Origin of the sequence: Mesorhizobium sp. B2-5-3, from assembly GCF_006441005.1 — a bacterium.
Classification (GTDB): Bacteria; Pseudomonadota; Alphaproteobacteria; order Rhizobiales; family Rhizobiaceae; genus Mesorhizobium.
In genome coordinates this window covers 224174-335338 of the sequence record NZ_VFUS01000007.1, presented here as the reverse complement: position 1 = coordinate 335338, position 111165 = coordinate 224174, and the positions used below count along the sequence as shown (strand labels likewise).

Annotated in this window: 113 protein-coding genes and 1 pseudogene; 47 read left to right on the top strand and 67 right to left on the bottom strand. The window is 63.4% G+C overall.

Annotated elements, in window-relative coordinates:
* Positions 1-381: 381 nt before the first annotated feature.
* Together FJ867_RS19115 and FJ867_RS19110 are read left to right on the top strand one after the other, a co-directional pair.
* Entirely contained in the window at positions 382-918 is a 537-nt protein-coding gene (locus FJ867_RS19115; RefSeq protein ID WP_224518884.1) for an EipA family protein, read from the top strand.
* 186 nt (positions 919-1104) lie between these two features.
* Positions 1105-2253 carry a hypothetical protein gene (locus FJ867_RS19110; RefSeq protein ID WP_140666855.1) on the top strand — a complete coding sequence of 383 codons (1149 nt, stop codon included), beginning with the start codon at positions 1105-1107 and terminating at the stop codon, positions 2251-2253.
* Between the two features lie 2 nt (positions 2254-2255).
* Here the strand turns inward: FJ867_RS19110 and FJ867_RS19105 are convergent, their stop codons facing one another.
* From FJ867_RS19105 to FJ867_RS19085, 5 genes are all read right to left on the bottom strand, one after another.
* Positions 2256-3059, bottom strand: a complete 804-nt coding sequence (locus tag FJ867_RS19105; protein WP_140818212.1) for an RNA methyltransferase — start codon at positions 3057-3059, stop codon at positions 2256-2258.
* A gap of 138 nt (positions 3060-3197) precedes the next feature.
* Complete coding sequence (locus FJ867_RS19100; protein WP_140496438.1) at positions 3198-3542, bottom strand: metalloregulator ArsR/SmtB family transcription factor; 345 nt, start codon at positions 3540-3542, stop codon at positions 3198-3200.
* 155 nt (positions 3543-3697) lie between these two features.
* Positions 3698-4477, bottom strand: a complete 780-nt coding sequence (locus FJ867_RS19095; protein WP_140666859.1) for a HugZ family protein — start codon at positions 4475-4477, stop codon at positions 3698-3700.
* Between the two features lie 66 nt (positions 4478-4543).
* Positions 4544-5305 carry a 3-hydroxyacyl-CoA dehydrogenase gene (locus FJ867_RS19090; RefSeq protein ID WP_140818210.1) on the bottom strand — a complete coding sequence of 254 codons (762 nt, stop codon included), beginning with the start codon at positions 5303-5305 and terminating at the stop codon, positions 4544-4546.
* 59 nt (positions 5306-5364) lie between these two features.
* Positions 5365-5901 (bottom strand): N-acetyltransferase, encoded by a 537-nt coding sequence (locus FJ867_RS19085; RefSeq protein WP_140496094.1) that lies wholly within the window; start codon positions 5899-5901, stop codon positions 5365-5367.
* Between the two features lie 287 nt (positions 5902-6188).
* On the opposite strand from FJ867_RS19085, the gene FJ867_RS19080 reads away from it, so the two are divergent.
* Positions 6189-7175 (top strand): glutathione S-transferase family protein, encoded by a 987-nt coding sequence (locus FJ867_RS19080; RefSeq protein WP_140818208.1) that lies wholly within the window; start codon positions 6189-6191, stop codon positions 7173-7175.
* A 1-nt stretch (position 7176) separates the two neighbouring features.
* Here FJ867_RS19080 and FJ867_RS19075 read toward each other — a convergent pair whose 3' ends face one another.
* Positions 7177-7674: an NUDIX domain-containing protein gene (locus FJ867_RS19075; RefSeq protein WP_140496092.1), complete on the bottom strand. Its 498-nt coding sequence runs from the start codon at positions 7672-7674 to the stop codon at positions 7177-7179.
* Positions 7675-7727: 53 nt separating this feature from the next.
* Here FJ867_RS19075 and FJ867_RS19070 point away from each other — a divergent pair, with 53 nt between their 5' ends.
* Positions 7728-8651, top strand: coding sequence for a metallophosphoesterase (locus FJ867_RS19070; protein WP_140631771.1), 924 nt, complete (start codon positions 7728-7730; stop codon positions 8649-8651).
* Here the strand turns inward: FJ867_RS19070 and FJ867_RS19065 are convergent.
* The 4 genes from FJ867_RS19065 to leuA form a co-directional block, all read right to left on the bottom strand.
* Positions 8635-9252, bottom strand: a complete 618-nt coding sequence (locus FJ867_RS19065) for a hypothetical protein (RefSeq protein ID WP_140496090.1) — start codon at positions 9250-9252, stop codon at positions 8635-8637. The two genes, FJ867_RS19070 and FJ867_RS19065, sit on opposite strands and share 17 nt — an antisense overlap.
* 110 nt (positions 9253-9362) lie before the next feature.
* Positions 9363-10166, bottom strand: coding sequence for an alpha/beta fold hydrolase (locus FJ867_RS19060; protein ID WP_140518309.1), 804 nt, complete (start codon positions 10164-10166; stop codon positions 9363-9365).
* A gap of 329 nt (positions 10167-10495) precedes the next feature.
* Positions 10496-12268 carry a hypothetical protein gene (locus FJ867_RS19055; RefSeq protein ID WP_140496088.1) on the bottom strand — a complete coding sequence of 591 codons (1773 nt, stop codon included), beginning with the start codon at positions 12266-12268 and terminating at the stop codon, positions 10496-10498.
* A 182-nt stretch (positions 12269-12450) separates the two neighbouring features.
* The gene (leuA, locus tag FJ867_RS19050; RefSeq protein ID WP_140672482.1) at positions 12451-14184 is read right to left on the bottom strand and encodes a 2-isopropylmalate synthase; all 1734 of its coding nucleotides are present in this window, start codon (positions 14182-14184) and stop codon (positions 12451-12453) included.
* Between the two features lie 595 nt (positions 14185-14779).
* Between leuA and FJ867_RS19040 the strand changes: the two genes are divergently transcribed.
* A complete protein-coding gene (locus FJ867_RS19040; protein ID WP_224518883.1) occupies positions 14780-15802 on the top strand; it encodes a siderophore-interacting protein in 1023 nt (340 codons plus the stop codon).
* 40 nt (positions 15803-15842) lie between these two features.
* Here the strand turns inward: FJ867_RS19040 and FJ867_RS19035 are convergent, their stop codons facing one another.
* From FJ867_RS19035 to FJ867_RS19015, 5 genes are all read right to left on the bottom strand, one after another.
* Positions 15843-16946 carry an AbrB family transcriptional regulator gene (locus FJ867_RS19035; RefSeq protein WP_140818206.1) on the bottom strand — a complete coding sequence of 368 codons (1104 nt, stop codon included), beginning with the start codon at positions 16944-16946 and terminating at the stop codon, positions 15843-15845.
* A gap of 62 nt (positions 16947-17008) precedes the next feature.
* Positions 17009-17266 carry a type II toxin-antitoxin system prevent-host-death family antitoxin gene (locus FJ867_RS19030; protein WP_140496084.1) on the bottom strand — a complete coding sequence of 86 codons (258 nt, stop codon included), beginning with the start codon at positions 17264-17266 and terminating at the stop codon, positions 17009-17011.
* Positions 17267-17271: 5 nt separating this feature from the next.
* Entirely contained in the window at positions 17272-17580 is a 309-nt protein-coding gene (locus tag FJ867_RS19025) for a putative quinol monooxygenase (RefSeq protein ID WP_140496083.1), read from the bottom strand.
* Between the two features lie 63 nt (positions 17581-17643).
* Positions 17644-18435: an SDR family oxidoreductase gene (locus FJ867_RS19020; RefSeq protein WP_140556137.1), complete on the bottom strand. Its 792-nt coding sequence runs from the start codon at positions 18433-18435 to the stop codon at positions 17644-17646.
* Between the two features lie 67 nt (positions 18436-18502).
* Positions 18503-18940 carry a DsrE family protein gene (locus FJ867_RS19015; protein ID WP_140524937.1) on the bottom strand — a complete coding sequence of 146 codons (438 nt, stop codon included), beginning with the start codon at positions 18938-18940 and terminating at the stop codon, positions 18503-18505.
* Positions 18941-19043: 103 nt separating this feature from the next.
* Between FJ867_RS19015 and FJ867_RS19010 the strand changes: the two genes are divergently transcribed.
* From FJ867_RS19010 to FJ867_RS29075, 3 genes and pseudogenes are all read left to right on the top strand, one after another.
* Positions 19044-20135, top strand: a complete 1092-nt coding sequence (locus FJ867_RS19010) for a hypothetical protein (RefSeq protein WP_140567143.1) — start codon at positions 19044-19046, stop codon at positions 20133-20135.
* 66 nt (positions 20136-20201) lie between these two features.
* Positions 20202-20447, top strand: a complete 246-nt coding sequence (gene vapB / locus FJ867_RS19005) for a type II toxin-antitoxin system VapB family antitoxin (RefSeq protein WP_140561430.1) — start codon at positions 20202-20204, stop codon at positions 20445-20447.
* Positions 20444-20827, top strand: a pseudogene (locus tag FJ867_RS29075) (type II toxin-antitoxin system VapC family toxin). Before vapB ends, FJ867_RS29075 begins: the two are co-directional and overlap by 4 nt.
* Positions 20828-20833: 6 nt before the next feature.
* Here FJ867_RS29075 and FJ867_RS18995 read toward each other — a convergent pair.
* The 6 genes from FJ867_RS18995 to FJ867_RS18970 form a co-directional block, all read right to left on the bottom strand.
* Positions 20834-21781 carry a cation diffusion facilitator family transporter gene (locus FJ867_RS18995; RefSeq protein WP_140561428.1) on the bottom strand — a complete coding sequence of 316 codons (948 nt, stop codon included), beginning with the start codon at positions 21779-21781 and terminating at the stop codon, positions 20834-20836.
* Positions 21782-21786: 5 nt separating this feature from the next.
* A complete protein-coding gene (locus tag FJ867_RS18990; protein WP_140686482.1) occupies positions 21787-23976 on the bottom strand; it encodes an anthranilate synthase in 2190 nt (729 codons plus the stop codon).
* Between the two features lie 222 nt (positions 23977-24198).
* The gene (locus tag FJ867_RS18985) at positions 24199-25254 is read right to left on the bottom strand and encodes a succinylglutamate desuccinylase/aspartoacylase family protein (RefSeq protein WP_140516964.1); all 1056 of its coding nucleotides are present in this window, start codon (positions 25252-25254) and stop codon (positions 24199-24201) included.
* A gap of 92 nt (positions 25255-25346) precedes the next feature.
* Positions 25347-26525: an MFS transporter gene (locus tag FJ867_RS18980; protein WP_140496075.1), complete on the bottom strand. Its 1179-nt coding sequence runs from the start codon at positions 26523-26525 to the stop codon at positions 25347-25349.
* A gap of 198 nt (positions 26526-26723) precedes the next feature.
* Complete coding sequence (locus FJ867_RS18975) at positions 26724-28100, bottom strand: FAD-containing oxidoreductase (RefSeq protein ID WP_140686483.1); 1377 nt, start codon at positions 28098-28100, stop codon at positions 26724-26726.
* A complete protein-coding gene (locus FJ867_RS18970; protein WP_140516958.1) occupies positions 28097-28558 on the bottom strand; it encodes a DUF4126 domain-containing protein in 462 nt (153 codons plus the stop codon). Before FJ867_RS18970 ends, FJ867_RS18975 begins: the two co-directional genes overlap by 4 nt.
* 133 nt (positions 28559-28691) lie before the next feature.
* On the opposite strand from FJ867_RS18970, the gene FJ867_RS18965 reads away from it, so the two are divergent.
* Positions 28692-29249 carry a sugar O-acetyltransferase gene (locus tag FJ867_RS18965; protein ID WP_140624194.1) on the top strand — a complete coding sequence of 186 codons (558 nt, stop codon included), beginning with the start codon at positions 28692-28694 and terminating at the stop codon, positions 29247-29249.
* A 15-nt stretch (positions 29250-29264) separates the two neighbouring features.
* Here FJ867_RS18965 and FJ867_RS18960 read toward each other — a convergent pair whose 3' ends face one another.
* On the bottom strand, positions 29265-30260 hold the full coding sequence (locus tag FJ867_RS18960; RefSeq protein ID WP_140624192.1) for a helix-turn-helix domain-containing protein: 996 nt from the start codon (positions 30258-30260) through the stop codon (positions 29265-29267).
* A 134-nt stretch (positions 30261-30394) separates the two neighbouring features.
* On the opposite strand from FJ867_RS18960, the gene FJ867_RS18955 reads away from it, so the two are divergent.
* Positions 30395-31039 carry a cysteine hydrolase family protein gene (locus FJ867_RS18955; RefSeq protein ID WP_140516952.1) on the top strand — a complete coding sequence of 215 codons (645 nt, stop codon included), beginning with the start codon at positions 30395-30397 and terminating at the stop codon, positions 31037-31039.
* A gap of 69 nt (positions 31040-31108) precedes the next feature.
* On the opposite strand, the gene FJ867_RS18950 is transcribed toward FJ867_RS18955, so the two are convergent.
* The 8 genes from FJ867_RS18950 to FJ867_RS18915 all read right to left on the bottom strand — a co-directional run bounded on the left by FJ867_RS18950 (position 31109) and on the right by FJ867_RS18915 (position 41425).
* The gene (locus FJ867_RS18950; protein WP_140624191.1) at positions 31109-32788 is read right to left on the bottom strand and encodes a formate--tetrahydrofolate ligase; all 1680 of its coding nucleotides are present in this window, start codon (positions 32786-32788) and stop codon (positions 31109-31111) included.
* Positions 32789-33180: 392 nt separating this feature from the next.
* On the bottom strand, positions 33181-34305 hold the full coding sequence (locus FJ867_RS18945) for a DUF2333 family protein (RefSeq protein ID WP_140582174.1): 1125 nt from the start codon (positions 34303-34305) through the stop codon (positions 33181-33183).
* Between the two features lie 105 nt (positions 34306-34410).
* Entirely contained in the window at positions 34411-35709 is a 1299-nt protein-coding gene (locus tag FJ867_RS18940) for a DUF6638 family protein (RefSeq protein ID WP_140624189.1), read from the bottom strand.
* 42 nt (positions 35710-35751) lie between these two features.
* Positions 35752-37662: an ATP-binding protein gene (locus tag FJ867_RS18935; protein WP_140624187.1), complete on the bottom strand. Its 1911-nt coding sequence runs from the start codon at positions 37660-37662 to the stop codon at positions 35752-35754.
* Positions 37663-37686: 24 nt separating this feature from the next.
* Complete coding sequence (locus FJ867_RS18930; protein ID WP_140624186.1) at positions 37687-38832, bottom strand: hypothetical protein; 1146 nt, start codon at positions 38830-38832, stop codon at positions 37687-37689.
* Between the two features lie 40 nt (positions 38833-38872).
* Positions 38873-39961: a hypothetical protein gene (locus FJ867_RS18925; protein WP_140496064.1), complete on the bottom strand. Its 1089-nt coding sequence runs from the start codon at positions 39959-39961 to the stop codon at positions 38873-38875.
* A gap of 326 nt (positions 39962-40287) precedes the next feature.
* Positions 40288-40677: a cytochrome c family protein gene (locus FJ867_RS18920; protein ID WP_140496063.1), complete on the bottom strand. Its 390-nt coding sequence runs from the start codon at positions 40675-40677 to the stop codon at positions 40288-40290.
* 136 nt (positions 40678-40813) lie between these two features.
* Positions 40814-41425: a thymidine kinase gene (locus tag FJ867_RS18915; RefSeq protein WP_140516940.1), complete on the bottom strand. Its 612-nt coding sequence runs from the start codon at positions 41423-41425 to the stop codon at positions 40814-40816.
* A gap of 75 nt (positions 41426-41500) precedes the next feature.
* Between FJ867_RS18915 and FJ867_RS29330 the strand changes: the two genes are divergently transcribed.
* The 5 genes from FJ867_RS29330 (at position 41501) to FJ867_RS18895 (ending at position 46462) form a co-directional block, all read left to right on the top strand.
* The gene (locus FJ867_RS29330; RefSeq protein ID WP_263483040.1) at positions 41501-41626 is read left to right on the top strand and encodes a hypothetical protein; all 126 of its coding nucleotides are present in this window, start codon (positions 41501-41503) and stop codon (positions 41624-41626) included.
* 37 nt (positions 41627-41663) lie between these two features.
* On the top strand, positions 41664-42599 hold the full coding sequence (locus FJ867_RS18910) for a choline ABC transporter substrate-binding protein (RefSeq protein WP_140496061.1): 936 nt from the start codon (positions 41664-41666) through the stop codon (positions 42597-42599).
* 139 nt (positions 42600-42738) lie between these two features.
* Entirely contained in the window at positions 42739-43593 is an 855-nt protein-coding gene (choW, locus tag FJ867_RS18905; protein WP_140496060.1) for a choline ABC transporter permease subunit, read from the top strand.
* Positions 43590-44771, top strand: a complete 1182-nt coding sequence (gene choV / locus FJ867_RS18900; RefSeq protein ID WP_140818204.1) for a choline ABC transporter ATP-binding protein — start codon at positions 43590-43592, stop codon at positions 44769-44771. The genes choW and choV overlap by 4 nt, the downstream gene beginning before the upstream one ends.
* 212 nt (positions 44772-44983) lie before the next feature.
* Positions 44984-46462, top strand: a complete 1479-nt coding sequence (locus FJ867_RS18895) for an ATP-binding protein (protein WP_210242315.1) — start codon at positions 44984-44986, stop codon at positions 46460-46462.
* Positions 46463-46488: 26 nt separating this feature from the next.
* On the opposite strand, the gene FJ867_RS18890 is transcribed toward FJ867_RS18895, so the two are convergent.
* Positions 46489-47898, bottom strand: coding sequence for an ATP-binding protein (locus FJ867_RS18890; protein WP_140818202.1), 1410 nt, complete (start codon positions 47896-47898; stop codon positions 46489-46491).
* Positions 47895-48611 (bottom strand): response regulator transcription factor, encoded by a 717-nt coding sequence (locus FJ867_RS18885; RefSeq protein ID WP_140496057.1) that lies wholly within the window; start codon positions 48609-48611, stop codon positions 47895-47897. Before FJ867_RS18885 ends, FJ867_RS18890 begins: the two co-directional genes overlap by 4 nt.
* Before the next feature lie 280 nt (positions 48612-48891).
* On the opposite strand from FJ867_RS18885, the gene FJ867_RS18880 reads away from it, so the two are divergent.
* The 4 genes from FJ867_RS18880 (at position 48892) to clpS (ending at position 50407) form a co-directional block, all read left to right on the top strand.
* Positions 48892-49194, top strand: coding sequence for a hypothetical protein (locus tag FJ867_RS18880; protein WP_140556114.1), 303 nt, complete (start codon positions 48892-48894; stop codon positions 49192-49194).
* 38 nt (positions 49195-49232) lie between these two features.
* Positions 49233-49466 (top strand): hypothetical protein, encoded by a 234-nt coding sequence (locus tag FJ867_RS18875; protein WP_140496055.1) that lies wholly within the window; start codon positions 49233-49235, stop codon positions 49464-49466.
* A 211-nt stretch (positions 49467-49677) separates the two neighbouring features.
* On the top strand, positions 49678-50001 hold the full coding sequence (locus FJ867_RS18870; RefSeq protein WP_140556112.1) for a hypothetical protein: 324 nt from the start codon (positions 49678-49680) through the stop codon (positions 49999-50001).
* Positions 50002-50101: 100 nt separating this feature from the next.
* A complete protein-coding gene (clpS, locus tag FJ867_RS18865) occupies positions 50102-50407 on the top strand; it encodes an ATP-dependent Clp protease adapter ClpS (RefSeq protein WP_140496053.1) in 306 nt (101 codons plus the stop codon).
* 46 nt (positions 50408-50453) lie between these two features.
* On the opposite strand, the gene FJ867_RS18860 is transcribed toward clpS, so the two are convergent.
* From FJ867_RS18860 to FJ867_RS18845, 4 genes are all read right to left on the bottom strand, one after another.
* Complete coding sequence (locus tag FJ867_RS18860; RefSeq protein ID WP_140818200.1) at positions 50454-52532, bottom strand: hypothetical protein; 2079 nt, start codon at positions 52530-52532, stop codon at positions 50454-50456.
* 63 nt (positions 52533-52595) lie between these two features.
* A complete protein-coding gene (locus FJ867_RS18855) occupies positions 52596-55418 on the bottom strand; it encodes a DUF4159 domain-containing protein (RefSeq protein ID WP_140666060.1) in 2823 nt (940 codons plus the stop codon).
* A complete protein-coding gene (locus FJ867_RS18850; RefSeq protein WP_140496050.1) occupies positions 55415-56428 on the bottom strand; it encodes a DUF58 domain-containing protein in 1014 nt (337 codons plus the stop codon). The genes FJ867_RS18855 and FJ867_RS18850 overlap by 4 nt, the downstream gene beginning before the upstream one ends.
* Positions 56428-57432: a MoxR family ATPase gene (locus FJ867_RS18845; protein WP_140496049.1), complete on the bottom strand. Its 1005-nt coding sequence runs from the start codon at positions 57430-57432 to the stop codon at positions 56428-56430. The genes FJ867_RS18850 and FJ867_RS18845 overlap by 1 nt, the downstream gene beginning before the upstream one ends.
* Positions 57433-57567: 135 nt before the next feature.
* On the opposite strand from FJ867_RS18845, the gene FJ867_RS18840 reads away from it, so the two are divergent.
* Genes FJ867_RS18840 through FJ867_RS18830 form a run of 3 tightly spaced genes read left to right on the top strand, consistent with a single transcriptional unit; the run spans position 57568 to position 60105 of the window.
* Positions 57568-58197: a DUF1285 domain-containing protein gene (locus FJ867_RS18840; protein WP_140517010.1), complete on the top strand. Its 630-nt coding sequence runs from the start codon at positions 57568-57570 to the stop codon at positions 58195-58197.
* Between the two features lie 13 nt (positions 58198-58210).
* The gene (locus FJ867_RS18835) at positions 58211-58843 is read left to right on the top strand and encodes a CoA pyrophosphatase (RefSeq protein ID WP_140818268.1); all 633 of its coding nucleotides are present in this window, start codon (positions 58211-58213) and stop codon (positions 58841-58843) included.
* A complete protein-coding gene (locus FJ867_RS18830; protein WP_140657069.1) occupies positions 58840-60105 on the top strand; it encodes a CCA tRNA nucleotidyltransferase in 1266 nt (421 codons plus the stop codon). The genes FJ867_RS18835 and FJ867_RS18830 overlap by 4 nt, the downstream gene beginning before the upstream one ends.
* A gap of 58 nt (positions 60106-60163) precedes the next feature.
* Here the strand turns inward: FJ867_RS18830 and FJ867_RS18825 are convergent, their stop codons facing one another.
* The 3 genes from FJ867_RS18825 to hemF form a co-directional block, all read right to left on the bottom strand.
* Positions 60164-60349: a DUF1059 domain-containing protein gene (locus tag FJ867_RS18825; RefSeq protein WP_140496047.1), complete on the bottom strand. Its 186-nt coding sequence runs from the start codon at positions 60347-60349 to the stop codon at positions 60164-60166.
* Between the two features lie 216 nt (positions 60350-60565).
* The gene (locus tag FJ867_RS18820; RefSeq protein WP_140516926.1) at positions 60566-60826 is read right to left on the bottom strand and encodes a DUF1344 domain-containing protein; all 261 of its coding nucleotides are present in this window, start codon (positions 60824-60826) and stop codon (positions 60566-60568) included.
* A gap of 309 nt (positions 60827-61135) precedes the next feature.
* Positions 61136-62050: an oxygen-dependent coproporphyrinogen oxidase gene (gene hemF, locus FJ867_RS18815; protein WP_140556107.1), complete on the bottom strand. Its 915-nt coding sequence runs from the start codon at positions 62048-62050 to the stop codon at positions 61136-61138.
* 119 nt (positions 62051-62169) lie between these two features.
* Between hemF and FJ867_RS18810 the strand changes: the two genes are divergently transcribed.
* On the top strand, positions 62170-62427 hold the full coding sequence (locus tag FJ867_RS18810) for a hypothetical protein (protein ID WP_023770299.1): 258 nt from the start codon (positions 62170-62172) through the stop codon (positions 62425-62427).
* A gap of 68 nt (positions 62428-62495) precedes the next feature.
* Here the strand turns inward: FJ867_RS18810 and soxR are convergent, their stop codons facing one another.
* Both soxR and FJ867_RS18800 read right to left on the bottom strand, forming a co-directional pair.
* A complete protein-coding gene (gene soxR, locus FJ867_RS18805; protein ID WP_140567091.1) occupies positions 62496-62966 on the bottom strand; it encodes a redox-sensitive transcriptional activator SoxR in 471 nt (156 codons plus the stop codon).
* Between the two features lie 150 nt (positions 62967-63116).
* On the bottom strand, positions 63117-63590 hold the full coding sequence (locus tag FJ867_RS18800) for a tRNA (cytidine(34)-2'-O)-methyltransferase (protein ID WP_140582161.1): 474 nt from the start codon (positions 63588-63590) through the stop codon (positions 63117-63119).
* Between the two features lie 283 nt (positions 63591-63873).
* Between FJ867_RS18800 and FJ867_RS18795 the strand changes: the two genes are divergently transcribed.
* From FJ867_RS18795 to FJ867_RS18775, 5 genes are read left to right on the top strand one after another with little or no spacing between them, the layout of a single operon-like run.
* The gene (locus FJ867_RS18795) at positions 63874-64395 is read left to right on the top strand and encodes a hypothetical protein (RefSeq protein WP_181168391.1); all 522 of its coding nucleotides are present in this window, start codon (positions 63874-63876) and stop codon (positions 64393-64395) included.
* Positions 64396-64423: 28 nt separating this feature from the next.
* Positions 64424-66325, top strand: coding sequence for an ABC transporter ATP-binding protein (locus FJ867_RS18790; RefSeq protein ID WP_140582158.1), 1902 nt, complete (start codon positions 64424-64426; stop codon positions 66323-66325).
* A 13-nt stretch (positions 66326-66338) separates the two neighbouring features.
* Positions 66339-68222 carry an ABC transporter ATP-binding protein gene (locus FJ867_RS18785; RefSeq protein WP_140561396.1) on the top strand — a complete coding sequence of 628 codons (1884 nt, stop codon included), beginning with the start codon at positions 66339-66341 and terminating at the stop codon, positions 68220-68222.
* Between the two features lie 4 nt (positions 68223-68226).
* A complete protein-coding gene (locus FJ867_RS18780) occupies positions 68227-68694 on the top strand; it encodes a GNAT family N-acetyltransferase (RefSeq protein ID WP_140561394.1) in 468 nt (155 codons plus the stop codon).
* Positions 68695-68696: 2 nt separating this feature from the next.
* A complete protein-coding gene (locus tag FJ867_RS18775; protein WP_140496039.1) occupies positions 68697-69008 on the top strand; it encodes a DUF6665 family protein in 312 nt (103 codons plus the stop codon).
* Here FJ867_RS18775 and FJ867_RS18770 read toward each other — a convergent pair.
* Together FJ867_RS18770 and FJ867_RS18765 are read right to left on the bottom strand one after the other, a co-directional pair.
* A complete protein-coding gene (locus FJ867_RS18770) occupies positions 68989-69873 on the bottom strand; it encodes an alpha/beta hydrolase (protein WP_140739283.1) in 885 nt (294 codons plus the stop codon). The genes FJ867_RS18775 and FJ867_RS18770 overlap by 20 nt on opposite strands.
* Before the next feature lie 146 nt (positions 69874-70019).
* Positions 70020-70364 carry a cupin domain-containing protein gene (locus tag FJ867_RS18765; protein ID WP_140582153.1) on the bottom strand — a complete coding sequence of 115 codons (345 nt, stop codon included), beginning with the start codon at positions 70362-70364 and terminating at the stop codon, positions 70020-70022.
* Positions 70365-70676: 312 nt separating this feature from the next.
* Between FJ867_RS18765 and petA the strand changes: the two genes are divergently transcribed.
* The 5 genes from petA to FJ867_RS18740 all read left to right on the top strand — a co-directional run bounded on the left by petA (position 70677) and on the right by FJ867_RS18740 (position 75525).
* Positions 70677-71237, top strand: coding sequence for a ubiquinol-cytochrome c reductase iron-sulfur subunit (petA, locus tag FJ867_RS18760; protein WP_140496036.1), 561 nt, complete (start codon positions 70677-70679; stop codon positions 71235-71237).
* Between the two features lie 16 nt (positions 71238-71253).
* Positions 71254-72555: a cytochrome b N-terminal domain-containing protein gene (locus FJ867_RS18755; protein ID WP_140496035.1), complete on the top strand. Its 1302-nt coding sequence runs from the start codon at positions 71254-71256 to the stop codon at positions 72553-72555.
* Between the two features lie 27 nt (positions 72556-72582).
* Positions 72583-73455, top strand: a complete 873-nt coding sequence (locus FJ867_RS18750; protein WP_140524913.1) for a cytochrome c1 — start codon at positions 72583-72585, stop codon at positions 73453-73455.
* A gap of 186 nt (positions 73456-73641) precedes the next feature.
* Positions 73642-74787, top strand: coding sequence for an alpha-hydroxy acid oxidase (locus FJ867_RS18745; RefSeq protein ID WP_140818266.1), 1146 nt, complete (start codon positions 73642-73644; stop codon positions 74785-74787).
* Between the two features lie 192 nt (positions 74788-74979).
* Positions 74980-75525, top strand: a complete 546-nt coding sequence (locus tag FJ867_RS18740) for an adenine phosphoribosyltransferase (RefSeq protein ID WP_140818198.1) — start codon at positions 74980-74982, stop codon at positions 75523-75525.
* 44 nt (positions 75526-75569) lie between these two features.
* Here FJ867_RS18740 and FJ867_RS18735 read toward each other — a convergent pair whose 3' ends face one another.
* The 4 genes from FJ867_RS18735 to FJ867_RS18720 form a co-directional block, all read right to left on the bottom strand.
* Positions 75570-76031, bottom strand: coding sequence for a MaoC family dehydratase (locus FJ867_RS18735; protein ID WP_140516910.1), 462 nt, complete (start codon positions 76029-76031; stop codon positions 75570-75572).
* The gene (locus FJ867_RS18730) at positions 76028-76498 is read right to left on the bottom strand and encodes a MaoC family dehydratase (protein ID WP_140516908.1); all 471 of its coding nucleotides are present in this window, start codon (positions 76496-76498) and stop codon (positions 76028-76030) included. The genes FJ867_RS18735 and FJ867_RS18730 overlap by 4 nt, the downstream gene beginning before the upstream one ends.
* Positions 76499-76622: 124 nt before the next feature.
* Positions 76623-77597 carry a magnesium/cobalt transporter CorA gene (gene corA / locus FJ867_RS18725; RefSeq protein ID WP_140516906.1) on the bottom strand — a complete coding sequence of 325 codons (975 nt, stop codon included), beginning with the start codon at positions 77595-77597 and terminating at the stop codon, positions 76623-76625.
* 268 nt (positions 77598-77865) lie between these two features.
* Positions 77866-79200, bottom strand: coding sequence for a solute carrier family 23 protein (locus FJ867_RS18720; protein ID WP_140686087.1), 1335 nt, complete (start codon positions 79198-79200; stop codon positions 77866-77868).
* Positions 79201-79335: 135 nt separating this feature from the next.
* Between FJ867_RS18720 and guaD the strand changes: the two genes are divergently transcribed.
* Positions 79336-80700, top strand: a complete 1365-nt coding sequence (gene guaD, locus FJ867_RS18715; RefSeq protein WP_140818196.1) for a guanine deaminase — start codon at positions 79336-79338, stop codon at positions 80698-80700.
* Positions 80701-80725: 25 nt separating this feature from the next.
* Here guaD and FJ867_RS18710 read toward each other — a convergent pair whose 3' ends face one another.
* The 5 genes from FJ867_RS18710 to FJ867_RS18690 form a co-directional block, all read right to left on the bottom strand.
* Positions 80726-81631: an EamA family transporter gene (locus FJ867_RS18710; RefSeq protein ID WP_140818264.1), complete on the bottom strand. Its 906-nt coding sequence runs from the start codon at positions 81629-81631 to the stop codon at positions 80726-80728.
* Between the two features lie 142 nt (positions 81632-81773).
* Positions 81774-82877 (bottom strand): redox-regulated ATPase YchF, encoded by a 1104-nt coding sequence (gene ychF, locus FJ867_RS18705; RefSeq protein ID WP_140818194.1) that lies wholly within the window; start codon positions 82875-82877, stop codon positions 81774-81776.
* A 95-nt stretch (positions 82878-82972) separates the two neighbouring features.
* Positions 82973-83686 carry an aminoacyl-tRNA hydrolase gene (gene pth / locus FJ867_RS18700; protein WP_140818192.1) on the bottom strand — a complete coding sequence of 238 codons (714 nt, stop codon included), beginning with the start codon at positions 83684-83686 and terminating at the stop codon, positions 82973-82975.
* 23 nt (positions 83687-83709) lie between these two features.
* Complete coding sequence (locus tag FJ867_RS18695) at positions 83710-84348, bottom strand: 50S ribosomal protein L25/general stress protein Ctc (RefSeq protein ID WP_140496025.1); 639 nt, start codon at positions 84346-84348, stop codon at positions 83710-83712.
* Positions 84349-84727: 379 nt separating this feature from the next.
* Positions 84728-85762 carry a class I SAM-dependent methyltransferase gene (locus FJ867_RS18690; RefSeq protein WP_140567070.1) on the bottom strand — a complete coding sequence of 345 codons (1035 nt, stop codon included), beginning with the start codon at positions 85760-85762 and terminating at the stop codon, positions 84728-84730.
* A gap of 321 nt (positions 85763-86083) precedes the next feature.
* On the opposite strand from FJ867_RS18690, the gene FJ867_RS18685 reads away from it, so the two are divergent.
* Positions 86084-88054 (top strand): EAL domain-containing protein, encoded by a 1971-nt coding sequence (locus FJ867_RS18685; RefSeq protein WP_140818263.1) that lies wholly within the window; start codon positions 86084-86086, stop codon positions 88052-88054.
* Positions 88055-88239: 185 nt separating this feature from the next.
* On the opposite strand, the gene FJ867_RS28800 is transcribed toward FJ867_RS18685, so the two are convergent.
* On the bottom strand, positions 88240-88386 hold the full coding sequence (locus FJ867_RS28800) for a hypothetical protein (protein WP_181168390.1): 147 nt from the start codon (positions 88384-88386) through the stop codon (positions 88240-88242).
* A gap of 97 nt (positions 88387-88483) precedes the next feature.
* Between FJ867_RS28800 and msuE the strand changes: the two genes are divergently transcribed.
* Genes msuE through FJ867_RS18660 form a run of 5 tightly spaced genes read left to right on the top strand, consistent with a single transcriptional unit; the run spans position 88484 to position 93129 of the window.
* Positions 88484-89041, top strand: a complete 558-nt coding sequence (msuE, locus tag FJ867_RS18680; protein WP_140556085.1) for an FMN reductase — start codon at positions 88484-88486, stop codon at positions 89039-89041.
* A 34-nt stretch (positions 89042-89075) separates the two neighbouring features.
* The gene (locus FJ867_RS18675) at positions 89076-90434 is read left to right on the top strand and encodes an LLM class flavin-dependent oxidoreductase (protein ID WP_140649715.1); all 1359 of its coding nucleotides are present in this window, start codon (positions 89076-89078) and stop codon (positions 90432-90434) included.
* A 24-nt stretch (positions 90435-90458) separates the two neighbouring features.
* Positions 90459-91307 carry an ABC transporter permease gene (locus FJ867_RS18670; RefSeq protein WP_140496422.1) on the top strand — a complete coding sequence of 283 codons (849 nt, stop codon included), beginning with the start codon at positions 90459-90461 and terminating at the stop codon, positions 91305-91307.
* Between the two features lie 47 nt (positions 91308-91354).
* Positions 91355-92353, top strand: coding sequence for an ABC transporter substrate-binding protein (locus FJ867_RS18665; protein WP_140649717.1), 999 nt, complete (start codon positions 91355-91357; stop codon positions 92351-92353).
* A gap of 17 nt (positions 92354-92370) precedes the next feature.
* The gene (locus FJ867_RS18660) at positions 92371-93129 is read left to right on the top strand and encodes an ABC transporter ATP-binding protein (RefSeq protein ID WP_140649719.1); all 759 of its coding nucleotides are present in this window, start codon (positions 92371-92373) and stop codon (positions 93127-93129) included.
* 40 nt (positions 93130-93169) lie between these two features.
* Here FJ867_RS18660 and FJ867_RS18655 read toward each other — a convergent pair whose 3' ends face one another.
* Positions 93170-94393 carry an MFS transporter gene (locus FJ867_RS18655; RefSeq protein WP_140666080.1) on the bottom strand — a complete coding sequence of 408 codons (1224 nt, stop codon included), beginning with the start codon at positions 94391-94393 and terminating at the stop codon, positions 93170-93172.
* A 151-nt stretch (positions 94394-94544) separates the two neighbouring features.
* Between FJ867_RS18655 and FJ867_RS18650 the strand changes: the two genes are divergently transcribed.
* Positions 94545-95438, top strand: a complete 894-nt coding sequence (locus tag FJ867_RS18650; protein WP_140818190.1) for a helix-turn-helix transcriptional regulator — start codon at positions 94545-94547, stop codon at positions 95436-95438.
* A gap of 93 nt (positions 95439-95531) precedes the next feature.
* Here FJ867_RS18650 and FJ867_RS18645 read toward each other — a convergent pair whose 3' ends face one another.
* The 7 genes from FJ867_RS18645 to FJ867_RS18615 form a co-directional block, all read right to left on the bottom strand.
* On the bottom strand, positions 95532-96467 hold the full coding sequence (locus FJ867_RS18645) for a ribose-phosphate pyrophosphokinase (protein ID WP_140496017.1): 936 nt from the start codon (positions 96465-96467) through the stop codon (positions 95532-95534).
* Between the two features lie 239 nt (positions 96468-96706).
* Positions 96707-97336, bottom strand: coding sequence for a hypothetical protein (locus tag FJ867_RS18640; protein WP_140624150.1), 630 nt, complete (start codon positions 97334-97336; stop codon positions 96707-96709).
* 43 nt (positions 97337-97379) lie between these two features.
* On the bottom strand, positions 97380-98531 hold the full coding sequence (locus FJ867_RS18635) for a Xaa-Pro peptidase family protein (protein WP_140516886.1): 1152 nt from the start codon (positions 98529-98531) through the stop codon (positions 97380-97382).
* Positions 98531-99325, bottom strand: coding sequence for a peptidoglycan editing factor PgeF (gene pgeF, locus FJ867_RS18630; protein WP_140496014.1), 795 nt, complete (start codon positions 99323-99325; stop codon positions 98531-98533). The genes FJ867_RS18635 and pgeF overlap by 1 nt, the downstream gene beginning before the upstream one ends.
* A 357-nt stretch (positions 99326-99682) precedes the next feature.
* Positions 99683-100780: a class I SAM-dependent methyltransferase gene (locus FJ867_RS18625; protein ID WP_140516882.1), complete on the bottom strand. Its 1098-nt coding sequence runs from the start codon at positions 100778-100780 to the stop codon at positions 99683-99685.
* Complete coding sequence (gene lgt / locus FJ867_RS18620; RefSeq protein WP_140818188.1) at positions 100777-101637, bottom strand: prolipoprotein diacylglyceryl transferase; 861 nt, start codon at positions 101635-101637, stop codon at positions 100777-100779. The genes FJ867_RS18625 and lgt overlap by 4 nt, the downstream gene beginning before the upstream one ends.
* A gap of 131 nt (positions 101638-101768) precedes the next feature.
* Entirely contained in the window at positions 101769-102008 is a 240-nt protein-coding gene (locus tag FJ867_RS18615) for a BrnA antitoxin family protein (protein WP_031250360.1), read from the bottom strand.
* Between the two features lie 216 nt (positions 102009-102224).
* Here FJ867_RS18615 and FJ867_RS18610 point away from each other — a divergent pair, with 216 nt between their 5' ends.
* The 3 genes from FJ867_RS18610 to FJ867_RS18600 all read left to right on the top strand — a co-directional run bounded on the left by FJ867_RS18610 (position 102225) and on the right by FJ867_RS18600 (position 103720).
* Complete coding sequence (locus tag FJ867_RS18610) at positions 102225-102527, top strand: accessory factor UbiK family protein (RefSeq protein ID WP_140516880.1); 303 nt, start codon at positions 102225-102227, stop codon at positions 102525-102527.
* Between the two features lie 316 nt (positions 102528-102843).
* On the top strand, positions 102844-103344 hold the full coding sequence (locus FJ867_RS18605) for a YbjN domain-containing protein (RefSeq protein WP_127855850.1): 501 nt from the start codon (positions 102844-102846) through the stop codon (positions 103342-103344).
* Between the two features lie 16 nt (positions 103345-103360).
* Positions 103361-103720, top strand: coding sequence for a tRNA-binding protein (locus tag FJ867_RS18600; RefSeq protein ID WP_140567062.1), 360 nt, complete (start codon positions 103361-103363; stop codon positions 103718-103720).
* 13 nt (positions 103721-103733) lie between these two features.
* Here the strand turns inward: FJ867_RS18600 and FJ867_RS18595 are convergent, their stop codons facing one another.
* The 4 genes from FJ867_RS18595 to FJ867_RS18580 all read right to left on the bottom strand — a co-directional run bounded on the left by FJ867_RS18595 (position 103734) and on the right by FJ867_RS18580 (position 107708).
* A complete protein-coding gene (locus FJ867_RS18595) occupies positions 103734-104756 on the bottom strand; it encodes a glycosyltransferase family 1 protein (RefSeq protein WP_140649725.1) in 1023 nt (340 codons plus the stop codon).
* Positions 104757-105004: 248 nt separating this feature from the next.
* Positions 105005-106420, bottom strand: a complete 1416-nt coding sequence (locus FJ867_RS18590) for an ATP-binding protein (RefSeq protein ID WP_140496008.1) — start codon at positions 106418-106420, stop codon at positions 105005-105007.
* A 48-nt stretch (positions 106421-106468) separates the two neighbouring features.
* Complete coding sequence (locus FJ867_RS18585) at positions 106469-107188, bottom strand: response regulator transcription factor (protein ID WP_140496007.1); 720 nt, start codon at positions 107186-107188, stop codon at positions 106469-106471.
* Complete coding sequence (locus tag FJ867_RS18580; RefSeq protein ID WP_181165219.1) at positions 107175-107708, bottom strand: MarR family transcriptional regulator; 534 nt, start codon at positions 107706-107708, stop codon at positions 107175-107177. Before FJ867_RS18580 ends, FJ867_RS18585 begins: the two co-directional genes overlap by 14 nt.
* A gap of 258 nt (positions 107709-107966) precedes the next feature.
* Between FJ867_RS18580 and FJ867_RS18575 the strand changes: the two genes are divergently transcribed.
* The 3 genes from FJ867_RS18575 (at position 107967) to FJ867_RS18565 (ending at position 110130) form a co-directional block, all read left to right on the top strand.
* Entirely contained in the window at positions 107967-108860 is an 894-nt protein-coding gene (locus FJ867_RS18575; RefSeq protein WP_140666084.1) for a branched-chain amino acid aminotransferase, read from the top strand.
* Between the two features lie 146 nt (positions 108861-109006).
* Positions 109007-109321 (top strand): hypothetical protein, encoded by a 315-nt coding sequence (locus FJ867_RS18570; RefSeq protein ID WP_140496005.1) that lies wholly within the window; start codon positions 109007-109009, stop codon positions 109319-109321.
* A gap of 170 nt (positions 109322-109491) precedes the next feature.
* The gene (locus tag FJ867_RS18565) at positions 109492-110130 is read left to right on the top strand and encodes an MBL fold metallo-hydrolase (RefSeq protein WP_140496004.1); all 639 of its coding nucleotides are present in this window, start codon (positions 109492-109494) and stop codon (positions 110128-110130) included.
* Between the two features lie 89 nt (positions 110131-110219).
* Here FJ867_RS18565 and FJ867_RS18560 read toward each other — a convergent pair whose 3' ends face one another.
* Positions 110220-110642 (bottom strand): BA14K family protein, encoded by a 423-nt coding sequence (locus tag FJ867_RS18560; protein ID WP_140516874.1) that lies wholly within the window; start codon positions 110640-110642, stop codon positions 110220-110222.
* 190 nt (positions 110643-110832) lie between these two features.
* Positions 110833-111045, bottom strand: coding sequence for a cold-shock protein (locus FJ867_RS18555; protein WP_006202521.1), 213 nt, complete (start codon positions 111043-111045; stop codon positions 110833-110835).
* Between the last annotated feature and the right edge of the window lie 120 nt (positions 111046-111165).

Here is a 111165-nt window from a genome sequence, read left to right as displayed (position 1 = left end):
AAATCCCTGCAAAAATCCCATAAATCATGGCCGCGCGATCGATCGACGCCTGCCCACGCGAATCACGCTCTCTTCCCGAGCTTTCTGAATACACAGCGCCCGTGCGTGCAGCAACAAACCCAAAATCGCCGTTGGGGCCTATGGCGCGTTCACGCAGGCTGCTTGCCTGTATGAACGACCCCAACAGCCTTCGAACCGCCATCTTCATGTGCGAGTTTAATGGTTGAAAAAGGATTACGGCATAGTTTGCCCCTAACAGCCATCCTTAACGGCCGCCTAAAGAGCCGTACGGGTGCGAGGCGTCGGCGAAAGTGCTCCCTGACGGAGATTGGAAGCATGTTTTCCCGATTCTACGGCCGGAGTTTTCTCCGTGTCCTCTCAATGGCGATCACGCTCATGGGCGTTCTCGTCTTCTCGACATCGGCCCTGCGGGCCCAGGAGTACACCGCTCAGGAGATTGTCGATTCCGGTCACAAGTTCTTCGGCGCGACATCGGGCGGCCTTGCCACAGTCGTGGAGAAGATTTTTGCTTCCTATGGCTTGCCCAATGGCTATCTGCTTGGCGAGGAGGGATCCGGCGCGCTGATCGGCGGCCTGACCTATGGCGAAGGCACACTCTACACCAAGAATGCCGGCGACCATAAAGTGTTCTGGCAAGGCCCGTCGCTCGGCTGGGATTTCGGCGGCGAGGGATCGCGGGTGATGATGCTCGTCTATAATCTCGATGACGTCGGCAATCTCTACAACCGTTATGGCGGCGTCGCCGGCTCGGCTTATGTGGTGGCGGGCGTCGGATTCAACGTGCTGAAGAACAACAATGTGCTGCTGGTGCCGATCCGCACCGGCGTCGGCGCCCGGCTCGGCGTCAATCTCGGCTACCTGAAGCTTACCGAACGGGCGACGTGGAATCCGTTCTGACCCGAGGTCACGACCGGAATGTGTATACGCTTCGATAAGAATCCAGATCCGATGACCCATATGCGCCGCGGCGAGCCCTTGCCGCAGCGCCTGATTTCCGTCATGCCAACAGAGTAACGGTCAAAAGTCGCGACGGCTTTTGATCCTCGTATTGTTGCATGTCGGCGCGCGATAACGGATAGTCACTTGGTTCAGTCGGTCCTGTTCTTTGCTCTCGGCTTTCTCTGCGCCGGCTTTCTGGCGCTGATGGTGGCTCCGGCCATCTGGCGGCGGGCGGTCGCTCTGACGCGCAAACGCATCGAAGCCTCGATCCCGCTGACGCAAGCCGAAATTGGGGCCGACAAGGACCGGATCCGGGCGGAGTTCGCCATGGCGACGCGCCGCCTCGAGATGAACGTCAAGGCGCTGCGCGAGAAGTCGACCGAGCAGCTCATCGAGATCAATCGCGGCCGCGAGGCCCTGAAGGGGCTGGCGATGGAGCGCATGGACAAGAACCAGGTGCTCGATGAACTGGCTGCCAAGAACGCGGCGCTGCACCAGCGCGAGGATGAACTGCACCGGTTGTCCGAGCGGCTCAAGGAGACCGAACGCAAACTGGAGAAACGCGCGCTTGAGCTTGAGAAGCTGGAACGCATGTATGACGACGCCAGCTTCTCCTCCAGCAGCCGCCAGATCGAACTTGTGGCGCGCGAATCCGAGTTGCAGAAGCTCGCCAGCGATATCGCGCTGCTGCGCGGCCAGCGCAAGGAGGCGGACAGGCGCAACCAGGAGATCGCGGCCGAAAGCAAGGCCGCGCGTGAGGCGCTGAAGGCCGAGAGGAAAAAAACCGCCGAACTGGACAAGAAAGTCGAACGGTTGCTCGCCGCGCTTGCCGACCGAGAGGAGAAGCTCGAACGCCGCGAGAAAGATCTGGCGCGGCAGCGCGAAAAAGCGAAGGCCGGGGACGGCGCCTCGGCCTTGCGGTTGATCGGCGGGCAGGTACAGGCGGACAGGCGCGACGACGTCGAAAAGGCGATCGCCAGGCTCGACGCCGACCGTGAGCGGCTGGAGGCCAGACTGACGGCACTGGCACGCGAGAACAAGCGGCTGAAGGCGGATCTGTCCGCCGCCGAGGCCGCCGGCCCGCAGGGCGATACACGCCACGCAAGTTCCATGCTGCGCGAACAGATGAATGACCTGGCGGCGGAAGTCGTCAACTTGACAGCCAAGCTCGAAGGGCCGGGGTCGCCGATCGCCAAGGCGCTGGAGGCGCAGCAGGATGCGCGGCCGAACAGCGGCGGCCGCAGCCTTGCCGACCGCGTGCGGGCGTTACAGAAGGCGGTTGCGGCAGATTGAATTCAGGCACCGCCGGCGCAGAAATGATGCAGGGCGATGGCGGATGCCGCCGCGACGTTCAGGCTGTCGAAGCCTTCCGACATGTTGATCCGAACAGTATTGAGACGGGCGAGCAAGCTTTCGGGCAGGCCTTGGCCCTCAGTCCCGAGGTAGAGTGCCAAGCGTTCGGCCGGCTTTGCATCGCGTATGTCTGATGTCCCGCGTGGCGACAGCGCAAATTGGGTAAAGCCACGCCGGTCGAGCGTCGCGGCGAACCGCGCGGTGTCGCTGAACGAGGCGAACGGGACCTTCAAGGCCGCGCCGACCGAAACGCGGATCGCCTTGCGATAGAGCGGATCGCAGCAGGTCGCATCCAAAAGGATCGCATTGGCGCCGAACGCGGCGGCGTTGCGGAAAATCGAGCCCATGTTGTCATGATTGGCGATGCCGACGAGCACCACGATCAATGCTCGGGCAGGCAAGCCGTCCAGCAGGGCCTCGGCCGGCTGGGGCGTCTCCTTGCGACCAATGGCAAGGATGCCGCGATGCATGTGAAACCCGGCAATGGCATCCATCACAGCTCCGGCGGTGACATAGACCGGCAGGTCAGGAGACGCCTTGTGCAGGATTTCTTCGAGGCCGGCCAAGCGGTTCTCCAGAACCAGCACCGATTCGGCGCGGAAGCGCGCGGCCGACAGTAGCATGTCGAGCACGACCTTGCCCTCGGCAATGAAGCGGCCCTGTCGACCGGCGAGGTCACGCTCGCGGATGTCGAGATAGGCGGCGACGCGCGGATCCCGCGGATCGTCGATGTGGACAAGGGTCATCTGAGCCTCGGCTGACAATCGGAATCGGTTGCCAAGAACATGATGCGCGGATGCAGTGTCAAAGTGTATTTGCGCGCCCAGGATGGACGCACATTGCCGAAGGCCGCTGGTGGCGTAAACGTTTACGCGACCAGCCGTTCAAGTTCCGGCGCGGCGCAGCCTTTGTGCCATCTGGGACAGATCATCCTTGCCGCTGCCGAAAATGCCGTCGAGCGTGGCAAGCAGTTCGCGCACGGCGTCGGATTTGCAGGAATAGTAGATCATCTGGCGGTCGCGGCGGGTGTCCACAAGGTCCAGCGCCCGCAACTTTGCCAAATGCTGCGACAGGGCGGACTGGCTGAGCATCACCTTCTCGGCGATGGCTCCGACCGACATTTCACCGTCGATCAGATAACTCATGATCAAAAGCCGTTTTTCATTGCCCATCAGCATCAGAAATTCGGCCGCCGATCCGGCGTTGGCGATTAGCTTTGTCGAGATCATCGATCCCCCATGCTCTTTGCTCATCGAGGCACCATGGGGGCAATGGTGCCTGAATCCATAAACTCAGTTGTGAATGGTCGCCAACGAGTCAGCGCCACAGCCAAAGGGTAGAACATTTCATTCAAATCTCAAGCGTTGCTTTTGATCAAACGAATTTAAGTGCGGTTATTTGGCGACGTTGCCGCCCGGCCGCTCTTGGCCATGTCGACCAAGACGTGCCTCAACTCATGCGCTGTGACCAAGGGCTGCGGAAAGAAGACCCTGCCGGCATCGTCGCCAGAGGCCAGATCCATGCCGTCGGCATCGAACCCGACGATGACCCAGCCGTCGCCGGATGCCCGGGCAAAATGATGCGCGTAGAGGGCGACGGCGTCGAGATGGTCCGCATTCATGTGGTCGATCGCGGATTGCTCGCTGGCTGCCAGTTCCTCGACGATCGGCCCGTCGGTGATGAGATCGGTGCGATCAAGCAGGTAGGCCTTGCCGAAGCCGCCGTTCAGGCTGGCGCGCTGCGGTTCGAGACGAAAGATCGAAAAGTCGCCGAGGCCGGCATAGAGGCTGGCCTTCGGATTGTGGTTGAGATAGCGGCGTTCGGCGCGTGCATGCGCGTCCGATCCGCGCTCGATCCGCGCTGCCCGGCAGATCAGCGTCAACCGGGGATGCGCGAGCGGGTCGCCCTTGCCCGGCTCGCCGAGCAGCAGCGAACAGCGCGGGTCCGCAAGTATGGCGGGCGTATGGGCCGAAAGCTGCGACACCAGGATCAGCGGCGTGCCGTCGATGTCGGTGGCGACGCCGACCCGACTCGCCAGCGGCGAACCCGTTTGCGGCTCCAACACCGCCAAGGCGCCGAAGCGGGCGCGGCGCATGAGTGTCTTGGCCTGCCGGATCGCCTCGGCGTCGGTCTCGCGGATCACGTCCTTCGTTCGATCGGCCAAATGCTCGCCCTGCTAAGTTGATTTGGCTATTCCACTTATCAGACGATGGCGCCAGGCTGGCAAGTGCTACTTCGGAGCCATGCGAATGGCGCCATCGAGACGAATGGTCTCGCCGTTGAGCATCTGGTTCTCGATGATGTGCAAGGCAAGGGCCGCATATTCCGACGGCTCGCCGAGGCGCGAGGGGAAGGGCACCGCGGCGCCCAGCGAATCCTGCACCTCCTGCGGCATGCCGGCCATCATCGGCGTCCTGAATATGCCGGGTGCGATGGTGCAGACCCGGATGCCGGAACGGGCAAGATCGCGCGCCACCGGCAGCGTCATGCCGACGACCCCGCCCTTTGATGCCGAATAGGCGGCCTGGCCGATCTGGCCGTCATAGGCGGCGACGGATGCGGTGTTGACGACGACGCCGCGCTCGCCGCCCTGCAGCGGGTCGAGCTTTGCGGCGCCGTCGGCGACGAGGCGGATCATGTTGAAAGTGCCGATCAGATTGACTTCGATCACCTTGCGGTACTGATCGAGCGGATGGGGACCATCCTTGCCGATCGTCTTCACGCCGATGGCAATGCCGGCGCAATTGACCAGGATGCGCGGTTCGCCCAGCTTGGCCGCGACCTCGGCAAGCGCGGCAACACCGCTGTCGGCGCTGCCGACATCGCATTGGACGGCGATGCCGCCGATCTCGGCCGCCACCTTGGCCGCCCGATCGACGCCGACATCCAAGATGGCGACGCGGGCGCCCCTGGCGGCCAGCGCGCGCGCCGTCGCCTCGCCAAGGCCGGAGCCGCCGCCGGTAACAACCGCGACCTCGCAGTTTGGATTCATGGCGTCATCCTTTCACATGAGAGTCAGGCGTGGATCAGGCGCGCAATCGGCGCGAATGGTCAAGCCATCGCGGCAAAGTGCTCGGCGACCCTGGCCTGGTCGGCATGGCAGACCTCGCCGGTGAGCCTTGCAACCGCGCCCGGCATGATCTCGTGCGACAGCAGCCTGTCGAGATCGACGGGGCGTGGCATCGATATCTGGCCGCGCGGGATACGCTTGAAGCCGAGCGGTCCATAATAGGGCTCGTCGCCGACCAGCATGACGGCGGGCGCTCGGGCCTTGGCGGCCGCTTCCAGCGCGATCGCCACCAGCCGGCGGCCGATGCCGAGATTCTTGAAGGCTGGCCGCACCGCGAGCGGCCCGAGCATCAGCGCGCGTCCGGCGCCTGCGGCGATGCGGGTCATGCGAACTGATGCGACCACGAGATCGCCGTCCATGGCGACGAAGGACAGCGCGCGTTCATGCCCGCCGGCCTCGCGGATCTTGTAGGCGGCCAGCACAAAACGGCCGGGCCCGAAGGCTTCGTCATTGATGGCTTCGATCTGAGGGTCGTGCGCCGGAGTTTCCGGCAGGTATTCTACGTCGGCAAGGCTCATGGTCTTTGCGTTCCGGTACAGGAGGAAAGGTTTGCTGCAAACGGCAGCATTCGCCAATCAGCGCTTTATCAAGCGTGGGCGCCCTTTCGTCGTCGGTCGAACCGGATCAAAGCAAAATCGAACATGCGGAGTGTCCGCTAGCATCAATTTCCCGCCGCTGCAATCGGCGGTTTTGCAGGTAGAGAGCAACGGGCGCCGCGACGTGCTTGACGATCTGTTCAGCGCCCGGCGATTCCATGCAACGACTTGGAGCCCTACATGATGTCCCAGACAGGAAAGGACAAGCGATGGGATTGCTGGTCGAAGGCAAATGGCAGGACCGCTGGTACGACACCAAAGGCAGCGGCGGCAAATTCGTGCGGGCGCAGTCGCAATGGCGCGACTGGATCACTCGTGACGGGGCCGAAGGCCGCGGCCGCGGCTTCAAGGCGGAGCCCGGTCGCTATCACCTCTATGTCTCGCTTGCCTGTCCCTGGGCGCACCGAACGCTGATCTTCCGGGCGCTGAAGAAGCTTGAAGGCATCATCTCCGTGTCGGTCGTCCATCATTTCATGGGCGCCGATGGCTGGACGTTCCTGGCGCAGGACGGAGCCACAGGTGACACGCTCTATAGCCTGGACTTCCTGCACCAGATCTACACCAGGGCCGACCCTAACTATTCCGGCCGGGTCACGGTGCCGGTGCTGTGGGATAAAAGGGATGAGACCATCGTCTCCAACGAATCCTCCGAAATCATCCGGATGCTGAATTCAGTTTTCGACGCTTGGGGTGACGCCAACCTCGACTTCTATCCGCAGGCGCTACGCGGCGAGATCGACGCGGTCAATGCGCTGGTCTATCCCGCCATCAACAACGGCGTCTATCGCGCTGGCTTCGCCACCACGCAGGCCGCCTACGAGCAAGCGTTCGGGGAGTTGTTCGCCGCGCTCGACACGCTGGAGCATCGGCTGTCGAATCAGCGCTATCTCGTCGGCGAGCGGATCACCGAAGCCGACTGGCGGCTGTTCACCACGCTGGTGCGCTTCGACCCGGTCTATGTCGGCCATTTCAAATGCAATCGGCGCCGCATCGCCGACTATCCCAACCTGTCGAACTATCTGCGCGATCTTTACCAGGTGCCCGGCGTAGCCGGCACGGTGAACCTCCATCATATCAAGTCGCACTATTACGGCAGCCACGAAATGATCAACCCGACGCGTATAGTGCCTGTGGGGCCGGAAATTAACTACGGCGCGGGGCATGACAGGGCACGGTTCGCCAAGGCGGCTGCCTGAACTACCAATAGGGTGATGGCGGCTTCCCGCCAAAAACCTCGGCGATGCGCCGCAGCGTTGCCGGCGTCGTGCCCTGGGGCAAACGGTCGAGCGGAAAGAAACCGGCCTCGGCGATCTCGCGGTCCGGCAGTTTCGGGGCTGTCTGGCTGAATTTTTCGATCAGGTACAGGCCGACATGGTCGCGGCGGCTGGCGCGGCGGTTGAAATGCATCGAGCGCAGCACCGGCGGAGCGGTCAGCGTGATATTGCCCTCTTCCGCCAGTTCGCGCGCCAGCGCTTCGGCCATCGTCTCGCCGATCTCGACCCCGCCACCGGGAAGCTGCCAGCCCGGCACATAGGTGTGGCGGATGAGGAAGAGGGAGTTGGATGCCGTTTCGTGGATGAGCCCGCGCACGCCAAGCGTCATTGGCCGCCGCAGCACGAAGTAGAGATGGAACAGCCTGGCTCGCAGCCCCGGCCAGCCGGTCTGGCGCAAAGTGCTCTCGGGATCGGTCGTCATCAGTCGCGAAACCGTGGGTGGAAAGCCGCGTGCGCGTCGCCTATGAAGGAGAAATGTTCAGGCTCGCACATATTTCCGATATCCATTTGGGGCCACTCCCTGAAGTAACCTATCGCGATCTCGCCTCCAAGCGGGTGCTGGGCTACGTCAACTGGCAGCGCAACCGCCGCCGGCACATGCACGATGCGGTGATCGACACCATCGTGGCCGATATCAAGGCCAGCGCGCCCGATCACCTCGCGGTTACCGGGGATCTCGTCAACCTGGCGCTCGATGGCGAGATCGAGATGGCCAAGCACTGGCTGGAGACGCTCGGCTCGCCGCATGACGTGTCGGTGGTGCCGGGAAATCATGACGCCTATGTGCCTGGCGCCTTCGACAAGGTGTGCCGGTCCTGGGCGGCATGGATGACGGGCGACGGCGTCAACAGTCCGGTCGATCGCAATTCGTTTCCCTATCTGCGCGTGCGCGGCAATGTCGCGTTGATCGGCATCACCACGGCGCGTGCCACGGCACCCTTCATGGCCAACGGCTTCTTCATGGAAGGCCAGGCCGAGCGGCTGCGCAAAATGCTCGATGCGACGGCGAAGCAAGGGTTGTTCCGTGCGATCATGATCCATCATCCGCCGGTGCGGGGCGCCGTCCCGCAGCACAAGCGGCTGTTCGGCATCGCCCGCTTCCACAAAATCATTCGCCGGCACGGTGCCGAGCTCGTCCTGCATGGCCATTCACATCTGCCGTCGCTGTTTCAGATCGGCCCGCGCGACGCCAAGGTCCCGGTGGTTGGCGTCGCCGCGGCCGGCCAGGCTCCCGGCGGCAAGCCTCCGGCGGCGCAGTACAATCTGTTCGACATAGACGGTGAAAAAGGCGATTGGCGCATCCGCCTGACGCGGCGCGGCTTGACGGGGTCGGCGATACCACCTTCGGATCTGCAGACGCTGGAGCTCGGGGCGCAACCGGCTATGGCCGCAAGCTGAGCCCCAGCGCCACGATACGGTCCCAGAACAGCACGATCGAAACCGCCAGTCCCACCAGCGCGCCTGCGGCGATCAGGCCAAGGCCGGACAGGACGGCCGACCAGCCCTTGCTGCGCGGCGGCGATCGCAAAGGCGGCTCGGCTTCCGGCACCACGTGCCGCTTCATCCCGGGAACGGCAGCCTCGACGCCACCCTCCATCATTCTCTGACGTTCGACGATCCGCTCGGCGACATAGCGCGTCACGGAATCGGCAACCGGCTTCATCTCGCTCGATTCGGCCAGCACCACACGGCCGATGCGGGTGTCCTTCAGGAAACGGTAGGTGCGGCGGTCGCGCCCCATGGCGACATGGCTGACGGCGTCGATCCACAGGCGCGGCTGCAGACCGGACGAGACGACGAAGTCGAAACTGTCCATGTCGGCGGGAACGTCGGCAAAAACGGGCGCGAGTTCGGTGGCAAGAAGGTCGAGCCGCATGCGATGCGCCTCGCGCATGTCAACGACGACGTCGTCGCGATCGGCAAAGGCATTCTTTACATCGCGGATGGCATCGGACAATTTTCTCGACGGGTCGATGATCTTTTCGCCTGCATCCTTCATGGGCGTGGCCTCGCGGGTTTGGTTAACATGGAGTTAACACAGCCGCCGGCAAAATGCACTGGCGAGATCAATGCATCAAGGGTCGCCGTTGGCGGCGCAGACGGAAGAAGTCAGCTGGCCGCGGCGGACAGTTTCACCCGTTGCGGCCCGACGCGGCGATTGCTGTTGCGGCGAATGATCTCGGCGATCAGGTCGGGCGCTTCCTCGGCCAGCATATGGCCGGCCTCCAGCACATGGTGCACATGGAAGCGCTCCGGCGGGTCATCCACTTGGGTAAAGGGTAGAACGGCGTCATCCGATCCCCACGCCACCATCACCGGCATGTTCAGCGCATCGAGCCGCTCGCGCGGGATGACGCCCTGTCGATCGCTCCTGGTCATGGCGGCCGCGATCTCGACGAGCTTTTCGGTTTGTCCGGGGCGGCCGCGCATTTCGCACAGCAATTCGGCCATGCGACGCGAGGGCGCGGCTCGAGGGCCGGACATTTCGGCGAGGCAGGCCTGGACTTCGGCCAGGTCCTGCGCGCGGGCAAAGCGGCGCAACAACGGTCCATTGATTTCGGGGCCAAAACCGCCCGGCGCCAGGAGCGTCAGCGAGGCGACTTTTGCCGGCTCCGCCAACGCCATCAGCGCTGCAACCGCGCCGCCCATCGAATGGCCGACGAGGTGGACGCGCTTGATCGCGCGTGCGGAGAGGTCGGCAAGGATGGCGTTTGCCGCGACCTTGGCCGGTCCGGCCGACGGAAAGTCGAGCGACAGGCCGTGTCCCGGCAGATCATAGGCCAATGTGCGTACGGAAGGCGGCAGCAAGGAGATCACCTCGCGCCAGACATCGTGGCTGCCGCCAAAACCATGCAGCAGGACGATGGTCTTCGAACCCACACCCCGTTCGTCGGCATAAAGTGATGAAGTCATGAAAGATTGAGGCTTTATTCGAGAAGGCGCGATGGAAATGTGGCTGAATTGCTCCTAGTCCAGAGCATTCGCCAGTAAAATTTTCGCGATTAGGCGATTGGCCGAACAGCGAGCCGGCTGCTGGTGGATGCCGCTCCCAAAAGCGACCTCGATTTGGGCGAACGACACGCACGAGCAAAAAGACCTAAGGCGTGTCGCATGAATCCGTTTCGACGCGAAACGCTTTTGGGTCTTTCATTATTCGATGGACTCGCTGTCCGCTTGAAGTCCTCATTTTCACGCAACTCCGGAAGGGAACCCGGCACTAGCTGCCCTGGAATGGCTCACATCTAGCTCGCGTTGAAGAGCCCGGCGGCACGCAAGGCGTCGACCAGCCGCTCGGTCAGATCGGCGGGATATTTTCTGTCGATGAAGGTTGCGCGCGGATTGGCGGCGAATTTCGGAAATTCGGTTATCAGCTCATCAAGCAGCCTGCGTGCCTGGTTGTCCCGACCGGCGATCTTGGCGCCGATCAGACGGGCGGCGAGATAGTGCGATTTCGCCGCAGTGGTTCTCAGAGCGCTGCTGGCTATCGCTGCCTTGCTGGTATCGCCCAGCATTAATTCTCCGGCGAAAAGCCCAAAGTCCCACCAGGTCGGGTGGCCGCTCGAGGCATCCACGGCATGCGCCAGAAGAGGTGTTCCTTCGGCGTACCGGCCGGCGAAAACCAGCCCGTAGCCATAGGCGGCGGCCATGGCGAGATCGTAGGGGTTAAGATCATGGGCCTTCCGCATCCATCGCAGGGCCTCGTCGGCATTGCCGAGGCGCGAATTGATGTAGCCGTAGGAGCGATGTGCGTACGGGCTGGTCGGCCCCATCTGCACGGCGCGATGGGCAAACGTCATCGCCTTCTCGATCGTTGCGTCCGGCGGATAGGCGTAGTGGTCGGTCACGGCCTCCAAATGCAATGAGGCGAGTTCCGAATAAACCAGTGACGATTTCGCGCCACTGTTGGCAAGGGCTTCGAGGCAACGATAGGCGGTCTCGTGAGTCCTGGCGTTCTGGTCGAGATAGTATTTGTCGTTGAGCAGCAGGCACTGCGTCAGGCCGGTCTCCGCGCCGGACTGCTCGATGTAATTGTAGATGGTGCCAGAAGCGGGAAGTGCCGCACTGAGAATGCCGGATATGCGATCCTCGACTACGGTTGGTGCGCTGTCGGCGGCGGTCAGGTTGCGCGACAACAGCACCCGTCCGGACGCCAAGCTTTGCAGTTCGATGGTAACGTCGCCCGCGTCTGGTCCAGGCAGGATATCGAAAATGAAACTCGTCGCATCGGCGACCGGATCGGCTTTGTCGGTGTTGCGACCGATGAAGTCGATCGTATCAAAGCCGCTCAGGCCGGCACGCAGCGATGCGGCGACGCGACTGGCATTGGGAGTGTTGGCCCTGAGGGCGATGTAGACGAGCGGCAGCGCTTCGACCATGGGCGACGGCGTGATGCTGCCGGTTTCGCCGGCGGTCTCGGACGTTGCCGGGATGTCGCCTCCCGCCAGCAAGGCACCGCCGCCCTGGCGCAGGATCAGAACGCCCAACATGGCGATAACCACGGCGATCGCGATCCAGAAGAACCTGAGATGGCGCGTCACCGAGAGGCCCGCCGCAGGAACCTGGCCGAGCAAGGCCGCCATGGGTGCGGCATCATCGGCGGCACCGGACTGTTCGGGCAGGCTGGCTGTCGGCTCTGCGTGACTGGCGGCTTCCGCTGCTTGCGGCAGGCGGATGGCATTGAGTTCGTAGGCCGGGACGTAACCGCCGCGCGGAATGGCTATGCGGACCGGCTCGGCAATGCCTTCATTGGCGAAATAATGTTGCAGCAGTTCGCGCAGGCGGCCCGCCTGCACCCGCACGACGGCATCGGTGGACGGATCGAAATCGCCGTCCTTGCCGAAAACGTCCATGGCGATGGAAAAGCCCTTGAGCCTGTCGGCTTCCCCGGCCTGCTCGCGCTCGACGAGATAGCGAAGCAATTTGCGCGCGCGCTCGGATCTCCCGAACGTTTCGCTGGCAAGCAGTCGCTCCAGTGTCTCGCGCACTGCGGGGGCGGCAGGCGTGGCATGCTGCAAGTGTCGATCCTCTCGAAGTCGGCACAGGTTGAGGCGCGATCATATCGTTGCCGCACCACCGTACAAGCATACACGTATTATGCGATCGCGTACCACACCGGATAATTTCCCGGTGGTTAATGACACAAAAGTCGGGACCAATCGCTAAACGACGATGGTCCCGAATTCGTTCCAGGCCTGTATCAACCGGCTCTTTTGCCGATAATCCGGTTGGCGGCGGACACCACGGCCTCCAGCGAGGCAGCGACGATGTTGGTGTTGATGCCTGCGCCGAACAGCTTGCCGTCAGGATGTTCCATCTCGACATAGGAAATGGCCGAGGCGTTCGAACCGCGCTGCATCGAGTGCTCGGAATAGTCGAGCACCGACATATCGACGCCGACATGGCGCGACAGCGCATCGACGAAGCCGTCGATCGGGCCTGTGCCTGTGCCTGATATCGTCATCTCCTTGCCGTCGTCGATAATGACCGCCTCGACAACGCGCCGGCCCTTTACCTCGGTGTCCGGATAGGTGTGGTGATCGAGGAATTTCAGCCTGGCGCCCGGCTGGTCGACATAGGTATCGAGGAAGCGCTCATAGATGCGCCTGGCCGGCACTTCCTTGCCTTCAGCATCGGTGATCGCCTGGATTGCCTGGCTAAACTCGATCTGCAGGTTGCGCGGCAGGTTGAGCCCGTAATCCGCCTGCAGCACATAGGCGATGCCGCCCTTGCCGGACTGCGAGTTGATGCGGATGATGGCTTCGTAGCTGCGGCCGACGTCGGCCGGGTCAATCGGCAGATAGGGAACCTCCCACACTGGCGTGTTGGCTTTCTTCAGCGCCTTCATACCCTTGTTGATGGCATCCTGGTGCGAGCCGGAAAAGGCGGTGTAGACGAGTTCGCCCACATAGGGATGGCGCTCGGGAATCTTCAGCTGGTTCGAATATTCGTAGACATCCTTCATCCGGTTGATGTCGGAGCAGTCCAGCTTCGGATCGACGCCTTGCGTGTACATGTTGAGCGCCAACGTGACGATGTCGACATTGCCGGTGCGCTCGCCATTGCCGAACAGCGTGCCTTCGACGCGATCGGCGCCGGCCATCAGGCCGAGCTCGGTGGTGGCGACGCCGGTGCCACGGTCATTATGCGGGTGCAGCGAAATGATCAGGTTCTCGCGCCTGTCGAGATTGCGGCACATCCACTCGATGCGGTCGGCATAGATATTGGGCGTCGACATCTCGACGGTCGACGGCAGGTTGATGATGAGTTTGTTGTCAGGCGTCGGCTTCACGATCTCGGTGACCGCGTTGCAGATCTCCAGCGCCACCTCGAGCTCGGTGCCGGTGAAGCTTTCGGGCGAGTATTCGAAACGGTAGCCGCCGCCGGCACCCGCTGCCATGTCGGTGATCATCTTGGCGGCATCGGTGGCGATGCGCTTGATGCCGGCAACGTTCTTCTCGAAGACGACGCGGCGCTGCAACTCGCTGGTCGAATTGTAGAAATGCACGATCGGGTTGGTGGCGCCTCTGAGCGCTTCGAAGGTGCGGGTGATCAGTTCGGGCCGGCACTGCACCAGCACCTGCAGCGAAACGTCGGCCGGTACGCCCTCTTCGATGCACCAGCGGGCGAAGTCGAAATCGGTCTGCGAGGCCGAAGGGAAACCGATCTCGATCTCCTTGAAACCCATGTCGAGCAGCAGCGCGAACATGCGCGCCTTGCGTTCGTGGCCCATCGGGTCGATCAGCGCCTGGTTGCCGTCGCGCAGGTCGACCGAGCACCAGATTGGCGCCTTGTCGATCACTTTCGAGGGCCAGGTCCGGTCGGTGAGGCCCACGATTGGGTAGGGTTGGTACTTGCGGGCGGCGTCCGGCATGCCGCCGTTCTGCTGGCCCGCCGGGGCCTCGCTTACGCGGATTTCTTCTCGTGCGTTCATCGTCGTTTCTCCCGGCGACCCTCGAATCCGCCTTCAGGCGGATGGGTGGCGAGTGGCGCCTTTACCAGTTTTTCGTTCGCTTGATGTGACTGCCAAGGAGCATGCGCTTGCGCGGCGGCTCGACCGCCGGGCGCTCCTTCAGCGAACCCGGCGATCGCCGATAAGGCCGAGAAGAAGCAGCGTCGAGGCAAGCGCGCGCACGGTCTCGCCGGCAAAGCCGGTCTGACGGGAAGCGGTGGTGGCGCGCGTGTTCATGGCGGTTTTCATACAGGAGCGGCCAGCCGGAGGCAAGCCGTACCGAAAGCCATGCCGACAGTCGGGCGCGTGCCGGGCCACGTTCCGTCTGACGTCGTCGCCGACGTGCGTGCCCTTCCAACAGGCCGAGGCCGGACCTGGCCGCCAACGGGACGTAGCGGTTCAATATATAAGATGACCTATGTATTCAAGTTTCTGTGGAAACTTCGGAACGTCTATGGCATGCCGCTGCCGGCGCGGCCCTCCTGCGGCCGATTGCTTCAAACCGTTTCGAAAGACGCGAACGATGGACCAACTGCGAGCGCAAACCCGGATCAGCGATGCGGCGATCAGGTCGGTGATGGACCGGCTGCGCACCGAGCACAGCGAATTCGAGGTCGAGACCGGTGTTGCCGATCGATGGGAACTTCGCCTGTACTACGGTTCGCTGAGCGCGGCACTCGAGGGCGACTCCATGCTGATCCGCGTCTCGGCCGTAGACGAAACCTGCCTGTCCTACATGAAGATGACGGTCGCCGGCCACGTCGCGCAGCACCTTGGAACGACGAGCGGACTGCGCTGGCAAGGCGACGGCAGCGACACCGGCACCCCAATCTTCTTCCGCGAAATCACGGTTGTGTCGTCAACGCGGATTTCTCCGCATATGCAGCGCCTGCGCTTTGCAGGCGATGATCTTGGCCGGTTTACTCATGGCGGCCTGCACATCCGGCTGCTGCTGCCGCCGCGGGGCAGGCCGCCCGTTTGGCCCTCGATGGGCGCCGACGGCCTGCTTGTGTGGCCTGCCGGTGAGGATGCGCTCACCGTCCGCATCTACACGATCCGGGCGGTGGATCCGATAAGCGGTTGGCTCGATGTCGATTTCGTGCTGCACCCCGACCATGACACGCCCGCTGCCACATTCGCGCAGAACGCGGTGGCGGGAGACGTGATCGGCATGATCGGGCCAAGCGGCGGCGAGACGCCGACGGCGCCGACCCTGCTGCTGGTCGGCGACGACACAGCGCTGCCGGCAATTGGCCGGATTCTGGGGGAACTGCGGCCGTCAACCCGCGTCGAGGCGCTCATCGAGGTCGATGGCCCGGACGACCGCATCGCGCTGGCGCAAGGCGACAACATCGAAATCACCTGGCTTTACCGGCACGACCGCGCGGCCGGCACCGCCGGCCTGCTGGCGGCCGCCCTGCGCGAGCGCAGCCACATGGCGCTTGCCGATAACCTCTACGTCTGGGCCGGATGCGAGTTCACGGACTTCCGCGAGATCCGCAAGATCGTGCGCAAGGAGTGGGGCCTGGGCCGCGACCGGCACCTGGTAACGGCCTATTGGCGTCGCGACGCGCAGGCCGAGGGCGACGACGAGGGTTAGGATCGATCCATAAGTATGCCGGCAGCCGGGGCGGAGCAGCCTATTCCTTCACCGCGCGCGCTACCAGCCGCGCGATGCTCGGGCCGACAAGCAGCACGATCAGGAAACGCGCCGACTGGAGCGCCATGATGAAGGAGATGTCGACGTTCTGGGCGGCGGCGGCGATGATGGCGACGCTGTCCATGCCGCCGGGGCTGGTCGCGAGATAGGCGGTCAGCGGATCGATGCCGAGCAGATGGCTGATCATGAAGGCGAGGCCGCCGCAAAAGGCGATCAGAGCCACGATCGAAGCGACGATCTGCGGCAGGGCCCGTGTCGCATGGCGCAGGATCGGCCTGGTGAAGTTCAGCCCGATCGACCATCCGACCATGGCGTAACTGACAGCCAGCAGCCAGGGCGGCAATTGCATCGGCACGCCGAGGCCAAGGTGGATCAACGCGCCGAAGATGAAGGTGCCCAGAAAGGAGGGCGAAGGCAGCCGGCAAAGCTTTCCCGCCAGCCCGCCGACCAGCGCGATGCCAATGGTTGCTGCTAAGGCTTGAGCATCGATCGGCGGAAACCAGATAATCGGCGGGATTTCGACGCCTGACGTTTCGACCCACATCTTGGCGACAATGGCCGCCGTCATCGAGACGAAGATGACACGCAGATACTGCATGAAGGCGACGAGGCGCTGGTCGGCGCCGAAGGCGCCGGCCATCAGCACCATTGCGGTGGCGGCGCCTGGGGAGGATCCCCAGACGGCGGTCGTGCCGGGCAGGATGCGCCACCGGCTGATCAGCCAGCCGAGCAGGCTGGACGCCGTGACGGTGGCTGTCACTGCGCCGAGGAACAGCGGCCATTCGGCATAGAAGACGCGAAAAATGTCGGCCGAGATCGAAGCGGCGATGAGGCAGCCGACGATCGCCTGGGCGGAGCCGAACAGAAGCCGCGGCACGCGCACGGTAGCGCCGTTGGTGCCGGCGACGATAGCCGCCAGCATCGGCCCGATGAGCAGCGCCGCCGGCAGCGCGGCCAGTTCGAGCGCACCGGCAAACAGCACGGAAATGACGAGGAGGGCCAGCCATTGCCAAGGCTTGCGCATGCGCGCCATGCGCTCGACGGCCGGCTGGCCAGGAGACGGCTGCTTGGGCGAGGAATCCATGTTCTGGTCTTAGACTGAGCGGTAAGGGATGCGAACCCCCGCTGCATCGAAAAGCGATCGCCTCAGATGTCTGTGCCGAACAGTTGCTCGATTTCTCCACCGCTCATGCGATCGAAACGGTCGGACACCGAAAACTGACCAGCCATAAAGCCAACCCGTCGCGATTGTACCGGCACCGATTGATCCATAGGAATGACCTTGACCAATGACTTGCCAGCCTTGGCGATAATGAAAGGTTCGCCGTTGGCGGCTCGCTGAACGAGACGTGAAAGATTGGCCTTCGCATCGCTAATGTTTACGATCTGCGTCGAGTCGTCCACCCGGATCAGCCCGTCTTGTCGTCAGCCAATCCAAAGCCGCCGACGGGGTTGGTTTCCACCTGGAACTCGAAGCCGGCGATGAAGGGCCTCGCCTTGGCGATGGCCGCCTGGACTTCGGGAAGCTGCAGCGAGGCTTTGTGGCTTGCCTGGTCAGTCCACACTTCTGTGACCCAGATGGCATCGGCATCGGCCGGGTCGGTGGCAACGATATAGCTCAGGCAGCCGGGCAGGGCGCCGGTGCTGGCGCGCAGGACGTCCATGACAGCGTCGCGCTGGCCGCGGGCCGCCCGCATCTTGCCGATCAGACCGTACATCCCTTCGTCTCCCTTCAGCGTTTTCGACAAGAGTATACCGTTCGTCAGTATGCAGGTCGCGGCTCAAGGCATCAACTGGCCACCATTCACCTCGATCACCTGGCCGGTGATGTAGCCGCTCAACAGATCGGAGGAGAGGAACAGATAAGCACCGACGCAATCTTCAGCCGTGCCGGCGCGCCCCTGCGGAATGGTGGCAACCATGCCCCTGATCTGCTCTTCGGTCGAGTAGCGTTCGTGGAACGGCGTGAGAATGGTGCCGGGTGCCACCGCGTTGACGCGAATGCCGAAGCCGATCAGTTCCTTGGCCATGCCGCGCGTGACGTTGGAGACGAAAGCCTTGGCCGAGCCGTAAAGCCCGGCGCCACCGCCGGCGCCGTTGCGGGCGGCGATCGAGGAGGTGTTGACGATGAAGCCGCCTTGTCTCTTCAACCACGGCATCGCCTTGCGCGAGGCGGCCAACACCGAACGCGCGTTGAGATCCATCACCGCGTCGTAATGCGCCTCTGTCTGCTCGGCGTAGGGCACGCGGCCGAGCATCCCGCCGGCATTGTTGACCAGCCCGTCGAGGCGGCCGAAATGCTGCGCGCTGTCCTCGACGACGCGTTCGACGTCGGCGGCCAGGGAAAAATCGCCCTGGACGAGAAGCACCTCGCCGCCATTGTCGCGAATGGCCTTGCCAAGTTTTTCGGCGGCGTCACGGCTGGAATTGTAGTGCAGTGCGACCAGACATTTCTGCGTCGCATAAGCCAACGCGAGTGCCGCGCCGATGCCGGTCGAGGCGCCGGTGACCAGCACCGCCTTGCCGGCGAGATCGGGAATGACAAGCCCGAGGGGAGTGGTTGTCGCTGGCACTGCCGTTTCTCCGGGATTTCGCGGTTCTTAGCTGGTCTTGCTACCCTTGCATTCAGTCCATGCAGCTTCAAGGCCTGAGATAGGCATAGCCCTGGCTTTGCAGTTCGGCGAGCTTGACGACGCCGCCACTGTCGGCCGCATGAAAACCGTCGAGCAGGTCGGCGAGCGAAATATCCATGCCGTGCATGGTGTTGGCGCAGGCATGCGGATCGAGCCCTTGCTGGACGAGACCGGTGAAACGACCGGAGATCGCCGCCGATATGCCCTTCGACTTGAAACCGGCAAGAGCCGGACCATGGACGACCAGCGCGATATCGACATTGCCGCCGGTGCCTTCGTAATGGTTCTTGATGTTGCCCAGCACGAAATTGACCTTGTCGAGGTCACTGAGATGATAGGCGACCTTCAATCTCGTGGCCTCGGTGGCCGCGGCTTGCGCCACCCGCAGTCCAATCAGCGTGCCGGCTCCGACGAGAATCGCGCGGAACATGTCGCGTCGACGCATGGCGATGGTTCCCCCCGGGTTGACAGATGGCCGCGAATTGCGTGGCCGCGACGCCGAGTGTAGCATAAATCGGCGTCGCGTCCTGCCGATGCGGAGGGGTCACATGGCGTTCGAACAGAGACTGGCAAGCGTCCTGTCCGGAGCGGCCTTGTTGAGCCTGCTGGGCGCGACGGCTTTCGCCGACGAGGCGGCCAAGCTCACCGAACTCAGTCCCAACGGTCAGGACGCCTGTTTCGGCCGCATCTACGATGCCAACCACCTCAAGGCGCATCCGGAGCAGAAGGTGGCCCGGATCTTCTTCTACTACGGCCATGATCCGGTCAGCAGGCCGAACGAGGAACCGGCCGCGAATGCCGGCACGTCCTACAATGGCTTCGTCACCACCACGGTGCGTGGCGCCAAGGCTCCGGAATGGGCCGGCGGCTGGTGTAGTCACCAATCCGAGGATGGCGCATCAAACCCGATCCATTGCGGCATGGAATGCGACCGCACGCTGGCGTCGCTGAAAGTCGACCACAAGGGCCGGCTGATCCTTTCGGACCTGCAGCCCGATGTCTATCTCGATGCCGGTTCCGAGGAGGAACTCGGCACGACTGAATACAACAGGCAGGCGCTGGGGTCGCGGGACGACAATTTCCGTCTCGACCCGATGCCGGCAGCGACCTGCAAGGCGGAGTTCGCCCGCATCGACCCGATCGACCCAGCGATGGGTCCGCCGCTGCGCGACCGGCTGAAGCCCGACCAGGCCTTCTGCTACGGACGCGACTACGATGCCGCGCATTTCGGTTCGCATCCCGACCAACTGACGCAGTCGATCCGCGTGTTCCGTGGGCCGGTCGAACTGGCTTCATTCGCGGCGGGCGGCGACCTTGCCAATTGGCCTGACGGCGCCGACATCGCCGTTTCGGTCACGACGCGGCAACAGTCGGGCAAGGTCACGCAGGTCTATTCCTGCCAGGGCGAGGCCGACCAGTGGCGCTGCGCGGCGAGTTCGAAGATGAGCGATTTCTCCTGCGATATCACGCAGAAGGAGATTTTCCTCAAGCGCGGCGCCAATGGCATGATGATGCTGGCCAATCCCAACAACAGCCTGGCGATCGTCGATTTCTGTTCACAGGCAGCCGACGGCAAGACGAAGTCGGACGATAAGATCTACCGGCTGGAACCGATGCCGCAATCGGCTTGCGCGCCTTGAGCGGAGCCCTGTTTAGGTCAGCGCGAAGGGATATATCTTTGCTATATCTCATTTGAGGATAGCACGATGGACAAAGCAAAAGTGTTCTGGTCAGGCAGGTCCCAAGCCGTGCGCCTGCCGAAGGAGTTCCGTTTCGACACAGAGGAGGTCTCGATACGCCGTCACGGGCAAACCGTCATCTTGGAACCGCTTGCGCAGGACTGGGCGTGGCTCGACCAAGTGATTGGACCGCTTGATAATGATTTCGCAGAGGCAGCGCTGGAACGTCAGGACGGGCAGGATCGAGCTGCCTTGGGCGACGTCTTCAAGTGATCTACCTGCTCGACACCAATGCCGTCATCGCGGTCATGAAGGGCGATGAGGGTCTGCTTGCCTGCTGAAACGGCATAGGCCGCAGGACTTTGCCGTCTCGCCTATCGTCGTGCACGAACTGTACTATGGTGCTGAAAAGAGCTAGCGACGGGTCGAAAATTTGGCGCGTATCGAGGCTCTGCAGTTTCCTGTGCTCGAATTCGATCGGGAAGACGCGAGACATGCCGGAGAAATTCGGGCAACGCTTGCCACATTGGGAACTCCAATTGGTCCCTACGATGCGTTGATTGGTGGGCAGGCGCGCGCGCGATCTTACGCTGATGACCCGCAATATCCGGGACTTCGAGCGGATCAAAGCTCTGTCAGTCGAGACGTGGTGAACTGCCTCACGCGAACGGCACCGCCGTCGTGCCCTTCGGCAGCTTGGCCTCATCATCGGGCTCGACATGGATGGTGACGCGCACGGAAGGGATTTCCGCCTGCAGCGCATCCTCGATGCGGTCGCAGATGACATGGCTGGCGCCGACCGACATGTCGGCATCGACGACGAGATGGAATTCGATGAAGGTGGCGCGGCCAGCGATGCGTGTCTTGAGGTCGTGCACTTCGAGCGCGCCTTTGCAATTGGCCGAAATGATGTCGCGGATGCGCATATGCTCCTGGGTGTCGACTGCGCGGTCCATCAGCCCGTTCATCGACGAGCCGATAACATGCCAGCCCTGCCAAAGAATGTTGAGCGCGACGATCACGGCCAGCGCCGGATCGAGGATCTGCCATCCGGTCAGCACCGCGCCGACAAGGCCGGCGAAGACGCCGACCGAGGTCACGACGTCGGTCATGATGTGTTGGCCGTCGGCGACCAGTGCCGGCGATCTTGCGTTGCGCCCTGTACGGATCAGCGCCCAGGCCCAGAAGGCGTTTATGACCGTCGCCACACCGTTGACGGCAAGCCCTTCCCAAGGCTGCTGGAGCGGGACGGGGTGGAGCCAGGATTGCCAGACCTCGTTCAGGATCAGGAGTGCCGCGACCACGATCAGCACGCCTTCCAGGACGGCCGAGAAATACTCGGCCTTGTGGTGGCCGAACGGATGGTCCTGGTCGGCAGGCTTGTAGCTGACCTGGATCGCCCAGAACGCGGCGGCCGAGGCGATGACGTTGACGATCGATTCCAGCGCGTCCGAATAGAGTGCGACGGAACCGGTGATGTACCAGGCGGCAAGCTTGAGTGCGAGCACCACACAAGCGACGACGATCGACCAGAAGGCAAGCCTTGCGACCTTGCGCCTGGTCGCGGCCTTCGCCGCGACCGCCATCGTGTCCCGCGTTTCGACCATCGTCTCTAGGCGGCCTTGTCCTTGGCCTTGCGCGGCAGGTGGGCGACGATGTTCTCGATGATGCGCATGCCGGCATTGTGGCCGAGCGTCATGATCGATTCCGGATGGAATTGCACCGCGGCGATCGGCTCCTTGCGGTGCTCGAAGGCCATGATGACGCCGTCTTCGGTCTCGGCGGTGACCACGAAATCGTCGGGTAGCCGCACCGGATCGGCGAAGATCGAATGGTAACGGCCGACGGTGACTTCCTTGGGCAGGCCGGAGAAGATGATGCCGGGCTTGGAGACGCGAATGCGCGACGGCTTGCCGTGCATCGGCACATGCAGCTGCCGCAATTCGCCGCCATAGGCCTCGGCCAGCGCCTGCAGGCCGAGGCAGACGCCGAAGATCGGCAGCTCGCGGGCGCGCGCTCGTCCGATGGTGGCGGCGCAGTCGAAATCCTTGGGCGTGCCGGGACCAGGCGACAGCACGACGAGATCCGGCTTCAGCCGGTCGAAAACTTCTTCCGGCACGGGGGTGCGCACGGTCGAGACATTGGCGCCGGTCTGACGGAAGTAATTGGCCAGCGTGTGGACGAAGCTGTCTTCATGGTCGACGAGCAGGATGTTGACGCCGTCGCCGACGCGCGCGGTGGTGCGCTCGGTGCTGGCGGCATTGCCCGTCTTGGCGTCGCGGATGGCGGAGAGCATGGCGGAGGCCTTCAGTTCGGTTTCGGCTTCTTCTTCCTCGGGAATGCTGTCGAACAGTAATGTGGCGCCGGCACGCACCTCGGCAATGCCGTCCTTGATGCGGATGGTGCGCAGTGTCAGGCCGGTGTTCATATCACCGTTGAAATTGACCATGCCGATGGCGCCGCCATACCAGGCGCGCGGGCTCTTCTCGTTCTGCTCGATGAAGCGCATGGCCCATAGTTTCGGCGCGCCGGTGACGGTCACCGCCCAGGCGTGCGAGAGAAACGCGTCGAAGGCGTCCATGCCTTCGCGCAGCCTGCCCTCGATATGGTCAACCGTGTGGATAAGCCGCGAATACATCTCGATCTGGCGGCGGCCGATGACGCGCACCGAACCCGGCTCGCAGACGCGCGACTTGTCGTTGCGGTCGACATCCGAGCACATTGTGAGCTCGGATTCGTCCTTCTTGGAATTGAGCAGCTTCAGGATCTGCTCTGAGTCGGAAATGGCGTCGTCGCCACGCTTGATCGTGCCCGAGATCGGGCAGGTCTCGACACGGCGGCCGTTGACGCGCACGAACATTTCGGGCGAAGCGCCGATCAGGTATTCGCCTTCACCCAGATTGATGAAGAAGGAATAGGGCGAGGGGTTGATTGACTTCAGCTTGCGCGAAATCTCGGAGGGTTGGGTCTCGCAGCGTTCGTAGAACATCTGCCCGGGTACGACCTCGAACAGGTCACCGCGCTTGAAGCAGTCCATCGCGCGGCGCACAAGATTGGCGTATTCGCCGGGTTCATGGTCGCCGCGCGGCGGGATACGGTCGGCAGTCTTGAACGGCTCGGCGATCTCGTCGCGCGGCAGGCCTTCGGTCGAAAAACCCTTGCCGGCGTAGTCATATCGATCGGTCCAGGCCTTGGCCGAATAATGATCGACGACCAGGATCTCGTCGGGCAGGAACAGCACGAGATCGCGCTGGCTTGGCTTGCGTTCGAGCTTGTAGTCGACCGGATCGAACTGGAAGGCGAGGTCGTAGCCGAAGGCGCCGTAAAGGCCGAGATTGGCGTCTTCGGCGGTCTTGAACAAGGCGGTGATGGCGCGCAGAACCGTGAAGACGGAAGGAACGCGGCTGCGTTCTTCTTCGGTGAAGACACGGCCCGGCTTGGCGACGTCGAGGCGGATCAGCTTTTTCGACGCCTCGGCGATCGTGATCTCGGCGATATCGCCGAGCGTCTTGACGATGACCGGCAGAAGCACCTCGCCCCGCCGGTTCAGCGCCTCGATGCGCATGGACCGGCCACGCGCCGAGATCACCAAAGGCGGGTCGATGATGGCGGTGTCCCAACGCGTATAGCGGCCGGGATATTCATAGTTCGAAGAGAACACCGCGCCCCGGCGCGCATTCAGCCCGTCGACATAGGCGTCGATGGCGCCTTCATAGGGCCGGTCGTGGCGCTCGCGGGTGATGGTGATGCCACCCCCGGTCACAAAACTCTCTGCGCCGTTGTCCAGAACCTTCATCGTCATTGCCGTCTCCATCAGCTTCTTGGGCAACGGACCCGGGAATGGCTTGGAAAAAACAAATGGCCGCCCGGACATTCCGCTGCGGCCACCCTCTCTTTTCACGCGCACGCGTTCGAACAGGCCGCTGTCAGCAGGCCCACCACCAAACGGTCTTGATCGAACGCATGTTCATGGCGATTCCCATAGCGGCGATTGAGCGACCGCGCAACTGGATTCGATGGAGGCTCAATCTTCCAGTGTGCCGGACCTTGCGTCGGCGCTCTTCCTGTCGCCCACCAGTTTCAACAGATCCTCGCCGGCGCGGATGATACGGCGCGAGCGCCGGGTCAGGACGATGCCGGCCTGCGGCGCGAACACCTCGGTGCGGCCATCGGCTTCGCCCGGTGCGTGGACGATGACGGCAAGCCGCGTGTCCTTGGCGACGCGGTCGCCGGGCTCCACGTCATAGAGCACGGCACCCGCCCGGGGCGCCGGCATCATGTCGATGTTTTCGAGCGGCGCGACAACCCCGGTGAAGGCACCGGGTGAGGGCAGGGCCGGGTCGGCGACCACGCCGCGCGCCACCAGCAGCCGGTAGAGCCCCGCGGCGTCCGACGCCGCGAACGCGCCATCGACATCGAGGATGCCGCGATATTCGACCGTCGTGACGACGCGCCGGTCGAGCTTCGCCACATCCGCGGGAACGTTCTGATAGGGCATGATCGAGGCGCCCTCGAAAGTGCCGTCCGTGTCTTCACTCCACAGCACCACCGCCTCGACGCCCATGGCGGCGGCGCAGTCGGCCATTGCCGGCCACAGGCTGGTGTGGACATACAGGTAGGAGAGACCCTCGTCGTCGCAATGCAGGTCGAGCACGATGTCGTGGCCGAGCGAAAGCTGCACCAGTCTCGTCTTCAGCCGCTGGTCGGGCGTGCCATGCGCGGTGTCGGGCAGGAGTGCCGTGTCGGGCGCGGCGAGCAGCGGGAAACCGCGGTTGAAGTTGGTGCGCGTGCCCAGATGAAAACGGCCCTGATGTTCGCCGAAATGATACTGGGCGCGGCCGATCGGATTGGCCCAGGGCACGATGGTGATGTCGCCCTTGATGCGCCCCTCCGCCTCGGCCCTGGCCAGCATCGGCATCAGCGCGTCAATGGCGACTACTCCGGGCAGTTCGCCGGCATGGAGTGCTGCCTGCAGATAGGCCGAAGGCGCGGATTCGTCGGTTCCAGCGAAGCGAAACAGCGGGAATTCATAGGAAACGCCCTCGCTGTCGCCGGCTATGCGTTCGATCGATTTCTGCATGGGGTCTTTCTCCGTCGAGAGGCGAGAAGACATTCCTCTTCGACTGTGCGCTTGTCGATTGGTCCAGGCTGTCGCGCTATGGGCGCAAGCAGCTACTGCGCGGCAGGTTGAAGAGTGACGACCGGAGCGCGCTGGTCCAGTGCCCGCGAGGCAACGGCTACGGCGACCGCCAGCAGAGCGAGTGCCGCGCCCACCAGCGGCAGGTTGGCATAGGAAACGCCCCAGGAGAGCGCCACGCCGCCGATCCAGGCGCCGCTGGCGTTGCCGACATTGAAGGCGCCCTGGTTCAGCGTGGCGGCAAGGTTCGGTCCCTCGGAAGCGGCTTCCACGACACGGATCTGCAACGGCGGCACGACGACGAAGACGAGCATGCCCCACAGGAAGACGATGCCTATGGCGACACTGGCGATAGCGCCGAACTGCATGAAGCCGACAAACAGGACCGCCAGCAGCAGCAGCGTGCCGATGACCGTCGGCATCAGCTTCCAGTCGGCCAGCCGGCCGCCGATGATGTTGCCGATGGTCATGCCGGCGCCGAACAGCAAGAGCACCCAGGTGACCGCTGAAGTCGAGAGGCCGGACACGTCGGTGAGATAGGGTTTGATGTAGGTGAAGACGGCAAACAGGCTGGCTGAGGCGAGCGCCGCGATCAGCATGGCCAGCCACACCTGCAGCTTGCCGAGCACGCGCAATTCGCCGCGCAAGCCGTCGCCGCTTGGTTCAGTGACATCCGGCGGCACTAGCCAAGCGATCGCCGCGACCGAGATCAGCCCGATGCCGACCACCGCCAGGAAGGTGGCGCGCCAGCCGAAGGCTTCGCCAAGCGCCGTTCCGGCGGGAACGCCGAGGATGTTAGCCAGCGTCAGGCCGGCGAACATCAGCGCGATGGCGCTGGCACGCTTGTTGCGGGGCACCAGGCTGGCGGCGACGACCGAACCGATGCCGAAGAAGGCGCCGTGGCCGAAGGCGGTGAAGACGCGCGCGCCCATCAGCATCCAGTAATTGGGCGCGATGGCGCAGAGCAGGTTGCCGACGACGAACAGTGCGGCCAGTCCGACCAGCACCGGCTTGCGCGGCAGATGCGCGGTGGCCATCGCCACGATTGGCGCGCCGAAGACCACGCCCAGCGCATAGCCCGTGACCAGCAGCCCGGCCGCGGGAATGGTCACGCCAAGGTCGGCGGCGACCTCCGGCAGCAGACCCATGATGACGAATTCGGTGGTGCCGATGCAGAAGGACGCAATGGCAAGCGCAAGGATCGGCAAAGGCATGGGAGGTCCAGACTGAATCGGTTCAAATGGAAACTGCGCGAGCGCCCCATGGCGCACAAGCGCCATTGCCGCAATGCAGCAATGCAGAAAGCGGAGAGCAAAGAGGCACTGGCAGCGGTGCTTGTGCCGTGCCCTGCCGGGCTAGACGACCCTGACCGAACCCGCCCGAGCGGCCGAACCGACCGGCTGAGCCGGAGTTCAGACCAGCGGCTTCAACTCCTGGGCGATGGTAGGCAGCAGTTCCGAGACATTGGGGTGGATGTGCATGGCGCGCGCCAGCGTGTCCACAGGTGCCTTGGCATACATCAGATCAAGCACGCAATGCACGGCTTCATCGCCGCCGGGGCCAAGCACGCAGCAGCCGAGGATTTCCCTTGTGTCGGCGTCGACGAGGATCTTCATGAAGCCTTGCGTCTCGCCTTTCTCGATGGCACGGCCGACACGGGTCATCGGCCGCTGGCCGACCAGCGCGCGGCGTCCCGACTTCTTCACCGACGCCTCGGTCATGCCGCAGCGGCCGAGCGGCGGGTCAATGTACAGAGCGTAGGCCTCGATGCGGTCGGTGACCTTGCGCGGATCATTGTCGAGCAAATTGGCCGCAACGATCTCGTAATCGTTGTAGGACGTGTGGGTGAAGGCGCCCTTGCCATTGCAGTCGCCCATCGCCCAGATGCCGGGCACGCTGGTGCGCAACTGGTCGTCGACGGTGATGAAGCCGCGTTTGTCGACCTCGATGCCGGCCTGGTCGAGGCCGAGATCGTCGGTATTGGGCGTTCGCCCCAGAGCCAGGAGCACATGCGAGCCGACGGCCGGCGGCTTGCCGGCGGAGAAGGCAACAGCAATATCCTCGCCCTGCCTGGCGAAGCTTATGGCGTCGGCGCCGAGATGGACCGCGATGCCTTCGTTTTCGAGGATCAACAGGATGGCGTCGGACACATCCTCGTCTTCGCGGCCGATCAGCCGCGAGCCCTTTTCGACAATCGTGACCTCCGCGCCGAAGCGGCGGAACATCTGCGCGAATTCGAGCGAGATGTAGCTGCCGCCGACCACCACGAGGTGGCGCGGCAACACGTCGAGGTCCATCATCGAAGAGTTGGTGAGAAAGTCGATGTCGTGAATGCCGGGCAGATCCGGTACCGATGCGCGGCCGCCGGTGTTGAGAAAGATCTTGCCGGCGGTCAGGAGATCATCGCCGACGCGCACCGTGTTGGCGGATTCGAAACGCGCATGGCCGCGATAGAGCGTGCATTTATCCATGTCGGCGATCCAGGTTTCCAGATTGCCGCGGGCGTCGTTCGACACCTTGTCCTTGCGCGCCTTGACCCTGGCATAGTCGACGCCGACCGGGCCGGAGAGGGTCACGCCATAGTCCGCGGCGCGCCGCGCCAGATGCGCGGCATAGGCGCTGGCGACCATGGCCTTGGTCGGCATGCAGCCGGTGTTGACGCAGGTGCCGCCGACCAGCTTGCGCTCGATCAGCGCCACGCTCATGCCGGCCGCGGTCAGCCGGCCGGCCAGCGAAGGGCCGGCCTGGCCGGCACCGATGACGATGGCATCGAAGGTTTTCGCCGTCATGCCACCGCCGCCACGATCAAGAGGCCGCCGACGATTGCGACCGCATCCTCAATGAAGGCCGCGGGCTGGTCCTTGCCGAAGGCGGCCGCCAGCCGGCCGCGCGCCTCCGCGCCGCCGAGCGTGCCGATGACGGCCCCTATGGCGCCGGCGATCAGGCAGACGATGGTGGCGCCGCCAGTGGCGCCGATCACGGCGCCGCTGAAGGCGCCGAGCAGGATGCGGGCGCCGAATTGCTGCGGCACCTTGCGGCTCGGCGTCGACGGCAACTGATCGGTGACCAGCTCGACGATGGCCAGGATAGTGAAAATGCCGACAGCGGCCCAGTGGCTCATGAAGCTTGCCCAGGTGCCGGCAACCGGCAGCCAGCCGAGCCAGGCGCCCCAGGCGACGGCGGCCGGCGCGGTCATGGCGCGCAGGCCGGCAATGACCCCGATCAGAAGTGCAAGAATGTAAAGCATGTTGATCCCCCTCGATCCCGGGCCGGGACAGCCCTGAAAAGGCAGGCTACCATAGGTCCGGTATTTGGCCAGTACTTGCATAGGCGCTCTCTTACGCCGCAACGGTGCGTGGCAATGATGACGGAGGCACCGCATGGCTGAGAGCGAACGCGCAAAAATGGCGGCGGGCGAGTGGTATACGTGCATGGATGACGAACTGGAGGCGCTGCGTGGCGTGGCTGCGGGCGCCGTATTCGAGCACAATTCGCTTGCGCCCCGTCAGCGCGGCAACATCGGGCCTGCCTTGCGGGATCTGCTCGGCGGCGCGGGCGAGGGCGCCCGCATCGAGGCGCCGGTCCACTGTGCCTATGGCTTCAACATCTTTCTCGGGGACGGCGTCTTTCTCAATGCCGGCTGCATCATTCTCGACACGGCAAGCGTGCGCATCGGCAAGGGAACGCTGCTCGGCCCCAATGTGCAGATCTATTGCGCCGAGCATCACAGGGAGGCCGCGGGGCGACAAGCCGGGCTGGAAATCGCCAGGCCGGTCGAGATCGGTGCCGATGCCTGGATCGGCGGCAGTGCCGTCATCCTCGGCGGCGTCAGCATCGGCGAGGGCGCCATCGTCGGCGCCGGCGCCGTGGTGACGCGCGACGTGCCCGCGAACATGACGGTGGTCGGCAATCCGGCGCGGGCGGTCAAACGCGGTTGAGTGCCCGGCGGGCGCTCAGTGCGAAAGCGCGTGCGGCGACCGGTCGCCCTGGTCGGCCCGCCTGGAAAATTCACGCCGGTATTGCGCCGGGGAGGTCCTGAGACGCGCCGAAAAATGCTGGCGTAGCGAAGCGGCGCTGCCGAAGCCGGCCTCGAAGGCCACGACGTCCATCGATTTTTCCGTCGCCTCGAGCAGACGCTGCGCCAGTTCAAGCCGTTGCTCGATCAGCCAATCGCCGAAACTGGTGCCGATCGATTTCTGGAAGCGGCGGGTGAAGGTGCGCCGGGTCAGGCCGGCGGCTTCGGCGACGCGGTCCAGGCTGTGCGCATCGCCGAGCGTCGCACGCACCGCGTCGAGTGCTTGTGTGAACCTGTCGGTATCGGCGCTCCTCGCCAGCGGGCGCTCGATGAACTGCGCCTGTCCGCCTTGCCGGTGCGGGGAGAGCACGATCTGCCGCGCGAGCCGCAGTGCTGCCTCGGCGCCGTAGCGGGCGCGAACGATATGGAGGCAGCAGTCGAGCCCGGCCGCGACGCCGGCCGACGTCACCACGTCGCCATTGTCGACATAGAGCACCTCGGCATCCACCGCGATGTCGGGATGAAGCTTCTGAAGCCGCTCGGCGTAGGCCCAATGCGTGGCCGCACGCCGACCGCCAAGCAGTCCGGCAGCAGCGACTGCGAACGTTCCCAGGCAAAGGCCGACGATCAGGGCACCATTGCGGTGGGCCCGCCGCAGTGCCTGCGTCAGCAGTTCCGGCAGCGGGTCTTCGAGATCCCGCCAGCTCGGCACGATGACGATGTCGGCGCCGTCGAGCCCCTCAAGCCCATGCGGCGCGGCGACGCTCAGCCCGGCCTCGGTGTGGACGGGCCCGGCCTCGATCGCGCAGATGCGGAAGTCGAAGCGCGGCAGGCCGAACGATGTGCGATCCTCGCCGAACACCAGGCAAGGGACGGAGAGATGGAACGGGCTGATGCCGTCGAAGGCGAGGACGGCGACGATCGGGTGGGTCATGTCTTTGCCAGGGATTTCTGCGCGGGTTATGGCGGATTGTCCCAATTCTTTCGAATGATGTCAATCGGGCCACTTTCGTCCGATGGTGGCGGACCTATGCTCGGGCATCACATCAAGCCTCAAAGGAATGCATCATGTCCGAACCAGCCAGCAAGACGCCGCGCCGCGCGCTCGTCGTCGTGGACGTCCAGAATGACTATGACGGCGGCAATCTCGCCATCCAGCATCCGCCGTTCCGCGACAGCGTCGTCAACGTGGCGCGCGCAATGGACGCGGCAGCAGCGGCCGGCATCAAGGTGGTGGTCGTCAAGCAGATGGCGCCGGAGACGTCGCCAATCTTCGCCAAGGGCAGCCATGGCGCGGAATTGCATCCCGAGATATCGAGGCGGCCACGCGACCACTATGTCGAGAAGACGCTGCCTTCCGCCTTCACCGGCACCGATCTCGAAGAGTGGCTGCGCGCCAACGCCATCGATACGATCGTGGTGGTCGGCTACATGACGCATAATTGCGACCTGTCGACCATCATCCACGCCGTGCATATGGGCTTTGCCGTCGAGTTCCTGTCCGACGCGACCGGCTCGGTGCCTTACGCCAACAGCGCGGGCTATGCCTCGGCCGAGGAGATCCACCGCGTGGTGACAATCATCCTGCAGTCGCGCTTCGCCGCCGTGCTCAAGACCGCCGAATGGATCGAGTGCCTGAAGACCGGCACCTTGCCGGAACGCGATACGATCTTCGGCTCCAACCAGCGGGCGCTGGCTCGCAACGCTGCGTAGTCGTCTGCGGAAATACAAAGGGCGCCGCATCGCTGCGGCGCCCTTTGCACTTTTTGGAATTGAGGATTTCTAGAACAGGCCTTCGATCTGGCCGGCTTCGTTGAGGAAGATCTTTTCCGACGACGGCGCCCTGGGCAGGCCGGGCATGGTCATGACCTCGCCGCAGACAATGACGACGAAGCCGGCACCCGCCGAAAGCCTGACCTCGCGCACCGGGACGGTGTGGCCGGTTGGCGCACCGCGCAGGTTCGGGTCGGTCGAGAAGGAATACTGCGTCTTGGCCATGCACACCGGCAAGTGGCCGTAGCCGGCCTGCTCCCAGGCGTGCAACTGGTCGCGCACCGACTTGTCGGCGATCGCTTCCGAGCCGCGATAGATGCGCTGGACGATGGTGTTGATCTTCTCGAACAGCGGCATGGCGTCGGGATAGAGCGGCGCGAACTGCGAGGCACCGGATTCGGCCAGCGCCACCACTTTCTTGGCGAGATCCTCGATGCCGGCCGAGCCGTTGGCCCAGTGCTTGCACAGGATCGCCTCTTCGCCCATCGAGGCGACATAATCCTTCATCGCCTGGATTTCGCCATCCGTGTCGGAGTAGAAGTGGTTGATGGCAACTACCGCCGGCACGCCGAACTGCCTGATGTTCTCGATGTGGCGGCCGAGATTGGCGCAGCCCTTCTTCACCGCCTCGATGTTTTCCTTGCCGAGGTCTTCCTTCTTGACGCCGCCATTCATTTTCATGGCGCGTACGGTGGCGACGATGACCGCCGCCGCCGGCTTCAGCCCGGCCTTGCGGCACTTGATGTCGAAGAATTTTTCCGCGCCGAGGTCGGCGCCGAAGCCGGCTTCCGTGACGACGTAGTCGGCAAGCTTGAGCGCCGTCGTGGTGGCGACCACCGAGTTGCAGCCATGCGCGATGTTGGCGAACGGGCCGCCGTGCACGAAGGCCGGATTGTTCTCCAGCGTCTGCACCAGATTCGGCTGCATGGCGTCCTTGAGCAGCACGGCCATGGCGCCGTCGGCCTTGAGGTCGCGGGCATAGACCGGCGACTTGTCGCGGCGATAGGCGACGATGATGTCGCCCAGGCGCTTCTCCAGGTCCTTCAGGTCGGTGGCGAGGCACAGGATGGCCATGACCTCCGAGGCGACGGTGATGTCGAACCCGGCCTCGCGCGGATAGCCGTTGGCGACGCCGCCGAGCGAGCAGATGATCTCGCGCAGCGCCCGATCGTTCATGTCCATGACGCGGCGCCAGGCGACGCGGCGGGTGTCGATGCCGAGCTCATTGCCCCAGTAAATGTGGTTGTCGATCAACGCCGACAGGAGGTTGTGCGCGGTGGTGATGGCATGAAAGTCGCCGGTGAAATGGAGATTCATGTCCTCCATCGGCACGACCTGCGCGTAGCCGCCGCCGGCCGCACCGCCCTTGACGCCGAAATTCGGACCGAGCGAGGCTTCGCGGATGCAGATGATCGCTTTCTTGCCGATGCGGTTCAGGCCGTCGCCGAGGCCGACGGTGGTGGTCGTCTTGCCTTCGCCGGCCGGGGTCGGGTTGATGGCGGTGACCAGGATCAGCTTGCCGTCCTTGTTGCCCTTCACCGATTTGATGAATTCGGCGGAGACCTTCGCCTTGTCATGGCCATAGGGCAAAAGGTGTTCGGTCGGGATGCCGATCTTGGCGCCGATCTCCTGGATCTGTTTTTTCTTCGCACCGCGGGCGATCTCGATGTCGGACTTCACTTCTGCCATGACGGCTTTCCTCTGGATTGGACGGTGGAGGGGACGGGTTGATCACTGGTGCATGTTCGATACGCCGCGCGGGCAAGGGCATGTTCTAGCCCTCTCGCTGCCGTGGCGTCAACTTTCATGCAACTATGTTTCCTATGAAGAAAATTCCTCTGCGGCGGGCCGACCTGCCTCCGGTTCTTTCTGGCTCCGCTTGCCGCGCCGTATAGAAGCCAGAGCGGGGACGCGTCCGCCGTCTCAAAACAGCCGCGCAATGCACGGAATGCGACAGACAAGGCGGCGCAAATCCGCCATCGCCGGCCTAAAGCGCATCGCGCTTCAGGCATTTGTCTCCATGCATGTCGTTCTCCCCAGGCCGGACCACTTTTGAGCCACATGCATTGGGCCGACCAGCCCTACTGCGTCAGCACGTTGCTGATTTCGACCATGTTGGAACGCACCCTGAGCACATAGAAGCCCATGGTCGTCAGATGCGTGGGCAGGAGCCAGCCGTCCTCGCGGCCATTGGCGATGATGAAGGGCTGGATGCGCAGCGCCGAGACGAACTGCGCGTCCATCGTATCCCACAGGCTCTGCAGGTGCTTTTCCTTGATGACGTCCTCGAAGTCGGCCTGCGCGCCCTTCATCAGTCCGTAATAGGCGTAGAGCTGGCCATAGGCGAACCAGTAGCGGTCGTCGGCGCGGAAATCGAACCAGCCATTGTTATGGTTTTCGGCACGTTCCTTGAGGATGGCCGAGGTCGAGCCGATATCGCTGGCGATACGGTCGATATATTGCTTCAGATTGTCGGCACGGGCATCAAAGGTGGCCTGGCAGGTGGCGAGGCGGGCGTTGAAGGAGCGCAGCTTGCGCACGGCGTCGCGATAATAGCTCGGGGTCGGCGTCTTCGGGCCGAACGGGCTTACACCGAAATACCAGGTGTACTCGTCGAACTGCAGATTGCCGCGCGCATCCTGCAGGTCGGCGTCGATCTGCGATGTCGTGCGCACACGGCCGAGATTGTCGGCGAGCTCGGTCGCGGTGCGGCGCACCGCCTGGTTGATGCCGCGCTGGAACGAGGCCTTGTTGTCCATCCACGGCGTGTTGTCCCAGCTGATGCCGAACAGGCCGAGCTTGTAGAGGATCATCGACGAGATCCAGGCATTCTGGTTAACGTTGAAGTCGGTCAAATCGGCGGCAATCTGGGCGATGCCGGAGTTGCCGCAGGTCCTGGCAGTGTCGGCACCGGCACCGGCGGCTACCTGTTCGCCCGCCGAGATGTTGCGCTTCTCGAACGTGTAGGTGTCGGGATAGTTCGGGTTGAAATTGTTCCACCACTGTGTGGCGTAGAAGAAATTGGCATAGAGGCCGAGCAGCACGAGCAAGGCGAGGCCGAGCACGGCCTTGAGGATCCAACCGCGCTGCGTATACCAGCGCCCGGCCCAGATGAACGGCCACAAGATGACGCCGATCAGAAGCCCGATGCCGCGGCCGATCCATTGGAAAATCCTGACGAAGAAGTTCACGATCGGATCGAGCATGGCTGTGTCACCCCCTCAAAGCATAATGTCAAAAAGTTGCGGACTTTTTGGATAACATCATGCGCCAAAACAACAAGTTAGAACGAAATGACGGCCGGTTTCGTTCTAGTCAGTCAGGCCGTAAAGGCGCGTGCGGAACGCCACCTTGTCCTTCAGATATGTGGTTTTCAGAATGTCCACAACATGCGATCGCCAGGCGTCGCTGAAGTCCTCATAGTCCTTGTAGAAGCCCTGCTTGTTGAAGACGTAGCGCGAGACGAAGTCCGACGGCACGAAATCCGAGATCAGCCGGTTGGTCAGCCAGGCGTCGGGATGGTCGGGCTTGGCGCGGACCACCAGGAAGCGCTGCTGCGGGAACACATCCTCGATCTTGAGATGGCCGAGCTGGGCAATCTCGCGCTTGGCGGCGTTGAGGAAGGGGAAATTGCCGTCCCTGGTGATCAGGTCGGCATGACCCTGGATCCAGGTCTGCAGCCAGACCTTGTCGACGTCGGTCAGATTGCGGTTCGGCTCGGCGTCGCGGATCAGCGCACGCACCACCATCTCGGCGCGGTGCTCGAGATAGCCCGAGGCTTCGATCCAGGAGGCGCGCGGCAGTTCGATGCGGCCGGTGGCGGCGAGGAACTTGAACACCTTGTCGGCGTCCTTGATCGAGAGATAGCTTACCTGCCACGGCCGCGAGCGGCGGAAACCGGGGGCCGCCGGATCGCTGATGACGGTCGTCATGTCGGGGTCGACGAACACGTAAAGCCCGCCAAAATGACTGGTCCAGTAGGCGTTGTGGCGGAAGATTACCTGGTCGGGCACCAGCGCGTTCTCGCGGATGTCGCCGCAGATCTTGGCCAGTTCCACCATGCGGGTGAGCATGGCGTTGTCGCGCCAGGCGTCAGGCTCCTGTTTCAGGCGGTCGACGAGCTTGCCGAGCTCCGCGGCCTTGCCCAGCACATCTTCGGCCGACAGCACCTTGAACTCGACCTGGTTGATCGACAGCAGATCCTCGATATCGTTGACCTTGGGAATGGAATCCTCGATCTCGCCGTAGATGACATCCTTGATGGTCAGCGCGTCGATGGCGCGCTGATTCCTGGACATGAACTCGAACATCAGCTGCGAGGTGTTGGAGAAGGCGGTGTGCACCACCGGCAGGTCGATCTGCGACGGCGTCAGGATGATGAAGCGGCGGTTGACCTCATTGGGATCGAGGTAGCCGTGGTCGCCGCATTCCTCCGCCACTTCCGGCGAAAAACCGGTGCGGTCGATCTGGAAGCTCTTCAGCTTGGTGGGCTCGAGGCCAAAGGCGGCAAGCGCCTTGTTGTAGCGCTCGATGAGATGCGGCTCGTCGACGACGAGCAGCCGGCCGTAAATGAGCTCGTTGTCGCGCAGGAGATCGGGTTTGCGGGCCATTATTCCTTCTCCCACAAGGGGAGAAGGAAAGGCCGGAGCGCATCACGCATTCCACAGCCCCTTTTTCTTCATCTCCTCCATCTCACGCGCTGCCCGTTCGCGCAGCCGCGCGTCACGCAGCAGCTTTTCCACGGCGGAGTCGTCGGACTTGTCGGAGTAGCGGAACTCGCTGTCGGCGTAGCGGTTGATCTCCTGCATGACCATGTCCATCGAGAACGGGCCGCGCAGTTGCTCGATCATCACTTTCTTCTCGTCATAGCTCTTGTGCATGAAAACCTCTGGTTTTTCGAACCAGTCGTCGGGAAGCTCGATGTCCATGGCGCGCATCTTGATGGCGTCGGTGACGTTCTTGATGGCGCGGCCGGTGAAGCGCGGCTCGGCCTGCTTGATCAGGTGCAGATAGGTGCCGATGTCGGCCATGGTCTTGGGCGCGCCATTCTCCTTCATGTAGCGCTCATGGACCCGCATCAGCCCGTCCTCCTGCGGCTTCTCGTGCTCCTCATAGGCTTCGGCCACGGCGCGCTGGATCTCCTGCGCGGCGTAGAGTTCGTGGTCGCCGAGCGGGATCTTGTGGTTCTTGCCGGCGAGCAGCACGAAAATGTCGATGTAATCGTCACGCGTCTGCGGCCCGTCGACCAGCCAGCGGGCGCCGGCGCGCTGGCGCAGCGCATCGTCGACATTTTCGGGATAGTTGGAGAACATGCCGAACGAGCAGTTGCCGCGCACCACTGTGGCGGCACCGGCGAAGGCGTCCATCAGCACGCCGGTGATCTCCTGCTGGCCGGCCGAGGCGCGGTCGTCGGAACGGCGCGCCGCCACCTGGTCGATGTCGTCGATGGTGCCGAAGCCGATGACGCGCGGGTTCAATACATTGTTGATGAACTGGCGGCAGTTCTGGCCGGACTTGCCCTGATATGACGAGATCTGGTCGACGCCGAAATTCTCGTAGGCGAAGGGATAACCGGCGACCTGGCAGTAACCATTGACAAGACCGGCAATCATCTGGATCAGGGTCGTCTTGCCGGTGCCCGGCGCGCCGTCGCCGATGAAGGTGAACAGGAAGCCGCCGAGCTCGACGAACGGGTTCAGCTCGCGCTCGAAATCATAGGCCATCAGCATCTTTGCGAGCTTGACCGACTGATATTTGGCGATGTGGTTGCCGACGACCTCTTCCGGCTTCTTGAAGGACATCACCAGCGGCTTGGAACGCTTGCCCGGCGCGACGTCGAAGCCGTCGAGCGTGAAATCGTCGGCATCGATGCGGATATGCGCGTTCTCGAATGGGCCGATGCCGTCGAAGCGGCCTTTTCGCGCCAGGAGGCCGTCAATGGCGACACGGGCGAAGGCGCGCGCCCTGGTCATCAGGTCGGCATCGTCGGATGCACCCGAAATCGCCTTGTCTAGGCCGGCCAGGATCGACTTCACCGCGTCCTGCGGCGTGTCGAAGAGGAAATCCGGCTCGGGAATGTCGTTGGGCGCCTCGCTATCGCTGTCGATGAGCTGGAACAGGTAGGAGGACAGGCTGAAGGCGGAAATGTAAGCCGAGGCCGACAGAAGCTTCTTGAAGGTGGTGGCCTCGTCGCCTTCGAGGGGAGCGCGGGTGTTCCTGGCCTGCAGGCTTTCGAGATCCGAGCCTTCGGCGAAAACATCCGATATGGCGAGCGCGAGCGCCGTACCGCGCCGGGCACGAAACAAAAGTGTGTGCTGCGGGATGGTCAGCAACTGGTCGTCGGGGTGAACGGCGCCGACGGTCTTCGCCAGCTCGACCTCGCGCGTGCGGCGCACCGAACCGACAGAGACGGTGGAGACGAAGCGGCGCTTGGTGCCGGCAAGCGCGGTGCCGGAGGAGCTGGACGGGTCTTCCAGCACGACGATGCGGGTGATGAAGCTCTGCGCGATGGCGCGGTGCTTCTCGATCGCCGCTTCCGGGATGGTGGTCAGGCCGGTATCCATGAAGGTTGCTCCGTGGTGTGACGGTCAGACGTCCGAGATGACCTGTCCGTTGGACAGGATATGGACCTTGTAGCCGGAAAAGATCTTCTGCGCCTCGCCGGCGGCATAGAGCGCCTGGTAGGCCTCGTGCGGGATCAATGCGTGGTTTTCGTAGCTCGACACGCCCTGGCGCGCGGCCTCGAGGTCGTCGGTGTTGATGAAGAACTCCTGCGTCGTCTTCTCGCTCGAAAACAGCCCCTTGCGGCCGGGTTTTTCGCCCTTGGAGTAGACCTCCTGGATGGTCCAGGTCAGCAGCCAGGCGTTCTCCGGCTTGCGCACCTTGGCCAGAACCTCGGTCACCGTAGAATTGTTGTCGGTGATCCCGGCCGAATAGAAGGGGCCGAGCACGACGCGCCGAAGCTGCTTGGGGTGCAGCGGCTCGAAGTCCTTGTCGAGATTGACGGCGATCGTTGCCGGCGACAGCGTATAGGCCGAGTTCTTCTCGGTGAAATCGTCGAAGCGATGGGCAAGCTCGGGATTGAGCAGGCCATCGACTGGCAATGGAATGTCGATCTGGTCGTTGAGCTTGCCATTGCGGTCGACGAGCTGGCGGATCATGTCTTCGGAGGAATCTTCCACCGTCACCATGTAGACCAGCGGCAGGTTGGCGCTGCCGTCGAAGGTCGCCCAATGGACCAGGTAGTAGGGCCGCGCCGTCTTCGGATTGACGGAAACCTTGGCCGTCTGCGCCAGGGTGAAGGGGCCGAAGGTCTGCTCGCTCTTGACGTCCTCGAGATAAAGCCTCTCGGCCATCGACTTCTGCAGCGCTTGGGGGAATTCCTTGTGGCGCAGGATGAAGTCGGCCATCTCCTCGCGCAATTCGTCGGCCAGTGGGATGTTGGCGAGCCGCGTGTCAGCCTGGCGGCGGTCGTTTTCGAGCTCGAGCAGGTTCTGGAACACCGGGAATCCGCTTTCGGCGCGCGAAATGCGGAACGTGTCCATGAAGCCCAGCCGGTTGCGCCAGCAGGAGAACGACTTGTCGAGCCGGGCGATGTATTCGGCGACGATCTTGGCGACGATGCCGTGCCGGTAGAGCGGCGAGCGATCGTCGCGCATGAACACTTCCAGCCCGCTGAGCGCTGCCGTGATTGCCGAGAAATACCGCGCCGCCGCGTCGTTTTCGGAGGTCATGCTATTGGCCATGGCATTGTCGCACCGGTGCGGGCGGCAATTACGACTGCACGTAATTGGCCGAATTGTGCTTCTTCAGCACTTCGTCGAAACGGCGGGCGAAGGCGTCGTCGGCCAGCTTCTTGCGGCGCTGGATGTCGGCGGTGGCCACCATGTTCTTCTCGTGCATCTCGAGCAGGTCGCCAATGTGCTTCTGCGAGGCGGCACCAATGCCGGCCATGGTCTCCTCGGCGGTGTTGTCGACCTGGCTGCCCAGCGTGTTGATCTTGTGGGCGACGTCCTGCTGAGCCGCGGTCTTCAGCGAATCCTCCAGCGCCTTGTAGAGAACGATGCGCTGCTCGGTGTCGATGGTCAGCTTGTTGATCAGGGTCGACTGTGCGGCGATCTGGTTGTTGAGCGAATCGACGAAGGTCTGGAACATCGAGGTGTAGCGCTCCAGCGTCTGGCTCTCGGCCAGCAACTCCTGTTCCTTGGCCTGCTTCTCATTGTATTCCGTGGCGAGCTTGGAACGTTCGCCTTCGAGCTGCGTGCGTTCCTTCTGGCTGGTGGAGGCCGCGATCTTGTTTTCGATGTCGAGCAGCATCGGATTGAGCTCCTCGATGCGCTTCTGCACGGTTTCCAGGTTGGACATGGTGGCCTTGCGGCGCTCGATAACCTGCGACAGGCTGGTCTCGGAGGTCTTGTAGCGCTGGTCGAGGACTTCTTTCTGCGCCTTCAATATGCCGACGATGGTGTCGGACTTGGCCAGCAATTCCTGCAGGTTGCCCGCCAGTGACATGTTGCGGACGCGGTCGGTGCGCAGACGCTGCTTGCGCTGGCTGGAGAAGATGCCGATGAAGTTTTCCCAGCCGGTGTAGTTCTTCATGCTCTCGAACTCGGCGCCGAAAACGTTGGTGGCGTCCTCCAGCCCGATGATCAGGTCGGCAATATTGCCTTCCATCACCTTCTGTTGCTTCAGCACGTCTTCGATGCGGGCGTTCTCGATATCGAAATTGGCGTCGCCGATCTTCTTGTCGGCGGTGGCAAGTTTGTCGAGCACGGCGCCGGACTGATCTATCTTGGTGCGCATGTCCTGGACGACCTGCTTGGTCCTGGCAATTTCGGCATCGAAATTCTGCAATGTCGCCATAAGGGCCTCCCGCTCCGGCATCAGGTCGCTGATTGCGAACAGCGGCGAATATATGTGGGGCTTCAGGGGATTGAAAGACGTGAAGACAGGGGCGCTTCGAAAACAAAAACCTTGCCCACGCCCTTGAAACGCAATCGATCCGCGATCATGGCGAAAGGATCGTTTGGAATACGCGTGGTTCAACTGTCATTGAACTTCAACGTCGGCGGATGTCGGCCAGGCATTCAGTCCCCCGCTGCCACGAATGCCTGAAATCCGACGGAGCATTGAGCGCGGTGAGGACGGTGGCAGCTCGGCGTCCATCGCGGGGACGGAATAATCCTGGCTCAGGGCTTGGGATCGGCCTTCAGATAAGCGATGACATTGGCGATGTCCTCGTCGTTGTTCAGGCCGGCAAAGGCCATCTTGTTACCGGGCACTTTTTGCCGCGGCGCCTTCAGATACTCGGCGAGGTTGGCCTCGTCCCAGACGAGACCGGCGGCGCCTGCACTCTTCATCGCTTCGGAGTAATGGCCGAGGAAGCTCTCGGCACTGCCGGCGGCGCGGCCGACGACACCCATCAGATGCGGGCCGACCTTGTCGCGGTCGCTCGCTGCTTCATGGCAGGCCATGCATCGGTTGAAGACCCTCTTGCCCAGTGCCGGATCGCCGCCGGCATGGGCGGCAAGGACGCCGGCAAGCAGAAAGGCTGCGGCAGACGAAGCGGCTCGAAACATGGCTATCCCCGACGAGTTCTGGCTGGAACGAGAGGACGCAGAATAGGACCGGGGCCTTAACAAACGCTGCATCGTGGCGGGATCGCGAAAGCCGATCGATGGCGGCAAGTGTGGCGGCCGTGATGCCACAGCCCGGTCAAGGCGCGACAAAGCCGATGAAATCGTCGGGGGCGGCGCGACCCATTTCTTCTTCCCAGTGGCGACGGCAGAGCGAGACATAGACGTCCTTGCCGATCGCCACCTGTTCGCCCTGCCGAGCGACCTTGCCGTCGGGGCCGAGGCGCACCACCATCGTCGCCTTGCGGCCGCAGCGGCAGATGGTGCGCACTTCGCGCAGCTCATCGGCTATGGCCAGCAACGCGCGCGAGCCGGAAAACAGCTTGCCCTGGAAATCCGTGCGCAGGCCATAGCACATGACCGGGATGTCGAGCCGGTCGGCGATCCGGGCGAGCTGCCAGACCTGCTCCTCCTCGAGGAACTGCGCCTCGTCGACGAAGACGCAATGCACTGCACCGTGCTGATGATGTTCGGCGACGCGGGCGAACAGGTCGTCGCCGTCACGAAACATCTCGGCTTCCGTTTCCAGTCCGATGCGTGACGAAATCAGGCCGGTGTCGCCCTTGCGGTAGTGGCCGGCGACGAACAGCATCGTCGTCATGCCGCGCTCGCGGTAATTGTACGACGCCTGCAGGAGCATCGTCGTCTTGCCCGCATTCATCGTCGCGTAGTGGAAATACAGTTTGGCCATGGCGCCCTTTTAAGCCCACTTGGCCGGGCCCGGGGAAGGCCCCTGGCAGGCCTTCCACCAAAAAAGCCGGCTCGCATGGAAAAAGCGGCTGACGTGTCGCTGATCGGCCAGCCAGCGCCGTTGATCGTGATTGCCTTAATGCTTGAAACCGCACGAGAATGGTGTTTGGCTGACGAAACAAGGCGGGCACAAAAACCGTGACTTCGCCTCGCCAAAGAATCGAAATGGGAGAAAGTTCATGTCGCGTATGAATTCCTTCGTCGCAGGCCTCGGCCTTGCGGCTTTCTTGTCGACGAGCGCTGCCTTCGCCGGGGATCCGGCTAGCTGCAAGGCGGTACGCCTTTCCGATGTCGGATGGACCGATATCCAGGCGACGACCGGCATCGCCTCGGTGCTGCTCACGGCGCTCGGCTACGAGCCGCAGGTAATCCAGCTGTCGGTGCCGGTGACGATGGCGTCGCTGAAGAACAAGGACCTCGATGTCTTCCTGGGCAACTGGATGCCGTCGATGACCAACGACATCAAGGACTACACGGCCGACGGTTCGGTGGAGACCATCAGCACGAACCTGACCGGCGCCGGCTACGGCATCGTCGTGCCGACCTATGTGGCGGATGCCGGCGTCAAGACACTCACCGACCTCGGCAAGTTCAAGGACAAGTTCGACGGCAAGATCTACGGCATCGAGGCCGGCAATGACGGCAACCGCATCATCCTCGACATGATCAAGAACCCGAAGGACAATCTCGAAGGCTTCGAACTGGTCGAATCCTCGGAGGCCGGCATGCTGACGCAGGCCGAGCAGTCGATGAAGAACAATGAGTGGATCGCCTTCCTCGGCTGGACGCCGCACCCGGTGATGGGCGCCATGAAGATCACCTATCTCGACGGCATGGGCGACAGCGGCTTCGGTGCCGCCACCGTCCACACCAATGTGCGCAAGGGCTACACCACCGAGTGCCCGAACGCCGGCAAGCTCATTGCCAACCTCAAGTTCAACCTGGACATGGAGGGCCAGTTGATGGACGCCATCCTCAAGGGCGGCGACGCCCAGACTGTCGCCACCGACTGGCTGAAGAAAAATCCGGATGCCGTGACACCCTGGATCGCCGGCGTGACCACCTTCGACGGCGGCGATGCGGCAGCGGCCATCAAGACCGCACTGGGGAGCTGAGCCGACTGACTTCGGCATGCACGCGTGAGAACAAAAGGGCAGCCACTGGAAAAGGCTGCCCTTTTTCATATGCTGTGAGAAGATGACGTGACGACAGCGGACACCGCGGCAGGGCGATGCCGGTAGGAGAGGGGGCAAGATGGATCCGATTTCCAAATTCCTGGTCAGCTACAAGATTCCCATCGGCCCATGGGGCAAGGCGTTCTTCGGGTTCCTCACCGACAATTTCGACACCGTCTTCAGGGCCTTTTCCAACGGCCTGAACTTCATCCTCGACGGCCTGGTCGACCTCCTGCTGGTGGTGCCGCCGGTGCTGCTGGCGCTCATCATCGCCATCATCGCCTGGCTGCTGCAGCGTTCGCGCCCGCTCGCCATCGGCGTCTTCCTCGGGCTGATCTTCATCATCAACCAGAACCTGTGGAAGCAGACGGTGCAGACGCTGGTGCTGGTCGTGGCCGCCGCCGCCATGGCGATGGCCATCGGCGTGCCGCTCGGCATCTGGGCGGCGCACAAGCCGAAGGTCTACCGCTTCATGCTGCCGGTGCTCGACCTGATGCAGACGCTGCCGACCTTCGTCTACCTGATCCCGGTGCTGACCCTGTTCGGCCTTGGCAACGCGCCCGGCCTCATCGTCACCATCATCTTCGTCATCCCGACCGCGGTCCGGCTCACGCATCTCGGCGTCGTCTCGGTGCCCAAATCGATCATCGAGGCCGGCGAGGCCTTCGGCGCCACCAGGAGCCAGCTGCTGTGGAAGGTCGAGCTGCCCTCGGCGCTGCCCACCATCATGGCGGGCCTGACCCAGTCGATCATGCTGTCGCTGTCGATGGTGGTGTTCGCGGCGCTGATCGGCGCCGGCGGGCTCGGCACCGAGATCAACCGCGCGCTCGGTTCGCGCCGCATCGATCTCGGCCTCGAGGCCGGGCTCGCCATTGTCGTGCTCGCCATCGTGCTCGACCGCATGACCCGCATTGGCGTTGGAGGCAAGAAATGACCGTCGCCGTCGATTTCAGGAACGTCGATATCGTCTTCGGCGCCGACCAGACGGGTTCGCTGGCGCTGATCGACAAGGGTGCGACGCGCGCCGAGATCCTCGAGCAGACCGGCAATGTGCTCGGCTGCGCCGGCGCCAGCCTCACCGTGCATGAGGGCGAGATTTCCGTCCTCATGGGTCTGTCCGGCTCGGGCAAGTCGACACTGCTGAGAGCGGTCAATCGCCTGAACGTCGTCTCGCGCGGCCAGGTTCTGGTCAAGGATGGCGACCGCACCGTCGATGTCGTCACCTGCGACGAGGCTACCTTGCGGCGCCTGCGGCAGAAGCAGGTTGCCATGGTGTTCCAGCAGTTCGGCCTGCTGCCGTGGCGGACGGTGGAAGAGAATGTCGGGCTTGGCCTCGAACTTGCCGGCGTGCCGGACGCCGAGCGCAAGGAGCGCGTGCACAGGCAGCTCAAGCTGGTCAATCTCGAGCAGTGGTCGAAGAAATACGCGCATGAGCTTTCGGGTGGCATGCAGCAGCGCGTCGGGTTGGCGCGCGCCTTCGCCACCGAGGCGCCGATCCTTCTGATGGACGAGCCGTTCTCGGCGCTCGACCCGCTGATCCGCACCAAGCTGCAAGACGAGTTGCTGCAGCTGCAGGCCGAACTGAAGAAGACCATCATCTTCGTCAGCCACGACCTCGAGGAAGCGCTGAAGATCGGCAGCCACATCACAATCATGGAGGGCGGACGCATCGTGCAGACCGGCGCGGCGGAGGACATCGTGCTCAAGCCGGCCAACGATTATGTCCGCGACTTCATCGCCAATGTGAATCCGCTGTCGGTGCTGACCGCCTGGAACGTGATGCGCGACCGCCGCGATCTCGAACAGGGCAAGGACGGCTGGGTGTGGCTCGACCGGCGCAAGACGACGCGCTTCAAGATCGACGATCATGGCCTTGTGGCGGCGGCCGAGCGTGACGGCAAGCCGGCGGTATGGGTGTCCTGCGCCGACGTCGAAGGCCAGTCCGAGGAAGCGGCTCAGGTGTTCTGGGCCAATCCCGGAACGTCGCTGAAGACCGTGATGCTGGCCATGCACCGATCGCAGACTGCGCCCGTGGCGCTGTTCGATGATCAGTCGCGCTTCGTCGGCGCGATCGGCATCAGGGACGTGCTGAGCGCGGTGCTGCGGCGGTAATTTGCCGATATTTGGCTTGCCGTCTGTTGTGCCGAGATCACTGCCCATCAATCGCCGGTATGTTGTTTTCTCAATGTGCGACCGGGGCAGAGCACATCGCTATGCCAGGTAACTCAGGCTACATACGCTGCAGTCGCTTAGGGCTCGCCTGTATGAACCACCCTTTGTCATTCGTGGCCGATTTCCGTGGAGGACCACGCAGATGACGACGGATGAGCGTTGGCATCAAGTTGCCAGCTTGCTATGTTGAATGTAGACAATTTGCTTTGGTCAATAGAATTTTTCTGGAGAGGGAAGTTATTTTGGCTGTAGAGGTTATTGATATCTCGCAGGAGCAGGCGAAACTAATTTTGGATCGCACAGAAGGTCAATTCTGTGATATGAAGGCGATTGGAATTTCGCCGGGGAAATTAACAAAGACGCTGTCGGCATTCGCGAATGCAGACGGAGGCGAAGTCTTTGTTGGAGTGGACGATTTGGGGTCGAGCGGATTTTCGTGGGGCGGTTTTGCCAACGAGGAGTCTGCAAATGCCCACCTCCAAACAATTGAAGAGTGTTTCCCTATTGGGGCGGTTTCTCGATGCGCTTTTTTGAAATGTGATGATCTTCCAGGACTTCTCCTTCAGGTTGAGATCGATAAAACGCCGGATATCAGAAAGTCTAGCGATGGCTCCGTCTATCTTCGTCGAGGAGCTCAGAACTTACGTCAAGATACCGAGGAAAAGATTGAAAGGCTTCGACTCAATAAAGGGATATCAAGCTTCGAAGATCGAACGATATCTACTGATTTGTCCGGGATAACAAATTCTGCGGCGATAATCGAATTTATGCTGGAGACGGTGCCTGCGGCCGAGCCGGAAACTTGGCTTCGTAAGCAGAAATTGATAGTCCAGGACAAGCCGGTTGTTGCCGGAGTCTTGCTTTTCGACGATGAGCCGCAAACGGATTTGCCAAAGGCTTCTATAAAGATCTATAGATACAAGACTACTGATGAATCCGGAACGCGAGCTACACTTGCTTTTGATCCAATCTCAATTGAAGGCAATATTTACAGACAAATTTATGAGGCTGTGGCGCAAATAAAGAGAATAACGGAAGAGATACCGCTGCTTGGTTTGGAGGGGTTGGAAAAGATAGAATACCCTACCGAGGCGATTCATGAAGTTGTGACAAACTCAGCTATTCATAGGGACTATAGCATAAACGACGATGTTCACGTAAGAATATTTGACAATAGAATTGAGGTGCAAAGTCCAGGCACTCTTCCAGCTCATGTTACTGTTAAGAACATACTTGATGAACGCGCGGCTAGAAATCCAAAAGTCGTCAGGTTGCTAAATAAATTCCGGAACCCGCCCAATAAGGGTGTCGGAGAAGGGTTGAATACCGCGTTTGAAGCGATGAGAAATCTAAAATTAAAAGACCCCGTTATAGAGCAGAAGGAAAACGGTGTCTTGGTAACGCTTCGACATGAGAAATTGGGAACACCGGAGCAGATAATTGTCGACTATCTTAGAGGAAACGATGAAATAAACAACGCAGTTGCGAGATCAATTTGCTTCATCGGATCTGAGAACACTGTTAAAAGAATTTTTCAAAAGATGATAGGAGCTGGGCTTATCGAAAGAGTGTTGGGGCGACCTCTGAATAAAACCGGATATGTCAAGGGACCAAATTTTCCTTCACAATGACACTCATTGGACGATCGTTCAGCGGCTTAAGTCGCCAGCGGCAGCCTCAATTCCGTCAGCAGGCCGCCGTCCGGATGGTTGGACAGGCGGATCTCGCCGCCGGCGGCACGGGCGATGTTGCGGGCGATGGTGAGGCCGAGGCCGAGGCCGCCGGTCTGGCGGTTGCGGGACTGCTCCAGGCGTACGAAAGATCCGAACACGGCGTCGATCTGGGCTTGCGGAATGCCCGGCCCTTCGTCGCGTATGGCCAGCGTGATCATGTCGCCCGACCGGTACAGGCTGAGATGCGCCTTCTTGCCGTAGGTAACTGCATTTTGCACAAGGTTGGTGATGCAGCGCTTGAGCGCGACCGGCCGCGCCATGCAGATCAGGCCGCGCGAGCGCGTATCGTCATTGTCGAAGGAGACCTCGGTGTAGCCGTCGGCGATCGATTCCACCAGCGACCAGAAGTCGATGCGCTCGCTCTTTTCCTCGTTCACCTCGAAAGTGGCGAAGTCGATCACCGAGCTGGCGATGCTCTCGACATCGGCGAGATCGTGCGCCAGCGCCTCGCGAACCGCCGACTTGCGCAACAGCTCCAGGCGCAGCCGCATCCTGGTCATCGGCGTGCGCAGGTCGTGCGCCAGCGCGGCGGCCAGGTGCTCACGGTCCTCGACATATTCACGCAGTCTCGCCTGCATGGCGTTGATCGCCTTGGCGGCGGCGCGCACCTCGCGGCTGCCGCTTTCGGCGATCGGCGGGCTCTTGAGGTCATTGCCGATCCGGTTCACGGCGGTTTCCATCATTCGGTAGGGCGCGGTCAGCCGGCGCAGCGACCAGATCGACATGATCACCACCAGCCCCGCAATCAGCGAATAGAGCGGCAGGCTGTCGAAGCTCAGGATCGGGCCGACCGGCGTGATCGGCTCGGTGAAGTTCAGCCATTGGCCGTCGGCGAAGCGCAGCGAGGCGGTCAGCTTGTCGCTCTGGGCGAAATTCGCCGCCAGCACCAGGAGGTCGCGTTCCACCTGGCCGACGTCCCTGTTCATGACCTCGCCGCCGGGGCTGTCGGATTCCTGCGTCGCCGGATCGCGCCGGACGCGCGCGTCGGTGACGCCGAACTTCGACAGCCGTCCAACGAGAATGTCTTCCAGCTCGGCGAGTTCATCGTCGCCGGCGATCGACGAGGTGACCGCCGGGGTGTCTGAAACCGTGAGAGCGTAGGTGGCGTTGAACAGGCCGGATGCGGTCGCCTTGCGCTCCTCGGGCGTGGCGGCGTGCATCAGCTGCACCAGCGAATAGGCGCGGTCGTTGAGGCGGTAGAGATCGACCACGTCATTGGCGGCCGCGCGGTCGCGCGACACGATGTAGAGCGTCGCGACCTGACTGATCAGCAGGCCGGCAATGACGATCAGCAGCACCCACACAGGCAGGGTCTGCGGCAGGAAACGTCTCATTCGGAAGTCGTTTCGGGGAGGAACTGATAGCCGCCGCTGCGCACCGTCAGGATCAGCTTGGGCGTCTTGGGGTCATCTTCCATCTTGCGCCGCAGCCGGCTGACCAGGATGTCGATGCTGCGGTCGAAGGAATAATCGCTATCGCCGCCGGAGAGTTCGATGAGCTGGTCGCGGGTCAGCACGCGCTGTGCGCTCTTGACGAAGGTCTGCAACAGATTGAACTCCGCCATGGTCAGTTCGACCCTGACATCGTCGGGCGCGGTCAGCCGGCGCCGCGAACAATCCATCGTCCAGCCGGCGAAGCGGTAGATCTGCTTCGATGTGACGCGTTTGGGCTCGGGGGCACCGTTGCGCCGCAGCACGGCGCGTATGCGGGCCAGCAATTCGCGGGGGTCGAAAGGTTTGGGCACATAGTCGTCGGCGCCCATCTCGAGGCCAACCACGCGGTCTGTCGTCTCGGTGACGGCGGTCAACATGATGATCGGCGTCGAATACTGGGCCCGGACGTCACGGCACAGTTCCAGCCCGCTCCTGCCGGGCAGCATGACGTCGAGCACGATGAGATCGACCTGTGCACGGCGCAGGATCGTTTCCATCTCGGTGCCGTCGGCGGCAACCGATGTGTGCAGGCCGCGCTTCTGGAAGAACTCCTGCAGCAGGTCGCGAATGCCCTTGTCGTCGTCGACGATCAGTATGTGTGCGTCGGATTTCACGGGGATCCTGTCTTCGTTGACCTGCCAAGCCGGCAGGCGGCCACCCACACGATAGAATTCGGGCCATATGTTGGCCAGTGCCTTGGATTTCAAGGCAAGGTAAATCTGGCAATCTCCACACCGAATGCGCTGGAGGCCTCCCGCCGGGGCGCACAGACACAATCCAGAAACAAAATTCTATAATCGGGAAAAACTCCTGAAAAACTAGGCCGGCATAACGGTGCCGTGGCGGTCAGGTCATTTGGCCGCGACGCAAGTCTCCGGGTTCACGGATTAACCGATGCCAAGGTTGTCGATCAGTTTGTTGGGTGCGTTGATGGGCATTTCGCTCGTCACAGCCGCTGCTGGACAATCGGATGCAAAAGTGACGCCCACCACCCGGACCGAGCGGTGTGCCAATCTCAGCCACCAATTCGATGAAGCCCTCGAAACCCATGCCACGGCAACGCAGGTCACCGCGGCAAAGGCACTTCAGAGAAAGGGCAACCGGTACTGCGCCGCCAAGAAACAGGCACAGGGTATCCGGATGCTCGCCAACGCTTTGAAGTTGCTGGGGGTGACACCGAACGACCCGGTTCAGTGACACTCGAAACCCGACCCGCATGAAAAGGAAATGAAGCCATGAAAAAGTCCATCCTCTCCGCCACCGGTCTCGCCGTTGCTCTCGCCTTCGCCATGCCGGCTCTCGGCAACGCCGCTGCCACCACGACCGCCGCTCCGGCTGCTTCCTCGACGACCACCGCTCCGGCGACCACGACCGCCAAGCCTCCGGTGAAGAAGGTCGTTGCCAAGAAGCACAAGAAGGCGAAGAAGACTGTCAAGAAGACCGACAAGAAGGTCGCTCCGAAGGCTTAATCCAGGTCGGGCACACTGCCTGCCTTATGACAAGGCCGCTCCAGTCGCGTTTTGCTGGAGCGGCCTTCTTCCTGTCCGAAAAAGCCGAAGGCCGTGTATCGGCAGTGAAGCGAACGGACAGGTCCGAACGATGTGGCCGAAGCCGGCGCCGGCGGTTTTGTCTCGATCGGCCTTAACCCGATTGCAAGGCCGGCGCCGTAGGACAATCCGCATGAAGAGGCGGCTTTCGTCCATTCTGCGCTCGATCGTGTTCGGCGGCCTGGTCGCCACCGGCGCCGCCCGGCTTATGATCCTGCTCACCGCCAGTCCCGTGCCGGATCCGGCCAGCGGCCGCACCGAGCCGTCACTGTTCGCGCCTGTGATTTCCACCGACTGGGATTACATCACGCCCGCGCAGACCTGGCTGCTCATTGCACTTTTCAGCGTGACGCTGATCTGCGTCGTCGCCTGGCCGGTCGCATCCTGGATGGAACGCCGGTCGGATGCGGCCGGAAACTTGCCCTCCCGGCGCGGCTTCGGCCGCCAGGGCCGTTGAACCGCGGGCCACATTTCCCACATAGCTCTGTGATTGGACGCTCGCTTTCGCCCGTGCGAAAATAGGGGCGTAGCCGAGGCTCGCGCAATTGCCGGTTCCCATGCCTGAAATCACGACAAAACCCCGTACGCAGACCCTACCCAAGACTGAGCGGCCGAAGCTCTACAAGGTCATCCTGCTCAATGACGATTTCACGCCGCGTGAATTCGTGGTGACGGTGCTGAAGGGCGAGTTCAAGCTCAGCGAAGACCAGGCGCATCGGGTGATGATCACGGCGCATCGGCGCGGCGTCTGCGTCGTCGCCGTCTTCACCAAGGACGTCGCCGAGACAAAGGCGACACGGGCCACCGACGCCGGCAAGGCCAAGGGCTATCCGCTAATGTTCACGACGGAGCCGGAGGAGTAGAGCAGGTTTCTTACCTTCTCCCACAAGGGGAGGAGGGAAAATGCTCCTATCGTCCCTCGCGGTACCACATCGAACCCATCGCCAGCAGCAGCAGGCCGAGGCCGAGGAAGCCGCTGAACAGCGGCACGCGCGAGACCGCCTTGAGCACGCTGTCGTCGGTGGTGCGCAGGCCGATCCAGTCGGCGCCGGACGCTTCTCCCGAGGACCGTACGGGGACGATCGAGGGCAAGGTCACGTCGCCGCCTCCCAGGGTCGATCCCGCAAGCCTGCGAACGCTGCCGCCGGTGGCTTCGGCGGGAGCCTTCAGCCGGTCCTGCGTGGAAACGACGTCGGCGAATTCGGGTGCGTTGACCGGCCCGACATGGGCGAGCGCGGTAAGGTCGCCATTGCCGACCTGGTAAAGGCCGATCTCGGAGGTCTGGGCGCTGCCCAGGAAGACACCGGGTTCGGATTTCTCGAGCTTGACGGTGATGGTCTTGCCGGAGGGCGTAATGATCTGGGCCGGGCCGGGATCGTCGGCCATGGTCTGGCGGCGAATTTCCAGCACCATGCCGCGCCCGTCGGCGGTCAGCCGTTCCTCCTCGAGCTCTGGCTCCTTCATCAGCCAGTGGGCGATGCGGCGGTAGAGCTGGACATGCGGGCCGCCGCCTTCGAAGCCGCGCGCCCACAGCCAGCCCTGGTCGGACAGAAGCATGCCGACGCGGCCTTCTCCCTTGCGGTCGAGCAGGAGCAGCGGCCGGTTGTCGGCCCCCTTCATCACCACCTCGCCTTCGGGATTCTGCACGCCTATGGTGCGGAACCAGCGGCTCCAGTGCGGCGGCTCGCTGGCAGAACCGTCGAGACCGCGCGTCACCGGATGGCGCTGGCCGATGTCGGTGAGGCGTGGGTAGAACGCCTTGTCGACGACCTCGCCGGTCGGCATCGCCGGCAGCGCCGACATCAGCGGCGTGCGCGCGATCGAGCTTTCACCGGCATATTCGGGTCCGGCCGCAATCAGCAGCGCGCCGCCTTTTTCGACATATTCGGAGATGTAGTCGTAATAGAGGATCGGCAGCACGTCGCGGTGCTGGTAGCGGTCGAAGATGATCAGGTCGAAATCCTTGATCTTCTCGACGAACAGTTCCCGCGTCGGGAAGGCGATCAGCGACAATTCGTTGATCGGCGTGCCGTCCTGCTTCTCCGGTGGCCGCAGGATGGTGAAATGGACGAGATCGACCGAGGCGTCGGATTTCAACAGATTGCGCCAGGTGCGCTCGCCCGCATGCGGCTCGCCGGAGACGAGCAGCACGCGCAGGTTCTCGCGAATGCCGTCGACCAGCGCGATGGCGCGGTTGTTGGTGTCGGTGAGCTCGCCCGGCTCGCGATCGATGGCGAGTTCGATGATGTTGCGCCCAGCGCCGGGAATGGTCACGTGCAGCGGCATGGCCTGGCCGACGGTGGCATGCTCGACCGCGACCTGCTCGCCATTGACCGAAACGCGCACATCGACCGGCCCGGTCTCGTTGCTGGTTGAAATGACGCGATAGGTCATATCGAGCGGCTTGCCGACGAGGGCGAAGCGGGGCGCGTTCTCGAAACGTATGCGGCGATCCTTCTCGTGGTCGTTGCCGGTGATCAAGGCGTGCAGCGGGGCATTGAAATCAGGCGCGCCGGCGGGTGCGTCATGCACTTCGCCATCGGTGATCATGACGGCGCCGCCGATGCGCGAGGGCGGCACGTCGCGGAAGGCGTTTTCGAGCGCGCCGAACAGCCGCGTTTCCGTGCGTTCCTCGGCGGCTTCCGACTTGCCGGCCTCGACGACGCGGACGTCGAACTGCTTGAAGCGGCCGAGGCGCTGCTCAAGCCCGGCCAGCGCCTCGTCGGTCTGTTTGGTCCGTTCACCGATGTCCTGGCTCTGGCTGCGGTCGACGATCAGGGCAACCACGCTTTGCTGCGGCTCGCGCTCCTCGTTGAGGAACACCGGATTGAAGAGAGCGGCGGCGAGCGCCAGCAATGCGACGAGGCGCAGGACCGCGCCGCGCTGGCGAAACCACAGGCCGACGGCCGCGAGCAGGGCCAGCGGCACCAGCACAAGGGCCAGCAGCGGCCAGGAGATCAGCGGTTCGAAGGAGATCGACCAGTTCACGTCTTACCCTCCCCCTTGCAGGGAGGGCCGATCCGCGGGGCGGGCGCAAGAAGGAGCGTCATCTTACTGGCCCAACCGTTCAAGCAATATGGGCACGTGCACCTGGTCGGATTTGTAGTTGCCGGTCAGCATGTACATCATGATGTTGACCCCGGCGCGCAACGCATAGATGCGCTGCATCGGGTCGTTGGGCACGGTCGGCAGCAGCGGGTCGCCATTCTCGTCGACGGCCCAGGCGCCAGCAAAATCATTGGCGGTGATCATGATCGGCGAGACGCCGTCACCGGTACGCACCGGCCGGTTTTCGGCATTGCTGGCGTCGAGCGATGCCTCGACCCAGAGCGGGCTGCCGGCGAAGCGGCCAGGGAATTCGGGCAGGATGAAGAAGGATTTGGTCAGAACATGATCCGACGGCACCGGCTCCAGCGGCGGCACGTTGAGGTTGCCGAGGATGTCGCGCAGCCGCTCGGTGGCGGGGCTGGTCGAGTCGGCGCCGATGCCGTTGGCGAACTGGTCGCGCGTGTCGAACAGCACGGTGCCGCCCTGCTGCATATAGGCATCGATACGGGCAATCGCGGCCTGGCTGGGCATGGCTGCGGCCGGATCGATCGGCCAATAGATGAGGGGAAAGAACGAAAGCTCGTCCTTGGAGATGTCGACGCCGGCCGGCGCGCCCGGCTCGAGCGCGGTCTTCTCGATGAGGAAGCGGGTCAGGCCCTCGAGCCCGGCGCGACTGATCGAATCGTCGCCGGGCACGCCGGTCAGCACATAGGCGATCCGGGTCTTGGAGATGTCCTCTATCGCGGCGGTGTCGCCAGGCTTGGCATCGTCGGCGCGCGCGGGGCCGACATGGCCGAACAGCGCGCCGAGCCCGATCAGAATGGCCGCCATGGTGGTTACGGCCGCAGCGCGGCGCGGCCTGCGCGTCAACAGGCCGCCCATCCAGAACACCGCCAGCGTATCGAGCACCATCAGCGCCAGCGCAGCGGCCACCAGCGCGCCCTTCAAATTACGCGATTCGTCAAAGGCATACTGAATTGTGGTGACCGGGACAGTGATTTGCGGGCGCGCCAGCGGCGCAAGCGTGCTTGTCGCATCGAGCAGATTGTGGGCGAAAACGCCGGCCTCCGAGCCATAGAGGCCGGGCGGGTTCTCGAAGGTCACCGGCAGAGCGCCGGCGCCCGGCACCAGCGGGCGCGCATCCGGCGTCGGCGGCACCAGCATTCCGTCGGCCGCTATCATGCGGTAGGGCGCCAGCGAGGTGGCGGCGGCTTCGGCATTGGCGATGGCGGCCCCCTGGTTGCGCGACAGCTGCACGATGCGGCGCAGCATCTCGACGAAGCTGCCGGAGATCGGCAGGTTCGACCAGGTCGCTTCGGGCGTGACGTGGAACAGCACGAGCGTGCCCTTGCCCTTCTTCAGCCCGGTGACCAGCGGCGTACCGTCGGCAAGCGCTGCCCAGGTGCGCTCGACGATATCGGGCGTCGGTTCGGCCAGCACCTGCCTGGAAACGGTCACCTCGGTCGGCGGCGCCAGATCGGCGAAGGGGCCAGCCTTGGGGAATTCGGTGACCGGCTGCGGCGTGGTCCATGACAGTGCGCCGCCGAGCGAGCGTTCGCCGGTGCGCAGACGCACCGGCAGAAGGTCGTCGTCATTGCCGGCGGCGGCCAGCCGCGACCCGGCGAAACGCACCAGCGTGCCGCCCTTTTCAACCCAGTCGACTAGCCTTGGCCTGATCTGTGCGGGAATGGTGCCGATATCGGCCATGACGATCATCGCCGGCTTCTGGTCGAGGATCTGCGGAATGGCGTCGGCCAGGTCGGCGCTGGAAGGTTCGACCAGGTCGGCGAAGGGCTGCAGCGCGCGCCTGATGTAGTAGAGCGGCGACAGCAGCGGCTGCGCCTGGTCGGCCTCGGCCTGCGACAGGAGTCCGACGCGGCGGCGCTTGGAGCTTTCGTCCAGCACGCGCACCGCGCCCGCCTGACGCTCGCCATCGAGCGCGATCGAAGCGAAATCATTGCGCAGCTCGAACGGCACCGCCATGGTGCCGGTGGCGGTGGATTGGCCGGGTGCGAAAGTCAGCGTCGCATCGGCGATGCGGCGGCCCTTGTCGTCGAAGGCGCCGGCGGTGACTTGCGCCGGGGCCGCATCGCCGGGCGGCCGGATGGCGGTGAGGGCAAAACCGTCGACCTCGTTCTCGGCGCCCGTCAGGCCGGTCAGCGGCATCCGGTCGGCGACGGCCCACACGACCCGGGCAGCGTTTTTGGACAGAAGCGTGTTGAAGGCGGCCTCGTCGCCCTTCGCCGCCAGGCCGTCGGCCAGCACGGCGACGCTGGCGCCCGGCAGGCGCTCCAGGGCGGCTGCGACGCGCGCGTAGACCGCCGGTCGGTCGGTCGGGATCGGCCGGGGCTTTGCCGCGCGCAGGCGGTCGAGCGCCGCGGCCGCATCGAAGGGGCCGATCTCGGCATTGGGTTTTTCGGCGGTGAAGGCGATGATGATCGGCACGCCGTTCGAACCGGCGTCGGCGATCAGCCGCTCGGCGGTTGCGATGCGCTTGTTCCAGTCGGCGGCGCTTGCCCAGCCATTGTCGACGACCAGCGCCAGGGCCGCGCCCTCGGCCGGCAGTTTCTCGCGCGGATTGAAGACCGGTTCGGCAAGGGCGGCGACGATGAGCGCCGCCATCAGCAGCCTGAGCAGCGTCAGCCACCAGGGGCTCTGCTGCGGGGTTTCCTCGCGCTTCAGCACGCGCGCCAGGATCTTCAGCGGCGGAAACACCTCGGTCTGCGGCCTGGGCGGGGTCAGCCTGAGCAGCCACCAGATCACCGGCAGCGCCAAAAGACCCCACAGCAGCATGGGCGCGCCAAAGGAAAGCGGCAGCCAGCTCATGCGACGGCCTTTCCTGGCTGATCGCCACCAGCGATCATGCCGCCGCGATCGCCAGCGATCGGCCTGGGCTGATCGCCACCAGCGATCATGCCGGCGCGGCCAACAGCGGTCAGCCCGGGCTGACCGCCATCGGTCATCGCCATGTGCAGGCGTACCAGGGCGTCGGAAGCCAGCCGATCGGTGTGGTTGACGGTGAAGCTCCAGCCGAGCCGCTTGCACCAGCTGGCCAGTTCCTGGCGTCGGGCGCCATAGAGCAGGCGATACTCATCGGCCAGCATCTCGGCGCGGCCGGCGGTCAGCTTCTCGCCGCTCTCCGGGTCGGTGAATTCGGTGCGGCCGGCATAGGGGAATGTCTCCTCGGCCGGGTCGGCGACCTCAATCAAATGCGCGCGCACGCCATGGCGGGCGAGCACGTCGAGCCAGGCCATGGTTTCCTCGACCGGGTCGAGGAAATCACTGGCGATGACGATGTCGCAGAAGCGGCGGATGCCGGAGAGATCGGGCTTGGCCGGCAAGTCGCCGGCATGCATGAGCTGGGCGGCGATGCGCTCGGCGCCGTTGCGGGCGGTGAACGGATCGGTAAGGCCGGGCCAGGCGATGCGCTCTCCGCTGCGCGACAGCAGCTCGGCCATGGCCAGCGCCAGCACCAGGCCGCGCGATTGCTTGGAAACGGCGGCACCGGTCGATTTGTAGAGCATGGACGGCGAGGGATCGGCCCACAGCCACACCGTATGGGCCGCCTCCCACTCGCGGTCGCGTACATAGGTGTGGTCGTCGCGGGCCGAGCGGCGCCAGTCGATGCGGGAGGAATCGCCTTCGACATAGGGCCGGAACTGCCAGAAATTCTCGCCGATGCCGCGCTTGCGACGGCCATGCCAGCCGGCGATCACGGTGTTGACGATGCGGCGCGCCTCGACCAGCAAGTCGGGCACGAGCGAAGCCCGCAACCGGCCGCGGGCGAGCGCATCGCGCGTCGCTGCCGGAGCCTGGAGCTCGCCGATGCGCGCCATCAAATCCCTTTCACGAGCTTGGCCACCACGTCGCGCACGCTGGTGCCTTCGGCGCGGGCGGCGAAGGTCAGCGCCATGCGGTGCTGGAGCACCGGCTCGGCCAGAGCACGCACATCGTCGACCGACGGCGCCAGCCGCCCATCATAGAGCGCGCGCGCCCTCGTGCACAGCATCAGTGCCTGGCTGGCGCGGGGACCCGGGCCCCAGGCGACATGCCTGTCGGTTTCGGCATTGCCCTGGCCGGGGCGCGCCGAGCGCACCAGGGCCAGGATCGCCTCGACCACGCTTTCAGGCACCGGCATGCGGCGGATCAGCGTCTGGATATCCCTCAGCCGCGCCGGCTGCAGCACATTCTGTGCCTTCGCGTCCTCGACGCCGGTGGTTTCCAAAAGGATGCGGCGCTCGGCCTCGAGTTCGGGATAGAGGATGTCGACCTGCATCAAAAAACGGTCGAGCTGTGCCTCGGGCAGCGGATAGGTGCCTTCCTGTTCCAGCGGGTTTTGCGTCGCGAGCACATGGAAAGGCGAGGGCAGGTCGTGGCGGGCACCGGCAATGGTGACGTGATACTCCTGCATGGCCTGCAGCAGCGCCGACTGGGTGCGCGGCGAGGCGCGGTTGATCTCGTCGGCCATCAGCAACTGCGCGAAGATCGGCCCGGAAATGAAGCGGAAGGAGCGCTTGCCGAATTCGTCCTGCTCCATCACCTCGGAGCCGAGAATGTCCGAGGGCATCAGGTCGGGGGTGAATTGGATGCGGCGCGAATCGAGGCCGAGCACGATGCCCAGCGTCTCGACCAGCTTGGTCTTGGCGAGGCCCGGCACGCCGACCAGCAGCGCGTGGCCGCCGGCCAGAAGCGCCACCAGAGCGCGTTCGACGACACTTTCCTGGCCGAAGATGATGCGACCGACCCCGTCGCGGACCCTAGAAATGTCGGCCAGCGCCTTCTCGGCCTCGGCGATCATGTCTTTTTCGCTGATCGGGCTTTCCTTGACCATCACGCTCATGCAGCATCGATCCTTGTGGTTGGAAATACCAGCTTGACGCAGAATGCCGCGATTCGGCTCCGTCTGGCGCCTGCCTTCAAATTTAAATCACAGAGTTAGGCTGACAAGCGCAACAACAGTGACTATTTCGTGACGATGGCAGAGGGCTCCGAACAAAGACAGCAAAGCCTGGCGGCCGCGACCGAGGCGCGCGGCCTCGAGGCGCTGATCTCGCGTGCGGCCCGCGCCGGCAAGGGGCCGGCCCCGGTGGAGCGCTGGAATCCCGACTTCTGCGGCGATTTGGATATGGAAATCAAGGCTGACGGCACCTGGTTCTATCTCGGCACGCCGATCGGCCGCATGCCGCTGGTACAGCTTTTTTCCTCGGTGCTGCGCAAGGACGCGGACGGCAGGACCTATCTGGTGACGCCGGTGGAAAAGGTCGGCATCCGCGTCGCCGACGCACCCTTCATCGCCGTCGAGATGGATGTCTCGGGCAGCGGCGAGGGCCAGATCATCACGTTCCGCACCAATGTCGGCGACGTCGTCGAGGCCGGACCGGAGCGGCCGCTGCGCTTCGTCGACGAGCACGAGACCGGCGGGCTGAAGCCTTATGTGCTGGTGCGCGGGCGGCTGGAGGCGCTGGTGGCGCGGCCGGTGATGTACGAACTGGTCGAGCATGGCGAGGAGATCGAGATCGGCGGCAGGTTGATGTTTGCCGTTCGTTCGAAAGGCCAGGCCTATCCGATCATGCCGGCCGACAGGCTGAGGCAGCTGAGCGCGTGACGGACAGTTCATGATGGACCAGGTGACGCCGACGCCCTTTTCCATTGCCGATTTGCGCGCGCGCTTTGCCGCGCAGCCGCAGGCGCATGCCGGCGACGACTATGGCGATCATCGCTTCAATCCAGGCCATCCGCGCCTCCACCGGGCGAAACCGCTGCGCGATGCGGCGGTGCTGATCCCGATCGTCGATCACCAGGGTGATGCCACGGTTCTTTTGACCAAGCGGGCCGAGACACTGCGCAACCATTCCGGGCAGGTGGCCTTTCCCGGCGGAACGATCGATCCGACCGACGCCAGTCCGGAAGCGGCGGCGCTGCGCGAGGCTTTCGAGGAAATCGGCCTTGGCCGGGACCATATCGAGGTCATCGGCCGCATGCCCGATTATGTCGCGGGCAGCGGTTACAGGATCGCGCCGGTGCTGGGCATCGTGCGGCCGCCTTTCCAGCTGACGCTCAATGCCGAGGAGGTCGACTTGGCCTTCGAAGTGCCGCTGCGCTTCCTCATGGATCCGGCCAACCACATCAGGGACAGCCGCATTTGGAACGATCTCGAATGGTTCTTCTACGACATGCCCTATGGCGACCGGCGCATCTGGGGCGTCACCGCCGGCATCATCCGCACGCTCTATGAAAGGCTCTATGGGTGAAGGTCTCGATCGCTGACAGGGCCGACTGGCTCGGCGACAAGCATCTGCAGCGCCTGCTTGCCATTCTGGCGAGTGGCGGCGAGGCAGCGCGGGTCGCCGGCGGCGCGGTGCGCAACACGCTGATCGGCCAGCCCGTCGCCGACATCGACATCGCCACCACCTGCCTGCCGCAGGAGACGATCCGCCGCGCCGAGGCGGCGAGGTTCAAGACGGTTCCGACCGGCATCGAGCACGGCACGATCACCGTGATTGCCGGCGGCAAGCCTTATGAAATCACCACGCTGCGCGCGGATATCGAGACCGATGGCCGCCGCGCCAAGGTGTCGTTCGGGCGAGACTGGAAGCTTGATGCCGAACGGCGCGACTTCACCATCAATGCGCTCTACGCGGAAGCCGACGGCACGGTCGTCGATCTGGTCGGCGGCGTCGCCGACATAGAGGGGCGCCGGCTGCGCTTCATCGGCGATCCGGAAGCGCGCATCCGCGAGGACTATCTGCGTATCCTGCGCTTTTTCCGCTTCTTCGCCTGGTATGGCGAAGGCCGGCCGGACGCTGAGGGGCTGAAGGCTTGCGCCCGGCTGAAGGGAGGGCTCGTGCAGCTCTCGGCCGAGCGCGTCTGGTCCGAACTCAAGAAGCTGTTGTCGGCGGCCGATCCGTCCCGCGCGCTGTTGTGGATGCGGCAGGCAAGCGTTTTGACCAGCGTGCTGCCGGAAAGCGAGAAATGGGGCATCGACGCGATCCACGGCCTGGCCAGAGCCGAGAAGGATCTGGGCTGGACCGCGGACCCGCTGCTCAGGCTGGAGGCGATCGTGCCGCCGGATGCGGCGCGCATGAAGACGCTGGCCGAGCGGCTGAGACTGTCGACGGCGGAAGCAAACCGTTTGCGCGACTGGGCGCTTACGCCGGGAATCGAGCCGAAAACGACCGAAGGCGAACTGGCCAAGACGCTCTACCGCGGCGACCGGCAGGGGGTCGTCGACCGGCTTCGCCTGTCACTCGCAGCGGCACGGGTGCGCGCGGTGGACCAGACCGATGCGCTCATCGAGGCAGGCGGCTTTTCCCGACTTCTCGCCTTCGCATTGAGATGGGAAAGGCCCGTGTTTCCGCTCAAGGGCGCCGATCTGACGGCGATCGGGGGGATGCCCGGGCCAAAACTCGGCGCGATCCTCAGGAATCTCGAAGTGGAATGGGTCGATGCCGGGTTTGGGCCCGATCGCGACGCGCTGCTCAAGCGCGCCGCGCAGGCCCTGAAGGCCGGATAGAGCATTCGTCAACGCAATCCGGGCGGAAATCGCCGCGATTTCCGGAACTTGCTCCAAATCAGGCCGCGTCGCGGACCTTCTCGATGCGCGAGCGGATCGCTTCGATCATCGTTTCGCGGATGATCGTCTCGCCATGCGTCTCGCGCATATGTTCGACGGCACGGCGCATGACCTCGGCTTCCTCCTCGGCGCGCGTGTGCCATTCACAACCTGGAACGAGCGAGCCGCAGTGGAATTCCTTCATGGGATTTCTCCTTTTCCTCCATGGAGTCCGGTCGACCGTACTGCAAAAGGCGGCAGGGACTCCGCATCTTCTTGGCACGTTGTCCGACCCTAAGACCGGTTGGACCGCAAGCGGGTGAAACCATAACACAGATGGGGTGGCATTGATTGCCGTCAACGGAAAAAAAGGCGGAGCAGCGCTGCTCCGCCCTCTTACGCCAGCCCTATGGGCAGGTCATCACTTCATGATCTTGACTGCCTCGGCAACCTTATCCTTGCCGCTCATGTCCCATGAAACTCTGACCTTCTCGCCGACCTTCAGGCCAGGATCCTTGAAGGTCCGGGGAAGCGTAAAAGACGATCCATTGTCGAGAACCAGGCTTTTGGCCGCCGTATCAAAGGTCTTGATCGTGCCGGTGGTGTGCTTGACGGCGGCGAATGCCACCGAACCGGAAGCAAGAAGGGCAGCCGCTGCGGCCGAAACAATGATCTTGCGCATTGCGAAGTACTCCTGGAAAGCGCGGGCACCCTTTTGGCAGAGGTGTCCCGCATCGTCCTGGGCCGTCCGGTTGCGTCGAGTCGCGATCCGCTTCGTTCTGACGCAATTCCGAACGGAGCACCGCTCTGCACTCCTGGAATTGCGCAGGCGAACCGCCGGCGCTTCCCGACCCGTCCCGACAAATAGCCCAGTCTTTTCCGAAGCCTATTAGACGAAAAAGAAACTTTGCGACGGCTCCCGCGCCACATTCGATGCCCATTTCGAAGCGAATGGGACATCAATGCGGCTCACGGCGCGCTCACCATCTTTTTACGGCCAGCGGGCCTCCGGCGGCAGGCTGGAGAGGATCGAGGCGACATTGCCGCCGGTTTTCAGGCCGAAAATGGTGCCGCGATCATGAAGCAGGTTGAACTCGACATAACGGCCGCGGCGGATGAGCTGTTCGTCGCGGTCGCCATCGGTCCAGTTCTCGTTAAAATTACCCCGCACCAGATGGCCGTAGACCACGAGAAAAGCGCGCCCGACATCCTGGACGAAGTTGAAGTCGGCATTCCAGCCGCCTTTGTCCTCGCCCGAATGCAGCCAGTCGAAAAAGATGCCGCCGGTGCCGCGCGGCTCGTTGCGATGCGGAAGGAAGAAATACTCGTCGCACCAGGCCTTGAATTTCGCATGGTCGGCGATGCCGGCGTTCTTCTCGCAGGCGAACTGCATGGCGCGGTGGAAGGCCATTGTGTCAGGGTCGTCCTGTGTGCGGCGTCGGTCGAGCACCGGGGTGAGGTCGGCGCCGCCGCCGAACCAGTGGCGCGAGGTGACGACCATGCGCGTATTCATGTGCACGGCCGGAACGTTGGGGTTCCAAGGGTGCGCGATCAGCGAAATGCCGGATGCCCAGAAGCGCGGGTCCTCCTCGGCGCCGGGCATCTGCTTCCTGAATTCGGGCGAGAATTCGCCGTAAACCGTCGAGGTGTGGACGCCAACCTTCTCGAAGACTCGGCCGTGCATCATCGACATGGTTCCGCCACCGCCCTTGCCGGAGTCACGCTCCCACGGCGTCCTTTCGAACCGGCCCGGCGACCATGAAGCGAGCGGGCCCTGGAGATCCTGCTCGATCTGCTCGAAGGCGCCGCAGATGCGTTCTCGCAGCGCCTCGAACCACAGCCGTGCCTTCATCTTCTTTTCTTCGATGTCGGCGGGCAGGCCAACCGGTATTTCAGGTCGTTCCAAGTGCTGTCTCCGGTTTCGGGGCGGCCGGCCCCTACAAATGACTCGTCTTTTGCCGGCGCGATCCCTAATCTCTTAGGGGAAAGGGTCAAGTCTGATCTGATCGGAGCAAGGAGACTTTCGTGCGCACCCCGGCAAGACCGCCGTTGGATGGCCTGAAGAAAAGGCTCGATCAAAGCCGGGCTGAACGCGCGCGCATGCCGCGCGACGGATTTTTGCGCGAAACCTTCGTCCTGCCGCGTTCGGACGCTCGCCTCAAGGCAAAGGAATGGTTCGAGCGCTTCCCCAAGCAGGCTTACTGGACCGAGATCGAAAGCTGGTTCGAACGGCCGGGCGATTTGATCGAATTCACCATAAGGCGCCTGCCGGCGGCGGATTAGAATTCCTCGCCCTGTTTACGGGGACAACCCAATACAGGCGTCGCCCCTTGTATCCGCCTTCACTACGCTCAGGCACCTTCTCTCCGTGAACCGAGAGAAGGAAGAACCAGCCTTCTCGCCCCTGTTCCTTCCCTGGCCAGCCGGTCATCCTTGTTGCGGAGCGGACATTTGTCGATCGACATGCAGCCGCAGCCGATGCAGTCGGTCAGCCCGTCGCGCAATTTCTTCAATTGACCGATCTTGCGGTCGAGCCCGTCGCGCCAGGCGGTCGACAGCAGGCTCCAGTCGTCGCGCGTCGGGGTGCGGCCCTCGGGCAGGGATTGAAGCGCCGTCGCTATCTCGGCCAGCGAAATGCCGACCTCCTGCGCGATCTTGATGATGGCCACGCGCCTTAGTACGTCGCGGCCGTAGCGGCGCTGGTTGCCTGCCGTGCGGTGGCTGCGGATCAGGCCGCGAGCTTCGTAGAAATGCAGCGCCGACACCGCGACACCGCTGCGCGCGGCCACTTGGCCAACCGTTAATTCCGCTGCTGGCGCCATCTCGCACTTTTCCGCTTGACCTCAAGTTAAGTTGAGCTTGTAGCGAAGAAGCCATCGACATGCAAACGACAGGAGATGGCGATGTGCGCCTGGGTGAGAATGACGGGCGAGGGCCGTGTCGCGGGCGCCGGCGGGACCGTGGCCGCCGCTTCAGCGGATGGCATTCTGGCCCAGTTGTCGCGTGGCTTCGCCGGCCACCATGGCGGCGGAGAGCGCCACATTGATGCTGCGCGCGCTGGCCTGCATCGGGATCGTCAGCCGCGCGTCCGCCGCCTGATGGACCGGATCCGGCACGCCTGCGGATTCACGGCCGAACAAAAGGATATCGCCAGTGGCGAAGTTGAAGCTGGTGTATGGGGTCGCGGCCTTGGTCGACAGCAGCACCAGCCGGCGCGCGCGGGCCTTGCGCCACTCCTCGAAGGCGTGCCAGTCGACATGCCGGGTCAGGGCAGCCATTTCGAGGTAATCCATGCCGGCGCGCCTGAGCGCTTTATCGGAGAGCGGAAAGCCAGTCGGTTCGATGATGTCGACGCCGATCCCGAGGCAGGCGGCGAAGCGCAGGATTGTGCCGGTGTTGCCGGCGATGTCAGGCTGGTACAGGGCGATGCGGAGACGGTCGTTCATTTCCGCATCCTTCTATTAAGTGGCAAATCGGCCACAGCGGCTTCGCGGTTTTGGAAATTGCTGGACCTGCGGGTGGCCATTTTCTGCGAAGTCGGGTATACAGCGTACATTGTCAACCCGAACCGAAGGAGGGGTAATTCATGATGACCATGCACATCCAGCACCCTCTCCGTGGGCTTACATGCCCGCTGGCGGTTTCGGTACGACGGTTCTCCTGATCTCTTAGACGCTTCCGCACCGATTTCCGCCGAAACCATTCCCTGGTCTTCGAAGGAATCCTGCGATGTTTTTCAAGCTGCCGAAGGGGCCGATGGCCCCGCCCCAACGCGTCTCGACTGATCAGCCGCCGATCCCGCGGCAGGACGTCGAACACCCTTTTTATCTCTATTTTCACACGGAGGACGGACCGATGTTCGATCCCTACAGAATACCGGGCTCGAGGAGCCTGCATATCCACCGGCTGCCGACCTGGGCGCTGCTGATCGGCGAAACGTATTCGTCGGCGGTCCACGCCGAGGTTCGCCGGCGTCCGCATCGCGGCATGCTGCCCGATGTCGATTTCTCGCGCGCGGTTCCCGACCCGAGCCGGCCCTCGTTGGTGCGCCGTATCATCCGGGCGATCCGGCCGGGCGCGAAGATCCGCCTTGTCGACACCGCACCGTCAGGATCAACAAAAGAGCCTGTCGGCGAAAAGCCCGCGAACCCCTATATAGCGCGAAGCAAGGCCGACGGTCCGGATGATTCCGGACCGTCGGCCCTCGGCGCCATGCGGTCCGAGGACTTCGTACGTTCACGCGCCGCGTGAGCGGAAACAGATTTCATGAGCATGACCTATGTTGTTGTTTAGCTGGTTTGAAAAAAGGCTCGATCCGTTCCCGGGCGCGGAGCCGGTCGAGCCGCCCAAGACGCTGGTTGCCTTCTGCCTGCATTACACGCGCGGCGCATGGCCCTATATCCTGGTCGATGCGGTGCTGGTGGCGGCAATCGCCATCGCGGAAGTGTGGATGTTCGGCTTCCTCGGCCGCATCGTCGACTGGCTTTCGGCGCAGAACCGCGAAACCTTCCTGCAGACGGAGGGCTGGAAGCTCGCCAGCATGGCCTTCATCGTGCTGTTCGCGCTGCCTGGCACGGTATGGCTGCATTCGCTGCTCAACCAGCAGACGCTGATGGGCAACTATCCCATGCGCATCCGCTGGCAGGTGCACCGCTACCTGCTGAAGCAATCGATGAGCTTCTACCAGGACGAATTCGCCGGCCGCATCGCCACCAAGCTGATGCAGACGGCGCTCGCCGTGCGCGAATGCGTGATCAAGGTGATCGACGTCCTGAACTACGTCATCGTCTATTTCCTCGGCATGCTGCTCATCGTCGGCTCGGCCGACTGGCGGCTGGCCGCACCGCTCGGCGTGTGGATGGTCGGCTACATCCTTCTGCTGCGCTATTTCATTCCTCGGCTGGGCAAGGTCGGCGAGGAACAGGCCAATGCGCGCTCGGTCATGACCGGCCGCGTTGTCGACAGCTACTCCAACATCCAGACGGTCAAGCTGTTCAGCCATGCCCGCCGCGAGGCCTCCTTCGCCAAGGAGGGCATGATGGGCTTCCTCGACACGGTCTACCGGTCGATGCGGCTGGTGACGGTGCTGTTCGGCTCGCTCTACATCCTGAATGCGCTTCTCCTGTTCTCGGTTACCGCCATCTCGTTGTGGCTGTGGCTGGGCCAGGCGGTGACGATCGGCGCGGTCGCCGTGGTCATCGGCCTGGTTCTGCGGATGTGGGGCATGTCGCAGTGGATCATGTGGGAAATGTCGGGCCTGTTCGAGAATATCGGCACGGTGCAGGACGGCATCGCCTCGATTTCGCTGCCGCGCCTTGTCGAGGACAGGCCCGGTGCGAAGGAGATCACGGTCTCCAAAGGCGAGATACGCTTCGAGGACATCCGCTTCCACTATGGCAAGCAGAAGGGCGTCATCGAGAACCTGTCGCTGGCGGTGAAGCCGGGCGAGAAGGTTGGCATTGTCGGCCGCTCCGGCGCCGGCAAGTCGACGCTGGTCAATCTTCTGCTGCGGTTCTACGACCTCGAAGCCGGCCGTATCCTGATCGACGGCCAGGAGATCGCAGCGGTGAAACAGGATTCGCTGCGCGCCCAGATCGGCATGGTCACGCAGGACACCTCGTTGCTGCATCGTTCGGTGCGCGAAAACATCCTCTATGGCCGGCCCGACGCCAGCGACGACATGCTTGTCGAGGCTGCGCGGCGCGCCGAGGCGCTGGACTTCATCGCCGGGCTTTCGGACCATAGCGGCCGCAAGGGATTCGACGCCTATGTCGGCGACCGCGGCGTCAAACTGTCCGGCGGCCAGCGGCAACGCATCGCCATCGCTCGCGTTATGTTGAAGGACGCGCCCATACTTATCCTTGACGAGGCGACGTCAGCGCTGGATTCCGAGGCGGAAGCGGCCATCCAGGAGAACCTCTACAAGCTCATGCAAGGCAAGACCGTCATCGCCATCGCCCACCGGCTGTCGACCATCGCGGCGATGGACAGGCTTGTGGTGATGGACCAGGGACGCGTCATCGAGGAAGGTTCGCACGAGGAATTGGTGGCCAGGGGCGGGCTCTACGCGCAGCTCTGGCAGCGCCAGTCGGGCGGTTTCCTGCTGGATGACGGCCCGATCGGTGCCGCAAGCGACGTTGTTGCCAATGACGTTGGCGCAAAGGGACAAGCCGCTGAATGATGGCCGCCGCCGCATGATGACAGCCGTCTATCGCTGGTTCGAGAACTGGGTCTATCCGTTCAGGGAGCCCACGAATCTTCGGCCGCCGTCCGGCGTCGCCGGTTTTCTCTGGCACTATGTCGGCCAGGCCAAGTTCGCCTTCTTCGCCATGCTGGTCATCGGCGGCATCGCGCCGCTGGTCGAGGCCGGGCTGTTCTACTTTGTCGGGCGGCTGGTCGACATCCTCGACCAGCTTCCCGGCGAACGCAGCTGGCATGCGTTGTGGACGGCCGCCGGGCCGGAACTTGTGTTCATGATCGTCGTGGTGCTGGTCGTCCGCACCATCGTCGTCGGCCTGTCGGCCCTGGTCGACGAGCAGACAATCACGCCCGGCTTCTACAATCTGGTGCGTTGGCAGGCGCACCGGCACGTGTCGCGCCAGTCCTACTCCTTCTTCCAGAACGATTTCGCCGGCCGCATCGCGACAAAAGTCTGGCAGGCTGGGCAAGCGACCGGCGACCTGATGGAAAGCTTCATCGAGGTCGTCTGGTTCATGATCGTCTATACGGTGACGACGCTGGCGCTGGTCGCGGGGCTCGATATCAGGCTCGCAGTGCTGGTGGTGATCTGGATCGCGGCCTTCGCCTGGCTGGCCAGGCTCTATCTGCCGGCAATCCGCAAACATGCCGAGGCGACCGCCGAGGCGGGGTCGATGATCACCGGCCGCATCGTCGATTCCTACTCCAACGTACAGACGCTGAAACTGTTCTCCGCCGATGGCGACGACCGCTACATCAGGAGCGGCTTCGACATCTATCTCGACGCGTTGCGCCCGTTCACGCGCCGGCTGACCGGCGTGCGCATGGCGCTGACGACGCTGTCGGGCATCATGATCACGGCGATCGGCTGCTTTGCCGTCTATCTCTGGGTCGAGGGCTCGATCACCGTCGGGGCGGTCGCCTTCACACTGTCGCTGGTGCTGCGGCTCAACATGCTGCTTGGCCGGCTGATGATGCAGCTCAACAGCATCCTGCGCAATCTCGGCGTGCTGGAGAATTCCAAGGCGCTGATCTCGCAGCCGCTCGGTCTGGTCGACGCACCCGACGCCCGGGAACTGGTCGTGGCCGGCGGGCGCATCGAGGTGAAGAATGTCGAGTTCCACTACGGCAAGGGGTTCGGCGTGCTCAACGGCATCGATCTCGTGGTGCGGCCGGGCGAGAAGGTCGGGCTGGTCGGGCCGTCCGGCGCCGGCAAGACCACGCTCGCCAACCTTATCCTGCGGCTGTACGAACTCGAAGGCGGAAAGATCGCCATCGACGGCCAGGATGTCTCGCAGGTGACGCAAAATTCGCTGCGCGCCAATATCGGCGTCGTCAGTCAGGACACGGCACTTTTCCACCGTTCGCTGCGCGACAATATCAAACTCGGCATGCCCGACGCCACCGACGCGCAGGTGATCGCGGCGGCCAGGAAAGCCGAGGCGCATGATTTCATCCTGACCTTGCGCGACAATCGCGACCGACAGGGCTACGAGGCCTATGTCGGCGAGCGCGGCGTCAAACTGTCGGGCGGCCAGCGCCAGCGCGTGGCGATCGCGCGTGTCTTCCTCAAGGATGCGCCGATCCTGATATTGGACGAGGCGACCTCGGCACTTGATTCCGACATCGAGGCGGCGATCCAGGAAAACCTGACGCGGCTGATGGAAGGCAAGACGGTCATAGCCATCGCCCACCGGCTGTCGACGATCGCCGCGCTTGACCGCCTCGTCGTGCTCGACGGCGGCCGCATTGTCGAACAAGGCACGCATGACGAACTGGTGGCGCTCGACGGGCTCTACGCGCGGCTGTGGAAGCGTCAGTCCGGCGGCTTCCTCTATCATGAGGAAGCCGTGCTGGAAGAGACGCGGCCGGCGGAGTAGCGGCATGGGCGCGACGCATGAGACCGACTATCTGCTGAAACGGCTGCGGCCGACGACACCGGCCTTCGATGCGCTGATGGAAGAGAGCCGGCGGGAAGGCTACTGGATGCTGGTGCGGCTCCGCGACGGCTGGGCAGGCGGCCGCAACAAGTTCCTGAAACAGGGGGAGGCACTGTTCGGAGCATGGCACGGCGTCGAACTCGCCGGCGTGTGCGGGCTGAACATCGATCCCTATTTCGAGGGCAGGGACCATGGCCGGGTCCGGCATTTGTTCGTCGGCGCGCGCCATCGGCGCACGGGCCTTGGCCGCATGCTGGTCGAGACCGTTGTCGACAGGGCACGCCGCTATTTCGCCGTGCTCAACACCCGTGCGCCGCAGGAAGCCTTCGGCTTCTATGAGCGGCTTGGCTTCGCGCCGGTGGCGGGCGAAGAATTCGTCACGCACCGGATGATCTTCGAGAAAGGAGGTTGAAAATGTCCCTGCGCCCGCCGTCCCGTCTGACCAGTGCCTCGGCAGCCGAAGCCGCCTTCGACGCGCTCGGCCATGAAGTCCTTGCCGAGAAGGCGGCGGCACTCGGCCGCGCCGGACAACGCGTCGAAGAAACGCTGGCCCGACTGCGCAACAATGGCGACGAGCAGTTGCGTCCCCGGCTGCTCAAGGAGGCGGCGGTGGCGGTGCATGGCTACTTCATCCAGCGCGAACTGTGCGGCCTTCGAAAGCACGATGCCGTCATCCGCGAATACAACATCCCGAAGGCGGTGCTGGTCAGGCTCGGCGCCATGTAGGGTTGGCGCTTGCCGCGCCGATCTCCCTGTGGAATCTCGCCAGGCGGCTGGCGAGCGCTTCGGGGTTCTCATCGGGGACGAAGTGCCCGCTGTCGGCAATGATGTCGCCCTCGACATTCGACAGCCCGGCGGCCCTGAGGCCCTCGACATAGTCGCCGATGTCGCCGGACTCGGCCGAGCCCCTGAGATACAGCACCGGAATCGCTGTCGGCGTCGCGGGCCGCGCGGCATTGGCTTTGGCATCTTCGGGGAAGGCGCGATACCAATCGAAACCGGCCTGGAGGCTTTCAGGCCGGGAATAGGCTCTCGCATAGATTTCCCTGGCCTGCGCCGGGATCGATGTCCGATCCTTCGAAAGCACATTGAAGAAGAAGTCGAAATAGGTGCTTTGGTGGCCGCTCACCAGCGTTTCCGGCAGCGCCGGGACGGCATGGAAGGCAAAGTGCCAGATCCGCGGATTGCGAATGACCTCTTCCCATGGCGCGACACCCGGAACAGCGACATCCATGATCGCCGCGCCGGAAAGGATCTCGGGATGGTCGCGCAGCAGGGCGAACACGATCTGGCCGCCGACATCATGACCGGCCGCCAAGAGGTGCCGCAGCCCGCAGGCCTCGGCAACGCCTCTCATCAGCCTCGCCAGAGTTCTCTTGTCGCCGGCCTCAGGCATGCCTTGCGAGCCGCCGATGCAGGGCAGGTCAGGTGCGACGACACGGTAGTCGGCAGCCAGCCGGCCGATCACCCCTTCGAACGCATAGGAGCTTTGCGGCCAGCCGTGCAGCAGCAGGAATGCAGGCGCTTCAGCCGGGCCCGCCTCGCGGATCGCTATGCTAAGCTCTTCGATTTCGATGTTCGAGGTTTGCATGTCCTGACCCTGCCGGCTGCCTATGCCATAGATCTAGGCGGCGATCGGAAGACCGACAGGGCTGGATTGTTTGACCCGTTTGCGGACGGAAACCGTTTCATACTTTTCCAGGAATTGCGCTTTTCCAGGAATCACCTGGTCCTGGATCACTCCAGCCACTGGGTAATGAAAGTGCCGTTCTCGTGGATGTCGGTCGTCTCCAGCGGGCCGGGGCCGAGATTGGTGAATTTGTGCGGCGTGCCGGGCGGCACGATGACGATCTGGCCGGCAGAGGCCTCGATCTCCTCACCGCCGACCGTGAACAGGCCGATGCCCTGGCGGATGATGAAGATCTCGGCGTAGGGATGGGAATGCAGGCGCGGTCCGCCGCCGGTCTCCGGCAGGTAGTTGAAGATCAGGCAGGAGTTGGAACCGTAGGGGGCACATTGCAACTCGCCCTTCCAGCGGTCGGGGCGAACAGCCCATTCTTCGCGGTCTAAGACATGCGCCATGGGGGCAGGATAGACCCCCCGGAGCCAGGTGTCGAGGCGAAGCTGGCCCCCGGATTCGCTACTGTTTCCCGGCTGTTTGGCGGTGTTTCACGGTCATCCGCCGCCTTGTCGCGCGGTGCCGGATTTCGTCCCCGCGACAATCTGCCCTTGTGCCTTCACCCGTCTGGACAAAAACGGGCTTCACGCATAAACCGAAGTCCAAATGCCGGAGGAATTCGCTAGCCTGTTCGCCATGCGCTGTCGGGTTGGCGTGAATGAGCGGGGAACAAGGCTCGCCCACCGGCACGGAAGAGGCGAAAGGATCAGGCACCCGTGAGCGCAACCGACACCCAGGATCCCAACCGTCGAGATTTTCTCTACGTCGCCACCGGCATGGCCGCCGTGGTCGGCGCGGGCGCCGTCGCGTGGCCGTTCATCGACCAGATGCGCCCCGATGCCTCGACGCTGGCGCTCGCCTCGGTCGAGGTCGACGTCTCCTCGCTGACGCCGGGCATGTCGCTGATCGTCAAGTGGCGCGGCAAGCCGGTCGTGGTGCGCAACCGCACCGAAAAGGAGATGAAGGACGGCGAGGCCGTCAATCTCGCCGATCTCAAGGATCCGATCGCCCGCAACGCCAACCTGCCGGCCGACGCGCCGGCGACCGACGCCAACCGCACCACGCCCGGCAAGGAAGCCTGGATGGTGATGGTTCAGGTCTGCACGCATCTGGGCTGCATTCCGCTCGGCCAGGAAGGCGATTTCGGCGGCTGGTTCTGCCCGTGCCACGGTTCGCAATACGATACCGCCGGCCGCATCCGCAAAGGCCCGGCGCCCGAGAACATGGCTGTGCCGGTATTCAAGTTCATTTCCGATACCAAGATCCTTATCGGTTGAGGCAGGGGATATTTCGATGAGCGAGGGACACTCGACCTATACGCCCAAGACCGGTATCGAGCGCTGGTTCGATGCGCGCATGCCTCTGCCGCGGCTGATCTATGACAGCTTCGTCGCCTATCCGGTGCCGCGCAACCTCAACTATGCCTGGACCTTCGGCGGCATCCTGTCGATCATGCTGGTGGCGCAGATACTGACCGGCATCGTGCTGGCCATGCACTACACATCCGACACCAATCTCGCTTTCGATTCGGTCGAAAAGATCATGCGCGACGTGAATTCCGGCTGGCTGCTGCGCTACATGCATGCCAACGGCGCCTCGTTCTTCTTCGTCGCGGTCTACATCCATATCTTCCGCGGGCTCTATTACGGCTCCTACAAGGCGCCGCGCGAGCTGCTGTGGATCCTCGGCTGCATCATCTACCTCCTGATGATGGCGACCGGCTTCATGGGCTACGTGCTGCCGTGGGGCCAGATGAGTTTCTGGGGCGCCACCGTCATCACCGGCTTCTTCAGCGCCATTCCACTGGTCGGCGACTGGATCCAGCAGCTTCTGCTCGGCGGTTTCGCGGTCGACAATCCGACCCTCAATCGCTTCTTCGCGCTGCATTACCTGCTGCCGTTCATGATCGCCGGCGTGGTCGTGCTGCACATCTGGGCGCTGCATGTCGTGGGCCAGTCGAACCCGACCGGCATCGAGGTGAAGTCGAAGACCGACACCGTCGCCTTCACCCCTTACGCGACCATCAAGGACGCGTTCGGCATGATCGTGTTCCTGTTCTTCTTCGCCTATTTCGTCTTCTACCTGCCGAACTATCTCGGCCACCCCGACAACTACACGGTCGCCAACCCGCTGAAGACGCCGGCCCACATCGTTCCGGAATGGTACTTCCTGCCGTTCTACGCGATCCTGCGCGCCATTACCTTCAACATCGGGCCGATCAACTCCAAGCTCGGCGGCGTGCTGTGCATGTTCGGCGCCATCGCCATGCTGTTCCTGGTGCCGTGGCTAGACACCTCCAAGGTGCGCTCGGCGGTCTACCGGCCCTGGTACAAGCTGTTCTTCTGGCTGTTCGTGGCCGATGCCATCCTGCTTGGCTGGCTGGGCTCGCAGCCGGCGGAAGGCAGCTACGTGTTCATGGCGCAGATGGCGACGCTGTTCTACTTCGCCTTCTTCCTGATCATCATGCCGGTGCTCGGCCTGATCGAGACGCCACGCAGGCTGCCGAACTCGATCACCGAGGCGGTGCTCGAGAAGAACAAGGGCGGCAGCGGGCATCCGGCGGGCGCCACGGCCGCACCTGAGACCAAGGGCTGAGCGGTAGAGAATCTAAGGGGATTTGGCATGAAAAAGATTCTCACCTCGCTTGCGCTGATCGGCCTTGTGGCCGCCGGCCTTGGGGCTACGGGCACCTGGGCGACCGCGGCCGAAGAGGCGCATAACGCGGCGGCGCCGACGCATTTCCCGATCAACGAACCGAAGGAAATGGACTGGAGCTTCACCGGCCCGTTCGGCACCTACGACAAGGCGCAGCTGCAGCGCGGCCTCAAGGTCTACAAGGAAGTCTGCTCGGCCTGCCATTCGATGAACCTGGTGGCATTCCGCACGCTTTCGGACCTCGGCTATTCCGACGCACAGATCAAGACGCTGGCGGCCGAGTACACCATCCATGACGGCCCCAACGACGCCGGCGACATGTTCGACCGTCCCGGCAAGCCGTCCGACCATTTCCCGGCGCCGTTCGCCAATGAGGAAGCCGCGGCAGCCTCGAATGGCGGCGCAGCCCCGCCCGACATGTCGCTGCTGGCCAAGGCGCGCGGCGTGGAGCGCGGCTTTCCGCAGTTCGTCTTCGACATCTTCACCCAGTATGATGCCGGCGGCCCTGACTACATCCACTCGCTGCTGACCGGCTACGACCAGACGCCTCCGGCTGGAATGGTCATCCCGGAAGGCACGCACTACAATCCGTACTTCATGTCCGGCGTGTCGCTGAAGATGCCCAAGCCGCTTTCCGACGGCCAGGTGACTTATGACGACGGCGCGCCGCAGACCGTCGACCAGTACTCCCGCGACGTCGCCGCTTTCCTGGCGTGGGCGGCTGAGCCGCATATGGAAGCCCGCAAGAAAACCGGCTTCCGGGTGCTGGTGTTCCTGCTCCTGTTCGGCGCACTGGTCTACATGACCAAGCGCAAGGTTTGGGAAGCAGTCGCGCACTAAGCCGCGCGGCCGGAGATTGAAGAAAGGGCGCCCGCGAAGCGCCCTTTTTGCTTGCCGAAGAGGCTGGCGCGTGAGGTGATCGCTTTGTTGTCGAACAAGCCGGTTGGCAGCGCGGCAGGCGATTGCTATTCGACGCCCCGACGGCGGCGAAAGCTTTGCCGCCTATAGGGCGTTTGGGGTTCCATGATGCGGCTCAGCGACTGCCACAACTTCTCCGATTTCCGCCGCATGGCGCAGCGGCGGCTGCCGGGGCCGATCTTCAACTACATCGACGGCGCGGCGGACGACGAGATCACCTATCGCCGCAACACCGAGAGCTTCGAAACCTGCGATCTCGTTCCCAACGTGCTGCGCGGGGTGAACGAGATCGACATGTCGGTGACCGTCATGGGCCAGAAGCTGGCGATGCCGTTCTACTGTTCGCCGACCGCTCTCCAGCGGCTGTTCCACCATCAGGGCGAACGGGCGGTCGCCAGGGCCGCTGCAAAATACGGCACCATGTTCGGAGTTTCCTCGCTCGGCACGGTCAGCCTCGAGGAAGTCCGAAAAATCAGCAGCGGCCCGCAGGTCTATCAGTTCTACTTCCATCGCGATCGCGGCCTCAACCGGGCGATGATGCAGCGGGCACGGGAGATCGGCGTCGAAGTGATGATGCTGACCGTCGACAGCATCACCGGGGGAAACCGCGAGCGCGACAAGCGCACCGGTTTTGCGATTCCCTTCAAGCTCAACCTGGCGGGAATGGCGCAGTTCGCGATGAAGCCGGCCTGGGCGATCAACTATTTCACGCATGAGGCGTTCAAGCTGCCGCAGCTGGACGAGCATATCGACATGGGCGGCGGCACGATGTCGATCAGCCGCTACTTCACCGAAATGCTCGATCCGTCGATGACGTGGGACGACGTCGCCGAGATGGTGAGGCTTTGGCCGGGACCGTTCTGCCTCAAGGGCGTCATGTCGGTGGAGGATGCCAGGCGCGCCGTCGAGATCGGCTGCAAGGGCATCGTGCTGTCGAACCATGGCGGCCGGCAGCTGGACGGTTCGCGCGCGGCTTTCGACCAGCTCGCCGAGATCGTCGATGCGGTCGGCGACCAGATCGACGTCATCATGGATGGCGGCGTGCAGCGCGGCACGCATGTGCTCAAGGCGCTGTCGCTCGGCGCCAAGGCCGTCGGCGTCGGACGCTACTATCTGTTTCCGCTGGCGGCGGCGGGCCAGCCTGGCGTCGAACGGGCGCTCGAACAGATGCGCATCGAGATCGAACGCGGCATGAAGCTGATGGGGTGCAGCTCGATCGAACAGTTGACCCGCCGGAATTTGCGTTTTCGGTAGATGGCCATTGCTTCGATGCGAAAGATCGCAGCGCAGGCAGAGGCAAGCCCTTGGACCTATATGCTCCTTTCGCCGGATGCGCTTGTCTCGGCCGCCACATCGCGCTAGCCGTTGTCGGTCGCGCCGGGTTAGGATTTGGCGCTGCGCCATTTCACGCCTTTCCGCCGAAACTGGACCACCCGGAGCCGCCTCATGAAACCTTCGCTCGAAGACACGCTGCTGGCGGCCATCCGCACCATTCCGGACTATCCCAAGCCCGGCATATTGTTCCGCGACATCACCACGCTGCTTGGCAACGCGCGCGCTTTCCGCCGCGCCATCGATGAGCTGGTGCATCCCTATACCGGCGAGAAGATCGACAAGATCGCCGGCATCGAAGCGCGCGGCTTCATCCTCGGCGGCGCCGTCGCCCATCAGCTCTCCGCCGGTTTCGTGCCGATCCGCAAGAAAGGCAAGCTGCCTTATGAGACAGTGCGCGTCGCCTACAGCCTGGAATACGGGCTGGACGAGATGGAGATGCACAAGGACGGCGTGTCGCCGGGCGAGAAAGTGATCCTGGTCGACGATCTGATCGCCACCGGCGGCACGGCGGAGGCGGCGGTGAATCTCCTGCGCCAGATCGGCGCCGATATCCTTGCCGCCTGCTTCGTCATCGACTTGCCGGATCTCGGCGGCCGCGCCAAGCTGGAAGCGCTCGGCGTGCCGGTGCGGACGCTGATCGGGTTCGAGGGGCATTGAGAGAACAGTTCTTCCTTCTCCCCCTGGGGAGAAGGAAGAGGCGCCTACTCCACCTTGACCAGCACGGCGCTCTCGAACTCCAGTACCTTGTCGCCGGTCGAATCGAAGGCTTCCGAGCGCAAGGTCAGCACCCGCCAGCCCGGACGTGAGGCGATCGGGCGGTGGGAAAGGGCGGTGCGGGTGAAGGTCACGGTCTGCCCGGCATAGACCGGCTTCAGCCATTTCAGGTTCTTGAAGCCAGGCGAGGGGCCGAATTCGGGCGTCGGGCCAGGGCCGGTCCACTCGGCGTCCATGCGGGTTTCGAGGTTGAGCTTCATCCAGGTGGCGGCGGTATGCCAGCCGGACGCACACAGCCCGCCCAGCACGCTCTTCTTCGCGGCATCCTCATCGACGTGGAAGACCTGGGGGTCGTATTTGCGGGCGAAGGCCTTGATCGCCTCGGCTTCGAACGTATGCGAGCCCAGCGTGACGGTGGTGCCGACGCGGAAGAATTCGTCCAGCATCATGCAAGGCTCCCTGCGGCATTGCGCGTGAGGAACATGACGGAATTCTCGAGCTCGAAGACGCTTTCGCCGCGTTGGTTGAGCAGCTCGCTGCGCATGGTCACGAAGCCGAGCTGCGGCTTCGATTTCGAAGGACGCTTGGCCAGGACGACGAGGCTGCCCTTGAGCGTGTCGCCGGCCAGCACCGGCTTCTTCCATTTGACCTGATCGACGCCGGGTGCGCCCTGGCAGGTCGAGTCCAGCAGGAAGGCATCGCATAGCATGCGCATGAACATGGCGCAGGTATGCCAGCCCGAGGCCGAGAGGCCGCCCAGGATGCTTGCCTTGCCGGCCTCCTCGTCGAGATGCATCGGCTGGGCATCGAATTCGCTGGCGAACTCGATGATCTCGGCCGCGCTCACCTGTTTGGTGCCGAGGTCGAACGAGGCTCCTTCAACGAAGTCCTCATAGGCCCATGTCTTTCCAGTCATGGCGTGGAATCCGGTTGCAGAACGTGCGATCCACATGGATCGGCAAACCCGGATGCAGGCCGGACGGCGTTTGGTCAAGCCCTTTCTGGTGAGCCAGCCGCGGGCGCCCGGCCGGCCGTTGCGATCATAACCAGCCGCGGCGGCGGAAATACCAGAAGGGCAGGATCGCCGACAGAACCATCATGGCGATCGCGAACGGATAGCCGAGCTCCCATTTGAGCTCGGGGATGACGTCGAAATTCATGCCGTAGATCGAGGCGACCAGCGTTGGCGGCAGGAAGATGACGGCGGCGACCGAGAAGATCTTGATGATGGCGTTCTGCTCGATCGAGATCATGCCGAGCGTGGCGTCGAGCAGGAAGGAGATCTTCTGCGACAGGAAGGTGGCGTGGTCGGCAAGAGAAAGCACGTCGCGCGACAAGGTCTTGATGCGGGCGCGGACATCCTTGCTCATCTTGGCCTGGGTCGCGACATGGGCGAGGAAGCCGGCCAGCCGCTGCAAGGAGATCAGGCTGTCGCGCACGGAGGAAGCGATGTCCTCCTTGCGGCCGATGCCCTTCAAGAGTTCCTGGAAATCACGGTTGCGCTTCGACACCTTGGTCGATCGCGCCTCGAAAATGTCGCGCGAGATCGCTTCGACGTCACGGCCGGCGCGCTCGAGGATGTCGGCGAGCCGGTCGACGATCGCTTCCAACAGGCCGATCAGGATGGTGTCGCCGCTGGTACAGCCGGTCGCTACCTTCTCGGCGCGCAAGGGGAAGGTCTTGAACGCTTTCGGTTCGTGATAGCGCACGGTGACCAGCCTGTTGCCGGCGAGCGCGAAGGTGACCGGCGAGATCAGGGGATCGTCGACGTCGGTCTGGGCGGGCAAGGTGGCGGTCATGAAGTAGGCGCCGTCCTCGATATAGAGGCGGCTGGAAATCTCGATCTCCTCCATCTCCTCGCGGGTCGGAATGGCGATGCCAAGCCAATTCTCGATTGTTGCCTCTTCGTCCTTGGTCGGATTGAAGAGATCGGCCCAGACGACCTTGTCGCCATTGGCCAAGAGATCGTCCGTGAGACGCAGGCGATCATTGTCCACGACGAAAGCCTTGATCATCGCCAGATCTCCCAGCCGGAAAGCGCGTTCGGATTGCTGCGTCGTATCGGATCGCACTAGCCTTCGTGCGCCGAGCCTGTGCCCGCCGCTTAGACTTGCGGCATGACAAAATCAAGACACGCCGGACTTGGGGCCGACACCAGGGGCGCTCAGAAAATTCGTCGAGCAGCCGGCAGCATGAAAGCTTCGACGGGTCGGGTCATCGACCGCGCTTCGGGCTTATCGTGGAGAGCAGGCCGGAACCGCGGGGGCCGGCCTGCGAATGCCCCTATCGGGCGCTCGGCAGGATCTGGTGCAGCACGATGGCCCAGACGGCGCCAAAGGCGATGGACGAGCCCAGAATGTACTGCACGATATCGGGAAGCGTCTTGACGAAATCCGGCGGCGCAAGCGTAGCAAACAGGGCCATCAGGATCGGCAGGCCGACGACCAGCATGTTCCTTTCCGTCAGCGGCGTGCCGCGCACGACGCGGAACCCGTTCATGGCGATGACGACGCAGAGCACGCCGAACACGCCGCCGATGACCGGGCCCGGGATCGAGGCGATCACCGCCGACAGTTTGCCGATCAGTCCGAACAGGATCAGGAAGATGCCTGCCGCGGCGAAGGCGGCGCGGCTGGCGATACCGGTGATGGCGATGATGCCGGCATTCGACGAATAGCCGGTGACCGGCGTGCTGCAAAGCAGTGCGCTGACCAGGCAGCCGAGGCCTTCGCCGGTGGCGCCCCTGTCGAGCTGTTCGTTCGACAGGGGCTTGTCGATGACGGCGCCGACCGCGAACCAGGTGCCGGTGGTTTCGGCGAGGACCACGATATAGACGATGAGCATCGTGAGCGTCGCCGAGAGCGAGAACGTCACGTCGAGGTTGAGGAATGCGACGCGCGGCATCGAAAACCAGGTCGCCTCGGAGACCGCTCCCATGTTGAGTTGGCTCATGGAGGCGGCGGCCACGCAGCCGGCCACAAGTGCGATGATTACGGAGAGCAGGCGCAGCCAGGCGCCCTTCGCGCCGAGCGCCATGCCGGTCAGCATGCAGCCGACGAGCACCGCCGCCGCAACAAAGGCAAGGATGATATTGCCGCCGACGGTGGCAGTGCCGTGGACCGCGAACACGCTTTCGCGGAGTGCGACCGGCATCAGCGCGATGCCGACGACGATGATGATGGCGCCGCCGACGATGGGCGGAACAAAGCGGTCCACCAAGCGATGGAAGATTCCCGTGGGCGAACCGAGCAGCATGACCAGTATGGCGCCGGGAATGAGCGCTCCGATCACCGCGGAAAGACCGGCAATGCCGCCGCCGGCGCCGAAGGCGATAGCCAGCACCGCGCCGATCGGCACAAAGGACGGCCCCTGCACCACCGGCAGGCGCATCAGAAGCTGCGACTGGATCAGGGTGGCGATGCCCGCCGCGACGAAAGCCGACTGGATGAAGGCGCCGGCATCGCCCGCGCTGAAGGCCAGGACCGATGCGATGATGAACGGCACGATGTAAACATCCATCGCCAGCACGTGCTGGAGGCCGAGCAGGGCGGCCTTGCCCAGTGGCAGCGGATCGTCCGGCTGAGCAATCAAAGTGATTTCCGGTGCAGTGCGTTCCATGATGTCCCCTCTGGAATTTCCCGGCCGATCATGGGATCAGTCGGCGCCAAAGGACAGCGGCGCAAAGGTTTGCCAACTGTTTTCTTGCGCGCCATGCAATAACGGCCACACGCGCCAGCGCAACCGGAGCGATCCATGACAAGAGAGGCCTTCACGCTGCTTGGCACCGCCTTCCACACGCCGGAGCGCGGCCGGCTGGAGGTGCTGAAGGACCATCTGTTCAGCATCGATGCACAGGGACGGATCGCGGAGATTGTCGCACCCGGCCATCCCGAATACGCGGCGAGGAAGAGCGATGCCCGCCAGGCGGGCAGCCTAGTGGAGCTCGGCAAAGGCCAGTTCCTGCTGCCCGGCCTGATCGACCTGCACATCCACGCGCCGCAATGGCCGCAAATGGGCAAGGCACTGGACGTGCCGCTCGAGGTCTGGCTGCAAAAATATACGTTTCCGCTCGAGGCGCGCTATGCCGACACCGGCTACGCCCGCGAGGTCTATGCCGACCTGGTCGACAATCTTCTCGCCAACGGCACCACCACGGCGCTCTATTTTGCCACCGTCCATGTCGAGGCCAGCTTGGCGCTTGCCGAGATATGCCTCGAAAAGGGCCAGCGCGCTTTGGTCGGCAAGGTGGCGATGGACGATCCCGAGCAGTGCCCGTCTTTCTATCGCGATGCCGACGCGGCAAGCGCCATTTCCGACACCAGACGCTTCATCGAGGCGGTCAGATCGTTGGATACCGGCGAAAGACCGCTGGTCCGGCCGGTGATCACGCCGCGCTTCATCCCCAGCTGCACGGATGCGGCGCTGCAAGGCCTGGGCGAACTCGCTTCCGAGTTCGGCTGCCACGTGCAGACACATTGCTCAGAGAGCGATTGGGCGAAAGAATTCGTCGAGACGCGCTTCGGCCGCACCGACGCGGCTAGCCTGGACGATTTCGGCCTGCTGACGCGCCGCACCATTCTGGCGCATTCAAACTTCATCGACGGGCAGGATATGGACCTCATCAAGGGGAAGGGGGCTGGCGTCGCGCATTGCCCGCTGTCCAATTTCTATTTCGCCAATGCGGTGTTTCCGCTGCGCGACGCGCTGGACCGGCACATGCATGTCGGGCTCGGGACGGACATTTCCGGCGGCTACAGCCCGTCGCTCTTCGACGGCTGCCGGCATGCGCTGTCAGCCTCGAGGACGCTGCAGAGCGGTGTCCATCCCGGCATGGACGCAGCGCAGCGCGGCGCGCCCGGCGCGCCGATCACGCATCAGGAGGCGTTCTGGCTGGCCACCGCCGGCGGTGCCGAAGCGCTCGACCTGCCGACGGGCAGCTTTCGCGTCGGCCATGAATTCGATGCGCTGCTGATCGACACGACGGCGAAGGCCTCGAACATTCATGTCAGCATGGCGGACGACACGCTCGACGATGTCTTCCAGAAGATCGTGCTCAACGCGGCACGCGCCAACATCGCCGCTGTCTGGGTGAGTGGACGGGCGGTGGTGGGGCAGTAGCCACGTCGCAGTCTCAGATCGGGCCCTATGCGCGCGATGGTTCCTCGGTAAGAGGTTGTTTTTGCGCCTTCAGCAACACGTCCTTGGCGGCGATCACCGCGCCGACCGTGATCAGGACGCAAGCGAGCGCAACAGACCAGTGAAAGATACCGAATCCGGCCAGCAGCAGCACGATCACGGAGAACAGCGGCGCGGCATAGGAAAGCGCGCCCAGGATCATGATGTCTCCATGCTTGCAGCCATAGTCCCATGCGTAGAAGCCGGCGCCGAGCGGTATCACGCCTAGAATGACGATAGCGCTCCATTGCGTCATTGTCTGCGGCCAGACAGTGATCTCGAGCGCGAGATGGAGAGTGAAGGCGACGGCCGCGGTGATCAGGCAGTACACCGCCACCACATCGGTCGGCACCTGGCCGAAACGGCGCGACAGGACGGAATAACCGGACCAGACGAAGGCGCAGAACAGGGCAATGACGTGGCCCGGCTTCACGCCGTCAGCAAGGCCCACGCTGCCGCCTTTGGTGATGACGACGATGGCACCCGCCAGGCCGAGCATCACACCGGCTATGTGGTGAGACCTCAGCCGCTCTCCCGGCAGGAAAGCGGCGAAGACGACGATCAGCAATGGCCAGAGATAAGCAATCAGGCTCACCTCGACGGGCGGGGCGGACTGGATGGCGAAAAAGTACGCGCAGTGATAGATGCACAGCCCTGCCGTGCCGATTGCCCAGACCTGCCATGGCTGCCGCAGCGACTTGAGCGCCGACGGGCGGACAATCCAGCTGGCCGCCCCGACTGAGCCTCCCAGCAGAAACGTCATTGCGGCCAGTTGAAAAGGCGGGACGGGCCCGGCGGCGGTCGACAGCAGCGCAAGGAACGACCAGGTCAGAATGGCCGAGAAACCGATCAGGGTCGGGATGGTCCTTTTCATATGGTCCCCTTCCGCGTTCACTGAGCCAATAGCGGAAAGGCCTAGCGAGGGCAGCCCGTGCACGGCCTTACCTGTCGGGAATGCGACCCGGCTTGGTCTGTTCACACTCCGGCCTGTGGTCCCTGCGGAGATGACCGAAGGATCACGTGTTGAACTTGAACAGCATGATGTCGCCGTCCTGGACGACATACTCCTTGCCTTCGTCGCGCGCCTTGCCGGCTTCCTTGGCCGCTACTTCGCCGCCCAGCGTGACGAAATCATTGTAGGCGATGGTCTGGGCGCGGATGAAACCGCGCTCGAAATCGGTGTGGATGACGCCGGCCGCCTGCGGCGCCTTGGCGCCCTTGTGCACAGTCCAGGCGCGCGTCTCCTTCGGCCCAACGGTGAAATAGGTGATGAGCTGCAACAATTCGTAGCCGGCGCGGATCACCTTGTTCAGGCCGGGCTCGTCGAGGCCGAGCGAAGACAGGAATTCCATCTCTTCCTCATCGGAGAGCTGCGCAACCTCGGCTTCGATCGCGGCCGAAATAACGACGGTGCGGGCGCCCTGCGCGGCGGCCATCTGCTCCACGGCCCTGGTGTGCTCGTTGCCGGTGGCAGCATCCGCCTCGGCGACGTTGCAGACGTAGAGCACGGGATGCGAGGTCAGAAGGTTCAAGCCCTGCAGGATGCGCAGGTCTTCCGGCGAGATGCCGTCGAGCAGGATGCGGGTCGGCTTGCCGGCCTGCAGAAGCTCAAGCGCTGCCTCCATCATCGGCAGCACGGTCAAGGCTTCCTTGTCCTTGCCGGACGCGCGCTTGCGGAATTGCGCGATGCGGCGTTCGAGGCTCTCGAGGTCGGCGAGCATCAGTTCGGTCTCGACCGTCTCGGCGTCGGCGACCGGGTCGATGCGGCCCTCGACATGGGTGATGTCGTCATCCTCGAAGCAGCGCAGCACATGCACGATGGCATCGACCTCGCGGATGTTGGCGAGGAACTGGTTGCCCAGGCCTTCGCCCTTCGAGGCGCCGCGCACCAGGCCGGCGATGTCGACAAAGGAGATGCGGGTTGGGATGATCTCCTTCGACTTGCCGATCGCGGCGATCTTCTGCAGGCGCGGATCGGGCACCGCCACCTCGCCGGTGTTCGGTTCGATGGTGCAGAACGGGTAGTTGGCGGCCTGCGCGGCGGCCGTCCTCGTCAGCGCGTTGAAAAGCGTCGACTTGCCGACATTGGGCAAGCCAACGATGCCGCATTTGAAACCCATTTTGTCCGGTCCTATCGGGAATTTGAGATTTGGTGAGGGCTATGGGCGATAGGGGTGATGAACGTCAAGCCCTGTAACGCCGTATGGACCCGAGCTCAGTCCTTGTTGCCGAACAGCTTCTTCAGCATGGCGGCCATCGGGCCGCTCTCCGGCAGCTTGGCGGGCGCCTGTTGCGGCCGTGCCTGACGGATGTGGCTTTGCTGCTTGGGCGCCGGCTTTTCCGGTTCCACGCCGGCCTTGCCCTGAACGGCGAGGGCGGCCTTGTTCATGAAGCCGGATTCGTCGCCCTTGACGATCATCGCCGCGTTGTCGGCGACCGCGTCGAGCAGCGGGTCCAGCCAGTCGCGGTCGGTCTTGCCGAAATCGCCGAGTACATGATGCTGCACCATCTCCTTGACGCCGGGATGGCCGACACCGATGCGCACACGCCGATACGCGTTGCCGACATGGCCGTCGATCGAGCGGATGCCGTTGTGGCCGCCGGTGCCGCCGCCGGTCTTGATGCGCAGCTTACCTTCGGCAAGGTCGATCTCGTCGTAGAAGACGGTCAGCGCCCCGGGGCCGAGCTTGTAGAAGCGCAGCGCTTCGCCGACCGACTGGCCGGACAGGTTCATGAAGGTCTGCGGCTTGATCAGGATGATCTTTTCACCGCCGAGCGTGCCCTCGGCGATCAATCCCTGGAATTTCTTAGACCAGGGCGAAAAGGAGTGGCGGCGGGCGATCGCGTCCACCGCCATGAAGCCGACATTGTGCCGGTTGGCGGCATATTTCGCGCCCGGATTGCCGAGGCCTGCAAAGACAAGCGGCATCGTCAGCTCCGGGCGTGAAAAAGTTACTTCTCTTCGGCGGCGGGAGCCGCCTCAGGTGCAGCCTCGACCGTCTCTTCCGTCTCCGGCTTCATCGCCGACGAACCGGCGACGGTCGCGATGGTGAAGTCGCGGTCGGAGATGACGGGCTTGACGCCGGCCGGCAGCTTGACCGACGAGATATGGATCGAATCGCCAATGTCGGCGCCGGTGAGATCGACGGTAATGAATTCCGGGATCGCATTGGCCGGGCAGTGGAACTCGACCTCGTGACGCACGATGTTGAGCACGCCGCCGCGCTTGATGCCGGGCGACTTGTCCTCGTTGATGAAGTGGACAGGCACGTCGACATTGACCTCGGTGTCCTTGCCGATGCGCAGGAAGTCGACATGGACAGGGAAATCCTTGACCGGGTCGAGCTGGAAGTCCTTCGGCAGGACCTGGATCTTCTTGCCGTCGACATCGATCGTGGCGATCGTGGTCAGGAACCCGCCGCCGTGGATCTTGTAGTAGATGTCCTTGTAGGTGAGAGCGATCGCCAGGGGAGGCTGCTTGTCACCGTAAATTACTGCAGGCACTTTACCGTTGCGGCGAACTGCACGGGCGGACCCCTTACCGACCTGTTCGCGCGCTTCGGCCTTGAGCTCGTAAGTATCGTGGCTCATGGCACTTCCTTTCGCGTTGTTCTGGAGCGTTTGCGGTTGGCAATGGGCCTGGACCGTAAACGTCGAAAGCCGCCGGGTGAGGCGGCCTTCCGCCGCGTTGCCTCCAAGGGTGTCTACGCGGGTGGCGGCTCTATAGCGGAAGGCGGCCGGAGGTGCAAGCCAAAGGCAGTCATCCAAAGGCAATGGTCCGGGACGGGACGCCTCGCCCGGCCGAAAGCGCTCGAGGCTTCACGCCGGCGCCGGTCCAAGGTTGTCACTGGAGCGGTTCAGCGTCGATAGGATCGCCGACCCGCTCCAGTTCTTTGTCTTAGGCAATTGCCCGGGAAGGCGCTACGCACTTTCTCCGGGAAAACCGCTGCACATTTTTCCTGGAATTGCCCTATCCGCGCTTTTCGATGACGCCATACAGCACGTTGCGGTTTTCGCCAAAGAACACCTGCGCCTCGACGGTGTTGCGGTCGACGCTGGCATTGATGATGTTCCACATGTCGGCCTCGGAGCGCAGCAGCAACACCCAGTCCATGAACGTTTCCCTATAGCCGGCGTCGGGATTGCCCTCGGCGTAGTTGGCAAAAAGGAACCTGCCGTTCGGCTTCAGCATCTGCAGGCAAGTCTTCGTGAGTTTCACGGCGACGTTGTGCTGGAGGTAGTCGTAAAGGCCGGAGGCGTAGATGAGGTCGAACTTGCCCAGCTTGTGGCCCCTGGTGAGCACGGTCCGCACCGAGCCGTCGACGGCCTCGACCGCGGTGCCCTGGAAGTCTCGCGCGATCAATCCAACGCTCTGGGGATCCTGATCGAGCGCAACCCAACGCTTGAGGCGGCCCTCAGCCAACGCGGTCGAACGATTGGCCTCGCGCAGATGACCGGCGGCGATCGCCAGGACCTCGGCTTGCGGTCCGCTCTTGTCCGCCGTCTCGTCGACATACCGGGTCAAGAGATCGCGTCGTTCCCGCGCCGCCACGCAGGACGGTACGTCCTTGGTATGGCTGTAGAGTGCCTTCCCTGTGTCCGAGGCACCGGCCACGCTTTCGGCCACGTGCGGATCACAATAGATGTAGTCAAGCAACTGCGCGTCGCCGGAATAGCCCCTGGGCTTGGTGAATGACCACCGGGTGAGCGGGTCCTGGAGAAAGTAGTCAAGGATGGGATGGTTCTGCGCCACCGGGATCAACGACTGCCAAACGTCGGGGTGAACCTTGGCCCGCAGGGCGTTGAGATAGGACAGCAGGCGACGAACGATCTCGGCAGGGTCTTTCTCTTCCTCGACCTGCTGGTGTGTCGCATGGAGAATGAGCGCGAGTTCCGCGCGGGCGGTTTCGAACGCCTCGCCGTGATGCTCCGGCTTTCTCCGAGGAAAACTGCCGGCAATCATCTCGGCAGTAATCAGGCTTTTGCCATCAAAGACACTTTGCACTCGAGCACTCCATAGTTAACAGTCAGTTAACTTATTGCGTACAATGCTCGATTTGCCAATGTCGTCCCGAACGCATTTTAACGGTATGCTTAATTTCCCGCCAACCATGTTCGCGCGTTAAAACCCGCCGCATTGGATTCCCGGCCCGAATTAACCGAAATTTGTTTCGCGCCGTTGCATTGTCGTGTGAGGTGCGCAGTCGCCGTCGCGTCCAGGGAGTTGGCCCGCGTGGGGGCAGAAGCCAAAAAAGAACTTGGAACGCAAAATCCCCTTCAACCAGGATTTGTCGAGAGCGAACGCGTGTCATCCAGACTGGCCGACATGGCGCATGTAGAGCCGTACGAAGCCCGCTACGAGCCGGGGTCCGACGAGCTCCGCGTCCTTTACCGGAGGGAAGCCCAGGCGAAGCGAAGACTGGAAGCCCGGCCTGGGCTTTGGATCGCCGTGGCCATCTATCTCCTGTTTTCGGCAACGGATCTGCTGCTGATCCCGGACGTGGCGGCCTATACGATCATGGCGCGCTTCGCCGTCGGCGTGACCGCGCTGTCGATCCTGGAGGCGCAACTTCGCCGGGGAGTGGCCACGGAATGGCTCGACGTGACTTGCGCCGGGGCCATCATTTTCGGCTATATCGGCTGGTTGTTCCCGGCCTTTATGAGCGCGGACAAGGAAAGCGTCGCCTACTATATGGTATTCGGCACCATTTTCATGATGAGTGCAAATCTGTTCTTCACGTTCAGTTTCAATCTATCGATCGTGACATCAACCATCATCATGTGTGTCTTGTATGCCGTGAATTACTTTGTGCCTGCCACGGTAACATACAAGATGGTATTTGGCGCCTTCTACGTTTCGTGCTTCACATTCACGTCCTATGTGAATTGGAAGCTGAACGAGGAGCGCTACAACGTCTTCCTGAACGCGCTGGAAGCCAAAATCCAGCACAAGGAAGCCACCGAACGCGGCAAGGCCCTGCTGCGGCTGTCGCGGACCGATCCGCTTACGGGTCTGGAGAATCGACGGGCGATCGACGAAAAGCTCAGGGACTACTGGGGGGAGTGGCAAAGGGTCGGCACCAGTTTCGTGGCGATGCTCATCGACGTGGACTTCTTCAAGAAGTTCAATGACTGCTACGGCCACCAGGAAGGCGACCGTTGCCTTATCCATGTCGCCAATGCCCTCCGGGATATGATCAGGGAATACAATGGCTCGATCGGCCGCTACGGCGGTGAAGAATTCATCGTCCTGGCCCGCATGGAGAACAAGGATCAGATCATAGATATCGCGGAAGCCATCTGCCGCACCGTCGAGAACCTGGCGCTTACCCACGAATTGCGGCGCGACGGTATCTCGGTTGTGACGGTAAGCGTTGGCGCTGCATTCACCAGGACGCAGACCGGTGCCAAGCTGGAGAAGATCATCCACGAGGCCGATCGCGCACTCTATCTCGCAAAGGCAGGCGGTCGAAACTGTGCCCGGCTGTTCGACCCAACCGATCCCCAGAGCAGCGACGAGAGCGAGAACATTGCGGCTTTGCTGAAGATCGCGATCGGCCAGGATCTCGTTTCACTCGTCTATCAACCGATCCAGGATGTCGCGACGGACCGGGTGGAAGCGGTTGAGGCCCTGATGCGCCTCAAAATGCTGGACGGCACATCGGTTCCGCCGAGCCTGTTCATTCCCGTAGCGGAGCGAACCGGCGCCATCCTGGAACTCGGGCGCTGGGCCATCAGGACTGTTTGCGCCGAGCTCCTGGCGCACGATCATGTGCGCGTGGTCAGCGTCAACGTCTCTCCGATCCAGCTCAAGACGCCCGGCTTCGCGGCGTCGGTCGCGACCATCCTGGGCGAGACCGGCGTCACCGGCAACAGGCTGGCCTTCGAGATCACCGAGGGGCTGGAGATGGAGATGCATTCGGACATTCTTCGCTGCATCAGCGACCTGAAGCTGCTGGGGATCAAGATCTGGCTTGATGATTTCGGCACCGGCTTCGCTGGCCTCTCGTGGCTTCGCCTGATCGATTTCGATACGGTGAAGATCGACCGCTCCTTCCTTCACGACTGCGCCACCCCGAACGGCAAGGCAATGCTCCAGGACATTGTCGCCCTGGTCCGAAACCGCGGCCACAAAATCCTGGTCGAAGGGGTGGAAACGGACGAGCAGATGGCTCTCATGCGCGAATTCGGCATCGACAAGGTCCAGGGTTTTCATGTCGGCCGTCCCGCTCCGGCCGGGAGTTTCCAGGCCAAGCGGACCGTCAAGCGCCCATTCACCGTGCTGAAATCCGCCTGATCAGGCTTGGCTCAGGTCCCGCCGACCCGCACGGCGGGCCGTCGATTTGATCCTCGCCCCGCACAATCCATCCTTCGGGACGGCTGCCAGGCGCGGGTGTGGCTAACGATCGCTCGTCAACGCCGCGCACAGCGGCTGGATCTCTCGGTTCAGGCATCGAGTTCGGCCAGCGTCCGGTCGGGGTCTCATTCGAGCGTTGCAGTGGACGGGCAGCTTGCGGCGGCGGTCGGGTCGACCTGGATCTGTCGCTCGTCGGCCTGGCGTCCGAGAATGGCGACGCCCTTGGCCGGAACCGCGCATCTGCCGAACCACTGAAGGGCGCTGCGGCGCAAACTCAATCTCCCTATTCCGCCAGTTTTGAAATCTTCTCGCTCATTTAATTCTACAAAATCGGTAGTCTTAATGAATAAGGACCGCGAGGAGAGCCCGATGACGAACAAGCTGGTGGTGGGAATATCCGGCAACCTGACCCGCCCATCGAAGACCAAGGCCTTTATCAGCCACATCGCCGGCGAGACGGCGAACCGCATCGGGGCGACCTCGGCTATATACGACATTGAAAATCTCGGTCCGTCGTTGCCGGCGGCTCGGCGCCTCGGCGATCTCGATCCTGCGGCCCGCGCCATCATCGAACAACTGGTCGGCGCCGACGTGCTGGTCGCGGGGTCGCCGACCTTCAAAGGCAGCTATACCGGGCTCTTCAAGCATCTGTTCGATCTGCTCGATCCGTCGTCGTTGCGCGGGAAACCGGTCATCCTTGCCGCGACGGGCGGCGGCGAACGCCACTCGCTGATCGTCGAACATCAGCTGCGGCCGCTGTTCGGTTTTTTCGAGGCGCTGACCGTGCCGACCGCAATCTACGCATCGGACAAGGATTTCGCCGACGGCGTCCTGGTGTCGGAGGCCATCCATGCCCGCGCCCGGCAGGCGGTTGCCGAGGTTTCCCGCGTCGTCGGGACGGCACGCAGCGTCGGCCTCGCCGCCTGAACTCCAAATGGTTTTCGAACAAAGGGACCCAGCCATGACCATCAAATCAAGACAGATCAAGCTCGGCGCCTTTCTACCCGGTGGCGGCCAGCATGTCGCCGCCTGGCGCCATCCCGACGCTCCGGCCGACGGCGCGACCAATTTCGAGTTTCACAAGCAGCTCGCGCTGACCGCCGAACGCGGCTTGTTCGATGCCTATTTCCTCGCCGACAACCTGACGGTCGGGCTTGGCGCCCGTGAAGGCGGCAACGCCAAGATCGCGGGTTTCGAACCGGTGACGTTGTTTGCGGCGCTGGCGCCGCTGACGACGCATCTCGGATTCATCGCCACGGCCTCGACCACCTATGAGGAGCCCTACACGCTTGCCCGCAAATTCGCCTCGCTCGACCTCTTGTCGAATGGCCGGGCCGGCTGGAACGTCGTCACCTCGGCGGGCGACGACACGGCGCGCAACTTCAACCGCGACATCCAGCCCAACCATGCCGAGCGCTACGCACGAGCGCATGAGCATGTCGAGACGGTCAAGGCGCTGTGGGACAGCTGGGAGGACGACGCCTTTATCCGCGACAAGAAAACGGGCCGCTTCTACGACAAGGACAAGCTTCACGACATCGACCACAAGGGTGAGCATTTCAGTGTCAAAGGGCCGCTCAACGTGCCCCGCCCGGTGCAGGGCCACCCCGTGGTCGTGCAGGCGGGCCAGTCCGAGGATGGGCGCAAGCTCGCGGCCGCCTCGGCCGAGGTCATCTTCACCGCGCATCAGAACCTTGCCTCCGCGCAGGAATTCTATCGCGACATCAAGGCCCGCGTGGCGGCGGCCGGCCGCGATCCCGAACAGGTGCTGATCATGCCGGGCGTGGCGCCCTTTGTCGGCCGCACCGAAGAAGAGGCGCGAGCCAAGTATCAGCAATTGAACGACCTGATCCTGCCCGAGGACGGCGTCGCGCTGCTCAACGGACTTGCCGGGCAGACGCTCGATCTCAGGGGCTATCCGCTCGACGGACCGCTGCCGCCGAGCCGCGAAACCGAAGGCATGAAGAGCCGCCAGGCGCTGATCCGCCAGATCGCCGACGAGCACAACTTCTCCATCCGCCAGCTCTATCAATGGGTCGCGACCGCACGAGGCCACTACACCGTGATCGGCAGCGCCATTCAGGTCGCCGACCAGCTGGAGGAATGGTTCAGCAACGAAGCCGCCGACGGGTTCAACATCCTGCCGCCATGGCTGCCCGGCGCGCTAGACGATTTCGTCGACCTGGTGGTCCCCGAATTACAGCGGCGCGGCCTGTTTCGTACCGCTTACGAGGGCAGGACGCTGCGCGAGAATCTTGGCCTCAAGCGGCCGCAGAACCCCTGGACGGTTGCCCGTTCGACCGTGCTCGCCGCCGAATGATGCGTTGAAGCGAAAGGCATGACGATGACTTTGCAGCACATTGAACGGCCGACCGGCATCGGCGCGCATGAAAACGGCAACGGGCTCGGCGCCGATATTCTGAGCCTGGCTGGCCGAACCCTCACGCGTCTGCTGTCGCGCTATGGCGTGCTTTTGGGGTTCCTGGCGCTCTGGCAGGCGGCGGCGAGTGGCGGCTGGGTCAATGCCGCGGTATTGCCGCCGATCGACATGATCGTCGTAGCGCTCTGGAAGGGCCTCGCCGGGGGCAGCCTGCTCGGCGACATCGCCATCAGCCTGCAGCGCGCCGGCCTCGCCTTCGCCGCGGCGGCTACGGTCGCCATCCCGCTCGGCCTCGTCATGGGTCAGACCCGCAGCGTCGAGACGGCGCTCGATCCGATCCTGCAACTGTTCCGGCAGACCTCGGCCCTGGCGCTCTATCCCGTCTTCATCCTGCTTCTGGGGCTAGGCGAAGCCTCCAAAGTGTTCGTCATCTTCTGGGCAACGCTGTTTCCGCTGCTGCTCAACACGATCAGCGGCGTCAAGGAGGTCGATCCGAAGCTGCTCGAAATGGCGCGCGTCTACGGCGCCCGGCGGCTGACCATATTCCGGCGCGTCGTGCTGCCGGGCGCCGTGCCTTCGATCTTCGTCGGGTTGAGGCTCGGCGCGACCACCGCGCTGCTGCTGCTGATTGCCTCGGAAATGATCGGCGCCAACAAAGGCATCGGCTTCCAGGTGATGAACGCGCAGTACAATTTCCAGATCCCGCTGATGTTCGCGTCGATCGTCATCCTGGCCGCGCTCGGCCTGATCGCGAACCAGGTGCTGGTCAGCCTGCAGCGGCGGCTTTGCCGCTGGAGCAGTTCCGCCGGCTGAACAGCCGCCCCCATCATCGTCATTTTTGAAAAGTGAAAGGCCGGATCATGACCATCACACGCCGCTCGCTGCTTCTGCGCGCCCCTCTTGCCGCCGGCATCATCGCCGTCGGGCTACCATCGATCGCGCGCTCGCAGGCCGCTTCCGTCAAGATACGCTATCTCGCCAGCCGCGGCAGCATCTCGCCGCATGAGCTTGCCGACCAACTCGGCTACTTCAAGGGCCTCGGCATCGAGCTCGAGAATGTCGGCTATGCCGGCGGCGGCCCGGAATCGCTGTTTGCGCTCGCCTCCGGCAGCGTCGACCTGGGTTCGGCCGCCACGCCGGCCGTGATCAACTCGATCGCCGGCGGCAACGACTTCGTCGCCGCCTATCCGAGCAACGGCATCAACAGCCAGGTCAAAAGCGTCTTCTATGTGCTGGAGGACAGCCCGATCAGGTCGATCGCGGACATCGCCGGCAAGACGATCTCCGTCAACACGCTCGGCGCCCATCTCGACTACGCGGTGCGTGAGGCGCTGCACAGCGTCGGCCTGCCGCCGGACGCCGCGAAGCTCGTCGTGGTGCCGGGGCCGCAACTCGAGCAGACGTTGCGCTCGCATCAGGTCGATGTCGCCGGGCTCGGCTACTGGCAGGCGACTTTCGCCGGTGCCCTGGTGGCCAATGGCGGTGTGCGCGGCGTGTTCAACGACGCCGACGTGCTGGGCGAGATCGCTGGCGGCTTCGTCGTGCTGCGGCGGGATTTCATCGTCGCCAATCGCGACGCCGCCAAGAACTTCGTCGAACAGTCCGCGCGTGCGGCCGACTGGTCGCGACAGAATCCCGACGAGGCGCGCAAGGTGCTGGCCGAAATCCTCGACAAACGCGGCGAGAACGGCGAACTGGCGCGCTACTGGACGGGTTTCGGCCTGCGTGAGAAGGCGGTGGCGACCGACCGCGACATCGACTTCTGGGTGGCTGTGCTCGAGCGCGACGGCCGCCTGCCGAAAGGCAAGCTCAAGGCTGCCGACATCCTCTACCGACCAGGCGAAAGCAAGACCAATTGAGCAAGGAGGCACCCAGCATGGCCACCGCACGCGGCGAGGTCACGATCCGCGACCTGTCGAAGTCCTTTGCGCTCGGCGGGCGCTCGCTCGCCGTGCTGCGTTCGCTCAATCTCGACATCAGCTCCGGCGAGTGCCTGGTCATTGTCGGCGCCAGCGGATCGGGCAAGACGACATTGCTGCGCATCCTTGCCGGGTTGGAAACCGCCGACGAAGGCGCCGTTGCGATCGACGGCAAGCAAATAAAAGGCGTCGGCGCGGAGCGGGCGGTGATCTTTCAGGAACCGCGCTTGCTGCCCTGGCTGAGCGTGCTTGGCAATGTCGCCTTCGGCCTCGAAGTTCGCGGCGTGCCCAAGGCGCAGGCCGAGCAGAGGGCGCGCTTCTACATAGCGCTGGTCGGTCTTGCCGAGTTCAGCGATGCTTACCCGCGGCAGCTTTCGGGCGGCATGGCGCAACGCGTCGGCATCGCCCGGGCGCTGACGGTGCAGCCCGAGATCCTGCTGCTCGATGAGCCGCTCGGCGCCCTCGACGCCATGACCAAGATCTCCATGCAGGAGGAACTGGCGCGCATCTGGAGCGAGGAAAACGTCACCATGGTCATGGTCACCCACGACCTGGAGGAGGCGATCTATCTCGCCGACAGAGTGCTGATCCTGCCCAAGGAGAAAGGCGGCGCGGCGCGTCTGATCACCGTCGACCTGCCGCGCCCCCGTGATCGCAGCGAAAGCCGCTTCGTGCGCCACCGTGAAGAGTTGCTGCGCGAATTCGGCCTGCACTGAGGCCTCGACGCGCTCGCACGTGTCGAGGCGCTTTCCCAGGCTAGGCCTTCCGTGCTTCCTTCATATTGGGCAGGAACACCGTCAACAGGCCCAGGAACGGTAAATACGAGCAGATCTGGAAGACGAAGTCGATGCCCTTCATGTCGGCCACGATGCCGAGCACGGCTGCCGCTATGCCGCCGACGCCGAAGGCGAAGCCGAAGAAGATGCCGGCGATCATGCCGACGCGGCCCGGCACCAGTTCCTGCGCGAAGACGACGATGTTGGAGAAGGCCGACGACAGGATCAGGCCGATCAGCACCGTCAGCACCATCGTCCATTCCATGTTGGCGTAGGGCAGCGCCAGCGTGAAGGGCAGCACGCCGACGATGGAAAACCAGATCATCGCCTTCTGTCCATAGCGGTCGCCGAAGGGACCGCCGAGCAGGATGCCCAGCGCCGAGGCGCCGAGGAACAGGAACAGCATGACCTGCGACATCTGCACCGAGACGCCGAACTTATGGATGGCGTAGAAGGTGTAGTAGCTGGAGAGGCTGGCGATGTAGGCGTTCTTGGTCAGCACCAGCAGCGTCAGCACGGCCAGCGCGCCCATCACCTTGCGGCGCGGGAAGGGCGAGACGAAACTGGACGTCTTGCGGTTCGCCTGCGTGGCGCGCAAGCGGCTGTACCACCCGCCGACCTGCCACAACACGACGATGCCGATAAGCGAGCCGACGGCGAACCATGAAATGCTGGTCTGGCCGAAAGGCACGACGATAAATGCCGCCAGCAGCGGTCCCATGGACTGGCCGAAATTGCCACCGACCTGGAACAGCGACTGCGCCAGGCCGAAGCGGCCGCCTGAGGCGAAGCGGGCGATGCGCGAGGATTCCGGATGGAAGATCGCCGAGCCGATGCCGATCAGCGAAGCGCCGATCAGGAGCAGCGTGTAGTGGCCGGCATAGGCAAGCACGATCAGGCCGATCAGCGAAGAGGCCATGCCGTAGGGCAGGGAATAGGGCATTGGCCGCTTGTCGGTGATCATGCCGATCACCGGCTGCAGCAGCGACGCAGTCACCTGGAAGGTGAAGGTCAGAAGGCCGATCTGCCAGAAATCGAGGCCGTAATTCTCCTTCAACAGGGGATAGATGGCCGATAGCAGCGACTGCATGATGTCGTTGATGCAATGGCAAAAACTCACCGCCAGGATGACGGTGAAGGCCGTCGCCTGGGCTGAAGCATGGCTGGCGGTCGCGGGAGGGGCGACGGCTGTCGTATCGGTCAAGGCAGGCTCCGTAGTCTTTTTGGCGGGCATACCCGCGGGCAAGCTGGCGGACGCTCCTGCGGCCGCCTTGGGAACGGATGGCTTATAGGCCGCTTGCGGGACGACTTCTTTCGTGGTTTGGTCCAATAGTTTCGCAAGTGGGCCATAGCTTATGCCGCATGGCAGGGAAATTTTTCACGCTGGCAATGCCGACCTCGAGCAGTTGCACGAGCGTCGCTGGCTATGGCTGGAGCAAGTGGCCGGGCCGGCGGTGGCGTTGCCGACCGAATATCCCGACGGCTACCATGTGCCGCGGCACCGCCACAGCCGCAGCCAGTTGCTGCATGCGCTGGTCGGTGTCGTGCTGGTGACGACGCGGCACGGGCGCTGGATGGTGCCGCCCGATCACGCCATGTGGATCCCCGCGGGCACCGAGCATTCCGTCGAGATGCTGGGCGATGTCTCGATGCGCTCGGTCTATGTCATGCCGGGAGCGATCCCCGGACTGCCGGAAGGCTTGCGCGTCGTCGGCGTCACCGACCTGATGCACAGCCTGATCGTTGAATCGGAAAAACTGCCGCAAGGCGGCGTGCTGGAAGGGCGTGGCGGGCTGATCATGAATCTCCTGCTGCACGAAATTCCGACTTTGCCGGAGCGGCCGCTTGGCCTGCCGTTCCCCTCCGATCCCAGGCTGGCGGCGCTGTGCCGGCGTTTCGTGGCGGCACCGTCGCCGCGCGCGACGATCGACGAGTGGGCGGACGCCGCCGGCATGAGCCGACGCTCCTTCACGCGCGCCTTTCATCGCCAGACCGGACTGTCGCTGTCGACATGGCGCCAGCAAGCATGCCTGTTCGCGGCGCTGCCGAGGCTCGCCGATGGGGAGCCGATCACCCGGGTGGCGCTCGATCTCGGCTATGACAGCGTGCCGGCCTTCATCACCATGTTCAAGCGCATGCTGGGCGCCTCGCCGCGCGGCTATATGCGCGGTGCGCGAGATGCCGGCGAAAACCCGCGGCGCATAGGCGGTCCGATCGCCGCTTGGGGCATGCCGATGGCATCAAGCTGATGCGCCAACCTTCGGTCTAAGGTCCATTTGCAGGAGCACTGATTGCACGTTGTAATCGGTTTTGCTGCGCTACGCGCCCGCCCGGATCGACAATTAGTCGAACAGGCTCGACACCGATTCCTCGGTTGCCGTGCGCGAGATGGCTTCGCCCATCAGGTCGGCGATCGAGATGACGCGGATATTGGGGGCGTCGAGCACGCCCTGGGTCGGCTGGATGGAATCGGTGATCACCAGTTCCTGCAGCTTGGAGCCACTGATGCGGGTGACCGCGCCGCCCGACAGCACACCATGAGTGATATAGGCGGTGACGCTGGTGGCGCCGTTGGCCAGCAGCGCATCGGCGGCGTTGCACAGCGTGCCGCCGGAATCGACGATGTCGTCGATCAGCAGGCAGTCCTTGCCGGCGACCGCGCCGATGATGTTCATGACTTCCGATTCGCCGGGACGCTCGCGGCGTTTGTCGACGATGGCGAGCTGTGCGTCGAAGCGCTTGGCCAGCGCGCGTGCACGCACCACGCCACCAATGTCGGGCGACACCACGACGACGTTGCCGAGCTGCTTGTATTTCGCTTTCACATCGCGGGCCATGACCGGCACCGAGAACAGATTGTCGGTCGGAATATCGAAGAAGCCCTGGATCTGGCCGGCGTGGAGGTCGAGCGTGAGCACGCGGTCGACCCCGGCGCGGGTGATCATGTTGGCGACCAGCTTGGCCGAGATCGGCGTGCGGCCGGAGGCGCGGCGGTCCTGCCTGGCATAGCCGAAATAGGGGATCACCGCCGTGATGCGCTTGGCCGACGAGCGCATGAAGGCGTCGATCATGATGAGCAGTTCCATCAGGTGATCGTTGGTCGGAAAGGAAGTCGACTGCAGGATGAAGACATCCTCGCCGCGCACGTTTTCCTGGATCTCGACGAAGATTTCCTGGTCGGCGAAGCGCCTGACGCTGGCCTTGCCCAGCGGGATGTTGAGATAGCGGGCGACCGCCTCGGCCAGCACCCTGTTGGAATTGCCCGCGAAGAGTTTCATGCACCGTTCCTGGTGGAGGATGGAGAGCCCCAACAGACTCGCCTACGCCCTTTAACCGGGCTTTTAGCGGCCCGCGCGGCTATTGCAAGCACCGTGATTGGAAATCCGCCGGCTAATCCTGGGAAATGTTCGCGCCATCGCGTATGGGCAACACCGGGCAGCGGGTCCGGCGCCGCTGCTCCTTCCCTTTGTTCGAGCATCGGTTTTCCCCGCGGCCGTTTCCATTCGGGTCCGATAGTCTAGCCCGCCTTGCCGCCGAGCCATGCCGCGAACTGGTCGATGGTCTGGTCGGCGATCGCCTGCATGGTGGCTGGCGCCACCGCTTTCCAACTGTCGCCGCCCGCGCTGGCGCCGGAATTGGCCGAAGCCGCCTTCTGCTGGCCGTTGATGCGATGCAGGCGGTTGCCCGAGGGATCGTAGACGTCCCACACATAGATGACGGTGGTGTCCTTGCCTTCGGAGATCACCGAGAAATAGCCTTTGAGCACATGGGTCGCGGTCTGGTCGGCGCTGCCGGCCAGCGTGATGCCGCGCTGCCTAGCGCGCGTCTGCAACTCCGCCGTCAGCGGCGTCGCCGCTTCCACCGAAGCGCCGACGATCGGCGCGATCTGCAGGCGCGTCCTGGCAAGGATTGCGGCGGTCTGTGCGGGCGTGGCTGACGTCGTGGTCGTTGCTGGAGCGCCCGCCGTGGTCGTGGCAGGGCCAGCGGGCGCCGGGGTGGCGGCGCTGCCCTGGGCTGCCGGCGTGGCCGGCGCCGCGGCCGTGGGCGGGGTGATGGCGGAGGGTTCGAGGACGTCTTTTGCGTTGGTGCAGGCGGCGAGCGCCAGGACCACGAGCAATGACACGGTCGTCAGCTGCGATCGTCTCATTTGCCTTCTAACTCCTTGGCGAAGAACGCCTCCCATCGTGGATTCACTGTACGATCAAGTCGAGATCATGGCGGGAAAGCGGCTTCGGCTGTGATTCGGTCGTGAGATAGGTGCGGCCAAGCGTCATCGCCGTCTCGGTTTCGGAATCCATGATGATCATGTGGGCGAACAACGTCATGTTCGGCGCGATCGGCTCGGGATTGCCCTGGTAGAACATCGGCATGTCCATCCAGGACGGGGTGAAGCGGGCGCCGACCGAGTAGCCGCAGGCATTCAGCCGATGCTTGGTCAGTCCACGCGCCTCCATGACACGGGCATGCGCGTCGAACACGTCGCCGAAACTGTTGCCCGGCGTCATCGCCTTCTCGACCGCCAGCAGCGCGGCACGGGCCGCGTCGAACAAGTCCTGGTGACGCTTCGAGGCCTTGCCGGTCAGCACCGTGCGCATCATCGGCGCATGATAGTGATGAAAGACTCCCGCCCATTCGAGCGTCAACTGGTCGTTCTTGGTGAGCTTGCGGCGACCGGCCTTGTAGCGGCACAGCAGCGCGTCGACGCCGGAGCCGATGATGAATTCGTTGGCCGGATAGTCGCCGCCACCGGCAAAGATCGCGCCTTGCATGGCGGCAAGGATCAGCGCCTCGTCACCGCCCTGCTTGATCAGCGGCAAGGCCGCATCCAGCGCGTCGTCGGCCAGGTTCGCCGCCTTCTCGGCCTTGGCGATCTCGGCCGGGCTCTTGAACAGGCGCAGCCGACCGACGATGCCGGATGCATCGGCGATCTGGCCGAAGGTCTGCAGCTGCTCGTCGAGGCGGCGGCCATTATAGGCGGTCAGCCCATGAGTGTCGTATTCGACCCCGATGCGGGCGCCGAGCAGGTCGAGCTCGTTCAGCAGATTGCGCAGGTCGACGGCCGGATTGGCGCCATCGCGATCGGTCCACAGCACGATGTTGTCGATGATCGAGGTGTGGCGCGCCTGACGCAGGTCGGCCGAGCGGGTCAGCAACACCATGGACCCGTCGGCTTTCACCACCAGGCACTGGAAGAAGCAGAAACCGAACGTGTCGTAGCCGGTCAGCCAATACATGCTTTCCTGCGCGAAGAGCAGGATGGCGTCGAGCTTCTTCTCGGCCATCTCGATCACCAGCCGGTCGCGGCGCGCGTCGAATTCGGATCGTTCAAAATGCAGCGCCATTATTCACTCTCCAAAACGATTGCCGATATCTGCCGGCCGTAATCGGGTTCCTTGCGGTGCGTCGTGCGCCGGTAGGAGTAAAACAGATCTTCCTCGGCATAGGTGCAGCGGCCGAGACCTTGCGCGGTCACACCCGCCCTGTCGAGCCGGTCCACCGTGTAGCGGTTGAGGTCGAACATCGAATGACCGGGATTCGCCGAAGGCGCGAAATATCTGTCATTTTCGCCATCGGCCTCGACGAAGCGGGCGACGAATTCAGGCCCGACCTCGTAGTTTTCCGGGCCGATCGAGGGGCCGAGCACGGCGACGATGTTTTCACGCCTGGCGCCGAGACTTTCCATGGCGGCAATGGTGTTCTCGAGCACCCCCGTGAAGGCGCCTTTCCAGCCGGCATGCGCCGCGCCGATGATACGCGCCGCGGCATCCGCGAACAGCACAGGGCCGCAATCGGCGGTCGAGGCGCCGATGGCGATGCCCGGCCGGTCGGTGACGATGGCGTCGGCCTTGGGACGCTCGCCTGCAAAGGGTCCCCTGGCGACGACGACATCAGGCGAATGGATTTGCCAGGCGGTCAGGAGATGGTCCGCCGGCACGCCCATCCAGGCGGCGACACGGCGGCGGTTCTCGGCGACCAGCGCCTGGTCGTCATCCGAGCCGGTGCCGATGTTGAGGCCCTGATAGATGCCGGTCGAGACGCCGCCGACGCGGGTGAAATAACCGTGGCGGATGCCTTGTGCCTGCGCCAGGTCCAGCAGCGGCGACCGCACGGGATCCAGTTTGGTCTGATTCAGCATGTGGGCGTTGTTGTCCGTGTGGGCGGTTTCGTCAAGAAAAAGTCCGAAGCGAGACGGCCGGCGTTCAGCCGCTCTTTTACCGGACGGGAGATTGGGAGGGGTGACGGTGAAAAGTCAATCCGGCGTGGCGAAGGGGCAACGCAACGAATCCGGGGTAACGGTTCCTTCGCCGCTGCGCGGTGAGGGAGCATTGAACGGAAAAACCCGCCTGTGCGGCGGGTCCCTGGCGCAACTCAGCACCATAACCAAGTATCTACCATAGTTGCCTTCACCCTGTCAAGAAAAAATTCCTATCATGAGAAGTTGCCGGCCATGAAAAGCTACCGACACAACCGGACTGGCCGTCGTCACGCCTTGTCAATCCGAGCTCGGAGCCTGGGCAAAGGGGCGAACGGCAACGCCGCGCGGCACTATGGCAAGCACCTTGAACAGGTCGCCCATGGCCTGCGGCCCGGCGAGGCGTTCGACATCGCCAGCGATCTTGTCGCGTGCCGCCTGGCTGGCATCGGCGCCAAGCCGGCCGGCGCGCTCCAGAATGCCCAGGCCGAGCAGGAAATCGCCCTGCGTCGATAGATGGGCGTCCAGACCATGCGCGCGCACCACCCCGGCAAGGGCGGCGAAATCGACATGGGAGGTGAGGTCGGCTTCGCCGGGATTGGCCAGCACATCTTCGTGATCATGACGGCGCAGGGCCTGCAACGTGTCGCCGACACCCGGCCGCAGATGGCCATAGTCGACAAACAAGCCGGAGCCGCCATGAGCGGCTATGCGCTCGGCGATGGTCGCCATCAGGGCGCTGCGCGCCGGCGCCACTTCGACGATCGCGCCTTGCGGTGCCTCGCCGGCATCGGCGGGCAGCAGCGTCGGGTCGAGCGAGCCGGCGCCGGCGAAGAAGGTAAGATTGTCAGCGCCGTCGAGGCCGACCACGCGCTCGCGCCAGCCAGTGCCGACGCGGACGAACTGGCGGATGGGGATGGCGTCGAACAATTCGTTGCCGACGATGAAGAGCGGCTGTGGCAGCAGCGTATCGATGGTCTCGTGCCAGCGAATCGAGAACGGTGTGGCGCCGAGCGTCTGTTTCTGCACCTCGGTCAGGCGCGGGCTGGTCTCGATCATGGCGAAAGCGGCGTCGTTGGCCAGTGCCGGTTCGAGCCGCGACAGGGTGCGAAGCATGTCCTTCATCAGCGTGCCGCGGCCAGGGCCGATCTCGCCGATGGTGACCGGCGTCGGCCGGCCGACCGCCAGCCAGGCCTGGTAGAGCCAAACGGCGACGAGCTCGCCGAACATCTGGCTGATCTCCGGCGCGGTGACGAAATCCCCGGCGGCGCCGAACGGTTCGCGCGTGGTGTAGTAGCCCGCCTCGGGATCGAACAGGCACAATGCCATGTATTCGTTGACGGGGATCGGCCCTGTCGCCTCGATCAGATCGACGATGCGTGCCTTCAGCCGCGTCATGTCGCCTGCGGCCGTGACTGCGGCACCGGCTTGGCTGTCGTCATCGCCCAAATGCCGGCCAGCACCATCGGCGAGGACAGGATCATGCCCATGGTCAGCCAGTTGGTGCCAAGGAGATAGCCGAGCTGCTGGTCGGGCTCGCGGAAGAATTCGACTGCTATGCGCGACAGGCCATAGCCGCAGATGAAGGCGCCGCCGACGAAGCGCGGCGTCTTCAGCTTGAGGCGCGAATGGGTGAGGAAGCGCAGCACGAGAAAGAGCACCAGGCCTTCAAGCAGGGCCTCGTAAAGCTGGCTCGGATGGCGGGTAAACGGCCCGCCATTGGGAAACTCGATCGCCCACGGCACGTCGGTTGGCCGGCCCCAGAGCTCGGAGTTGATGAAGTTGGCGACGCGCACGAGGCCAAGACCGACCGGCACGCCAGCGGCCACGACGTCGAACAGCGACCAGGTGCGGATGCCGCGCTTGATCGAAAACAGCGTCATGGCGAGGATGACGCCGAGCAGGCCGCCATGGAACGACATGCCGCCCTGCCAGACGGCGAAGATGTCGAGCGGATGCGCGATATAGCGCGGCAGGTCATAGAACAGCACGTAGCCGGTGCGCCCGCCCAGCACGACGCCGATGGCCGCCCAGATGATGAAATCATCGAGGTCCTCCGGCTTCATCGGCAGGATGCCGTCGGGCCAGAGTTTCGGATTGGCGGCGAGCCGCTTGGCGTACCACCAGGCGAACAGGATGCCGACGATGTAGCCGACGCCGTACCAGTGCACCGCCAGCGGCCCGATCTGAATCAGCACCGGGTCGATGTCGGGAAAGGGCAACGAGGCCAGCGGCAGCAGGAAATATTCGTTCAACGGGGAGCTCTCGGTTGCGTTTGGCGCGGACCATGCGGCAGGGTTTTGGCGGGGTCAAGGCAAGGTGGTCGGCCTCAAAGATCGGATCGGATCACCGCTTGCAGGCCCATCGCGCCGTGCGGGCGGTGAGCTCAATCCCTTGGCTTGGCGGCCACCAACTGCCGCAACGCGTCGTTGATCCTGTCCTGCCAGCCGGGGCCATCTTCCTGGAAATGATCGAGCACGGCCCGGTCGATCCGGATCGAAACAAGCTCGCGGACGTTCGGCGCGGCCGAAGCTTCGCGAATTGGCGGTGCCGGCTTCTTCACCGGTTTGAAGGCAGCTTCGGCGGCTGCCATCGGATTGGTCGGTCGGCGCGGAGGGGTTGCCATTGGTGACCCTGACTGAAGTGTGCTTGAGGCAATGCGAGACGAGAACACAATAGGCGAGCTGGCGCCCTCAAGTACAGCTCTGGCGCCCGTCTGAGAGCTTCTTACAGGAATGCTACGGCCATGCGCCACAGCAACGCAGACAGCGCGGCAACCCTCAACGTTCTTGCATTCGGCGCGCCGTACTACTAACTCAATTCCAGCAACCGAGGATTTGCCATGTCGACCGGACCGAACCGCATTCTCGATGAATTCGCCAAGCTGATGACCGATGCCGCGGGCGCCGCGCAGGGCGTGCGGCGCGAGGTGGAGACCGCCTTCAAGGGACAGGCCGAACGCATCCTGAATTCGATGGACGTGGTGCAGCGCGAGGAATTCGAGGCCGCGCGCGAAATGGCCGCCAAGGCCAGGGAAGAGAATGCTCGCCTTGTCGACCGCATCGAGGCGCTCGAGGCCAGGCTTGCCGAACTGACCGGGCAGGCCACACCTGCGGCTTCCGCAAAGCCCAGGCCGAAAAAATAATTCGTTAAACTTTTCCACAAAGCACCAGCCTGAAAAGCGCTTTGCCGTGAATCGCTTACCGGCATTGCGTGACTCTGTGTGACAGCGCCTTTCCACATGCGAATGACGCAGCGCGAAAAATTGGGCTGTTCACGCGACTCCCGATCAATAGACTGAATTTGTTGCATGATTCGGAGCAGGGTCATGCGCCGGGCGGTGGGGTCCGGTCTGGGGTCTTTGCGTCGAGAAGTCCTGGCCGTCCGAGTTCTAGATCAGATTGTTCGTCGTGTGTGCCCCGCGGAGCGTGTGGCGCTCCCCTGAACACAGGAAGCATTCCATGGAACTTCTCGAACTCGAATTCTCCCGCGAAATCCATCCGGTGGATGTCATTGAGCAGGTGGCCCACAACAATGACTGGTCCTTCGAACGGGCCGGCGACGACGAAATCTCGATCTCGGTCGCCGGAAGCTGGACCGACTATCACGTCTCCTTCTCGTGGATGGAGGATTTCGAGGCGCTGCATCTGGCCTGCGCCTTCGACATCAAGGTGCCGGAGGCGCGCGCGCTGGAAGTGATGCGGCTGTTGTCGCTGATCAACGAACAGATGCTGTTCGGCCATTTCGACCTGTGGGAGCAGGAAGGCGCGATCATGTTCCGCCAGTCGCTGCTTCTGGCGGGCGGGGTCGAGCCATCGAGCCAGCAGGTCGAGGTGCTGCTGTCGTCGGCGCTGGAGGCCTGCGAATGCTACTTCCAGGCGTTCCAGTTCGTCGTCTGGTCCGGCACATCGGCCAAGGACGCGCTGGCGGGGGTGCTGTTCGAGACTTTCGGCAACGCCTGACCAAGATGTTTTCGACATGAGTTCAAGCAGCGAGCGCAAGCCCGAGATCAGTTTCGCCGATTTCGATCGTGTCGACATCCGCGCCGGCACGATCCTCGAGGCCGAACCGTTTCCGCAGGCACGCAAGCCGGCGTTCAAGCTCAAGATCGATTTCGGGCCCGAGATCGGGGTGAAGAAATCGTCGGCGCAGATCACCAAATATTATACGCCCGAGACGCTGATCGGCCGGCAGGTGTTCGCGGTGGTCAATTTTCCGCCGCGCCAGATCGGGCCGTTCATGTCGGAAGTGCTGACGCTCGGCTTTCCCGACGAAGAGGGCGCCGTGGTGCTCGGCGCCATCGAGCGCAAGGTGCCGGACGGCGGGCGGCTGTTTTAGCCGAGAGGTAGCGTCAGGCCGCCAGTTTCCGCGTCGTGCCCAGCGCCTCCTGGACCGTATCGAGAAACATTTCCGCGCAGGCTTTCCAGCTGTAGCGCATAGCGCGTTCTCGCGCCTGGGCGCGGTCGACATCGAGGGCGGCGAGCGATGCCGCGCGCAGGTCGTTGGAGACCGCGCCGCCGAAGCCGTCGCCGACGATGTCGATCGGTCCCGTGACCGGAAAGGCGGCGACCGGCGTGCCGCTGGCCAGCGCTTCGATGATGACGTTGCCGAAGGTGTCGGTGCGGCTCGGAAAGACGAAAACGTCGGCCGAGGCGTAGATTTCGGCCAGTTCATCGTTGGGGCGGTGGCCAAGGAAATGCGCGGCGGGGTAGCGCGCCTTGAGCTTCGCCAGTTCCGGGCCCTCGCCGACAATCACCTTGCTGCCGGGCAGGTCGAGATCGAGGAAGGCGGAGAGGTTCTTCTCGATGGCGACGCGGCCGACACAGAGGAACAACGGGCCGGGGAAGCCGAGATCCTTCCTCTTGTCGGGCCGGAAATGATCGGTGTCGACGCCGCGCGTCCATGGCCTCAGCTTGTTGAAACCGCGCGCTGCAAGATCATCCGCCAGCGACTGCGTCGCGACCAGCGTGCCTTGGCCGGAATTGTGGAAATCGCGCAGCCAGCGATAGGCCCAGCTTTCCGGCACCGGCAGCCGGGCGCTGAGATATTCAGGAAAGCGTGTGTGGTAGCTGGTCGTAAACGGCCGGCCGGCATTGCGGCAGTAGCGCCGCGCCATGATGCCGAGCGGACCTTCGGTGACGATGTGGATGTGGTCTGCCTTGTAGGCCTCGATCAGGCGCGCGACATGACCTGGCGTGGTCAGCGCCAGGCGGATATCGGGATAGGTCGGCAAGGGCAAAGTGTGAAAGATGTTGGGTGTCAGGAAATCCACCGCGACGTCGAACGATTTCAGCGTCTCGGTGAGCCGCTCCAGCGTGTGGACGACGCCATTGACCTGCGGGCGCCAGGCGTCGGTGACCATCAATATGCGCATGGCGGGCCTTTGCTCGAAAGGTCGGCGGTTGCCTCGGTATGATGCCGGGACGGCGACCAGCCTGCGGCCCTCGCTTCGCTCCAGCGCACCCGGGCGGGCACGGGATCGAAGTGAGGCGGCGGGCTCGAATCAAGTGAGGTCGCGCGCTTCATGCGCGCTCTTCAGCATGGTTTCATGACGCGCCAATGAAATCGGCCGAACATGACCTCGTCCGGAAACGGTTTCCGCTTCCCGCGATTAAGTCCCTGTCAGGCCGGAACCTTGATCACGGCGCGCAAGCCGCCGAGCGGGCTGACATCGAGCGTGATGTCGCCGCCATGGCTGCGGGCGATGTCGCGGGCGATCGACAGGCCGAGGCCAGTGCCGCTGGCATCGAGATTGCGGGCCTCGTCGAGCCGCATGAAGGGTTTGAACACCTCTTCGCGCTTTTCGGCCGGAATGCCCGGACCGTCATCGTCGATGGTGACCACGAGCGAGCCGCGGCCATGATTGGCGGCCACCTCCACCGTCTTGGCGTAGCGGAAGGCGTTGCCGATGACATTCGACATCAGCCTGGCGAAGGCGTTCGGCCGCACATGCACGGTCGGATCGCCGGAAAGCGTCGTCGACAATTTGCATTTGCGCAACCGAGCTTCCTCGCTCAGCTTCTGGAAATAGGCTTCGAGATCGAAGCGCCCGGTGTCTTCCGAGGCCTCGCCACGGGCGAAGGCAAGATAGCCTTCGAGCATCGACTGCATGTCGTCGATGTCCTGGTTGAGCGCGGCCTTGGTCTCGGCCTTGCCGCCCGCCAGCGCCAGCTGCAGCTTGAAGCGGGTGAGGATGGTCCTGAGGTCATGGCTGACGCCGGTGAGCATGGCGGTGCGCTGTTCGATCTGGCGCTCGATGCGCTCGCGCATCTGGATGAAGGCAAAACCGGCGCGGCGGACCTCCTCCGCGCCGCGCGGACGGAAATCACGCGGCATCGGCCGGCCCTTGCCGAAGCTTTCGGCGGCTTCGGCCAGCGTCAGGATCGGCCGGATCTGGTTGCGCAGGAAGGGAATGGCGATCATCAGCAGCACCAGCGAGGTACCGACCATCCAGATCAGGAAGATGTGCGTGTTCGAAGCATAGGCCTGGCTGCGGCGCACGAAGACGCGCAACACCTTGCCTTCGAGCTGGACGCGCACCTCGATGATGTTGGAGTTGCCGACCGTATCGATCCAGAACGGCCGGTTGATCTGGCGGGTGATCTCGGCGGAGAGAACGTCGTCGAGGATGGAGAAGAACGGCTTTGGCCCGGGCGGCGGCAGCGGGTCGGGCGGCAGGAGGTCGACCTTCAACTGCATACGGTCCTGGGCGATGCGGATGATGTTGGCGTAGTCGGCGTCGTGCGGATAGGTCTCGATCAGGTCGATGATGGCGGCGATGTCGCGCACGGTCGCCTGCGACAGGCGCTGCGTCACGGTCGCCCAATGCCGCTCCATGAAGACGAAAGCGACCACCGATTGCAGCAGGATCATCGGCGCGATGACGATGATCAGCGAGCGCGCGTAGAGGCGCTTGGGCATGTAGAGCGAAACGAGGCGCCAGAACCGGTTCCAGACGCGCGGACCCCTCTTGAGCAGCCGTGTGGAGCGCGTGCTCAAGCCGTCAGATTCCGGCTGTTCCAGTTCCGTGGTCGCCATTCACCTTTCGCTCGCTCCGTGGCCGTCAGGCAGGCCGAAGGCGGTAGTCTATTCGACGCTGAGCCGATACCCAATACCACGGACCGTCTGCAGCCAGACCGGATTGGAGGGATCGCGCTCGATCTTGCGGCGCAGCCGATTGATCTGGACGTCGATGGTGCGTTCGCCGACATCCGATTCGTCGCCGACCAGTTCGTGGCGTGGAATGGTTTCGCCGGCGCGCGCGGCGAATATCGCCAGGATCTCCTGCTCGCGATCGGTCAGCTTCAGCGCCTCGCCGCCACGCTTCAATTCGCGCCTGGCGATCTGGAATGTGTAGGGACCGAAGACGAGCTGCTCCACCTTGGGCGTGGTCGCAGGGCCGCCGCGGCGCAGGATGTTGTTTATGCGCAGGATCAATTCGCGCGGATCGAAGGGCTTTGGCAGGTAATCGTCGGCGCCGGCCTCCAGGCCGGTGATGCGGCTGTCGGTTTCCGATAGCGCCGTCAGCATCAGGATCGGCACGTTCTTCTCGGCCCGCAGCGCCTTGGTCAGGTCGACGCCGTTTTCGCCGGGCATCATCACATCCAGCACAAGAAGATCGAAGTCGAGGCCGGCGAGCTTGCGCCGGGCTTCGCCCGAATTGCCGGCGACGGTGACGCGAAAACCGTTTTCGGTCAGATATTGCTTGAGCAGGTTGCGGATGCGGGTGTCGTCATCGACCACAAGCAGATGCGGCGCATCGTCGTCCGGTGCGGCCGCGTGATCAGCGCGTTCAGTGCTCTCCATGGCTTTTCCCTGACATTTTTGCGGACCCAACGTCGATCTGGGCTCTCAGTTCCGGATTGACCATTGCTTCGAGGAAGCGTTCCACCTGGGTCCGTTCGGCGGCTCCGGAATCTTCCAATGCAGCATGGATGCGGCGCGACTGTGGCCGTGCCAGCGCCAGCGCCAGCGCGCGGCCCTTGGCGGTCGGGTACAGTTCGCGCTGGCGACGGTCGCGCGGCCCTTGCAACTGCACGACATGGTCGGTGTCGATCAGCTGCTTCAGCACGCGCGCCAGGCTCTGCTTGGTGATCTTCAAGACATCGAGCAGTTCGGCGACCGTCAGGCCCGGCCTGCGGTTGACGAAATGCAGCACCCTGTGGTGGGCGCGGCCGAAGCCATAGTCGGCCAGGATCTGATCGGGATCCGAGGTGAAATCGCGATAGGCGAAGAAAAACAGCTCGATGAGGGCGAAATCAATGCCATCCTCGATTGACATCGCGGTCCTGATCGGTGTCCCGGCTGCTCGGCTTCGATCCGTCATCTTTTCTCCATGGGCAGGGAAGATTATGTCAGTACTATTGACGTAATTTCCCTGCAATGATAATTTTTGACAAGGTTTTGGGCGGATTGCGAACGAAAAGGCAAGACAGGCCGGGTTTTCCGGAACTTCCTGAGTTTGCCAGAGCACGATTATCCGCCTACCTTTCCAGACAGCGGCAGGCGCCCCAACCAGATGGCGCGGCCGACAAGAGCACGCAACGAACAACGATATGCGGGCTGCCGCCCGCGGGAGGTTACCATGGCATCCGTTCCCTTTGATCAACTGGACGGCTTCATCTGGATGAATGGCGAGTTCGTGCAATGGGGCGAGGCCAAGATCCATGTGCTGACCCACGGCCTGCACTATGCCAGCGCGGTGTTCGAGGGCGAGCGCGCCTATGGTGGCGAGATCTTCAAGCTCAACGAGCATACCGAGCGCCTGCATGAATCGGCGCGGCTGCTCGGCTTCAAGATCCCCTATTCGGTGGCCGAGCTCAACGACGCCTCCAGTACCCTGCTGAAGAAGCAGGGCTTCAAGGATGCCTATGTCAGGCCGATCGCCTGGCGCGGCAGCGAGCAGATGGGCGTTTCGGCGCAGAACAACCGCATCAATTGCGCCATCGCCATCTGGCAGTGGCCTAGCTACTTCGATCCGGCGCAGAAGCTGAAAGGCATACGTCTCGATATGGCTGAGTGGCGCCGGCCCGACCCGCGCACGGCGCCGTCCAAATCGAAGGCTGCAGGCCTCTATATGATCTGCACCATGTCCAAGCATGCCGCCGAGGCCAAGGGCTATGCCGACGCCATGATGCTCGACTGGCGCGGCCAGGTCGCGGAAGCCACCGGCGCCAACATCTTCTTCGTCCAGGACGGCAGGATCCACACGCCAAAGCCGGACTGCTTCCTCGACGGCATCACCCGCCGCACGGTCATCGGCCTCGCCAAGGACCGCGGCCTGGAGGTGGTGGAGCGCGCCATCATGCCGGAAGAACTCGAGGGCTTCGAGCAGTGCTTCCTGACTGGAACGGCAGCGGAAGTGACCCCGGTTTCGGAGATCGGGCCGTACCGATTCGAGGTCGGCGAGATCGCCAAGACTCTGATGAATGACTATTCTGCGGCCGTTCAGCCGAAGCACGCGATCGCCGCAGAATAACGAAAGTCACAGCTTTTCACGCAAGCAGGGGCGGTTTTCGGGCCGCCCCTTTTATTTCAGCGTTTCTGCATTTGACTTTCGCTGAATTCAGCGTCTCCATGATGGTGTCGGCCCGGGAGGCTGGCAGCTATGGAGGGACTGGTAAGATGGACATGAATACGCTTCTTCCGATCATCGTTCAGATCATTACAGGCATCATCGGTGGTCAGGCGGTCGGCGCGGCGATCAAGACGGCGGCGCTGGGGCAGCTTCCCAAGATCCTGGGCGGCGCCATTGGCGGCGTCGGCGGCGCGGCGATCCTCGGCAGCCTGCTCGGCGGCACAGTCGATCCGGCAGCGGCTGCGGCAGCGACGAGTGGTCTGGGCAGCGCGCTCAACCTGCAGAACATCGTCGGCGGCGCCGGCGGCGGCGCGATCCTGACCGGCATTATCGGCGCGGTCATGGGCGCCATGAAGAAGTAAGCCTGCGATCTCGGGCTGGCCAAATGGGCGGCTTCGGCCGCCCATTTCTGTTTCCAGAGCGCGCCGCATGAATGCGTTTCGACGCGACGCGCTTTGGAACGACCGATCCCAAGGGTGGACGCCCTTCGCTCGCGCCTCTACATCACGGCGTGAACATCGAAAGGACGATCATGGGTCAGCTCAATGCCGGCATCGTGCCGGTCACGCCTTTCCAGCAGAATTGCACGATCCTGTTCGACATGGACGACAAGCACGGTGTCGTCGTCGATCCGGGCGGCGATATCGACAAGGTGCTGGCGGCGCTGAAGGACAATGCGATATCGGCCGGCGCGATCTGGATCACGCATGGTCATATCGACCATGCCGGCGGCGCGATGGAGTTGAAGGAAGCGCTCGGTGTCGAGATCATCGGCCCGCACGAGGCCGACAGGATGTTGCTCGACAATCTTGAGAACCAGGGCGAGCGCTATGGCATTGCCGGCGTGCGCAACTGCGTGCCCGACCGGTTTCTCACCGAAGGCGAGACGGTCTCGTTCGGCTCGCATCTCTTCGAGGTGCTGCATTGCCCCGGCCACGCGCCCGGCCATGTCGTCTATTACAACCGCGCGGCCAAATTCGCCCATGTCGGGGACGTGCTGTTTCGCGGCTCGATCGGGCGCACCGACCTGCCGGGCGGCGATCATGCGGCACTCATCGCCTCGATCAAGGACAAGCTTTTGCCGCTCGGCGACGACATCGGCTTCATCTGCGGCCACGGTCCGGGCGGGCGTTTCGGCGAGGAGCGGCGGAGCAATCCGTTTTTGACGTGAAGCGCGTCGCGCCGAAGCCGGTGCCGGCTTGACAAAAAAAGCGCCGGCCTTGCGGTCAGCGCTTTTTGTTGAGGCAGGGAAGCCCTTGATCAGTTAGCGGTGCAGAAATGCTGCTCGCCGTCATTGCCGGTGAAGGTGCCGGTGCGGGCGTTGAAGGTGCGGTACCGGTCGGAGCAATAGTCGTACCAGCCGCGCGTCCACGGTTCGGCATAGCGGTCGGCGTAGACCACTTGCGGTTCGGCATAGTAGCGGCGGACCGGCGCCGGGCGAATCCGCACATCGCGATCGTAGTAACCGTCATCGTAGTAGTCGCGGGGCGGCGGCTGCTGGTTGGCCAACGCACCGCCGATCAGCGCGCCGGCCGCGAGGCCGAGGACGCCGGCGGCAATGGCATCGCCATGGTCATGATGGTGGCGGTGACGCCAATCGCCCGCATTGGCCGCGGGCAAGGCCGCGAACGTGGTGGCAACCACTGCGGCGGACAGCACGGCTGTCTTGAAAATTCGGTTCATGTCAATCTCCTTCGTGCCGGCCCGTAAGAATTCCGGGGATGCGGTCCGGCTTTACGAAAGATTAATATGAGACCGTGGCTGAACGGGGGCTGAACGAATTTTTGCCTGACCGGAGGGCACGGGCATCAACTATCGAACGCTCCAGGGAGCGAAGCTGTCCTGCCAGAACAGCCGCCGTTCCGGAGCAGGCTCAGCCGATCGACAGGTTGACGGCCTTGGGACCCTTGCCGCGCTTGTCAGGCTCGGTGTCGAATGTCACTTTCTGCCCATCCTCAAGACCGGGAAGACCCGACGCCTGCACGGCCGAAATATGAACGAAGACATCCTTCGCGCCATCATCCGGTGTGATGAAGCCGAACCCTTTGGCATGGTTGAAGAATTTGACGGTGCCGGTCTGCGGCATGGGAAGCTCCTTTGATCCCATAAACTCCAGTCTCGGGCCGGCAAATGCCCGAATGGAAATTTGTCCTTTATTTTAGCGTCATCGGCAAGAGAAAGTTTTGCGGGCACTTAAAGCGCGTCG

Bases quoted from the DNA above. Each gene is read 5' to 3' on its own strand.
- FJ867_RS19115 (WP_224518884.1), top strand. From the start codon at position 382: ATGGCGATCACGCTCATGGGCGTTCTCGTCTTCTCGACATCGGCCCTG.
- FJ867_RS19105 (WP_140818212.1), bottom strand. From the start codon at position 3,059: ATGACCCTTGTCCACATCGACGATCCGCGGGATCCGCGCGTCGCCGCC.
- FJ867_RS19100 (WP_140496438.1), bottom strand. From the start codon at position 3,542: ATGATCTCGACAAAGCTAATCGCCAACGCCGGATCGGCGGCCGAATTT.
- FJ867_RS19090 (WP_140818210.1), bottom strand. From the start codon at position 5,305: ATGAATCCAAACTGCGAGGTCGCGGTTGTTACCGGCGGCGGCTCCGGC.
- FJ867_RS19085 (WP_140496094.1), bottom strand. From the start codon at position 5,901: ATGAGCCTTGCCGACGTAGAATACCTGCCGGAAACTCCGGCGCACGAC.
- FJ867_RS19080 (WP_140818208.1), top strand. From the start codon at position 6,189: ATGGGATTGCTGGTCGAAGGCAAATGGCAGGACCGCTGGTACGACACC.
- FJ867_RS19075 (WP_140496092.1), bottom strand. From the start codon at position 7,674: ATGACGACCGATCCCGAGAGCACTTTGCGCCAGACCGGCTGGCCGGGG.
- FJ867_RS19070 (WP_140631771.1), top strand. From the start codon at position 7,728: ATGTTCAGGCTCGCACATATTTCCGATATCCATTTGGGGCCACTCCCT.
- FJ867_RS19065 (WP_140496090.1), bottom strand. From the start codon at position 9,252: ATGAAGGATGCAGGCGAAAAGATCATCGACCCGTCGAGAAAATTGTCC.
- FJ867_RS19060 (WP_140518309.1), bottom strand. From the start codon at position 10,166: ATGACTTCATCACTTTATGCCGACGAACGGGGTGTGGGTTCGAAGACC.
- leuA (WP_140672482.1), bottom strand. From the start codon at position 14,184: ATGAACGCACGAGAAGAAATCCGCGTAAGCGAGGCCCCGGCGGGCCAG.
- FJ867_RS19040 (WP_224518883.1), top strand. From the start codon at position 14,780: ATGGACCGGCTGCGCACCGAGCACAGCGAATTCGAGGTCGAGACCGGT.
- FJ867_RS19035 (WP_140818206.1), bottom strand. From the start codon at position 16,946: ATGGATTCCTCGCCCAAGCAGCCGTCTCCTGGCCAGCCGGCCGTCGAG.
- FJ867_RS19025 (WP_140496083.1), bottom strand. From the start codon at position 17,580: ATGTACGGTCTGATCGGCAAGATGCGGGCGGCCCGCGGCCAGCGCGAC.
- FJ867_RS19015 (WP_140524937.1), bottom strand. From the start codon at position 18,940: ATGCGTCGACGCGACATGTTCCGCGCGATTCTCGTCGGAGCCGGCACG.
- FJ867_RS19010 (WP_140567143.1), top strand. From the start codon at position 19,044: ATGGCGTTCGAACAGAGACTGGCAAGCGTCCTGTCCGGAGCGGCCTTG.
- vapB (WP_140561430.1), top strand. From the start codon at position 20,202: ATGGACAAAGCAAAAGTGTTCTGGTCAGGCAGGTCCCAAGCCGTGCGC.
- FJ867_RS18995 (WP_140561428.1), bottom strand. From the start codon at position 21,781: ATGGTCGAAACGCGGGACACGATGGCGGTCGCGGCGAAGGCCGCGACC.
- FJ867_RS18990 (WP_140686482.1), bottom strand. From the start codon at position 23,976: ATGACGATGAAGGTTCTGGACAACGGCGCAGAGAGTTTTGTGACCGGG.
- FJ867_RS18985 (WP_140516964.1), bottom strand. From the start codon at position 25,254: ATGCAGAAATCGATCGAACGCATAGCCGGCGACAGCGAGGGCGTTTCC.
- FJ867_RS18980 (WP_140496075.1), bottom strand. From the start codon at position 26,525: ATGCCTTTGCCGATCCTTGCGCTTGCCATTGCGTCCTTCTGCATCGGC.
- FJ867_RS18975 (WP_140686483.1), bottom strand. From the start codon at position 28,100: ATGACGGCGAAAACCTTCGATGCCATCGTCATCGGTGCCGGCCAGGCC.
- FJ867_RS18970 (WP_140516958.1), bottom strand. From the start codon at position 28,558: ATGCTTTACATTCTTGCACTTCTGATCGGGGTCATTGCCGGCCTGCGC.
- FJ867_RS18965 (WP_140624194.1), top strand. From the start codon at position 28,692: ATGGCTGAGAGCGAACGCGCAAAAATGGCGGCGGGCGAGTGGTATACG.
- FJ867_RS18960 (WP_140624192.1), bottom strand. From the start codon at position 30,260: ATGACCCACCCGATCGTCGCCGTCCTCGCCTTCGACGGCATCAGCCCG.
- FJ867_RS18955 (WP_140516952.1), top strand. From the start codon at position 30,395: ATGTCCGAACCAGCCAGCAAGACGCCGCGCCGCGCGCTCGTCGTCGTG.
- FJ867_RS18950 (WP_140624191.1), bottom strand. From the start codon at position 32,788: ATGGCAGAAGTGAAGTCCGACATCGAGATCGCCCGCGGTGCGAAGAAA.
- FJ867_RS18945 (WP_140582174.1), bottom strand. From the start codon at position 34,305: ATGCTCGATCCGATCGTGAACTTCTTCGTCAGGATTTTCCAATGGATC.
- FJ867_RS18940 (WP_140624189.1), bottom strand. From the start codon at position 35,709: ATGGCCCGCAAACCCGATCTCCTGCGCGACAACGAGCTCATTTACGGC.
- FJ867_RS18935 (WP_140624187.1), bottom strand. From the start codon at position 37,662: ATGGATACCGGCCTGACCACCATCCCGGAAGCGGCGATCGAGAAGCAC.
- FJ867_RS18930 (WP_140624186.1), bottom strand. From the start codon at position 38,832: ATGACCTCCGAAAACGACGCGGCGGCGCGGTATTTCTCGGCAATCACG.
- FJ867_RS18925 (WP_140496064.1), bottom strand. From the start codon at position 39,961: ATGGCGACATTGCAGAATTTCGATGCCGAAATTGCCAGGACCAAGCAG.
- FJ867_RS18920 (WP_140496063.1), bottom strand. From the start codon at position 40,677: ATGTTTCGAGCCGCTTCGTCTGCCGCAGCCTTTCTGCTTGCCGGCGTC.
- FJ867_RS18915 (WP_140516940.1), bottom strand. From the start codon at position 41,425: ATGGCCAAACTGTATTTCCACTACGCGACGATGAATGCGGGCAAGACG.
- FJ867_RS29330 (WP_263483040.1), top strand. From the start codon at position 41,501: ATGGAAAAAGCGGCTGACGTGTCGCTGATCGGCCAGCCAGCGCCGTTG.
- FJ867_RS18910 (WP_140496061.1), top strand. From the start codon at position 41,664: ATGTCGCGTATGAATTCCTTCGTCGCAGGCCTCGGCCTTGCGGCTTTC.
- choW (WP_140496060.1), top strand. From the start codon at position 42,739: ATGGATCCGATTTCCAAATTCCTGGTCAGCTACAAGATTCCCATCGGC.
- choV (WP_140818204.1), top strand. From the start codon at position 43,590: ATGACCGTCGCCGTCGATTTCAGGAACGTCGATATCGTCTTCGGCGCC.
- FJ867_RS18895 (WP_210242315.1), top strand. From the start codon at position 44,984: ATGAGCGTTGGCATCAAGTTGCCAGCTTGCTATGTTGAATGTAGACAA.
- FJ867_RS18890 (WP_140818202.1), bottom strand. From the start codon at position 47,898: ATGAGACGTTTCCTGCCGCAGACCCTGCCTGTGTGGGTGCTGCTGATC.
- FJ867_RS18880 (WP_140556114.1), top strand. From the start codon at position 48,892: ATGCCAAGGTTGTCGATCAGTTTGTTGGGTGCGTTGATGGGCATTTCG.
- FJ867_RS18875 (WP_140496055.1), top strand. From the start codon at position 49,233: ATGAAAAAGTCCATCCTCTCCGCCACCGGTCTCGCCGTTGCTCTCGCC.
- FJ867_RS18870 (WP_140556112.1), top strand. From the start codon at position 49,678: ATGAAGAGGCGGCTTTCGTCCATTCTGCGCTCGATCGTGTTCGGCGGC.
- clpS (WP_140496053.1), top strand. From the start codon at position 50,102: ATGCCTGAAATCACGACAAAACCCCGTACGCAGACCCTACCCAAGACT.
- FJ867_RS18855 (WP_140666060.1), bottom strand. From the start codon at position 55,418: ATGAGCTGGCTGCCGCTTTCCTTTGGCGCGCCCATGCTGCTGTGGGGT.
- FJ867_RS18850 (WP_140496050.1), bottom strand. From the start codon at position 56,428: ATGGCGCGCATCGGCGAGCTCCAGGCTCCGGCAGCGACGCGCGATGCG.
- FJ867_RS18845 (WP_140496049.1), bottom strand. From the start codon at position 57,432: ATGAGCGTGATGGTCAAGGAAAGCCCGATCAGCGAAAAAGACATGATC.
- FJ867_RS18840 (WP_140517010.1), top strand. From the start codon at position 57,568: ATGGCAGAGGGCTCCGAACAAAGACAGCAAAGCCTGGCGGCCGCGACC.
- FJ867_RS18835 (WP_140818268.1), top strand. From the start codon at position 58,211: ATGGACCAGGTGACGCCGACGCCCTTTTCCATTGCCGATTTGCGCGCG.
- FJ867_RS18825 (WP_140496047.1), bottom strand. From the start codon at position 60,349: ATGAAGGAATTCCACTGCGGCTCGCTCGTTCCAGGTTGTGAATGGCAC.
- FJ867_RS18820 (WP_140516926.1), bottom strand. From the start codon at position 60,826: ATGCGCAAGATCATTGTTTCGGCCGCAGCGGCTGCCCTTCTTGCTTCC.
- soxR (WP_140567091.1), bottom strand. From the start codon at position 62,966: ATGGCGCCAGCAGCGGAATTAACGGTTGGCCAAGTGGCCGCGCGCAGC.
- FJ867_RS18800 (WP_140582161.1), bottom strand. From the start codon at position 63,590: ATGAACGACCGTCTCCGCATCGCCCTGTACCAGCCTGACATCGCCGGC.
- FJ867_RS18795 (WP_181168391.1), top strand. From the start codon at position 63,874: ATGTTTTTCAAGCTGCCGAAGGGGCCGATGGCCCCGCCCCAACGCGTC.
- FJ867_RS18790 (WP_140582158.1), top strand. From the start codon at position 64,424: ATGTTGTTGTTTAGCTGGTTTGAAAAAAGGCTCGATCCGTTCCCGGGC.
- FJ867_RS18785 (WP_140561396.1), top strand. From the start codon at position 66,339: ATGATGACAGCCGTCTATCGCTGGTTCGAGAACTGGGTCTATCCGTTC.
- FJ867_RS18780 (WP_140561394.1), top strand. From the start codon at position 68,227: ATGGGCGCGACGCATGAGACCGACTATCTGCTGAAACGGCTGCGGCCG.
- FJ867_RS18775 (WP_140496039.1), top strand. From the start codon at position 68,697: ATGTCCCTGCGCCCGCCGTCCCGTCTGACCAGTGCCTCGGCAGCCGAA.
- FJ867_RS18770 (WP_140739283.1), bottom strand. From the start codon at position 69,873: ATGCAAACCTCGAACATCGAAATCGAAGAGCTTAGCATAGCGATCCGC.
- FJ867_RS18765 (WP_140582153.1), bottom strand. From the start codon at position 70,364: ATGGCGCATGTCTTAGACCGCGAAGAATGGGCTGTTCGCCCCGACCGC.
- FJ867_RS18755 (WP_140496035.1), top strand. From the start codon at position 71,254: ATGAGCGAGGGACACTCGACCTATACGCCCAAGACCGGTATCGAGCGC.
- FJ867_RS18750 (WP_140524913.1), top strand. From the start codon at position 72,583: ATGAAAAAGATTCTCACCTCGCTTGCGCTGATCGGCCTTGTGGCCGCC.
- FJ867_RS18745 (WP_140818266.1), top strand. From the start codon at position 73,642: ATGCGGCTCAGCGACTGCCACAACTTCTCCGATTTCCGCCGCATGGCG.
- FJ867_RS18740 (WP_140818198.1), top strand. From the start codon at position 74,980: ATGAAACCTTCGCTCGAAGACACGCTGCTGGCGGCCATCCGCACCATT.
- FJ867_RS18735 (WP_140516910.1), bottom strand. From the start codon at position 76,031: ATGATGCTGGACGAATTCTTCCGCGTCGGCACCACCGTCACGCTGGGC.
- FJ867_RS18730 (WP_140516908.1), bottom strand. From the start codon at position 76,498: ATGACTGGAAAGACATGGGCCTATGAGGACTTCGTTGAAGGAGCCTCG.
- corA (WP_140516906.1), bottom strand. From the start codon at position 77,597: ATGATCAAGGCTTTCGTCGTGGACAATGATCGCCTGCGTCTCACGGAC.
- FJ867_RS18720 (WP_140686087.1), bottom strand. From the start codon at position 79,200: ATGGAACGCACTGCACCGGAAATCACTTTGATTGCTCAGCCGGACGAT.
- guaD (WP_140818196.1), top strand. From the start codon at position 79,336: ATGACAAGAGAGGCCTTCACGCTGCTTGGCACCGCCTTCCACACGCCG.
- FJ867_RS18710 (WP_140818264.1), bottom strand. From the start codon at position 81,631: ATGAAAAGGACCATCCCGACCCTGATCGGTTTCTCGGCCATTCTGACC.
- ychF (WP_140818194.1), bottom strand. From the start codon at position 82,877: ATGGGTTTCAAATGCGGCATCGTTGGCTTGCCCAATGTCGGCAAGTCG.
- pth (WP_140818192.1), bottom strand. From the start codon at position 83,686: ATGCCGCTTGTCTTTGCAGGCCTCGGCAATCCGGGCGCGAAATATGCC.
- FJ867_RS18695 (WP_140496025.1), bottom strand. From the start codon at position 84,348: ATGAGCCACGATACTTACGAGCTCAAGGCCGAAGCGCGCGAACAGGTC.
- FJ867_RS18685 (WP_140818263.1), top strand. From the start codon at position 86,084: ATGGCGCATGTAGAGCCGTACGAAGCCCGCTACGAGCCGGGGTCCGAC.
- msuE (WP_140556085.1), top strand. From the start codon at position 88,484: ATGACGAACAAGCTGGTGGTGGGAATATCCGGCAACCTGACCCGCCCA.
- FJ867_RS18675 (WP_140649715.1), top strand. From the start codon at position 89,076: ATGACCATCAAATCAAGACAGATCAAGCTCGGCGCCTTTCTACCCGGT.
- FJ867_RS18670 (WP_140496422.1), top strand. From the start codon at position 90,459: ATGACTTTGCAGCACATTGAACGGCCGACCGGCATCGGCGCGCATGAA.
- FJ867_RS18665 (WP_140649717.1), top strand. From the start codon at position 91,355: ATGACCATCACACGCCGCTCGCTGCTTCTGCGCGCCCCTCTTGCCGCC.
- FJ867_RS18660 (WP_140649719.1), top strand. From the start codon at position 92,371: ATGGCCACCGCACGCGGCGAGGTCACGATCCGCGACCTGTCGAAGTCC.
- FJ867_RS18650 (WP_140818190.1), top strand. From the start codon at position 94,545: ATGCCGCATGGCAGGGAAATTTTTCACGCTGGCAATGCCGACCTCGAG.
- FJ867_RS18645 (WP_140496017.1), bottom strand. From the start codon at position 96,467: ATGAAACTCTTCGCGGGCAATTCCAACAGGGTGCTGGCCGAGGCGGTC.
- FJ867_RS18640 (WP_140624150.1), bottom strand. From the start codon at position 97,336: ATGAGACGATCGCAGCTGACGACCGTGTCATTGCTCGTGGTCCTGGCG.
- FJ867_RS18635 (WP_140516886.1), bottom strand. From the start codon at position 98,531: ATGGCGCTGCATTTTGAACGATCCGAATTCGACGCGCGCCGCGACCGG.
- pgeF (WP_140496014.1), bottom strand. From the start codon at position 99,325: ATGCTGAATCAGACCAAACTGGATCCCGTGCGGTCGCCGCTGCTGGAC.
- FJ867_RS18625 (WP_140516882.1), bottom strand. From the start codon at position 100,780: ATGACGCGGCTGAAGGCACGCATCGTCGATCTGATCGAGGCGACAGGG.
- FJ867_RS18615 (WP_031250360.1), bottom strand. From the start codon at position 102,008: ATGGCAACCCCTCCGCGCCGACCGACCAATCCGATGGCAGCCGCCGAA.
- FJ867_RS18610 (WP_140516880.1), top strand. From the start codon at position 102,225: ATGTCGACCGGACCGAACCGCATTCTCGATGAATTCGCCAAGCTGATG.
- FJ867_RS18605 (WP_127855850.1), top strand. From the start codon at position 102,844: ATGGAACTTCTCGAACTCGAATTCTCCCGCGAAATCCATCCGGTGGAT.
- FJ867_RS18600 (WP_140567062.1), top strand. From the start codon at position 103,361: ATGAGTTCAAGCAGCGAGCGCAAGCCCGAGATCAGTTTCGCCGATTTC.
- FJ867_RS18595 (WP_140649725.1), bottom strand. From the start codon at position 104,756: ATGCGCATATTGATGGTCACCGACGCCTGGCGCCCGCAGGTCAATGGC.
- FJ867_RS18590 (WP_140496008.1), bottom strand. From the start codon at position 106,420: ATGGCGACCACGGAACTGGAACAGCCGGAATCTGACGGCTTGAGCACG.
- FJ867_RS18585 (WP_140496007.1), bottom strand. From the start codon at position 107,188: ATGGAGAGCACTGAACGCGCTGATCACGCGGCCGCACCGGACGACGAT.
- FJ867_RS18580 (WP_181165219.1), bottom strand. From the start codon at position 107,708: ATGACGGATCGAAGCCGAGCAGCCGGGACACCGATCAGGACCGCGATG.
- FJ867_RS18575 (WP_140666084.1), top strand. From the start codon at position 107,967: ATGGCATCCGTTCCCTTTGATCAACTGGACGGCTTCATCTGGATGAAT.
- FJ867_RS18570 (WP_140496005.1), top strand. From the start codon at position 109,007: ATGGACATGAATACGCTTCTTCCGATCATCGTTCAGATCATTACAGGC.
- FJ867_RS18565 (WP_140496004.1), top strand. From the start codon at position 109,492: ATGGGTCAGCTCAATGCCGGCATCGTGCCGGTCACGCCTTTCCAGCAG.
- FJ867_RS18560 (WP_140516874.1), bottom strand. From the start codon at position 110,642: ATGAACCGAATTTTCAAGACAGCCGTGCTGTCCGCCGCAGTGGTTGCC.
- FJ867_RS18555 (WP_006202521.1), bottom strand. From the start codon at position 111,045: ATGCCGCAGACCGGCACCGTCAAATTCTTCAACCATGCCAAAGGGTTC.